Source organism: Staphylococcus sp. 11511212, from assembly GCF_011394755.1.
Classification (GTDB): Bacteria; Bacillota; Bacilli; order Staphylococcales; family Staphylococcaceae; genus Staphylococcus; species Staphylococcus chromogenes.
In genome coordinates this window covers 1-115,343 of the sequence record NZ_JAANBQ010000010.1, presented here as the reverse complement: position 1 = coordinate 115,343, position 115,343 = coordinate 1, and the positions used below count along the sequence as shown (strand labels likewise).

The 115,343-nt window shown below is 38.6% G+C and carries 95 protein-coding genes and 4 pseudogenes (1 of these 99 running past the window's edge); 35 read left to right on the top strand and 64 right to left on the bottom strand.

Going from position 1 to position 115,343, the window contains the following annotated elements; translation table 11 throughout:
- Positions 1-8,967: the 5' portion of a Rib/alpha-like domain-containing protein gene (locus G8Y84_RS08570; protein WP_165806289.1), read on the bottom strand. 57 nt of this gene lie to the left of the window's left edge; the window shows 8,967 of its 9,024 coding nt (coding positions 1-8,967); it begins with the start codon at positions 8,965-8,967; its stop codon lies beyond the left edge, outside the window.
- A gap of 611 nt (positions 8,968-9,578) precedes the next feature.
- Here G8Y84_RS08570 and G8Y84_RS08565 point away from each other — a divergent pair.
- Positions 9,579-9,980, top strand: a complete 402-nt coding sequence (locus G8Y84_RS08565; RefSeq protein ID WP_233650143.1) for a hypothetical protein — start codon at positions 9,579-9,581, stop codon at positions 9,978-9,980.
- A gap of 41 nt (positions 9,981-10,021) precedes the next feature.
- Here G8Y84_RS08565 and G8Y84_RS08560 read toward each other — a convergent pair whose 3' ends face one another.
- The 6 genes and pseudogenes from G8Y84_RS08560 to G8Y84_RS08535 all read right to left on the bottom strand — a co-directional run bounded on the left by G8Y84_RS08560 (position 10,022) and on the right by G8Y84_RS08535 (position 15,358).
- Entirely contained in the window at positions 10,022-10,405 is a 384-nt protein-coding gene (locus tag G8Y84_RS08560; protein WP_037575866.1) for an NUDIX hydrolase, read from the bottom strand.
- Between the two features lie 70 nt (positions 10,406-10,475).
- Positions 10,476-11,627 carry an FAD/NAD(P)-binding protein gene (locus G8Y84_RS08555; RefSeq protein ID WP_105996980.1) on the bottom strand — a complete coding sequence of 384 codons (1,152 nt, stop codon included), beginning with the start codon at positions 11,625-11,627 and terminating at the stop codon, positions 10,476-10,478.
- A 117-nt stretch (positions 11,628-11,744) separates the two neighbouring features.
- Entirely contained in the window at positions 11,745-12,602 is an 858-nt protein-coding gene (locus tag G8Y84_RS08550) for an NAD-dependent epimerase/dehydratase family protein (protein WP_105996979.1), read from the bottom strand.
- A pseudogene (locus tag G8Y84_RS08545) lies at positions 12,602-12,751 on the bottom strand (sugar transferase); the annotation flags it as partial. The pseudogene G8Y84_RS08545 and the gene G8Y84_RS08550, both read right to left, overlap by 1 nt.
- 33 nt (positions 12,752-12,784) lie before the next feature.
- Positions 12,785-14,239 carry a hypothetical protein gene (locus G8Y84_RS08540; RefSeq protein WP_105963356.1) on the bottom strand — a complete coding sequence of 485 codons (1,455 nt, stop codon included), beginning with the start codon at positions 14,237-14,239 and terminating at the stop codon, positions 12,785-12,787.
- A gap of 234 nt (positions 14,240-14,473) precedes the next feature.
- Positions 14,474-15,358, bottom strand: coding sequence for an SDR family oxidoreductase (locus G8Y84_RS08535; protein WP_105996977.1), 885 nt, complete (start codon positions 15,356-15,358; stop codon positions 14,474-14,476).
- A gap of 128 nt (positions 15,359-15,486) precedes the next feature.
- Here G8Y84_RS08535 and G8Y84_RS08530 point away from each other — a divergent pair, with 128 nt between their 5' ends.
- The gene (locus G8Y84_RS08530; RefSeq protein ID WP_165806288.1) at positions 15,487-15,687 is read left to right on the top strand and encodes a VraH family peptide resistance protein; all 201 of its coding nucleotides are present in this window, start codon (positions 15,487-15,489) and stop codon (positions 15,685-15,687) included.
- Positions 15,688-16,106: 419 nt separating this feature from the next.
- On the opposite strand, the gene G8Y84_RS08525 is transcribed toward G8Y84_RS08530, so the two are convergent.
- Complete coding sequence (locus G8Y84_RS08525; RefSeq protein WP_105963354.1) at positions 16,107-17,249, bottom strand: dicarboxylate/amino acid:cation symporter; 1,143 nt, start codon at positions 17,247-17,249, stop codon at positions 16,107-16,109.
- A gap of 226 nt (positions 17,250-17,475) precedes the next feature.
- On the bottom strand, positions 17,476-18,600 hold the full coding sequence (locus G8Y84_RS08520; protein WP_107366318.1) for a hypothetical protein: 1,125 nt from the start codon (positions 18,598-18,600) through the stop codon (positions 17,476-17,478).
- Between the two features lie 255 nt (positions 18,601-18,855).
- Between G8Y84_RS08520 and G8Y84_RS08515 the strand changes: the two genes are divergently transcribed.
- Together G8Y84_RS08515 and G8Y84_RS08510 are read left to right on the top strand one after the other, a co-directional pair.
- Complete coding sequence (locus G8Y84_RS08515) at positions 18,856-20,856, top strand: catalase (protein WP_105963352.1); 2,001 nt, start codon at positions 18,856-18,858, stop codon at positions 20,854-20,856.
- Between the two features lie 20 nt (positions 20,857-20,876).
- Positions 20,877-21,743, top strand: coding sequence for an SDR family oxidoreductase (locus G8Y84_RS08510; RefSeq protein WP_103159554.1), 867 nt, complete (start codon positions 20,877-20,879; stop codon positions 21,741-21,743).
- A gap of 204 nt (positions 21,744-21,947) precedes the next feature.
- Here the strand turns inward: G8Y84_RS08510 and G8Y84_RS08505 are convergent, their stop codons facing one another.
- A complete protein-coding gene (locus G8Y84_RS08505) occupies positions 21,948-26,882 on the bottom strand; it encodes an Ig-like domain-containing protein (RefSeq protein WP_165806287.1) in 4,935 nt (1,644 codons plus the stop codon).
- Between the two features lie 233 nt (positions 26,883-27,115).
- Here G8Y84_RS08505 and G8Y84_RS08500 point away from each other — a divergent pair, with 233 nt between their 5' ends.
- Positions 27,116-27,319: a hypothetical protein gene (locus G8Y84_RS08500; RefSeq protein ID WP_105965720.1), complete on the top strand. Its 204-nt coding sequence runs from the start codon at positions 27,116-27,118 to the stop codon at positions 27,317-27,319.
- 83 nt (positions 27,320-27,402) lie between these two features.
- Here the strand turns inward: G8Y84_RS08500 and G8Y84_RS08495 are convergent, their stop codons facing one another.
- From G8Y84_RS08495 to G8Y84_RS08480, 4 genes are all read right to left on the bottom strand, one after another.
- The gene (locus G8Y84_RS08495; RefSeq protein WP_037575896.1) at positions 27,403-28,617 is read right to left on the bottom strand and encodes a Bcr/CflA family efflux MFS transporter; all 1,215 of its coding nucleotides are present in this window, start codon (positions 28,615-28,617) and stop codon (positions 27,403-27,405) included.
- A 41-nt stretch (positions 28,618-28,658) separates the two neighbouring features.
- Positions 28,659-29,294 carry a cyclase family protein gene (locus G8Y84_RS08490; RefSeq protein ID WP_037575898.1) on the bottom strand — a complete coding sequence of 212 codons (636 nt, stop codon included), beginning with the start codon at positions 29,292-29,294 and terminating at the stop codon, positions 28,659-28,661.
- A 58-nt stretch (positions 29,295-29,352) separates the two neighbouring features.
- Positions 29,353-30,234 (bottom strand): alpha/beta fold hydrolase, encoded by an 882-nt coding sequence (locus tag G8Y84_RS08485; RefSeq protein WP_037575900.1) that lies wholly within the window; start codon positions 30,232-30,234, stop codon positions 29,353-29,355.
- 111 nt (positions 30,235-30,345) lie between these two features.
- Entirely contained in the window at positions 30,346-31,764 is a 1,419-nt protein-coding gene (locus G8Y84_RS08480; protein ID WP_037575901.1) for a phosphate--AMP phosphotransferase, read from the bottom strand.
- 421 nt (positions 31,765-32,185) lie between these two features.
- On the opposite strand from G8Y84_RS08480, the gene G8Y84_RS08475 reads away from it, so the two are divergent.
- From G8Y84_RS08475 to G8Y84_RS08450, 6 genes are all read left to right on the top strand, one after another.
- On the top strand, positions 32,186-32,881 hold the full coding sequence (locus G8Y84_RS08475; protein ID WP_105963346.1) for a transglycosylase family protein: 696 nt from the start codon (positions 32,186-32,188) through the stop codon (positions 32,879-32,881).
- 659 nt (positions 32,882-33,540) lie between these two features.
- Positions 33,541-34,401, top strand: coding sequence for a CHAP domain-containing protein (locus G8Y84_RS08470; RefSeq protein ID WP_037575911.1), 861 nt, complete (start codon positions 33,541-33,543; stop codon positions 34,399-34,401).
- Between the two features lie 492 nt (positions 34,402-34,893).
- Positions 34,894-35,211, top strand: coding sequence for an ArsR/SmtB family transcription factor (locus G8Y84_RS08465; RefSeq protein WP_037575913.1), 318 nt, complete (start codon positions 34,894-34,896; stop codon positions 35,209-35,211).
- Complete coding sequence (gene arsB / locus G8Y84_RS08460; protein WP_037575915.1) at positions 35,208-36,497, top strand: arsenite efflux transporter membrane subunit ArsB; 1,290 nt, start codon at positions 35,208-35,210, stop codon at positions 36,495-36,497. The genes G8Y84_RS08465 and arsB overlap by 4 nt, the downstream gene beginning before the upstream one ends.
- A gap of 17 nt (positions 36,498-36,514) precedes the next feature.
- Entirely contained in the window at positions 36,515-36,913 is a 399-nt protein-coding gene (gene arsC / locus G8Y84_RS08455) for an arsenate reductase (thioredoxin) (RefSeq protein WP_037575917.1), read from the top strand.
- A 480-nt stretch (positions 36,914-37,393) separates the two neighbouring features.
- Entirely contained in the window at positions 37,394-37,963 is a 570-nt protein-coding gene (locus tag G8Y84_RS08450; RefSeq protein WP_051604991.1) for a M23 family metallopeptidase, read from the top strand.
- 37 nt (positions 37,964-38,000) lie between these two features.
- Here G8Y84_RS08450 and G8Y84_RS08445 read toward each other — a convergent pair whose 3' ends face one another.
- The gene (locus tag G8Y84_RS08445; RefSeq protein ID WP_037575919.1) at positions 38,001-38,714 is read right to left on the bottom strand and encodes a GTP pyrophosphokinase; all 714 of its coding nucleotides are present in this window, start codon (positions 38,712-38,714) and stop codon (positions 38,001-38,003) included.
- 103 nt (positions 38,715-38,817) lie between these two features.
- Positions 38,818-39,438 (bottom strand): nitroreductase family protein, encoded by a 621-nt coding sequence (locus G8Y84_RS08440; protein WP_105963345.1) that lies wholly within the window; start codon positions 39,436-39,438, stop codon positions 38,818-38,820.
- Positions 39,439-39,574: 136 nt separating this feature from the next.
- On the opposite strand from G8Y84_RS08440, the gene G8Y84_RS08435 reads away from it, so the two are divergent.
- Together G8Y84_RS08435 and lip (G8Y84_RS08430) are read left to right on the top strand one after the other, a co-directional pair.
- A complete protein-coding gene (locus G8Y84_RS08435) occupies positions 39,575-40,006 on the top strand; it encodes a MarR family winged helix-turn-helix transcriptional regulator (protein WP_037575924.1) in 432 nt (143 codons plus the stop codon).
- Positions 40,007-40,547: 541 nt separating this feature from the next.
- Positions 40,548-41,744, top strand: a pseudogene (gene lip / locus G8Y84_RS08430) (YSIRK-targeted triacylglycerol lipase); the annotation flags it as partial.
- 191 nt (positions 41,745-41,935) lie between these two features.
- Here the strand turns inward: lip (G8Y84_RS08430) and G8Y84_RS08425 are convergent.
- The 6 genes from G8Y84_RS08425 to G8Y84_RS08400 form a co-directional block, all read right to left on the bottom strand.
- Positions 41,936-42,970 carry a ferrated catecholamine ABC transporter substrate-binding lipoprotein SstD gene (locus tag G8Y84_RS08425; RefSeq protein WP_037575928.1) on the bottom strand — a complete coding sequence of 345 codons (1,035 nt, stop codon included), beginning with the start codon at positions 42,968-42,970 and terminating at the stop codon, positions 41,936-41,938.
- Positions 42,971-42,986: 16 nt separating this feature from the next.
- Positions 42,987-43,790 carry an iron ABC transporter ATP-binding protein gene (locus tag G8Y84_RS08420; protein WP_051604992.1) on the bottom strand — a complete coding sequence of 268 codons (804 nt, stop codon included), beginning with the start codon at positions 43,788-43,790 and terminating at the stop codon, positions 42,987-42,989.
- Positions 43,787-44,746, bottom strand: a complete 960-nt coding sequence (locus G8Y84_RS08415) for an iron chelate uptake ABC transporter family permease subunit (RefSeq protein WP_037575931.1) — start codon at positions 44,744-44,746, stop codon at positions 43,787-43,789. The genes G8Y84_RS08420 and G8Y84_RS08415 overlap by 4 nt, the downstream gene beginning before the upstream one ends.
- Positions 44,736-45,704, bottom strand: coding sequence for an ABC transporter permease (locus tag G8Y84_RS08410; RefSeq protein WP_037575933.1), 969 nt, complete (start codon positions 45,702-45,704; stop codon positions 44,736-44,738). Before G8Y84_RS08410 ends, G8Y84_RS08415 begins: the two co-directional genes overlap by 11 nt.
- A gap of 141 nt (positions 45,705-45,845) precedes the next feature.
- Entirely contained in the window at positions 45,846-46,385 is a 540-nt protein-coding gene (locus G8Y84_RS08405) for an SA1002 family membrane protein (protein ID WP_037575938.1), read from the bottom strand.
- Positions 46,386-46,851: 466 nt separating this feature from the next.
- Complete coding sequence (locus G8Y84_RS08400) at positions 46,852-47,031, bottom strand: hypothetical protein (protein ID WP_037575940.1); 180 nt, start codon at positions 47,029-47,031, stop codon at positions 46,852-46,854.
- Between the two features lie 190 nt (positions 47,032-47,221).
- Between G8Y84_RS08400 and G8Y84_RS08395 the strand changes: the two genes are divergently transcribed.
- Positions 47,222-47,575: a DUF488 domain-containing protein gene (locus G8Y84_RS08395; protein WP_103159504.1), complete on the top strand. Its 354-nt coding sequence runs from the start codon at positions 47,222-47,224 to the stop codon at positions 47,573-47,575.
- A gap of 41 nt (positions 47,576-47,616) precedes the next feature.
- Here the strand turns inward: G8Y84_RS08395 and brnQ are convergent, their stop codons facing one another.
- The 7 genes from brnQ to G8Y84_RS08360 form a co-directional block, all read right to left on the bottom strand.
- Complete coding sequence (gene brnQ, locus G8Y84_RS08390; RefSeq protein WP_103159505.1) at positions 47,617-48,927, bottom strand: branched-chain amino acid transport system II carrier protein; 1,311 nt, start codon at positions 48,925-48,927, stop codon at positions 47,617-47,619.
- Positions 48,928-49,124: 197 nt separating this feature from the next.
- Positions 49,125-49,547 (bottom strand): universal stress protein, encoded by a 423-nt coding sequence (locus tag G8Y84_RS08385; RefSeq protein ID WP_037575946.1) that lies wholly within the window; start codon positions 49,545-49,547, stop codon positions 49,125-49,127.
- Between the two features lie 346 nt (positions 49,548-49,893).
- Entirely contained in the window at positions 49,894-50,793 is a 900-nt protein-coding gene (locus G8Y84_RS08380) for a CobW family GTP-binding protein (RefSeq protein WP_037575949.1), read from the bottom strand.
- Positions 50,793-51,338 carry a dCTP deaminase gene (dcd, locus tag G8Y84_RS08375; RefSeq protein ID WP_037575957.1) on the bottom strand — a complete coding sequence of 182 codons (546 nt, stop codon included), beginning with the start codon at positions 51,336-51,338 and terminating at the stop codon, positions 50,793-50,795. Before dcd ends, G8Y84_RS08380 begins: the two co-directional genes overlap by 1 nt.
- A gap of 287 nt (positions 51,339-51,625) precedes the next feature.
- Positions 51,626-53,341: an urease subunit alpha gene (gene ureC / locus G8Y84_RS08370; protein WP_103159508.1), complete on the bottom strand. Its 1,716-nt coding sequence runs from the start codon at positions 53,339-53,341 to the stop codon at positions 51,626-51,628.
- The gene (locus tag G8Y84_RS08365) at positions 53,338-53,694 is read right to left on the bottom strand and encodes an urease subunit beta (RefSeq protein WP_037575963.1); all 357 of its coding nucleotides are present in this window, start codon (positions 53,692-53,694) and stop codon (positions 53,338-53,340) included. The genes ureC and G8Y84_RS08365 overlap by 4 nt, the downstream gene beginning before the upstream one ends.
- Before the next feature lie 11 nt (positions 53,695-53,705).
- Positions 53,706-54,008 (bottom strand): urease subunit gamma, encoded by a 303-nt coding sequence (locus G8Y84_RS08360; RefSeq protein ID WP_037575964.1) that lies wholly within the window; start codon positions 54,006-54,008, stop codon positions 53,706-53,708.
- A 209-nt stretch (positions 54,009-54,217) separates the two neighbouring features.
- Between G8Y84_RS08360 and yut the strand changes: the two genes are divergently transcribed.
- A complete protein-coding gene (yut, locus tag G8Y84_RS08355) occupies positions 54,218-55,156 on the top strand; it encodes an urea transporter (protein WP_037575972.1) in 939 nt (312 codons plus the stop codon).
- 169 nt (positions 55,157-55,325) lie between these two features.
- Here yut and G8Y84_RS08350 read toward each other — a convergent pair whose 3' ends face one another.
- The 10 genes from G8Y84_RS08350 to G8Y84_RS08310 all read right to left on the bottom strand — a co-directional run bounded on the left by G8Y84_RS08350 (position 55,326) and on the right by G8Y84_RS08310 (position 64,669).
- A complete protein-coding gene (locus G8Y84_RS08350; protein ID WP_037575975.1) occupies positions 55,326-56,003 on the bottom strand; it encodes a DUF554 domain-containing protein in 678 nt (225 codons plus the stop codon).
- Between the two features lie 110 nt (positions 56,004-56,113).
- Positions 56,114-57,049, bottom strand: a complete 936-nt coding sequence (locus G8Y84_RS08345) for a cation diffusion facilitator family transporter (protein WP_165806286.1) — start codon at positions 57,047-57,049, stop codon at positions 56,114-56,116.
- 14 nt (positions 57,050-57,063) lie between these two features.
- Positions 57,064-57,480, bottom strand: a complete 417-nt coding sequence (locus G8Y84_RS08340; RefSeq protein ID WP_037575979.1) for a DUF2231 domain-containing protein — start codon at positions 57,478-57,480, stop codon at positions 57,064-57,066.
- A gap of 68 nt (positions 57,481-57,548) precedes the next feature.
- Entirely contained in the window at positions 57,549-58,700 is a 1,152-nt protein-coding gene (locus tag G8Y84_RS08335; RefSeq protein ID WP_105966057.1) for a sensor histidine kinase, read from the bottom strand.
- A complete protein-coding gene (locus tag G8Y84_RS08330) occupies positions 58,697-59,365 on the bottom strand; it encodes a response regulator transcription factor (protein ID WP_037575983.1) in 669 nt (222 codons plus the stop codon). The genes G8Y84_RS08335 and G8Y84_RS08330 overlap by 4 nt, the downstream gene beginning before the upstream one ends.
- Positions 59,366-59,391: 26 nt before the next feature.
- Positions 59,392-59,526 (bottom strand): hypothetical protein, encoded by a 135-nt coding sequence (locus G8Y84_RS11470; protein WP_255201684.1) that lies wholly within the window; start codon positions 59,524-59,526, stop codon positions 59,392-59,394.
- 155 nt (positions 59,527-59,681) lie between these two features.
- Positions 59,682-60,890, bottom strand: a complete 1,209-nt coding sequence (locus tag G8Y84_RS08325; RefSeq protein WP_373368847.1) for a serine hydrolase domain-containing protein — start codon at positions 60,888-60,890, stop codon at positions 59,682-59,684.
- A gap of 875 nt (positions 60,891-61,765) precedes the next feature.
- Entirely contained in the window at positions 61,766-62,953 is a 1,188-nt protein-coding gene (locus G8Y84_RS08320) for an ABC transporter permease (RefSeq protein WP_105965703.1), read from the bottom strand.
- Positions 62,946-63,632 carry an ABC transporter ATP-binding protein gene (locus G8Y84_RS08315; RefSeq protein ID WP_037575988.1) on the bottom strand — a complete coding sequence of 229 codons (687 nt, stop codon included), beginning with the start codon at positions 63,630-63,632 and terminating at the stop codon, positions 62,946-62,948. The genes G8Y84_RS08320 and G8Y84_RS08315 overlap by 8 nt, the downstream gene beginning before the upstream one ends.
- Entirely contained in the window at positions 63,629-64,669 is a 1,041-nt protein-coding gene (locus G8Y84_RS08310; RefSeq protein ID WP_037576116.1) for an efflux RND transporter periplasmic adaptor subunit, read from the bottom strand. The genes G8Y84_RS08315 and G8Y84_RS08310 overlap by 4 nt, the downstream gene beginning before the upstream one ends.
- 258 nt (positions 64,670-64,927) lie before the next feature.
- Here G8Y84_RS08310 and G8Y84_RS08305 point away from each other — a divergent pair, with 258 nt between their 5' ends.
- Positions 64,928-65,527, top strand: a complete 600-nt coding sequence (locus G8Y84_RS08305; RefSeq protein WP_103159667.1) for a YIP1 family protein — start codon at positions 64,928-64,930, stop codon at positions 65,525-65,527.
- Positions 65,528-65,620: 93 nt separating this feature from the next.
- On the opposite strand, the gene G8Y84_RS08300 is transcribed toward G8Y84_RS08305, so the two are convergent.
- Positions 65,621-65,995 (bottom strand): DUF1648 domain-containing protein, encoded by a 375-nt coding sequence (locus tag G8Y84_RS08300; protein WP_037575989.1) that lies wholly within the window; start codon positions 65,993-65,995, stop codon positions 65,621-65,623.
- A gap of 23 nt (positions 65,996-66,018) precedes the next feature.
- Positions 66,019-66,882, bottom strand: a complete 864-nt coding sequence (locus G8Y84_RS08295) for a fructosamine kinase family protein (protein ID WP_105963333.1) — start codon at positions 66,880-66,882, stop codon at positions 66,019-66,021.
- 156 nt (positions 66,883-67,038) lie between these two features.
- Here G8Y84_RS08295 and G8Y84_RS08290 point away from each other — a divergent pair, with 156 nt between their 5' ends.
- Positions 67,039-67,704, top strand: a complete 666-nt coding sequence (locus G8Y84_RS08290; protein ID WP_165806285.1) for an NAD(P)H-dependent oxidoreductase — start codon at positions 67,039-67,041, stop codon at positions 67,702-67,704.
- Positions 67,705-68,049: 345 nt separating this feature from the next.
- Positions 68,050-68,527: pseudogene (locus G8Y84_RS08285) on the top strand (recombinase family protein); the annotation flags it as partial.
- Between the two features lie 8 nt (positions 68,528-68,535).
- Here the strand turns inward: G8Y84_RS08285 and G8Y84_RS08280 are convergent.
- A pseudogene (locus tag G8Y84_RS08280) lies at positions 68,536-69,003 on the bottom strand (DUF536 domain-containing protein); the annotation flags it as partial.
- A 10-nt stretch (positions 69,004-69,013) separates the two neighbouring features.
- Here G8Y84_RS08280 and G8Y84_RS11610 point away from each other — a divergent pair.
- On the top strand, positions 69,014-69,295 hold the full coding sequence (locus G8Y84_RS11610) for a transposase (protein WP_105963364.1): 282 nt from the start codon (positions 69,014-69,016) through the stop codon (positions 69,293-69,295).
- Here the strand turns inward: G8Y84_RS11610 and lip (G8Y84_RS08270) are convergent.
- Complete coding sequence (lip, locus tag G8Y84_RS08270) at positions 69,266-71,461, bottom strand: YSIRK-targeted triacylglycerol lipase (protein WP_165806284.1); 2,196 nt, start codon at positions 71,459-71,461, stop codon at positions 69,266-69,268. The genes G8Y84_RS11610 and lip (G8Y84_RS08270) overlap by 30 nt on opposite strands.
- A 383-nt stretch (positions 71,462-71,844) precedes the next feature.
- On the opposite strand from lip (G8Y84_RS08270), the gene nagE reads away from it, so the two are divergent.
- Entirely contained in the window at positions 71,845-73,314 is a 1,470-nt protein-coding gene (nagE, locus tag G8Y84_RS08265; protein WP_037576002.1) for an N-acetylglucosamine-specific PTS transporter subunit IIBC, read from the top strand.
- 133 nt (positions 73,315-73,447) lie between these two features.
- Here nagE and G8Y84_RS08260 read toward each other — a convergent pair whose 3' ends face one another.
- From G8Y84_RS08260 to G8Y84_RS08250, 3 genes are all read right to left on the bottom strand, one after another.
- Positions 73,448-74,929 (bottom strand): DUF6056 family protein, encoded by a 1,482-nt coding sequence (locus G8Y84_RS08260; protein ID WP_165806283.1) that lies wholly within the window; start codon positions 74,927-74,929, stop codon positions 73,448-73,450.
- A gap of 18 nt (positions 74,930-74,947) precedes the next feature.
- Positions 74,948-75,130 carry a DUF5776 domain-containing protein gene (locus G8Y84_RS08255; RefSeq protein WP_133171043.1) on the bottom strand — a complete coding sequence of 61 codons (183 nt, stop codon included), beginning with the start codon at positions 75,128-75,130 and terminating at the stop codon, positions 74,948-74,950.
- A gap of 579 nt (positions 75,131-75,709) precedes the next feature.
- Positions 75,710-77,122 (bottom strand): glycosyltransferase family 2 protein, encoded by a 1,413-nt coding sequence (locus G8Y84_RS08250; protein WP_037576008.1) that lies wholly within the window; start codon positions 77,120-77,122, stop codon positions 75,710-75,712.
- 105 nt (positions 77,123-77,227) lie between these two features.
- On the opposite strand from G8Y84_RS08250, the gene G8Y84_RS08245 reads away from it, so the two are divergent.
- A complete protein-coding gene (locus G8Y84_RS08245; RefSeq protein ID WP_037576011.1) occupies positions 77,228-80,425 on the top strand; it encodes a CDP-glycerol--glycerophosphate glycerophosphotransferase in 3,198 nt (1,065 codons plus the stop codon).
- Between the two features lie 119 nt (positions 80,426-80,544).
- Positions 80,545-82,713, top strand: a complete 2,169-nt coding sequence (locus G8Y84_RS08240; RefSeq protein ID WP_165806282.1) for a bifunctional glycosyltransferase/CDP-glycerol:glycerophosphate glycerophosphotransferase — start codon at positions 80,545-80,547, stop codon at positions 82,711-82,713.
- Between the two features lie 112 nt (positions 82,714-82,825).
- On the opposite strand, the gene G8Y84_RS08235 is transcribed toward G8Y84_RS08240, so the two are convergent.
- The 6 genes from G8Y84_RS08235 to G8Y84_RS08210 form a co-directional block, all read right to left on the bottom strand.
- Positions 82,826-83,515: an ABC transporter ATP-binding protein gene (locus tag G8Y84_RS08235; protein WP_037576014.1), complete on the bottom strand. Its 690-nt coding sequence runs from the start codon at positions 83,513-83,515 to the stop codon at positions 82,826-82,828.
- Complete coding sequence (locus G8Y84_RS08230) at positions 83,512-84,282, bottom strand: ATP-binding cassette domain-containing protein (protein WP_241954863.1); 771 nt, start codon at positions 84,280-84,282, stop codon at positions 83,512-83,514. The genes G8Y84_RS08235 and G8Y84_RS08230 overlap by 4 nt, the downstream gene beginning before the upstream one ends.
- A 1-nt stretch (position 84,283) precedes the next feature.
- Entirely contained in the window at positions 84,284-85,087 is an 804-nt protein-coding gene (nikC, locus tag G8Y84_RS08225) for a nickel transporter permease (protein WP_051604994.1), read from the bottom strand.
- Positions 85,084-86,070, bottom strand: coding sequence for a nickel ABC transporter permease (nikB, locus tag G8Y84_RS08220; RefSeq protein ID WP_037576018.1), 987 nt, complete (start codon positions 86,068-86,070; stop codon positions 85,084-85,086). Before nikB ends, nikC begins: the two co-directional genes overlap by 4 nt.
- Entirely contained in the window at positions 86,060-87,547 is a 1,488-nt protein-coding gene (locus tag G8Y84_RS08215; protein WP_103159674.1) for an ABC transporter substrate-binding protein, read from the bottom strand. The genes nikB and G8Y84_RS08215 overlap by 11 nt, the downstream gene beginning before the upstream one ends.
- 135 nt (positions 87,548-87,682) lie before the next feature.
- Positions 87,683-88,405 (bottom strand): epoxyqueuosine reductase QueH, encoded by a 723-nt coding sequence (locus tag G8Y84_RS08210; protein WP_165806281.1) that lies wholly within the window; start codon positions 88,403-88,405, stop codon positions 87,683-87,685.
- Positions 88,406-88,582: 177 nt separating this feature from the next.
- Here G8Y84_RS08210 and G8Y84_RS11605 point away from each other — a divergent pair, with 177 nt between their 5' ends.
- Together G8Y84_RS11605 and G8Y84_RS08200 are read left to right on the top strand one after the other, a co-directional pair.
- On the top strand, positions 88,583-88,843 hold the full coding sequence (locus tag G8Y84_RS11605) for a YozE family protein (RefSeq protein ID WP_084276063.1): 261 nt from the start codon (positions 88,583-88,585) through the stop codon (positions 88,841-88,843).
- A gap of 210 nt (positions 88,844-89,053) precedes the next feature.
- The gene (locus G8Y84_RS08200; protein WP_165806280.1) at positions 89,054-89,578 is read left to right on the top strand and encodes a hypothetical protein; all 525 of its coding nucleotides are present in this window, start codon (positions 89,054-89,056) and stop codon (positions 89,576-89,578) included.
- A 123-nt stretch (positions 89,579-89,701) separates the two neighbouring features.
- Here the strand turns inward: G8Y84_RS08200 and G8Y84_RS08195 are convergent, their stop codons facing one another.
- A complete protein-coding gene (locus G8Y84_RS08195) occupies positions 89,702-90,049 on the bottom strand; it encodes a DUF2200 domain-containing protein (protein WP_037576029.1) in 348 nt (115 codons plus the stop codon).
- 52 nt (positions 90,050-90,101) lie between these two features.
- Positions 90,102-91,850 carry a YhgE/Pip domain-containing protein gene (locus tag G8Y84_RS08190; protein WP_165806279.1) on the bottom strand — a complete coding sequence of 583 codons (1,749 nt, stop codon included), beginning with the start codon at positions 91,848-91,850 and terminating at the stop codon, positions 90,102-90,104.
- 194 nt (positions 91,851-92,044) lie between these two features.
- On the opposite strand from G8Y84_RS08190, the gene G8Y84_RS08185 reads away from it, so the two are divergent.
- Positions 92,045-93,376: a glucosaminidase domain-containing protein gene (locus G8Y84_RS08185; RefSeq protein ID WP_311540446.1), complete on the top strand. Its 1,332-nt coding sequence runs from the start codon at positions 92,045-92,047 to the stop codon at positions 93,374-93,376.
- A 67-nt stretch (positions 93,377-93,443) separates the two neighbouring features.
- Here the strand turns inward: G8Y84_RS08185 and G8Y84_RS08180 are convergent, their stop codons facing one another.
- The 5 genes from G8Y84_RS08180 to G8Y84_RS08160 form a co-directional block, all read right to left on the bottom strand.
- Positions 93,444-95,417, bottom strand: coding sequence for a fructose-specific PTS transporter subunit EIIC (locus tag G8Y84_RS08180; protein ID WP_165806278.1), 1,974 nt, complete (start codon positions 95,415-95,417; stop codon positions 93,444-93,446).
- A gap of 166 nt (positions 95,418-95,583) precedes the next feature.
- On the bottom strand, positions 95,584-96,342 hold the full coding sequence (locus G8Y84_RS08175; protein WP_051604997.1) for a MerR family transcriptional regulator: 759 nt from the start codon (positions 96,340-96,342) through the stop codon (positions 95,584-95,586).
- A 31-nt stretch (positions 96,343-96,373) separates the two neighbouring features.
- Positions 96,374-97,330, bottom strand: a complete 957-nt coding sequence (locus tag G8Y84_RS08170) for an alpha/beta hydrolase (RefSeq protein WP_165806277.1) — start codon at positions 97,328-97,330, stop codon at positions 96,374-96,376.
- A gap of 352 nt (positions 97,331-97,682) precedes the next feature.
- A complete protein-coding gene (locus G8Y84_RS08165; RefSeq protein WP_037576050.1) occupies positions 97,683-97,979 on the bottom strand; it encodes a hypothetical protein in 297 nt (98 codons plus the stop codon).
- 27 nt (positions 97,980-98,006) lie between these two features.
- Positions 98,007-99,386: an NAD-dependent succinate-semialdehyde dehydrogenase gene (locus G8Y84_RS08160; RefSeq protein ID WP_103159681.1), complete on the bottom strand. Its 1,380-nt coding sequence runs from the start codon at positions 99,384-99,386 to the stop codon at positions 98,007-98,009.
- Positions 99,387-99,635: 249 nt separating this feature from the next.
- Between G8Y84_RS08160 and G8Y84_RS08155 the strand changes: the two genes are divergently transcribed.
- Complete coding sequence (locus G8Y84_RS08155) at positions 99,636-99,986, top strand: zinc ribbon domain-containing protein YjdM (RefSeq protein ID WP_165806276.1); 351 nt, start codon at positions 99,636-99,638, stop codon at positions 99,984-99,986.
- Between the two features lie 132 nt (positions 99,987-100,118).
- On the opposite strand, the gene G8Y84_RS08150 is transcribed toward G8Y84_RS08155, so the two are convergent.
- The 4 genes from G8Y84_RS08150 to dhaK form a co-directional block, all read right to left on the bottom strand.
- Positions 100,119-101,360, bottom strand: coding sequence for an aminoacyltransferase (locus G8Y84_RS08150; protein ID WP_165806275.1), 1,242 nt, complete (start codon positions 101,358-101,360; stop codon positions 100,119-100,121).
- 233 nt (positions 101,361-101,593) lie between these two features.
- Positions 101,594-101,959, bottom strand: coding sequence for a dihydroxyacetone kinase phosphoryl donor subunit DhaM (gene dhaM / locus G8Y84_RS08145; RefSeq protein WP_165806274.1), 366 nt, complete (start codon positions 101,957-101,959; stop codon positions 101,594-101,596).
- Between the two features lies 1 nt (position 101,960).
- A complete protein-coding gene (gene dhaL / locus G8Y84_RS08140) occupies positions 101,961-102,536 on the bottom strand; it encodes a dihydroxyacetone kinase subunit DhaL (RefSeq protein WP_103159684.1) in 576 nt (191 codons plus the stop codon).
- 13 nt (positions 102,537-102,549) lie between these two features.
- On the bottom strand, positions 102,550-103,518 hold the full coding sequence (gene dhaK / locus G8Y84_RS08135) for a dihydroxyacetone kinase subunit DhaK (protein ID WP_037576070.1): 969 nt from the start codon (positions 103,516-103,518) through the stop codon (positions 102,550-102,552).
- 355 nt (positions 103,519-103,873) lie between these two features.
- Here dhaK and G8Y84_RS08130 point away from each other — a divergent pair, with 355 nt between their 5' ends.
- The 9 genes from G8Y84_RS08130 (at position 103,874) to G8Y84_RS08090 (ending at position 114,620) form a co-directional block, all read left to right on the top strand.
- A complete protein-coding gene (locus G8Y84_RS08130) occupies positions 103,874-104,596 on the top strand; it encodes a phosphoadenylyl-sulfate reductase (protein ID WP_107372074.1) in 723 nt (240 codons plus the stop codon).
- 78 nt (positions 104,597-104,674) lie between these two features.
- A complete protein-coding gene (locus G8Y84_RS08125) occupies positions 104,675-106,543 on the top strand; it encodes an assimilatory sulfite reductase (NADPH) flavoprotein subunit (protein ID WP_107372073.1) in 1,869 nt (622 codons plus the stop codon).
- Between the two features lie 24 nt (positions 106,544-106,567).
- Entirely contained in the window at positions 106,568-108,298 is a 1,731-nt protein-coding gene (locus tag G8Y84_RS08120; RefSeq protein ID WP_037576079.1) for an NADPH-dependent assimilatory sulfite reductase hemoprotein subunit, read from the top strand.
- A 32-nt stretch (positions 108,299-108,330) separates the two neighbouring features.
- Positions 108,331-109,098: a uroporphyrinogen-III C-methyltransferase gene (gene cobA, locus G8Y84_RS08115; RefSeq protein WP_037576086.1), complete on the top strand. Its 768-nt coding sequence runs from the start codon at positions 108,331-108,333 to the stop codon at positions 109,096-109,098.
- Between the two features lie 37 nt (positions 109,099-109,135).
- Positions 109,136-110,032 (top strand): sulfite exporter TauE/SafE family protein, encoded by an 897-nt coding sequence (locus tag G8Y84_RS08110; RefSeq protein WP_165806273.1) that lies wholly within the window; start codon positions 109,136-109,138, stop codon positions 110,030-110,032.
- Between the two features lie 14 nt (positions 110,033-110,046).
- The gene (gene sat, locus G8Y84_RS08105) at positions 110,047-111,222 is read left to right on the top strand and encodes a sulfate adenylyltransferase (protein WP_105963309.1); all 1,176 of its coding nucleotides are present in this window, start codon (positions 110,047-110,049) and stop codon (positions 111,220-111,222) included.
- Positions 111,223-111,237: 15 nt separating this feature from the next.
- Positions 111,238-111,846 (top strand): adenylyl-sulfate kinase, encoded by a 609-nt coding sequence (gene cysC / locus G8Y84_RS08100; protein ID WP_037576096.1) that lies wholly within the window; start codon positions 111,238-111,240, stop codon positions 111,844-111,846.
- A 363-nt stretch (positions 111,847-112,209) separates the two neighbouring features.
- Positions 112,210-113,571 carry a glycerol-3-phosphate transporter gene (gene glpT, locus G8Y84_RS08095; RefSeq protein WP_103159691.1) on the top strand — a complete coding sequence of 454 codons (1,362 nt, stop codon included), beginning with the start codon at positions 112,210-112,212 and terminating at the stop codon, positions 113,569-113,571.
- 716 nt (positions 113,572-114,287) lie between these two features.
- Positions 114,288-114,620 carry a hypothetical protein gene (locus tag G8Y84_RS08090; RefSeq protein ID WP_037576102.1) on the top strand — a complete coding sequence of 111 codons (333 nt, stop codon included), beginning with the start codon at positions 114,288-114,290 and terminating at the stop codon, positions 114,618-114,620.
- A 57-nt stretch (positions 114,621-114,677) separates the two neighbouring features.
- Here the strand turns inward: G8Y84_RS08090 and deoB are convergent.
- On the bottom strand, positions 114,678-115,343 hold a 666-nt coding region (deoB, locus tag G8Y84_RS08085), incomplete at its 5' end, for a phosphopentomutase (RefSeq protein WP_165806271.1).

Here is a 115,343-nt window from a genome sequence, read left to right as displayed (position 1 = left end):
GGCAAACAATCCACCTAATAAAATTGGTGATGTTTTTTCTGAATTTTGACCTGTTTCAGGTAATTCATGCTGACCCGCTTTTTCAGGCGCATGTTCTTTTTGAATTGTCGTTGGTTTTGAAACCTGTCCTTGATGATTGATTTCTACTATATTAATACGTTGTTCTGGTTGATTTTCAATATTTTTAGGAATTGCGACTGACCAAGAACCATCTTTTTTCACTGGAACTGTTGTCACAGAGCCATTCGGCCATGTCACACAAATTGAATGACCTGGTGTCGCATGTTCTCCCGTAATCGTGTCTGTATTTGGTGTCGAAGGAACATGTGGTGTTGGACTTGGTAATGGTGTCTCAGATTTTTCACCTACAGTAATAATGATTTGTACAACCTCTGTTGAACCATCTGGATAATGCACGATAACTTCTGTCACAATCGATGTTCCTGGTTGTGCATTATTTGGTGGCGTCACTGTGAGTTCTCCTGTAGTTTCATCTACTGTAATGTTCCAACCACTAGGGACATGTGGCGTAACTTCATATTTTGTGCCATCTGGCATATTTGAATCACCATTTTGTGGAATATGAATTGTTTCACCTGGTTTAGCAACGCCATCATGATAACCTGGATTATTTTGTTCAGCTTGAGAAACCCCTGTTGTTACAGTAACTGTTGTATGATCTTGTGATCCATCTGGATACGTCACTGTCACCGGAACTTCGACTGTGCCTGGTGTTGTACCATCTGGTAATGTTGATGGATCATCAACTGTTACTACTGGTTGATCTCCTGTTGGTGGGAAGTTTGGTACAGTCACACTTCCTGTTACATCATCCACTGTTGTTGGAGTGCCATTTGGTTTTTCTACCGGTGTTGTTGTCGGTTCGTAAGTGTTCGCTTGTGGCTCACCTACTGTCACCGTCACTGTCGTATGATCTTCTGAACCATCTGGGTACGTTACTGTGACTGGAACATCTACTGTACCTGGTGTTGTTTCGTCTGGCAATGATGATGGATTATCTACCGTAATCACTGGTTGGTCTCCTGTTGGTGGGAAGTTCGGTACAGTCACGCTTCCTGTGATATCTTCAGTCGTGGTTGGTGTTCCATTTGGTTTTTCCACTGGCGTTGTTGTCGGTTCGTAAGTGTTTGCTTGCGGCTCACCTACTGTCACCGTCACAACTGTATGGTCTTGGGAACCATCTGGGTACGTCACTGTCACAGGTACTTCGTATGTTCCTGGTGTTGTTCCGTCTGGCAATGATGATGGATTATTTACCGTAATCACTGGTTGGTCTCCTGTTGGTGGGAAGTTCGGTACAGTCACATTTCCTGTTATATCATCAGTCATTGTTGGTGTGCCAAATGGTTTTTCCACTGGTGTTGTTGTTGGCTCATTTGTAGTCGCTTGGGATTCTCCTACCGTTACAGTGACTGTTGTGTGATCCTCTGAACCATCTGGGTACGTTACCGTCACTGGAACTTCATACGTTCCTGGCGTTGTACCGTCTGGTAATGATGTTGGATTATCTACTGTTACTACCGGTTGATCTCCTGTTGTCGAGAAGTTCGGTACAGTCACATTTCCTGTGATATCTTCAGTCGTTGTTGGTGTGCCGTACGGTTTTTCCACCGGTGTTGTTGTTGGCTCATTTGTAGCCGCTTGGGATTCTCCTACAGTGACTGGAACATTAATCATATCTTGTGAACCATCTGGATATGTCACAATGACTGGAACATTAAATGTTCCTGATTGTGAACCATCTGGTAACGTCGTACCACTTGGAATCGTATACGTTGGCTGATCTCCTGTTGTCGGATAATTTGGAACCGTCACGTGATCTAATACTTGGTTATCTGTTGTCGGTGTACCATAAGGATTATCGACAGGTGTAGCAGTTGGTTCATATTGCGTCGCTTGTGTATCACCTGTATTTACTGTCACTGTCGTATGATCAACTGTGCCATCCGGATATGTCACTGTCACTGAAACGTCGACTGTACCTGGTGTACTTCCATCTGGTAAGGATGATGGGTTATCTACCGTAATCACTGGTTGATCGCCAGTTGTTGGGAAGTTCGGTACCGTCACTTGAGCAACGACTTGTTCTTCAGTCGTCGGTGTGCCATATGAATTGTTGACAGGACCTGTAACTGGTTCATATTGAGTTGCTTGTGACTCACCTACCGTTACTGTCACTGTTGTATGATCTTGCGAACCATCTGGGTACGTCACTGTCACTGGCACGTCATATGTGCCTGGTATTGTACCGTCTGGTAATGTTGATGGATTATCTACCGTTACAACTGGTTGGTCTCCTGTTGTTGGATAACCTGGAACCGTCACACTGCTTGTAATATCTTCAGTCGTAGTTGGTGTGCCGTACGGTTTTTCCACTGGCGTTGTTGTCGGTTCATAAGTTGTCGCTTGGGCTTCTCCTGTTGTGACTGGCACTGTGATCTTATCTACAGAACCATCTGGGTACGTTACTGTTACAGGTACATCGACTGTGCCTGGCGTTGTTCCATCTGGTAATGATGACGGATTATCCACTGTAATGACAGGTTGGTCTCCCGTTGTTGGGTAACCTGGAACTGTCACACTGCTTGTAATATCATCCACTGTTGTTGGTGTGCCATATGGATTTTCCACTGGCGCTACCGTTGGTTCATTTGTTGTCGCTTGGGCTTCTCCTGTTGTGACTGGCACTGTAATTTTATCTACTGAACCATCTGGGTACGTCACTGTCACTGGTACATCCACTGTACCTGGAATTGTGCCATCTGGTAATGATGATGGGTTATCTACAGTAATGACGGGTTGGTCTCCTGTTGTTGGATAGCCTGGGATTGTCACATTGCCAACCACATCCGCTTCTGTTGTTGGCGTACCATATGGCGTATTAACAGTTGTAACAGTTGGATCGAATTGTGTTGCTTGAGATGTACCGACTGTCACTGGAACTGTCACATGGTCCGTTGTACCGTCTGGGTACGTTACCGTCACTGGTACATCATATGTGCCTGGCGTTGTTCCATCTGGTAATGTTGATGGGTTATCCACTGTAATCACCGGTTGGTCTCCCGTTGTTGAATAACCTGGAACCGTTACACTTCCTATAATATCGTCAGTCGTTGTTGGTGTGCCGTATGGTTTTTCTACCGGTGTTGTTGTTGGTTCATATGCTGTGTTTTGTGGTTGTGCACCTACGACAACTGGGACTGTAATATGATCTGTCGTGCCGTCTGGATATGTTACCGTCACGGGAACGTCATATATGCCTGACGTACTACCGTCTGGTAAGGTTGATGGGTTATCCACTGTGATGACCGGTTGGTCTCCTGTTGTTGGGTAACCTGGAATTGTTACTTTGCCCATGACATCTGTTTCTGTTGTCGGTGTGCCATATGGCTGATTCACTTGTGATGTCACTGGTTCATATTGGTTATTTTGTGGTTCGGCGTCTACTGTGACTGTCACAATGATTGAATCTGAAGTGCCGTCTGGATACGTCACTAACACAGGGACTTCAAACGTACCTGAAGTATAACCTGTTGGTAGCGTATTTGGATCAATCGCATTGATGATAGGTTGTTCTCCTGTCGTTGGATAACCTGGGATTGTCACATGACTAATCATATCTTGATTTGTCGTTGGCGTACCGTATGGTTTATTGATTGGTGTTGCGGTTGGTTCGTAAGTGACCGCTTGTGAGTCTCCTGTTGACACAGAAACTGTCACGTAATCGACTGAGCCATCTGGATATGTGATGGTTACAGGAACGTCCACCGTACCAGTGACACTACCATCAGGTAAAGCGGCTGGATTATCAACTGTAATCACAGGTTGAGGGCCTGTTGAAGGATAACCTGTTACTGTGACTTCACTTGTCACTTGTGCTTCTGTTGTCGGTGTGCCATATGGGTTATTCACGACCCCTGCCGTCGGATTATACGTTGACGCTTGAGATGGTGTCACCGTAACTGGAACCGTAATATGGTCTTGGGAACCATCTGGGTAAGTGACCGTAACTGGTACTGTATAATTTCCTGCTGTTTGACCATCTGGAAGTGTAGTTGGATCATCGACTGTAATTACAGGTTGTTCTCCTGTCGTTGGATATTCAGGAATCGTGACATTTCCTATCACTTCATCCGCTGTTGTTGGTGTACCAAATGGTGTTTCAACAGCTGTGGCCGTTGGTTGATACGTTGAAGCTTCTGTTGGACCTACTGTGATAGGTACTGAAATATGGTCTTGGGAACCGTCAGGATATGTGACTGTCACTGGGACATTATAGTTTCCTGGTGTTTGGCCGTCTGGAAGAGTTGTTGGATCATCAACGGTAATTGTTGGTTGATCTCCCGTTGTTGGGAAATTAGGCACTGTCACAGTACTAACAACATCCGCTTCAGAAGTTGCGCTGCCATAGTTTTTATCAATTGGTGTGGATGTCGGTTCATATGTGACCGCTTGGGCATCTCCCACTGTGACTGGAACATTGATTGTATCAGTTGTACCATCTGGATAAGTGACCACGACTGGAACATTAAACGTACCTGATTGCGTACCGTCCGGTAAAGTCGCGCCATCTGCGAGTGTATAGCTTGGTTGCGCCCCGTTCGTTGGGAAACCTGGAACTGTGACGTTACCTAAGACTTGATCTGACGTCGTCGCTGTGCCATACGGATTAGAGATTGGCGTTGCGCTCGGTTCATATGTGACGGCTTGGGCATCTCCTACTGTTACAGGGACATTAATCGTATCTTTTGAGCCATCTAGATAGGTCACAACGACAGGAACATTAAATGTACCTGATTGTGTACCGTTCGGTAAAATTGCGCCATCTGCGAGTGTATAGCTTGGTTGCGCCCCGTTCGTTGGGAAGCCTGGAACTGAAACATTACCTAAGACTTGGTCTGCTGTAGTCGCTGTACCATAAGGGTTAGAAATCGGTGTCGCTGTTGGATCATACTGTGTCGCTTGCGGTTGTCCCACATTTACCGGCACTGTGATATGGTCAACTGAACCATCTGGGTACGTCACTGTCACTGGGACATTGTAAGTGCCTGGTGTTTGACCATCTGGTAATGATGACGGATTATCCACTGTGATTGTCGGTTGTACTCCTGTTGTTGGATATCCTGGAACGGCCACATGACTTACGACATCGTTTTCAGTTGTTGCCGTACCAAAAGGTGTATCTACAAGTGTTGACGTTGGATCGTATGTGACGGCTTGGGCGTCTCCTACTGTTACAGGTACCGAAATTGTATCTTTTGAGCCATCTGGATAGGTCACAACCACCGGAACATTATAAGTACCTGATTGCGTGCCATCTGGTAAAGTCGCTCCATCTGCAAGTGTATAGCTTGGTTGTGCGCCTGTTGTTGGGAATCCAGGAACAGTAACGTTAGTTAATACTTGATCTTGCGTCGTTGGTGTACCGTATGGGTTCGTCACAGCAGTGGCTGTTGGGTCATATTGTGTCGCTTGCGTATTACCTGTTGTCACAGGTACTGTAATTTGATCTGTCGAACCATCTGGATATGTTACAGTCACTGAAACATCGACTGTGCCTGATGTTTGCCCATCTGGAAGTGTAGATGGATCATTCACACTAATTACAGGTTGCGGACCTGTTGTTGGATAACCTGGAATAATCACTGCATCAACAATTTGATTTTCTGTCGTAGGTGTTCCAAATGGATTATTCACTTGGTCTCCTACAGGTTGATAGGTTGTCGCTTGCGGTTGTCCTGTTGTCACTGGCACTATGATTTGATCTGTCGTGCCATCTGGATACGTCACGGTTACTGGCACATCCACTGTTCCTGGTGTTGTTCCATCTGGTAACACTGTTCCCGCTGGAATCGTATACGTCGGTTGTGATCCTGTTGTTGGGAAGCCTGGAACTGTAATTTGATCTGTTGAACCGTCTGGATACGTCACAGTCACGGGTACGTTCACTGTCCCTGGTGTTGTCCCATCTGGTAATTGTGATGGATCATTCACAGTAATCACAGGTTGCGGACCTGTTGTTGGGTAACCTGGAATCGTTACATTGCTTGTCACCTGGTCTGCAGTTGTCGCCGTTCCATATGGATTATTGACAGGTGTCACCGTTGGATCAAACTGTGTCGCTTGCGGTTGTCCTGTTGTCACTGGCACTGTAATTTGATCTGTTGAGCCATCTGGATACGTCACAGTCACGGGTACGTTCACTGTCCCTGGTGTTGTCCCATCTGGTAATTGTGATGGATCATTCAAAGTAATTACAGGTTGTGGCCCTGTTGTTGGGTATCCCGGAATCGTTACATTACTTGTCACTTGGTCTACGGTTGTTGCAGTGCCGTATGGTGTGTCCACTGGTGTTGCTGTTGGATTATAAACTGTCGCATCCGGTGCTTTGACTGTCACTGGCGCATAGACTGTTTCACGAGAACCATCCGGATATGATACAACCACAGGAACATTATAACTTCCTGGTGTCACTGTAGCATCGGGTGCCACTGTAATAGACCCATCGGCATTGACCGTTGCCCATGTTGGCACATTATTTCCTGATTCATAAGATATCCCTGCTGGTAAAGCCGTACCATCACTATTTAATGGTGTATTCACGACTAAAGTTTGTCCTTGAGAGACTGTTGTTGTTGGATAAGTCGGTTGATATGTCGCTGAATTTTGATCCACTTGAACAATCAAAGAATCCGCCGCAATATCGTTGTCACCTGAAACGATATAAACTGTGTAAACTTCCCCTGACTTCGCATTTGTAGGAATTGTAAAAGTCCCAGCGGCTTCGGCTTGTTGTTCTGTTGTCACTTGTGCACTTCGTTGAACGACATTACCCGCTGAATCTCGCCATTCGACATACGTTGGGAGTGGCGAAAGTGCTGTAGTCGTTACATCAACATAAGCGACATCTCCTGGTTTTGCAGGATTGGCAGTCACATCAAAGTTCGTAATATTAATATTCGTAAGGTTCGTACCGACGACCGCAAAATTGACATTCACCCATGCATGTCTCACAGGTCTCACGTATGGTGCTGTTTGCGGAGTGAACGATAAGTTTGCGTCTGCTGGGCGGAATAATGGTGTTGTAAATGCCGAATATGATTTGACTAGGTTTCCTTTAGGGTCTAACACATAGCCGTAAACATGATTTAAATCAAGTGCTCCAGAAGGAAATCGTAAAGTATAATTTCCATTGGCATCCGTATAACCTGTCACTGTCGCTGAAATGTACTGTGGGTTGGCTTGTAATAATGTACGTGCTGCTGCAGTTTGTTGGTCTTTCGGTAAACTATTTACATAGGCGTCATACGCTTTAGCACCTTCAGCAGTTAAAGAAGACATCACAACTTGGTAACCCTCACCAGCGACATCAGAAGGTGCGTTATAGTTCGGTCCCGTTGATGAGTTCGCATAGTCTCCAGCCCCTGACTCTATCCAAACTTTACCACTGATAAAGTCATTCACACTTGTGGTTGTCGATGGATTTGTTAGAGGTCCTTGATTATCGACAATCCAATTGTCCGTTGTCATATAATTATTTGTTGGCACGATGGACATAAATATCCCTGTACGTTGCATGTTTGTTCCTATTAAGGGAAACTGTCCTAAGTTACTACTTGTGACTGAATTAACAAATGTATTAGGATAAAAGCCACCCGCTTGACGTAACATCGTTGCCGTGTTGCCATTCGCCGTCGTAAAATCATTAATCCATAAACGGTAATATTGACCATCAATGGCACGATACGTATGACTAGTACCATTAGCATCGACCCAAGGTTCGCGCAAGTCAAAAGCATACGCACCTGGACCTACCTGACTCCCATCAACTGAACTAAGTTGGTTCGTTGTACTCGCTTGATAAATTGGAGAAACTGCGCCATCCGTATCAATCCACTGCATGTAGACAGGTGTACCTTCTGGAACAGGCGTTAATCCATTAGCCATTGTCGATGGTGTTCCTGAATCAATCAGCCAAGCTCGACCTGAAAGCGTATTCGCTGCATTTGTCGCATCAGTCGCTGATTTAATATAACCATTCGCAATCGCATCTGCAGTGATAATGTTATTTTGTTCTGCGGCTACATCAATTGTTGCAGGTGCGACTGCTGTCGCTGCCATAGGTGCTGCTGCACTCATTAGCGAGAAGTTACTAAGCGTGGTAGATGATGGCGTACTAGTAGATGTTGACGTAGATGTAGCTGTTGTTGACGCGGTGCTTGCTGATGCGGTGCTCGTCGATGTCGAAGTAGCGACTGTTGATGACGTCGCGCTTGTTGAAGCTGATGTATCTGCAATGGATGTTGATGTTGTTGTATTTGTTGAGTCTGTCGATTGTGTTGTACTATCCGCTGTAGTCGATTGTGCGGTACTTGCGGATGTTGATGTGTCTGTTGTCGATGTTGATGTTGTTGTATTTGTTGAGTCTGTCGATTGTGTTGTGCTATCCGCTGTTGTCGATTGTGCGGTATTTGCGGATGTTGATGTGTCTGCTGTCGATGTTGATGTTGTTGTATTCGTTGAGTCTGTCGATTGTGTTGTGCTATCCGCTGTTGTCGATTGTGCGGTACTTGCGGATGTTGATGTGTCTGCTGTCGATGTTGAGTTTGTTGTATTTGTTGAGTCTGTCGATTGTGTTGTGCTATCCGCTGTTGTCGATTGTGCAGTGCTTGTGGCTGTTGATGTAGAATCTGTCGTATTTGTGGAAACTGTTGTTGTATCTGTCGTTGCCGGCTGAGCTGTCGTATCAGAGGCAGTCGTTGTGCTCGTTGCAGGTGGTGTTGTCGTTTCAGCCGCTTTAGCATCGTGATCAATACCAAATACTAATGTGGCCCCGATTAAAATGGATGTCGTCCCAACTGTAAATTTACGTATTGAATATTTATTTGCTCTATTTGGTAAATAATCATAACGTCTCGAACGCGTTTTATTTTTTTGGTCATGCAAAAAATTCCTCCCCAATTATATCTCTCTATAATTGTGTCTATTTATATATTACAAGTTATAAGTCTACCACTTCTTATTTAAAAATCACCGTTAATGATTATTGTTAAACTTATTTGTTCTTTCTAAAGAATGGATTATACACGCTTATAATTGTTTTATAAGTTGATATATGTTGAATTCTAACTAATATATAGAGGCATTCGATTATTTTATACTTTGTCGTGTTGCACAATTATTTGGCGCTATTTTTTCTAATAACAACCCAGACTATTCTTTACATTGTCTTAATATTCTTTAAAAATATTTTTATCATTTACCCATTTGTTTTAACAAAACCTTAAAACATTGATTTAACAGTCTTATTATAGAAACAAAATCACAAATGAGCACAACTAAATATTTTAGATTATTTAGTTTCGGAAACTTTTACTTTAAAAGTGAGTTGTGCACGCTTATTCAAATGCACAACATAATTTTCTAGATACCTTGAGACAGCCAAACTAAATTTTTTCTCATTTATAGGTCTTGATTCTTCGCTTATTTAATGTATATATAGCGTTTTTTGACAATCTATAGTATCTTTAAAAAAAGTGATTCGAGGTGACAGATTAATGTTGCGAAAATTAAAAAACGTGATTTATACCGTCATGGACAAATTAGGGCATAAAGTCATGAATACGATATTCATTATTGCGTTCATTTTGCTTATTTTGTTCATTGGAATGGGAACGGTCATTCCTGAACTTAATCGTCAAACGTATGAAGGAAAAATTGTTCAAAAATATGCTGAGAATCATAGTGTCACGACAGGGAAAACGTATTTTATAGAAGTTCAACAAGGTAACAAAACAATAAAAATTGAGAATGCCGATATTTTATTACGCCAAAAATTTGATAGTGAAGATATTCAAAAAGAAATTAAAGAAGGACAATCTGCTAAAATTGAAACAATTGGCTTTAATGCGCCTCAATGGGGCTTGTATCCGAATCTTACGCATATTGAACAAAAATAGCACAACGCGAACATTGCTAGAATCACAATGTTCGCGTTGTGCTATTTTTCATAGTGTTTGATCCACGCTAATACCGCTGGGGCGATACGTGCTTCATCCTCCATAGCTACCCAATCGATATGTGTAATTTCAGAATCAATAGAGACCTTATCCCAATCGATCGGCTGACATGTGCGAAAACCATTCAGCTCGGTCGTTTCATTCGGCTGAGGATACGCAGGCCCCACCACTGTACCTATATATTCAAGGTCTGCTTCAGTTAAGTCAAGTTGAAGTTCTTCTTTGAGCTCTCGAATGAGCGCGGCTTCTAAAGTCTCTCCCGGATCAATTTTGCCTCCTGGAAAGTACATCTTCTCGCGATGTCTCACTTGGACGAGTCGCAATGCATGGTCACGACGCTCCACCAAACATACACAACGTATCATGTGAACGACTCCTTTTCAATCGAATCTTTTCTTCTTCATGATACCGTAATGCTCTCCCACACTTCAAAACTTAACTTGCGAGATGCTTCGCATCATTTTGAAAAGCCTCTCCAATGCGTAATGCGGCTTGTCGACCTCCCATAATATTGCGCGCAAACGGTCCCAGTTCTAAATCCGCCATCATTCCCGCAACATATAAATTCGGCAACCATTCGAGTTCTGTCGTCGTTTTAGGAAACTGCCCAACACATTGCGCCTCTTTCATCGCACATAAGCGACGCATCAAGGGTTGTTCCATGACATCGTATTTAAATCCGGTTGCTAAAAGGATACGATCAAATGGCACCCGCTCTTTTTCTGTGATGATATGATGCTTCTCACAAGCGATAATTGGGTCTTGATGTACAACTAATCGCCCTTCTTGTTGATAATGTTTCAATGACATAATCATATCTCTTGGCATCGAGCCTTTATGACGCTCTTTTTGATTGATTTTAATCCGCATGGCCATATCTGTTTCTTGATGAAACCCGCGCATATTTTTAGGACCTAACCACGCAGGATCCGCATCAAAAGCAAACATCTCAAAATCTTTTTTCATCCATAAATGAATTGTTCGCTCAGAATGTTCTGCTAGAAGCTTTAACGCCAAATGCCCTGCAGATATTCCGCTTCCCACGACATGGGAGGCTTCATAACAAGGCGCCATCTTCGCATCATGAATATGCATGACGTCTTTAACATTTTGAAATATTTCAGGAATAAAGGGATGGTGATGTGTGCCCATCGCCAAAACAACATGATTTGCCTCTAACCATGCGCCATTTTCTAAGCCAATCGACCATATGTGCCCTTCTCTTTTGATATCCACCGCTGCTTGTTGAATATGACATGCCTCTAAATGATACGTCTCAATCCAATGACGGGTGTGGTCGAAAAACATATCCAAACGTGGCCGTTGATGTCGTCCTTTAAACGGTTGAGCATAGTTTTCGTCACGTGCAAAGTTTTTTAAATCAAACGGTGCGGGATGACAATGATGCACAATCGGCGACCGTAAATAAGTCATACCAATACGCGTTGTTTGCATCTCAAACTGTGCCATTAAATGGTCATGTGGATCAATAATATGTAAATTGTGTTCAGAAAGCCCTAACGCTCTCAAATGTATCGCAATGGTCGTCGCTTGTACGCCACCACCAATAATTACCCATTTCGACATAAATCTACCTCACTTACAAATCGTAATAATTACGTTTTATAAATGATAATCGATTTCAATTAGAAATGCAAATCAAAAAAGCCTAAAACCTTTTTCCCAGGTTTTAGACTCTTCGGTTTATTGATGATTAAGGGTCAATGCCATGACGGTATAAAAATCTTTTTGGGGATAATCCAGACTCACTTCATCTATATGCAGATCATATTTTAAATTCCCATATAATTTACGAGCAATCCCTACACGATTTAAACTTTTTATCAAACGATTCGGTAGAGGTATCGTGAGTGTTTTTTTGCCTTGTATTTTTCGTATCGTTTGAATGACACGTGTCGTGTTTAAATCAAACCCATCTTGAGGATGATAAACTCCTCCGTTTTCACTTTGAATTAAAGTCTCTACAAATTGTGTGAAATGCTTAATAAAAATGGCACTTCGCTGATTTTGAATATCTGGAATAATAGGAAGTCGTTTCGCTACTTTTTCTAATCGACTAAAGTTTCCAGGTGCTCCCGGTCCATAAATCATAGGCGGACGTAAATGTGCCACTTTAAATTCAGCACTTGCGAGTTCATTGAGTGCCCCTTCAGCGTACCATTTCGAAATGCCATAAGCCGTACGCGGTTGTATTGGTGTTTCTGACGTGATCATCACAGGTTTCCCTACTTGACCCGTCAGACCATAGACATTCGCTGTACTCATAAAAATAAACTGTTTTACACCTGAAGCTTTCGCCTTTTGCGCAATGTTTTTAGTGAGTGCATAATTTACTTTCATATAGTCTTCCATCGTGGCATCTGGCTGATTATTGTGCACTAATGCGGCCGCATGAATCACGACGTCTACCTGAGACCAGTCTTCTTGTTCCCACGCATTTGTTTTCACATCCGTTCTTAAGATGCGATATTTCCCACCTAAATCTTGTGCCAAATGATTAGCAACATAGCCGTTTTTTCCAGTAATTAATAGGGTTTTCATTAGTGACTCACACCCTCTGATTTGATAGTACTTTTTATCGTTTTATAAATAATATAAATATCTAAAAGTGCAGATTGATTTTCTAAATACCAACGATCATAAGCAACTTTTTGATCATCTGTAATATCATCTCGCCCCATCACTTGCGCATAGATATAACACAAATTGATAACTTTAAAACATCATTTGAAGTTTAATTTTACATATTCTGGAACGCCCCAATAGGTTTTGAAAATATTTGTCTTTTTTTGGTCATACGGGGAAGAGTGTTGCATGAAAGATTCAAAAGGCAACCGTTCAACTGTGTACGCGGTCATATGATGATCATCTTGTAACGCTGTTTCTAGCGCTTGGATACGGTTGGTTTGCGCAACAAAAATGGTACTAAAAATGACGATAAGTCCTAACGCCATACTACAAGTGAGACCCACCACAGCACGATGAGGTCTAAAATTCATCCGCGAAAACAACGCCATCGTGATAATGACGTAAATCATATACACCGCATAAAAATTACGGGGACCAATCGGCTGCACAATTAAGAGCGGTGCCACCATCACCGGAATTGCCCATAACAGTATTAAACAATAACGTTTTAGACGACACGCAGGCAAAACGTTCATTAAGGTCATATTCAGCGCCACGTAATAAATGAGTGCAACAATAACATTTGTAATGGCCACTCCGACATCTTCATTTTTTGTTTCAAAATCAAAAGGTATCCGTACGAGAATTGTGTAGAGCGGTGCCGAAAGAAGCCCAGCAATAAGTAGACATTGTTTTGATTTTGTCATGGCACTTTGTTGAATAAATAGCACTAAAATAATGGCCAGAATCGATAAAATAATAATGGGCTGAAAAATCATTTTATCCGGAAACTGTGAGCCAAAGGTCCCTATCATTTTCACCCAAATCCCGTACTCATCATCAGAGACTTTTTGATAATTTGAGCGCCCCGCAAAAATATTTAAATAATTAGGATTCATAAACATAGTAAACGCGCCTATAAGTGTACTCACCCCTACCGCAATCGCTCGAGTTGGAATATGTTTATATTTATAAAACAAACCTATGAGTAAAAAGCTAACAATAGCAACATTAAATAGTGTCATATTTTCCATAAACCATTGCCCTAACAGTGCGACAGTCACCCAAGCGAAAGTTTCTGTACGTGTTAAGTGCCATCCTTCAAATAGTTTCAAACTGCATCGCAAAATGTAGAGAGAACACAGTGTGGCTGGCACATAATTGTAAAATCCCGCAAACCAACCATAAATTTGACTGTAAATAGTCGTTGGAATCATGAGGATGAACATAAAAATAGTTAGATAAGTAAAACTCCGCTCACATTCTTGGCGTTTCATATCTACAATATATTGAAAAATTATGCGAATGATGAGTAGCGCAAAGACACTATAGGTTATATAACGAAATAACGGTAGACGCACCGCAATAATTTCAAGTAGATTTCCTAAATAACGGCCGTTCAATGATTGAAACCCTTCATTTAACATTTTGATGCCATAGGGGTTCGCCCACTGAAGATCATCATGAATTAAAGGTGTCAACATACTCATAATCAAGTAAAAAACAAAAATACCAATGAGTACCCATTGATAACGTTTGATTGCCCACATGACGCATCTTCCTTTTCTTTCATTTGGGCATAGTATATTATAAAAATTTAGCTTAATCTATTCAAAATAACCTCTATAACCATTTTTTAATCTTAGCTTAAAATTCACTTCACACCCTTTACATATTTGTGAAAAAGACAATCACAAGTGCGATAAAAAAGCCCTCAAAATTTATACTCAGATAAATTTTGAGGGCGCTCTATTCACTATAGGTGGAGACTGTTAAACTGTATATTAATTGATAGGTGATCCACCAGTAATACCATACACTTGTCCTGTGATGAAGCTTGCATTTTCAGATGCTAATAAGACATAAACATCTGCAAGTTCTACCGGTTGTCCTGCACGTTGTAAAGGCTCTTTTTGACCAAAGTTAGGAATATTTTCTTGAGGTTGGCCTCCACAAATTTGTAATGGTGTCCAAACAGGACCTGGTGCAACCGCGTTCACTCGTATACCTTTAGGTCCAAGTTGTGCCGCAAGTCCCTTAGTTAAAGAAATATTACATGATTTCGTCATCGCATAATCTAATAAATGCGCGCTAGGTTTCACACCTTGAATAGAAGACGTAATAATAATACTTGAGCCTTCGTCCATATAATTAAGCGCTTCTTGAATAGAATACACATTAGAGAAAACATTCACTTCGAATGTGTCAGTGAGTTGTTGTGAGGATAATTTTTGGATATCGTATTCATATTGTTGCATGCCTGCATTGAGAACTAAAATATCTAAACCACCCAATTTTTCATGCGCATCTTTGACCATTTGTTTAGCGTAATCTGCATCACGTAAATCTCCAGGAAGTAACACAGCTTTGCGTCCTGCTTTTTCTATAACAGCTTTCACTTCTTCAGCATCTGACTGTTCATCCGGATGGTACGCAATTGCAACATCTGCCCCTTCTTTCGCATAAGCAATGGCAGCAGCACGTCCAATGCCTGAATCTCCACCAGTCACAAGGGCTTTTCGATCTGTCAGTTTGTCAGATCCTTTGTATGTTTCTTCGCCACAATCAGGCACAGGTGTCATTTTACTTTGAATACCTGGATAAGGTTGAGGCTGTTCTTCAAATTTTTCATTGTAAAATTGATTTAAAGGATTTTGTTTTTTAGCCATTTATTCTCCCTCTTTCCTTCTATTTTGATATCACTTCTATTCCCGTTCATTCATATAAGAAACGTTGGCCGATACATGTTATAATAGAAGCAATCCAATCAAATACGTTTTTTATAGGAGGACAAATGATGTCTATCAAACAATTTTTCGAAGGCATGATGAACTATCAATGGACATTAAAAGAAATTATTTTCGTTGCGTTGTATACCATCTTCTTCAGCATGGCGGTAACCCCATTTATCGGCATTCCTCTCGGCATTGCAATTTTTTATTACTTCCATATCTCAGAAGAAGAAAAACAAGCGATGCGCAATCGCTCACGTTATTAGGAGCAACATAGGATGAAATCGTAGTGGCCACGTTTAAAGCGAGTCCGCTTCCAATCGTTTGATTCATTTGTACTGACTTTCATGTTCATTGTTCCTAGTTATTTTTTAGGTTTTTTTGTAGGTATTTCAATCAGTTTTATTTATCATCTATCGTCTTTTCACAAGTCCATCGAATAAACAATGAAAGGTTGGATCACATGTCTATAAATGAACTCATTCAAAAATTGATGAATTACTCCTGGTCACTGACTGACGTTATTTTTTTAGTGTTTTATCCTACTTTGTTCTCTATTTTACTCGGGCCCATCATCGGGATACCTGCCGGCATTGTTTTTTTCACCATCATGTTTATCGTTGATAAGGAAGATCAGTAAAAATAAACACGTACAGCTTTTCAAGTTGTACGTGTTTATTTCGTATTATTTCTTATATCCCAATCGATCCACAATGGCTGATATAGCGCCGTCACCAGTAACATTCGTTGCCGTACCGAAACTATCTTGTGCCATATATAAGGCAATCATCAAACCAATGGCCGCTTCATTAAATCCTAAGATAGAACCTAAAATACCACTGGCTGCCATGACTGACCCTCCTGGAACACCGGGTGCGGCAATCATGATAATGCCTAACATGAATATAAACCCAATCATCGTCGGCACACTCACTAATGATAAACTTGGTAACACAATCATCGCCGCAACTGAACAGCTGACAAGCGTAATCGTTGAACCTGATAAGTGAATCGTCGCAAGTAATGGTACACTGAAGTCAGCTAAGGCAGGTGTGACTTTATTTTGCTTTGTCTGCTTTAATGTAACAGGAATCGTTGCCGCACTACTCATTGTTCCTACTGCTGTAAAGTAAGCAGGAAGCATGTTTTTTAACATGGCAAACGGATTACGTCGATTTAATACGCCCGCAATTGTGTATAACACACATAACCATATCCAATGCAGTAAAATCGCAATTACTAAGACAAGACCGAAAACTTTTAAAATGCTAACGACAGTACCTTGTGCAGTCATTTCTGCAAAAATTGTTGCGATATAGACCGGTAAAAATGGGATAATCACTTTTTCGATAAGTACTTCTACAATACGTTGTCCTTCATCAATCATTTTAACGATCGTTGTCGCATTGACCGCGTGTGCAATAATACCAAACGCGAAAGCCGTGATGAGTGCGGTTAACACACCCATTAATGGTTCAAATTCAAAAGTAAAGAAGGGTTTAATTTCCGGCGGTTCCCCAGGTACCTTGCCACCCGAAGCAATCAACGGCATCAATATGTATGCGACAGTAAGCGCAATTAATCCTGCGATAATCGTCGATGTATAAGCGACGCCTACAGTTAAACCAACCAAACGTCCTGAACCTTTTCCAAGGGACGTAATCCCTGCGGCAATAAAGAAAAAGATAATGAGTGGAATAATATAATTGATCACTTGTCCAAACACACCTTTGACCGTGACGAGTAAGCGATGAAGCACTTCAATATCCAAAAGTCCAATCGCTATCCCTAAGACTATCCCCGCTAATAATTTTCCAACTAATTTCATAAAATAATAACCTCCCCTTAAACGAATAAAACACGCATGACGGTGAATCCCCTCACAAAATGTAATGGTGTTAGGTATCATTTTGCGGTATAAATGTATTAAAGGCAACATAATTTTCCAAGTATTTTAACATTTTTTTCATAATGTTATCTTAATATAATAATGAATAAAAAAGACCTTTATTATCCGTCGCTCATACCGATAATAAAGGTTTCTTCATCAAATATTATTGTCTTGTCTGTCGCAAGTTTTCACGGATTTTTATAAAGGCTTGCCAGTCCGCTTCACTATAGAGCGCAATCTCATAACGTTCAAGTTGTTGTAGAACGTAATTTTTAACTTCTTCTGGCATATACGTCAGGACACCAGGATAATAGCGTTCATAAAAATCTAACCGATAGTTTGCAATCCATTGTTCGGCGGCCTCAGGAATATTTTGAACTAAATACGACGCATATTCACGCCCACGATGTTTTAAAATATATAAGGCCAAAAAGTCTAATTTCATAGAGTGTCCCCATAAAATGCCTGTCGGTTGAATAGGCTTTTTATCTAGTGGTAGCCCTAAGCGTTTAAGATCATTTTCGATTTCGACTAAGAGGTGTTGTTGCGTAAGAACTTCTTGTTGCGAAGTTCTTACGGCGCGGATTGCTTCGTTTAATTCATCTCCCCAACGTTGACATGCAATTTTTGTATGGCCCACAGCGGTTAACCCTAATGTATGTGGCAAATTAACCATTCCGGCAATGGCTTGCTCAGCTTCTATTTTTGTCATGTTGGCCGTCATCGGGTCAAGTTGGAGTCCGGTAATCATATAGCTCGTGTTGAAATAATCTTTATATAAAATAGTCCCAATCGCGTAATAATCTGAGGTAATCTCTGGAAAATGCGTGTCCATCACATTGGTTTTGACAATGCGACTGTTCCATCGATCAAACATATCGTACATATGTATAGATTCTTTACCAAAATCGAGAGAGACTTTATTTGTTTCACCTGGTGTCAATGTTAATGCAGATAAATTAGCCACATCTCCATTGAAATTGATGGTTTTCACTTCATTACTAATCATTTTATTTAAATTCCAAAAGCGTAAACCCGTACTACAAATTAACGTCGCACCTGTACGTTTCTCGATTTCTGTTTTTGTTTTTGTCGAGACTTTAAATGCCATCTCGATTTCGTCATAGTATTGCCCACATAGTGCCCCTAATGCCTCAGCGACTAAATCATTTCTTACATCTATAGGGTCAGCCATTTCAAAACGAATATCTCCCATATGAACATCGTCATAATAATGCGCTTGAATAAACCCTTGTTGATTGATGATATCATCAAACGTAATTTTCATTACACACGTCTCCTTAAATTTTCCCCATCTTTATTTTAACGTAAGATTGTAAATTTTTAATGAAAACGACCGGAAAAGTAAGCATTTCTTTAAATAAATCATTTCATCTTAGTTAGGGTGTTTCACATATAAAGGATTTAACAATCTTGATGACTATCATAAAAAGTCGTCATCCGTGTTTTAAAAATTCATACTTATGGTATAGAGAAACGTCTCGTTTTTACGAAATTTTCGAAAGAAAGGGGTACATCAGAGATGACAAACAAAAAAGATAAAGATTTAGAAGCATTTCGCAAAAATAATGACGGCCAAGCAATGACGACAAACCAAGGTCTTAAAGTGTCTGAAGATGAAAATACGTTACGCGCAAGTGACCGTGGCCCAAGTTTACTTGAAGACTTTCACTTTAGAGAAAAGATGACACACTTTGACCATGAACGTATTCCAGAACGTATCGTACATGCGCGTGGTTACGGTGCCCATGGGGAATTCCAAGTGTATGAAGATTTATCTGAGTATACGTATGCTGACTTTTTAACACATCCTGACAAAACAACACCTGTGTTTGTGCGTTTTTCAACTGTCCAAGGTTCTAAAGGATCTCCAGATACAGTGCGCGATGTGCGTGGGTTTGCGACTAAGTTTTATACGGATCAAGGGGTATTTGACCTTGTCGGCAACAATATACCCGTCTTTTTCATTCAAGATGCGATAAAATTTCCTGACTTAATTCATGCGGTTAAACCTGAGCCTCATAATGAAATTCCACAAGGCGGCTCTGCCCATGATACATTTTGGGATTTCTTTGCGCAAAATCCTGAATCAACACATACTGCAATGTGGGCGATGAGTGACCGTGGTATTCCTAAAAACTTCCGTCAAATGGAAGGCTTCGGTGTGCATACGTTCCGCTTAATTAATCGAAAAGGCGAAGCGCACTTTGTGAAGTTTCACTGGAAACCAAAACAAGGGTTAGAATCAATGGTTTGGGACGAAGCGCAAATTGTTTCTGGTAAAAATATTGATTTCCATCGTCAAGATTTATTTGAAGCGATTGATAAAGGCGATTATCCTGAATGGGAACTCGGGCTTCAAATTATTCCAGAAAGTGAAGAATTCCGTTTTGATTTTGATATATTAGATCCAACTAAAATTTGGCCAGAAGATGAAGTTCCTGTCAAAATTGTGGGTAAAATGACTTTAAATCGCAATGTCGAAAACGTATTTGCTGAAACGGAACAAGTTGCCTTTCACCCAGGTCATATTGTTCCAGGGCTTGACTTTACGAATGATCCTCTTTTACAAGGACGATTATTCTCATATACGGATACACAAATTTCACGCCTAGGTGGACCAAATTTCCATCAAATTCCTATCAATCGTTCTGTCAGTCCTGTGCACAATAACCAACGTGATGGCATGCATCAAATGCATATTCATCAAGGACAAACGTCATACCACAACAATGCCCTCAACCACAACGACCCGCATGAAACACCTGTGGAAGACGGTGGTTTTGCGCATTATCAAGAAAAAGTCGAAGGACATAAAATTCAAAAACGTAGCGAAAGTTTTAAAGATTACTATACGCAAGCTCGTCTTTACTTGAATAGTTTAACGGAACCTGAATTTAATCATACGGTTGACGGCTTTTCATTTGAACTTGGTAAATGTCAAAGCGTGATGGTAAAACAAAATGCGGTAAATCAACTGAATAAAGTTTCTAGAAAACTGGCTGAACGTGTAGCCGAAAATATTGGCGTTCAAGTACCAGAAGAAAACGAAGAAGTTCAACTTGAACAATCAGACAGTCAGTTAACGATGGAAAAATTTGATCGTCCGCTTCGAGGTCATTCTGTCGGTATCGTTGTCGATGGCAACATCAATGCGGACACTTTAAAATCCTATGCAAAAACAATGGCTGAGCATCATTTAAATTATGCGTTCATCTCTGATAAACCTCAACATATTGAAGAAGACTTTGGCATTACAGAAACATTCGACACTGTTCATCCGACATTATTCGACAGTTTAATTGTCCTTTCTGACACAGAAGACATTTTCAACAAAACTGAAGAATTTGCTGAATTAACTTATCAACATTTTAAACCTTTAGTCCTATCTGAAACAGCTGCTAAAGGCTTAGCACAAAGTCGTGTTCAGACGTCTCAACCTGGCGTTTTCGTTTCTGACCAACCTGAAACGATTGTCGAAGCTTTTGAACGTCCACGCTATTGGGACAGAGGCGAACTATAAACTTTTTGAGGTGAATAAGAATGGATTTACAAAAACTACATGATGAAATTAAAGGCTATACGCAAGACACACAACCCGGTTCTGAAAAGGACATGAACCCTCGACCTGTCTGCGAATTAGACAGTTATCAACCTGCGGGCAAATTAAAAGGGAAAGTCGCATTAATTACAGGCGGCGATTCTGGAATCGGTCGCGCAGTTGCGATTCTTTTTGCCAAAGAAGGAGCAGATGTGGCTATTGGTTATTTAAATGAACACATCGATGCCGAAGATACAGTGAAACGTTTAGAAGAAATTGGCGTTAAAGCAAAAGCTTATTCACATGATTTACGTCAACCTGACGAATCAAAAGTGCTCATTGATAAAGTTGTGAAAGAATTCGGTGGCTTAAATATTTTAGTCAATAATGGTGGGGTTCAATTTCCACAAGATGACTATGCCGACGTGACGCCAGATCAAATTAAAGCGACATTTGAAACCAATATTTTTGGCATGATGTATTTATCACAAGCGGCCCTTCCTCACTTGTCTTCAGGCGATAAAATTATAAATACAACTAGTGTGACGGCTTATCGAGGTTCTGCGCATTTAATCGATTATTCATCTACAAAAGGAGCCATTGTTTCATTCACACGTTCACTTGCGACGTCCCTCATGGAAAAAGGCATTTATGTGAATGCAGTGGCACCTGGCCCTATTTATACGCCTCTCATCCCTGCAACATTTGATGAAGACAAAGTGGAAAATCAAGGTGGCGATACACCTATGGGTCGTCGCGGACAACCTGCAGAGCTCGCACCGTCTTATGTCTTTTTAGCATCAACAGACAGCTCTTACATGACAGGACAAACGCTACATCTTAATGGTGGCGACTTCTTAACTTCATAAAACAGCATTCAATATTTCGAAGTGGGTAGCGATGTTACCCACTTCTTTTTTTCAAAACTAAAAAGCAAGAGGTGTCTTTTGGAGCGGACACCTCTTGCCTTTATGATACATATTTATTTTTTATTCTAATGGGGACTTAAGAAAAATGCCCCCTCATTTTTCCCTTCATGTTGCAACAGTCTAAATCCTAATTAAGTTTTCAACTTAGCTTTCTTTACGTCTTTTGAAGACACGCACGATGAACGGAAGGCCGAGTAAAGTCAGTAACCAACCTGTTTTCGTAGAAGTCGATACGTCTCCTGATTCAGGTAATACTTGCGTTGTGTTAGTATTTGTATTTTCTCCTTGTGTCACATGAACAGGCGCACTCACTTTTGTTTGAAGGGTCTCTTCATAATAGGCATCTACTTGCGCAATGACTTCTGCTTCAGATTCTAAAGCATGCAGTCCGTGCGCTTGGGACGCTCCCACTTTATTAATGATTGGCTGCTGAATTTCTTCATTAGACACGGTTGCGGATGGCTCAAGTTGAGAAGTGATAGGTGACACTTCCACAGTTGCGGTCTCCATTGTAGAGGAATCCGGTACGTTTGCTTGTTCCGATGTTTTCTCTGTCGGTTCCTCCACTACTTGTGGCTCTGGTTCACTTGGTTCTTCCGGCGGTTCTACTGTCGGTTCCTCCACTATTGGTGGCTTCGGTTCACTTAGTTCTTCTGATGTTTCTTCCGTTGGTTCTTCCACTACTGGTGGCTCCGGCTCACTTGGTGGTTCTGGCGTCTCTTCTGTTGGCTCCTCTGCCACAGGTGGCTCCGGTTCACTTGGTTCTTCCGGTGTTTCTTCAGTCGGTTCCTCCACCACTGGTGGTTCTGGTTCACTTGGTTGGTCCGGTGTTTCTTCCGTTGGTTCCTCCACTACTGGTGGCTCCGGTTCACTTGGTTCTTCCGGCGTTTCCTCTGTCGATTCTTCCACTACTGGTGGTTCTGGTTCACTTGGTTGTTCTGGCTCAACAGGGACGTCTGCTTTCGGTCCCACAAATGTCACAGTCAATCCAGAATCATTTCCTTTTGTATCTGTCGCAAACGCGTTAATACGATTGTTTTCGTATAATTGTATCGTATCTGGCAATTGTAAAGTATAGTTGCCATTTTCATCTGCCGTCACACCATAGGCATTCGTATCTTCTATCACAATCATGACACGACTCAATGGCACACTTGTCCCACTGATTGTACGGTCGCCTTCACGAATTGGGAAGATGACTGGTTCTGGGAAAGTTTCTGCTACTTCTGGTTCTGGTGGTACAACCTCTTCTTTCGGTTGAACCATTGTTACCGATGGTGTTGAAGCATTTCCATAAATATCTGTAGCCGTCACATTAAAACTGTTATTTTCTAGTAACACGACACTGTTAGGCACATCTATCGTAAATGTTCCGTCCGCCGTTGTGTAGGTTTCTATCACTTCGCCATTATTAAGTGCGATGGAAATATGACTGTTAGGCTCACTTTGACCTGTAATAACGCTATCTCCTTCAGTAACTGTGTTAACTACGGGTGCTTTTGGTGCTGTCGTATCTACAACGTAAGCATACGCAGGTTGAGAACGATTGTTAGATTGATCATATTCAAAGACATAGATCACATCGCCAACGTTTAATTGCACTTGTGTTTCATAAGGCACGCCGACCATCCACGTGCCGTTTTTCCCAACTTTCGTCTGCATAATTTGTCCATCCGGGAATCTCACAAGAATGATATCGCGATAATGCTCGCCTGTACCTCTCACGATGTTATCACCGTACTCTAAATTCGAGACCCCCGGTGCTTGTGGTGGAATCGTATCTATGACTTGTGTCGACATTGTTCCCGATGTATTTCCAGCCGCATCATGTGCTGAAGCAGAAATCGCTTCCCCTAACATTAACGATGCAGGCGCTTGAACAGACCAAGTTCCGTTCGCTAACGCTGTTGTTTCAACAGTCTCTCCATTCGCAAATGTAACTTTGACCATAACATTCGGTTGGGCTGACCCATTTACAACATCAGTTCCTGCTTGAGGCGTATAAATATTCGGTGTATTCGGCGCAATTGTATCAATGACTTTCGTTGCGACCGCTTGAGACGCTTGTAAGCCTTCCATAGACGCTGTAATCGCAAGGGTATCATTCACTTGAAGTGGCGTCGTTGTTGGAACAGTCACTCCCCAAACCCCTTGCGCATTTGTTGTGGTTTGAAGGACTTCATTGTTCGGTAATGTAACCGTAATCGTCGCATGAGGGGTTGCCGTACCATAGACCTGGCGCTGATCCAGTTGCACCGGATTGACTTTCGGCGCATCAAGTTGGGCTTGATCTAAGTATGGCGCTAATAGTGCACGTAAGCGAGTTTGATTTGCCGTATCTGTATAAGGCAAGCCTTCAGCGATACGATACAATTGCGTGCGATAATCACGTTCAGGATGCGCATCCATCAAAGTTATGACGCGCTCGATGTCACTTTCTAATGCATCTAAATAACGCGCATCCGCATCTGCTTGTGTTTCATTATTCACGATAAACCCTTTATCCGTCAGTGTGTACGTCACCGTCTGCATCGCTGCATCTTGGAAATTGAGACGTTCTCCTGTTTCAGGACGTAGCACTTGGCGTCGTGACTCAGCCTCTTTGTGCATCACTGTAATCGTATCTCCATAATTCATTGTAAAAGTTTGTTCTGTCGCTGTTAATTTCTCATCGCCAATGAATATTTTATCTAGGAGAACTTCTCCATTTTGTGTTTGAATTGTGACTTGTGCATAAGGTTGATTTTCAAAATAAATATGAGGCTGTCCGTTATTATGTCGGTATGCGACTTCTTTTGTGCTTGGATTGAACGTAATGGTAGAAACAACGCCATCACTAAGACCTTTAATGGCGATTTGTTGTGTCATAAGTTTTTGTACATCTGACGGTTCAGGATAGTTCAATGTCGCCGTATTTTCTCCATTTTCGCTTACAATAAGGTAAGTATGTTCTGGTAAGGCATATGTTGTTGATACGGGCGCCACCACTTTGTAAACCCCTGCACGCACGGAATCGAATAATACACGTCCATTTTGAACCACCGCTTCTGCGACAATGGTTGACCCATCTTTAAGTTGTACTTTCGCATGTGGCGGTAATGTTTGACCATTTAAATTAACAGTAATCGTCGCTGCGGCTTGTATCGTCGTATCTGCGAGGTCTGAAGATTTGACGAGTTCATAGATCGTTTTTAAATCCAGACGGTCGACATATTTTTGACGTTCTGCCTCATCAGTGATGAGTGATGCTAATGGATAAATGTAACTATTATTATAAGTGTTTAAACGGTCTTCCAATTGTGGAGACGTCGGGACATGGAACAAGTCAAAATAAGCGAGGGCATTGGCACCATTTTGAGCTAACATATATTCCCCTAACCATCTTGGCACATCTGTCGGTAAACCTTCTCTTGCGGCTTGTTCACGCATTTGTTGAAGCATTCCTGCAAATGCATCCATACCCGCAAACCGTGTCATACGCGTCATAAAATCAAGTTTTTCTCGCCCCCCTAAACTGTTGAACGTAAAATCGGTATTGCCTGATAAATATGTGTCATGAATCCGTTGTTGTGCTTCAGTTTGTTTATTTTGATATAACCAATCACTGCCAAGCTTTTGAACCTCTTGTTCGTAATGATGGGCATACACATTATTAATAACTTCTAATAAGTTTACGTTTTTGTCTTGTGCCATCACGCCGTCATAACCATGACCAATTTCGTGTAAAATCAACCATCCTTTTTCCAAATAACCATAAACAGAATTACTGTTCATCCCCATATGATCATTCGACCAGTAGGCCGTCCCGATTCCATTTTTGTCTGGCATTGTAAAATATTTATGTCCAAAGTTGTAACTCACTGAAGTCGGATCATCAATTAATCCTGCCCATTGATCATAGTGCGTAACGACATCATCATAATACGTAATAAGTTCATCTAAACTTGTAAATAAAAATTTAGACGTATTCGTTTTCATTGCGAGTACACGGTCTCGATCGACACGTGGGATTAAAATCGCATGTTTATCGCCATCTACAAAGGCAAAACTCGCGTCTTGATCTACCCACTGTGTTTCGAATGTTTCTTGATTTTGTCCTTTGCGATAAGTTGGTAGCGCTTGGAACAAATTGTTTTCAATGTAATATTCTATTAAAGGTTCAGAATCAAGCCCTCTTGGCATATACATGAACGCCGCACTATCCACGGTCGTGCGAATACTTGTCCACGTGCCGTCTTTAGAAACGACAGCTGTTTGATTCGTTTGGCTATCGTCTGTGACCAAATTAACTTTCAAATCCGCTTCGTTCGAAGGTTTTGCCTGACGTACATATAATGTTGTATCTGCTGGCAAGATAACACCTAGACTTTCACGCGCCTGGCTATTTCCTCTTCCCATCCCAATGGTGCGGGCTATTTTTGAGCCCGTTAAGACAGGAATGGATTTTTGATACACACGTTCTTCAATACCGTCTACAGCAACTTCTGTGGCACTCGCTTCTGGAGCGGGTTCGTTAATGGCGGAAACCGCACTCGCGTTAGTTGTCGCTCTAAGTTGAGACTCGCCTTGTTCTTTTTCAGATGTTGGGGGAGCCGTTGCTTCATTTTGCTTTGTCACTGGCGTCTTATCTTTTAAGAACTCATCTTGAGAATTGACTTCGGGTAATGAAGCAGTCGTTGTCTCTAGTGGTGCTTTTTCTAGTGATGCATTGTCCGCGGTAAACTCTTGCGGTGTATTTTGCGTTGATGATTCCTTTGGTTGCTCTACTTGAGGCGTTGTTTCTTCTGGTTGCTCTACTTGAGACGTGACGGTATCAGTAGTTTGTGATGTGTCATTTTCTGGAGTAACTTTATCGTTTTCCAACGTAACTTCTGAAGGTTGTATCACTTCTTTATGCACGTCAGGGGGTAAATTTTCTGAAGTTGTAGCGCCATTGCCAGATTCAGCAGCTTTTACATGATCTGTCACACTTAAAAATAAAAATGTGCCAAACATCACTGAGGCAAGACCAATATTAAATTTCCTTATAGCGTAAGTTTGTCGTGCACGTGGGTATTGCTTTGGGCGTTTTGTATCCAAATCGTTCATTCCTTTTACATATATTTTCTTCAATATAGTTTTGATAGTTATATAGTAACAGTAAACACCTAAGCATGAAAGTAAATTTTATCGTGTGATTTATAATTCTATTTTTAACACATCACTGACATTACTCCTTCTTTAGGTTGAGAATAATATATTCCAAAAGCCCCATGCTATGCGCTTTTTCAACCTGTATAGTAGACATATAAGAACTTAAAGGAAGTGAATTTATGAAAACTTTATTACGCGCTATTGTCGGCATAGGTCTCATTTATGCCTCTGCGCAATACTTTGGTTGGACGCCACAATCACAATATCTGCCTCAGTTAAACTTTGATATTTGGCATAGTCGACTCACTGATACCCTAAACCAACTTTCCACATTACAGACCCTACCATTTCAAGCGTTAAACAACATCCCTTACGACGCTTGATAATATAAAAATAGCCATCAAAATTTATTCTCAGATAATTTTTGATGGCTTTCTAACTTTAGATGAATACTCGTCCTGTGTCTTTATGATGCAATTTGATGTTTTAATCGATGATAAGTTAAATGTCCGAGTGTGAGTAATAAAACAACAGTCGCCCCTAATACAACACTGTACGGAACCACACTTTCTGGGCCTTGAATCCCAATCAATGGCGCAATGGCACTTCCTAAAATGAATTGCACTAATCCTAAAAGGCTAGACGCACTTCCGCTACCCCCTGTTCGCATTTGCATCGCTAATGAAAACGCGAGCGGTCCAATCGCCGTTACTGGCGTCACTGCAAAAAATAAAGTGATAATTAACATAGCCAGTGGTAAATGTAAAAGTAACACAATAATCGTCATGATGGCGCCTAACACTTGAATCATCATAAATAATGTTAAAACACTCAGTTGTGACCACCAACGTAAACAAAGGTTTGAAAGTTGACTTGAAATAATAAGGCCAATGCCAATGAAGACCATTAATAAGCTAAATGATTGTGGCGTCATGCCGTAAACATTTTGTGTAATAAATGGCGCGCCCGCCCCAAAACTGAAAATCATAATATACGTCACACCTTGTAAAAGCATCGGCAAGACGAAGGAAGGAGCCTTCATCAAACGACCAAAATCTTTAAAAACAAGTGAGAGTTTCATTTGTTTCGTCTGTGTTTGTTGGACTTTTTTCATATGGGGATGAAGCGCAACAGCTATAAATAAGAGCACCCCTATCCCTGCCAACGCTAAAAAGATGTAACGCCATGACCCAATGGAAAGTAACACGGCGTTGGCGAGTGGCGCTAAAATCGAAATAATCCCATTAACGACCATGAGTGCCGTGAAGAAGCGGCTAAGATGCGCCCCTTTTAAACTTTCACCGGCTGTCGCACGCGCAATAACGATGGCACCTCCTCCAGCCAAACCTTGGATAAACCGTAATACCAATAACAACTGCACTGAAGCACTCATCGCTATAATCAGAGAAGCCACGATGAGTAACACTAAAATGGAGAGGGCTAATTTACGACGTGAAACGCGGTCAGCCATCACTCCAAAAATAAACTGTCCAAATGCGATCCCAATCATCGCAATAGATAACGTCAACTGTGTTTGTGAAGTTGTCGTCATTAAATCTTTTTGGACAAGGGGTAACGCTGGACTATACATATCAGATAATAAAGGGCCAAATGCTGTCATTGTCCCGAGTAAAATAATGAACAATATCGGCATGGATGGCGTTTTTCCTTGCTTTTCCATACTTTTTTCCTCGATTCTTTATGAAAATATTCATTATTGTATCATATTCTATCCTGTGATGAGTGGAGAGGACGGAGGACTGCACGGATATAAGAGGCGTCACCCCCGACAATTTTTAAAGGCAATCCTATAAAGTCATACACCCCTGGTGAAACATGCGCTAACCGCAAATTCTCAATATTAAATATCTCGTTGTTTATCATATGATGATGATTTTCAAGGCTCTCTGAGTCGATAGGATCAATGGAGGGGACGTCCACTCCAATCACTTGCACACCTTGCTGAGCTAAAAAATCAATGGCATCAGTGGTGAGCACAGGGACCGTTTCAGGAAATTGACTCGGATTAGAGTGGGATTGGGTTTTAAATAAAACGATTTCCCCTTCAATTACTTCCTCTTTTAATATAGATTCATCAATTCTTGGTGTGTCTAAAATTTCAATAACCGTCGCTCGACCAATAAAGGGGTCTATTGGCAATTGATCAACGGTAGCCCCTTTATCATCGACATGTCGTGGCGCATCCACATGCGTTGCAATATGGGTACTTCCCGCTAATTTTGCAATGTTCGTTGCCCCGTTATTCGCTTTCGTTTCAAAAAATTGAAGTTCAAAAGCAGGATCTCCCGGCCAAGGGGCCCAGTCTTTTGAAAGTTGATGCGTAATATCAATCCACATGTTCCCGTTCCTCCTCATTTTAGGATAGAAAATGAAAGGAGTAAGACGGTTTACTGTCCTACTCCCCCATATTCAACCACATATTAATGTTGTATTCAATACTCCCTAAATTATTGCCGGCATCTTGATCTAACACACGTAGAAAATCAAGATGGCCTACTTCAGGATAAATAATCGACTTCACCTCGGCATTGCGCGCTTCAAATTTTTCAACTGTAATCGCAGAGTCTTTGTTTGGGAAAATGACATCATCTTCACCTAATAAAAACAACACTTTTGGCATGTGTTCGATTTTATCAATATCCTCCAAGTAGTCTGCTTTCAACGTATACATTAAATCTGTAATCATGGCGTCCACAGGCGCTAGATACTCCGTAAAATTAAATTTATCATTGTGTTTTTTAGAGACCCCTTGCTCTAAAATAAATTCAGGAATACTCTTAATCATACCGTCTTGTTGATCGGGTTTAATATCTTTAATCAACTCATAAAATAACTTCGAGAGGCGCAATTCTTTATAATCTATTTTGGCTGCGCTATTTAAATAGATTAAATGGGTAATCGGTAACGTATTATAGCCCGCAATTTTTGTCGCAATCAGTCCACCCATTGAATAGCCAATCATGGCCATGCGTTTAATTTGGCTTCCTGCTAATTCTAATTGAAGTGCTTCGTTAATACGTGTCGCATAGTCTTCTAAGTTGTGGTCCATTCGCGTGAGCGCACTACTTTTGCCTCTTCCCGGACTATTAATAAAAATTAATTTCGCATGATGCAAATATTTGGCGAAGACGGTCATAATTTTGTAGTTCATAATGGCGCCATGGAGAAGTACAATGACATTTTCTGATTCATGATTTCCGATCGTGACCATTTCTAAAATGTCATCCCCGTGTTGCGATAATTTAACTGTGTATGGCTCGTAGTGATTAAATAACATGAAATTTCCTCAGTCTCTTTTCTAACTTTTGTAATATACATCGGAATGATTAGTTTATCTATTATTATAGTAGAAATACGTTAAAAATGCATAAGACATAAGGCGTATTTTTTAATATCGTTTCACGCCCCACAATCTTTCTTCACATTTTTGAATGACATATTTTAACACTTCTATACGTGCTGACTTTTTGTGATCAGCCGGAACAATAAGCCAAGGGGCATGCGGTTGATTCGTTTTTTGAATCATATCATGACTCGCTTCTAAATAAAGGTCCCATTTGTCTCGATTTCGCCAATCTTCATCTGTAATTTTCCATTGCTTATTGACGTCCTCTTCACGATCTTTAAATCGTTTTAATTGTTCTTCTTTATCTAAAGTAAGGAAAAATTTCAATAAAATCGCACCTTCATTGACCCACATTTCTTCAAACGCATTGATTTCGTCATAGGCTCTTGTCCATTCATCATGTGAAGCAAATCCTTCGACACGTTCAACGAGCACGCGACCATACCAACTCCGATCAAATATTTCAATGTGGCCACTTTTAGGCATGTCTTTGGCGAAACGCCATAAATAATGATGATTTAACTCAACATCGGTTGGTGCACTGATGGCGTTGACTTCATAACCTGTGGGATCTAAATATTCTCGAATCCGTTTAATATTTCCGCCTTTACCTGCCGCATCCATTCCTTCGTAGACTAAAATCAAAGGGATTTTACGTTCATACAAAGCGAACTGCAACTCTCTTAAGCGTAATTGTAAGGAAAGCACCAATTCGTCATAGTCACGTTTTTTCACTTTTTGAATGTCTACATTAAACATGTCTGTATCAAAATCAGGCGTAAAATCACCTTCTTTTTTCTCTTCTCGTTGATGATAATTTTGAATAGCTTTTTCTAAACGTTCTATTAAATGTTCATACATCTGTTGAATGGCATGTTCACGACGTGTATAGTCAATGACTTCCCATTCTTTATCAAGTAAATGTTGAAATTCTTCTTGATACGTCACTGTAGGAATGACTTGTTCATATTCTTGCGCTTTCCAATGTGTGAGCGGGTTATCTTTCATTTGGGCAATATGTTCTTGACGCTTTTCTTCATTAATTTGGATGTAAAACTTTATAATTTCGTGATTATCATTACGAAGCATCGTTTCAAATTCATAAATTTCATTTTTCAGTTTATCGTAATCTTTGAACGTACTTTTTTTGATTTCATGAATTTTATAATCAATATAATGCGCGTACCAACTTCTAAAGTAAATATTTATATGGCCTTTAGCAGGTAATGTGTTCCAGAAGTTTTGTAGAAATTGAAACCTTAAGTCATGTTCAGAAGGCGTTTTTGTCGCAATAAATTGTGTATATTTAGCATCTAAAGTCAGTAATAAGTCGTTCGTTAAACGTGTTTTCCCTGATGCTGGGACCCCTTCAAAAACAATCATGACAGGGATACCTAATGCGTGTGTTTCTCGTGTTAACTCTGCGGCTTTAAGTTGTAAAGCTTCGATTTTATTTTTCATTATATTCACCTCGATTGATATTAATTATACGGTTTGGGAATCCATGCAATCAAACATTATTTGAGAAATTTCAGTTTTATAGTGATTTTTCATTATGGATTGAGGCGCTTTTTTTCGTCATCTAAGTTACATTTAGATGAAACGCTGTAATATTTGTAATATACTCCATTTTTATTTTAATTTTCAGACAATATTTTGAAAACTATGAGCGCCCTTTTTATACTTATTTCTATTAATTAAAATATATAAATCAAATAACAATAATATTACATAAGTACGATTTGAAATATGGCTGTAATGTTTTGTTATTCACTCGTAATTTACATCTTTTCTATAGCCTGTTAGAGTGTGGTTGTTGAAATTTTTAGTTAAGCAAACTTTTGAAAATGAAAAAAATATTTTATTGGAGGATTTATAAGTTATGAAAAAAACATTATTAGCATCATCATTAGCAGTAGCAATCGGTGCGACAGGTGTCGCTGCACATACAACAGACGCGCATGCGAGTGAAGCAACTCAATCTTCAATCGATCAAGCGCAATTAGCACAAAAAGCATTAAACAACGATCAATCATTAAATGAATCACCTATCCAAGCAGGTGCATACGATTACAACTTCACATACGAAGGTACAAACTTCCACTTCTGGTCAGATGGTACTTACTTCGGATGGTCTTACAATGGTTTTGGTGGACAAACAGCATCTGAACAAACTTCAGTAGCTCAACCAGCTCAAATCCAAGACGTTGCAAGCCAAGCTTCAACTCAATCAGAATCTAACACAGCTGCAAGCACAACTCAACAAGCATCTTCAGAAGCTCCAGCTGCAACAGAAGCACCTAAAACAACTCAAACTTCTACAAGTGGTTCAGGTGTAAACTCACACTTACAATTAATCAAACAACGTGAATCAGGTGGCGACTACTCAGCAGTTAACCCTTCATCAGGTGCTGCAGGTGCTTACCAATTCTTACCATCAACATGGGATTCTGTAGCACAACAAGTTGACCCTTCATACGTAGGTGTTAACCCTGCACAAGCTCCAGCTGCAGTTCAAGATAAATTCGCGCAACACTTATATAACACTGGTGGCGCTGGTCACTGGGTAACAGCATAATTTAATGCTTAAATAAACTGCTCTGGTTTAATACCAAGCTCATATAAAGAACCGATGAGGTCAATGACTTCATCGGTTCTTTTTGTATGTCAAAAAGCATGCGCTTGATTATAAAAACTGTATCAATTCTTTTTAAGAGATCTATTTTTCGCCTCTTATATAAACACTGTTTAGCTTTCTAATTTTCAAAAACTACTTTTTTAAAATGTGAGTACTAAAATTTGATCCACCGTTTTGTTCGAAACGAAAAAACGTGACGCCTTTCTTCTATTATATTATAATCTCAAATCGTCTGTTTTTTTATAGGGTTGACTTTGGTATAAATTTTATACATTCTATAAATAAATTAACCATTAATAAAAACGGCTAATTTATTTCAAAATTTTATTTTCCTTTCACACCCGATAACTCAGGTTTATTTTTAGATCTTCTTTTCTCAAAAACAGCAAATTTATCCCACAAAACTTTATAATTTTATATTTCCACATAGGTTTTAATGAGACGATTTGTTGTCTTTTGTTTCATTTATGTTACAGTACCACTTAAAATTGTTTACAATGCTTTACTTAGAAATTATATATGCTATGATTCTAGAGGATTACAAAAAGCACTTAGAAAATCGATAATAAATATTAAATTTGATAGGGAGACTTTTTACTATGAAAAAATTAACTACTGCTACAATCGCTACATTCGGCTTGGTTACTTTAGGAGTTGCTGCACAAGACGCACAAGCTGCAGAACAAAACACAACTTCTGCTTATACGACTTCTTACTCAGAAGCAACTCATGACTACATCACTATCGACGAAAATGGTAACAAACACCACACTTTAGACGGTAACTGGAACCCATCAATGCAATACGTATACTACACATATGATGCAAACGGAACTTATGACTATTACTACTACTCTAACGAAGCTGTAGATTACAGCTACGCTACTGCTTACAATACTGTTGCTACACCAGTTGTACGTGACAACACAAACTACACAGAATACACTGGTCAAACAACAACTTACACAAATGCGGCGACACCACAGTACGCATCATATAATACACAAGCTTCAGTGCAAGCACCAACTGCTTCAACTACAAACTATAATTACACAACAACAACAGCACCTGCTGCGTCTACTTCAGTACCAACAACAGCTCAAACAAGTGCACCTGTACGTTTCACTTCAACTGGTGGTGCTAACCTTTACACTGTCGGTCAATGTACTTACTACGTATATGATCGTGTAGGTGGCGGTATCGGTAACACTTGGGGTAACGCAAGTAACTGGGCAAGCGCTGCGCGTGCTGCAGGTTACACTGTAAACAACACTCCAAGAGCTGGTGCAATCATGCAAACATCTGTAGGACCTTACGGACACGTGGCTTACGTTGAAAGCGTTGGCGCTAACGGTTCTGTAACAGTATCTGAAATGAACTACGGTCACGGTGCAGGCGTCGTTACATCTCGTACATTATCAGCTAGCCAAGCAGCTACACAAAACTTCATTTACAGATAAGATTAAATTAATAGATATTGGGATGAATTACTCTATCCATTTTAATTTAGATAGTCTTCAAAATTTATTTTCACATAAATTTTGAAGGCTTTTTTAATACAACTTGAATTAGCAAATAAGCATTAGTAGCTTTAAATTCTTTAATAGTCTTTGATAATTAAATCTCTTTCATAATGTCTAAATTACATTCCTACAAATCCTTCTTATTTCCTGAATCCTAGTGTTTTTTAATAGTTGATTCCCAATTTTTCCTAATGTGAATACGCCAAGCGAGTTTAATAATTCTTTATCCTCTTAAAACTGTACCAAGAAGCGTGACTTAAATTCCGTTTTTCAATGTAAAAGTTATTCATTGTCTATTTACTTTAACAAGATAAATCTTTAAGTGCTATAACTAAAGTTATTAATACTGCACACATAACTATTTAACATAAATACATAGACAATAATCTATATAGATGTTAATCTATTTAATGACTAGGAGGTTTATTTATGCCTTATAAAGAACTCTCAATATTATTAAAGGTATTATCAGATTCGAGTAGATTAGAAATATTAGATTTACTTTCTTGTGGCGAATTATGCGCTTGTGACGTATTAGAGCACTTTCAATTCTCACAACCTACATTAAGTCATCATATGAAATCATTAGTTGATAGCAAATTAGTGACAATACGAAAAGAGGGTAACAAACACTGGTATCAACTTAATCATGTTGTATTAGATGATATTATCCAAAACTTAAACATCATTAATACATCTAATCAAAGATGTATATGTAAAAATATAAAATCAGGTGATTGTTTATGACCATTTTAGCAGTTGTGATTTTTCTTTTAACTTTAATCTTTGTGATATGGCAACCTAAGGGGTTAGATATTGGTATTACCGCTTTAATTGGAGCTGTCATTGCTATCATTACAGGAGTCGTCAGTTTTTCCGATGTATTAGAAGTAACAGGTATTGTTTGGAATGCGACCTTAACATTTGTAGCGGTTATTCTTATTTCACTAATATTAGATGAAATTGGATTTTTTGAATGGTCTGCGATACATATGGTCAAGGCTTCAAATGGTAATGGATTAAAAATGTTTGTTTATGTCATTTTATTAGGGGCAATAGTAGCAGCATTTTTTGCAAATGATGGTGCAGCTTTAATCTTAACGCCCATTGTATTAGCCATGGTAAGAAATCTAGGATTTAATAAAAACGTGATTTTCCCCTTTATTATTGCCAGTGGTTTTATTGCAGATACTACATCACTGCCCTTAGTTGTTAGTAACTTAGTCAACATTGTTTCTGCTGATTACTTTAATATTGGATTTATTGAATATTTTAGTCGCATGATTATTCCTAATATTTTCTCTCTAATGGCTAGTATTTTCATTTTATGGTTATATTTCAAAAAATCTATACCAAAAACGTTCGATACAACAAATCTTATAGCTCCTAAAAGTGCAATTAAAGATCCCAAATTATTTAAGATTTCATGGATTGTATTACTATTCTTACTCGTCGGTTATTTAGTAAGTGAGATTGTTAATATTCCCGTATCAATGATTACTGGTATCATTGCTTTAATATTCGTATTATTAGCGCGTAAGTCTAGGGCTGTACATACCAAACAAATCATTAAAGGTGCACCATGGAATATTGTTGTGTTCTCTATTGGTATGTACCTTGTTGTATTTGGCTTAAAAAACGTAGGCATTACAACGATTCTTGGGGATGTCCTCACAAATCTTTCAGGTTATGGGTTATTTAGCAGTATCATGGGTATGGGCTTTATCGCTGCTTTCTTATCTTCAATTATGAATAACATGCCAACTGTTTTAATAGATGCAATAGCGATTGGTCAATCTAATGCTACAGGTATATTAAAAGAAGGGATGATTTATGCGAATGTCATAGGTTCTGATTTAGGTCCTAAAATTACACCAATTGGTTCTTTAGCAACATTATTGTGGCTACATGTCTTAGCACAAAAAGGCGTCAAGATTTCGTGGGGAACATACTTTAAAACTGGAATTATCATTACTATTCCAGTCCTGTTTATAACACTCTTTGGTTTATACCTTACACTAATCATTTTTTAAGAAAAGAGGCTTCAGTAATGGATAAGAAAACAATTTATTTTATATGTACAGGAAACTCTTGTCGTAGCCAAATGGCTGAAGGCTGGGGAAAGAAAATATTGGGTGAAGATTGGCATGTCTATTCTGCTGGCATTGAAACACATGGGGTTAATCCTAAAGCTATAGAAGCTATGAAAGAAGTAGATATAGATATCTCAAACCATACGTCAGACTTGATTGAAAATGATATTTTAAAACATTCAGATTTGGTCGTAACATTATGTAGTGATGCAGACAATAATTGTCCTATTTTACCCCCAAACGTAAAAAAAGAGCATTGGGGTTTTGATGATCCAGCAGGTAAAGAATGGTCAGAATTTCAGCGTGTTAGAGACGAGATTAAATTAGCTATAGAAAATTTTAAATTGAGACAATAATCATATGGTTGGACATAAAGCTCACCAATAACTTAAACGCCATCAAATTTACACTCTGCTAAATTTGATGGCTATTTTAATGCAACTTAAAACAGTAAAAAGAATTTGATAATTTCCGCTTGTTAATAACAACAGCAAGTTTGATTGTTTACTCAATTGAGTGTAGTAAGACGTCAGCTCGAAACCAATCATCTATTAATGTTTTAACTTCTTATAATGAAAAATGATAATTGCTGACTAGATTGCGTTTGGCCAAACTTTAAACAACTTAAGCTTACAAAATCAAATAGATTTCTGTAATACTCCCGGAAAGCGTGTCTTTGTGTAAAAATCAAATCTATGAAGACATTTTCACTAATTCTCTTTTTCGTGTTTATATTTACATCGTTCGATGTTTATTTTTCATGTTGAGCATTTTTTTTGCGACATCCCTTAGATATTTTGTACAATATTATTCACCCTTTAAAAAGGAGTCTCATTATGAACAAAATAACTACGCTTTTTACAACTTTACTGTTTCTCGTTATTCTTATAGTATTACCTCTACTTTTTTTCTTTCATTCTAATGATATACAACAATATTCAGACGCTATCCAACAGCAATACGAATCTAATGATGCCTTTCATCAAGATCGAAAAACGCATGGGTTTGGCACCTATAGTCGTGGACTCAGCTTTAATGGTGATGACCGTCATTACGGAGTTGATTACCGCTTACCTAAAGACACGCGTGTGTTAGCGGCAACAGATGGCCAAGTGACACGTACCTTTCAAGATGAATATGGCGGTAACGTTTTAGAGATTAAAGAAGCGAATCAGCCTTATTATCAATGGTACATGCATTTAAATGAATTTAATGTGCGTGCGGGCGATGTCGTGAAAGCAGGGGATATCGTGGCATTATCTGGCAATACAGGGAGTCAGACTACAGGCCCTCACCTTCACTTTCAACGTATGAAGGGGGGCGCCAGCAATCGTTATGCTGAAGATCCTGAACCGTTTATTGATACATTACCTAAAAAACAACGCAGTCTTTATCAACTCACATAAAAAGCGTGTCCTCCTTTTTTTAGGAAGGACACGCTTTTTAACGTTGATTCAATTGATCTTGTTGTAAGTTTTGATGGATACGTTCCATTTTGCGTTCAACATCCCCTATTTCAAGGGCACATTCGGTTAATGTTTGACGATAGCTCTCACTATCTCCGTTGGTCGATTTATAATGCAATTGATGTTCTAAGCTCGCCCACATATCCATGCCTATCGTCCGTAATTGAATTTCAACAGGAGCTTCAATCGTCCCATCTGTAAGAAATACAGGAACCGAAACCACGATATGTAGACTTTTATAGCCATTCGATTTTGGATATTGAATGTAATCTTTACGCTTTAGTAATTTAATATCTGATTGTTGTAACAACAGTTGTTCAACATTGTAAATGTCACTCATATAATTGCATACGACGCGGATACCCGCGATATCCATGATGTTAGATTGTGCAGATGCAGCTGACACTTCAAATCCTTTACGTTCAAGCTTTTGAAGTAAACTTGGAATTTTTTTAACACGTCTTTCCATATGATGAATTGGATTGTGCGAATTTTTCAATTGGAAATCTTGGTCTAAAATATGCAATTTCGTGCTTATTTCTTCAAGCGCTGCGCTATATATATGTTCTAACTTAATAAACTGAACAACTTCTTCTAAATTATCTTCAGATTGCACGGCTTTTTTCGTATAAGATGCAATTTCACTTTTTAAGTTCTCTATATTGATCGGTACATTTTTTTCTACAAACATACTTTCACCTCGTACTTTCTATCTACATTAATAATGTACTACTTTGGCTAAAAATATGATAGTTATACGAGGTGAAATATTTATATTGAATTAAAAATATATTTTATCGGAATGACAAGACATCATCTAAAGGTAAACGTACAGATTGGTGTCCTTCTGCTGCGGCTTTACCAACTGCAATCATCATTACTGGTACATAACGTTCTGGATCAAGCCCTAAAGCTTCTGTAATATTCTCTTTGTCAAAGCCACCGATAGGGTTTGTGTCGTAACCGTAATAACGAGCAACAAGCATGAACTGCATTGCGGCTAAACTACTATCTATTTTGACAATATCATTCATACTTGGACGATCTAACGCTTCATACATTTCTACAAATTTAGCCACTTGAACATCTTTAACTTCTTTCGGCATATATCCACGTTCTACGGCTTCGTCATAGATTTTATCCGCATATTCATAGTTTTTCATATCGCCAAAAATAACGATCATCGCCGCAGAGCTTTCGTTTTGACGCGTATTAAACTGAACTAAAGGTTGTAAGGTCTCTTTCCCTTCGGGTGTATCCACCACTACAAAGCGCCAAGGTTGCATATTAACAGAAGACGGTGCTTTTGTTGTTAACTCTATCATTTCTTTCATTTCTTCACGGGGAATTTTCACATTCGGATCATACTGTTTTACTGAGCGTCGACTTTCTAAAACTTCTTTAAATTCTTTCATTTCTACGCTACACATCCTTTATTATAATTAGATTAAAACCAAATTAAATTAAGTTCAATTCAATTATATGTAACGATTTCACGTCTATCAAGAAAAAAGTGTTATACTATTACAAAGAGCGCAAGGAGGCCAAAAAATGACATTAAAACACGATGACTTAAAAAGCGAACTGTGTTTCTTATTTTATGTTGCATCCAAAGAAGTTATCAAAAAATATGCGACACATTTAAAGTCATACGATTTGACCTACACATCTTATATTACTTTAAAATCAATACAACCTGATGAAGTCGTTAATATTAAAACTTTAGGAAATCGTATCTATTTAAATTCTGGTACTTTAACCCCACTGATAAAAAAGTTAGATCAGAAAGGATTAGTCCAAAAAGTACGCGATGAAGATGACGAACGAAATCTTAACATCTCATTAACAAATGAAGGACTAAAAGTCCAACATTATCTACATGAAGTCACTGAAGAAGTTTATAAAGAATTAAATTTCGAAGGCGATGATATGGAGCAACTTATCTCTATTTTAGAGCGCTTTATTAAGAATAACTTTGAATAAACAATACTAATATCCACCAAATTTATTCAATTTGGTGGTTTTTATTTTTGTTAAATTTTAATATATTTTATGTAAAATAGTATATATTATACCTTGGAATCACTATATATCGACAATCTACATATATCAGTATGATTTGTTATTAACTTTTAAATTTAATGGTAATATTGACAGAATTGTGAAATTAAGTTATTGTAATACACACAAAAAAGTTTTTTATATTTTGTTTATTTTCTAGATTAGCACCAGGGATTTTTTTTATAAACTCTCGGAAGCGCTTTCTTTTCCGATGAAGAGAGGAGGTCTATTTATTATGGAACAGTTCAAAGCGATTATCAGTAAGGTTTTTGGTTTTATCCCTAGATTGTTAATTAACATCTTCATCTAAACTTATCTAATTAGGGGGCATTCGATGAGAAAAATTAAAACGAGGCAATTTAAACATTTTAGTGTAATAGCTTCAGCACTTTTAATCACGGAATCATTATTTGTAGGGGTAAGCACAGCACAAGCAGCAGAACCTGCTCCACAACCTAATACGACATTACATAATCAAAATCAACAGAATACACCCACTTTAAATAAAGATTCTGCTAAAAACCATGATCCGATTATTTTAGTTCACGGCTTTAACGGCTTTACAGATGACATTAACCCAGCGATGCTTTCTCACTATTGGGGCGGCGATAAAATGAATATTCGTCAAGATTTGGAAGAAAACGGTTATGAATCTTATGAAGCAAGTATCAGTGCCTTTGGCAGCAACTATGATCGTGCCGTTGAACTCTACTATTACCTCAAAGGCGGACGTGTCGATTACGGCGCAGCCCATGCAGCTAAATACGGGCACGAACGTTATGGTAAAACATACGAAGGAGTTTATAAGGATTGGCAACCTGGTAAAAAAGTACATCTCGTCGGTCACAGTATGGGTGGTCAAACCATCCGTCAATTAGAAGAATTACTTAGAAATGGTAGCCCTGAAGAAGTCGCTTATCAAAAAGAGCACGGGGGCGACATTTCTCCATTATTTAAAGGTGGCCATGACAATATGGTCTCCTCTATCACAACACTAGGAACACCTCATAATGGAACACACGCTTCTGACTTAGCCGGCAATGAACCGATTGTACGTCAGCTTGTCTTTGATGTCGCGAAACAATTTGGTAATAAAGATTCAAGAGTCGACTTTGGCCTTGCGCATTGGGGCTTAAAACAACAACCGAATGAATCTTATGCAGACTATGTAAAACGTGTGCAAAACTCTAAATTATGGAAATCAAAAGACAACGGATTTAACGATTTAACACGTGATGGGGCGACAGATTTAAATCGTAAAACAACGGTTAATCCGAATATCGTTTATAAAACATACACAGGTGAAGCGACACACGCTTCAATTGGCGGTAAACAAAAATCAGATTACAACATGTTCTTCCCATTCACTGCGACTGGTAATTTAATTGGTAAAGCGACTGAAAAAGAATGGCGTGAAAATGACGGTCTCGTTTCCGTGATTTCTTCACAACATCCATTTAATGAAGCATTCACACCAGCCACAGACAAAAACCAAAAAGGTGTATGGCAAGTGACACCAACAAGACATGATTGGGATCACGTGGACTTTGTAGGTCAAGACAGTACGGATACAAAACGTACGCGCGCAGAATTACAACAGTTCTGGCATCAATTGGCTGATGATTTAGTTCAAAGCGAATCCTTAACTTCATCTAAATAAAATTCATAAGATTGGAGGCAAAACCCATGACAGCAGACGTTTTTCAACTCATCGTTTCATTTTTCCGCGTAATCAAAAACGTATTCTTTAGCTAATCCTAAAAAGCCATCGAAAATTTATTAAAAAATAAATTTCGATGGCTTTTCAATTTCTCAATATCGCGACTTTTATGCTTCGTTATGAAATGGTGTTTATTTATCTAATTTTAAACCTTCTTCGATTTCTTCAATTTGTTCAATTGTCGTTGTTGTTGAACCTGAAGCAAAGTACCAAAGTTTCGGATCTAATTCTAACACTTTGTCATTTTTAATCGCATTGACATTTTTAATCACATCATTGCTTAAGACTTGTTGCGCTGTTGATTTTTTACCAATGGCTTTACCTCGGTCCATCGCAAAGATGATGTCTGGATTTTTATCACTAACATATTCATTTGTGACATTTTGACCATGACTACTTTTCTTAATTTTTTCATCTACAGGTTGGAATCCAAGTGTGTCAAACACAAGATTACCGAAACGGTCCCCTGCACCAAATGTTGATAATTCACCTTCATTCACAAGAAGGTACATTGCTTTCTCGTTTAGTTTTTCTGCTTTGGCTTTAACTTCTGCGATTTTTTGATCTAATTCTTTGTTTAATGCTTTTGCTTTACTTTCTTTGTCATAGATTTTACCAAGTGTCAACGTATCTTCTTTCATCGATTCTACAAAACGATCATTTTTTGCGCCCATGTAAACTACAGGTGTATCTGGCGCTGCTTTTTTCAATTCATCTAAATTCTTTTGATTTGCTGTACGTGCTGATAAGAAAATGACATCCGGTTTGACTTTGGCTACAACATCAAAGTTAATTTCTTTTAATGAGCCTGTATTTTGATATTTATCAGATTTAAAATCCTCTAAAAACTCAGGCAATTGCGCATTGTTTTCACCTTTTGGTAATGCGGCCACTTTACTTTCAAGATCCATCTCTTCCATTGTTTTTAATGCGCCGTAATCAAAAACAACAGCTTTTTCAGGATTTTTCGGAACTTTTACTGTATCTGAATAGGCTTTATCTTCACTACCGTCCTCTGCTTTACCACGCAGTTTAAAATCATTTTTGACTTCTATCATTTCTTTAGCATCACTTTTCTTAGATGAAGCCGCTTTTTCTTCTTTGTTGCCACATGCGACTAAAACAAATGCAAGTGCAACCATTAATAATAAACCAAGTTTTTTCATGGGGGTCCTCCTAATATTAAACGAATGTTTTTTGTCCCATTTGGTGGTACATACACGGTAACTCATCAAAATAAATACAAATTTGTTGACCTCGAATGGTTTCAATTTTGACATCCATATCATACAGTTGTTTTAAAACGGTTTGTGAGATGACTTCTTGTTTAGGTGCAGTTTTAACGACTTTTCCATCTTTTAAGGCCACAATGTCATCCGAATAGACCGATGCAAAATTGATATCATGTAAAACTACAACGATGGTTTTGTCATGAAACGCAGCGAGTTCGCGTAAGGTTTGCATAATTTGAACAGAATGTTTCATATCTAAGTTGTTTAACGGTTCGTCTAAAAGAATATATTCTGTATCTTGTGCAATGGTCATTGCGATATAGGCACGTTGGCGCTGACCTCCTGACAATGTTTTTAAATAACGATGTCGAATGTCTTCCAACTTTAAAAGTTCAATGGCTTCATTTACTTTGATTTTATCTTCTTTTTTTAAATAGCCTTTAGAATACGGAAAACGACCAAAATTGACTAATTGTTCGACGGTAATATTTAATTCCGTATGATTCGTCTGTTTTAATATCGATAATTTTTTAGATAATGCTTGCGTCGTATAATCTTGAAGTGCTGTACCTTCAATTTCCACATGTCCCTCTTGAAACACTCTTAGGCGACTCATAGCTGACAATAATGTACTTTTACCGGCACCATTCGGCCCAATTAAGGACGTGAGGCGCCCTTTATGTATATCCACACTTACATCTGTCAAAATTTGTTTTTCATCGATAAATTGATTTAAATGTTCAATGCGAATCATGCCGCTTCCCTCCTTTTCATAAGTAGATAAATGAAGTAAACTCCCCCAATAAGGTTAATTAAAATACTTACTTGTGTTGTCGCTTCAAACACATTTTCGACAATCCACTGTGCAATAAATAAACTGATCCAACTGATACATAAGGTTGCAGGTAAAATATAACGATGTTCAAAATTTTTAATAAGTTCATGCGCCAAGTTGACGGTAAGCAAACCTAAAAAGGTAATCGGCCCGACAAGTGCTGTCGCAATGGCTACCATTAAAGCAACGAGGATTAATAAAAATCGTGTCATTTGCGTATAATGCACGCCTAAATTTATCGCTTGTGCACGTCCGAGTAACAAGACATCTAAATACGGGAGTATCACCACCGTAATGAGAAGTAATACAGCGAGCACAATGGCACTGACCGTCATTAACGTTGGATTGCCACCGTCAAAGTTTGCGAACATCGCACTTTGAATAACGAGGAAATCTTCTGGATTGATTAACAATTCTAAAAAACCGGTGATACTTCTGAAAAATGTGCCAAGTATGACGCCAATCAATAAAATAAAGTAGACCGAAAATTGACCGTATTTGAAAATCCCTTCAAACAATACCAATGCAAAAATAACCATCACCACAAGCGTGACTGTAAAGTTAAGATAAAAATTGGTAATGAAAATGGAGCTCGTGCCAAAAAGAAAGAGAATGAGAACTTTACTAAATAAATAAACGGCATCTAGTCCCATAATTGAAGGTGTTAACAAACGGTTGACCGTAATCGCTTGAAATATGACAGTCGACGCTGCAATGGCGGCACCTACAAGCAACATGAGCCACAATTTTCGTAATCGACTGTTAAATTGATATTCAAAAATCTCAAAATCCAGTCCTACAAATAAATACAGGGCACCTAATATTAAAGTCACGCTCATTAAAATGACGAGTTTTTTTAAGGGCTTATTGTGCATAATGTCGACGTCCTTTCATCAGCATTAAAATAAAAATCACTGTGCCAAATATGCCAATGGTCAGTCCAATATTAATTTCGTACGGATAAACGACGACACGGCCCACGATATCAGAAAACATCACAAACATAGCGCCTAACATGGCCGTATGAGGAAGTGCATTTTTAAGATGATCTCCCTTAAACATTGAAACAATATTCGGAACGATGAGACCAAGGAAGGGAAGTGTTCCAACCGTCACGACGACCAATGCGGTAATCGTTGCGGTGATAAATAAACCGATATTCATAATGACATCATAGTTTACACCGAGATTTTTACTGAAATCACGCCCCATGCCTGCAATCGTAAATTGATTGGCAAAAACATAGGTCAAGATAAGTAAAGGGATGCTGAAATATAAGACCTCGTACCGTCCACTCGTAATCACTGCAAAGTTCCCCGTCATCCAGTTGCCTAAACTTTGGACGGCATTCGTTTTTAACGCGATAAACGTCGTAAAACTCGAAACAATGCCCCCTAACATAATGCCAATGAGTGGCACAAAAATGACATCTTTAAAACGAATACGGTGCACCATTTGAACAAACAGAAACGTTCCCGCCACACTTAATAAAACAGCAAATAATAACTTGAGCAGAATATGCTCTGTGGGAAAGAAAATTAATGAAATCAAAATACCTAATTTCGCCCATTCCATCGTGCCTGCCGTCGTTGGACTTACAAATTTATTTTGCATCATTTGTTGCATAATCAGTCCAGCTAAAGCGAGCGTGCTCCCAGCAATTAAAATACTGACGGTCCTCGGGATTCGACTTGCAAATAACACATTCAGTTGGTTTTCATTGAGGTGAAAGAGCGCTGTAATGGGCACACTACTCACGCCAATAAATAAAGAACACACAGTAAGGATTGTTAGAAACGCTAATAACACATAACCATTCATTAAATAACGCATCATTCTGTCTCCTTTTCAACCTTACATCGATGATAATGATAATCATTATCAATTAGAGTGTAGCATCAAATCATTTTATAAACAATATGATTTTTCATTTTGAAATAAAAAAAGCTTAAAATGCAACGCGAATGTTACATTTTAAGACTCATTTTTCTTGCTATTTTGATATTGTTTACGACTCATTCTTACCATAGAGATTGAGATCCAGCTCACAAGTAACGATGGCAAAATGAAAATATTGATGCTATCCATCGATAAAATATTCGAAAATAATTGGTGAACATCAATATCTGAGAGCCCTTTCAGTTGGTTGGCAATAAATTGATACAACGTGAAATATATTAAAAGCCATTGAATAAAATATTCAAGGATCGTAATGAGCGTATCACTAATCATAATTTTACGGCTCATAAATTTTAAAAAGATATATTGAATAATGCCACTTAATAACATCGTCATAAGGCCGATTTGAAACAGACTCTCCGAAAATCCAAAAAAAAGCACCGTTGGAAACCAAACGATAAAGGACCCCATAAGTATCGTAATATAACTGAGAAATACAAGTAACGCTCCAATCGCAATCGCCTTCAAAAAAACTAATTTCCCTTCTTCATGCCCGACAAGATAACCAATAACTAAAAATAAAATTAAAATAATGAGTGTATTAAAGAAAAACATATGTCACCATCCCGTATTTAACATTCACATTTTCCTATTTTATATAATTTTTTAGCATTTTTTGAAATATTTAATGAAATTTTAAAAAAGAGGCTCCATTGAATGCATAATAAAAAAGAAAAGTGAGAGGGAATGACTACATAACGTTGGGTTTTATATGTTTAACGGTTGGATAACACATGATGATTGGGTTTTATTAACCATCATCAGTTTAGTCTTAATCAGTCATCAAAACCAAAAAAATAACCATCTAACTTTAGGCGGTTAATGGTTATTTTATAACAATCAAAACAGCTACCATCTTTTTAACGGGCTTACAGGCAACGTGTGACAGCACGTTGCCTTATTTATTTACAAATTCATTATAGTATGTTTAGCAATAAAAATCTAACTATGAATGTCGTATAGTCTTAGTGAATTAATGATTAATCCCTATTTTTATCTCCCCACTATATCTATACGTCTTTTACGTATTTTGAGAGACGATAAACATTAAACAGAATGATAAAGCTGTTAATACCGCACCAATCATCACCCATAAGTTCAATTGCTTTTTCGCCGCCTCTCCTTCTTTTTTACCCGCACGAATGGCCATAATCCAAGCAATCACCATGAGTACAACCAATATACCTATAATGAAATTCATTATATGGCACACCTCCACATAATTTTATGATAAACCTATTTTAGCACAATCCCTCCTTCAAGAGATATGGTAGAACCCTTTTCACATAGAAGGTGTCATAAATTTGTCATATCGATCCTGCACTTTGATGTGTCACCTTTTGCATTAGTTCAAACGTTCTAGGGAATAGTCCTACAAAGGAGGTGGACCTATGAAGATTCACACTGAACGTATTTATAGTGAAAAGCAATCACAAGGACAACGTATTTTAGTCGACCGCGTATGGCCGAGAGGGATTTCCAAATCAGATGCGCATTTAGATCATTGGCTTAAGGAAATTGGTCCTTCTCAAGCATTAAGAAAATGGTTTAATCATGACGCCGAAAAATTTGAAACATTTAAATCCAAATATCAACAGGAACTCAAAGAAAACCAAGCACAAAAAGAGGCGTTTGATCAATTAAAAGCCATTGTTAATGACAGTGACGACGATGTTATTTTATTATACGGCGCTAAAGATACAAAACACAACCAAGCAATCATATTAAAAGACTTACTCTCATAAAAAAACGGATTGGGAAACGCCAATCCGTTTTTTTAATGTGATTATACAGTGGGTAAGCGTCGCTTTTGTAATGTAAAATCAATCATCAAGCCGAGAATCATACATATTAAAAATGGAATGAGCCAGCCGAGTTGTGCCGACGCTAATGGTATTTGTTCATATAGCGAAGTGAACCATGGGATCTCTATTTTAAAGGTTAGAGCGACTTGTATGATGGATAAAAGCATCGTTACCATTGTCGGAAGGATGTAAGCCCATCTCAATCGATACGTAAAAATCATATTAATGAGTGACACCAATACAAGGACGATGGCAATCGGGTAGATAAATAATAGAATCGGTTCAGCAATACTCAAAATCATATTTAGTCCGAATGTTGTAAATACTAATCCTAACATTGAAAAAATCAAGACGAGTCGACGATACCCTAATTTTGGAATATAGTGCAAAGTAAATGACGCACATGCTGTAATTAACCCAACGCATGTCGTTAAACAAGCCAAAACAACAATCAATGCAAATAAATAATAGCCAAACATTCCAAATACTTGTGTGGATTGCAAGGTTAAAATTGCGGTGCCATTTTTAATCGTGTGACTACTTGGTGTGACCGCCCCCATCCAAGCTAAAGCCATATATACTGTTGCTAAAAGAACCGCCGCAATCATCGCCGCTTGTAATACGCGTAGAGTGATATGTCGTGCTGAAGTTATCCCTTGCCCTTTAAACTGATTCACAATGACAACAGAAAAAATCAAAGCCGCTAAAACATCCATCGTATAATATCCTTCAAGAATCCCATTTAAGACAGGTTGTGAAGTAAACTTACCTTGTGCACGCCCTGGAGCATGATGGGTATTCACAATCGCTAAAACACACAATAAACCGATAATAAAGAGTAAGATAGGTGTTAAATACTTGCCTAATATATCCATAATACGTGTTGGATACAACGCTAAAAATGTTACAACTATAAAAAATATGATGGCAAAACTTACAAGCGTAAATGTATTTTGTACCGGTAAAATCGGTGCGACGCCGATTTCATATGCCACATTCGACGCTCTTGGGATACCATAAAAAGCCCCTGCCGTTAAATAAACAATAAAAGCAAACGTCACGCCAAAGATAGGATGAATCCGGTTCCCAATACTTTCAACCCCTTCGTTATAATAAGCCACAATAATCACTGCTAAACACGGTAACAAGATTCCTGTTACCATAAAGCCGGACATGGCACGCCAAACGAAATCTCCTGAGATATGACCGAGCATGGGTGGAAAAATGAGATTTCCCGCACCAAAAAACAAAGAAAACAACATCAACCCTGAAATTACTACAAATTTTTTCACTTAAAATTCCCTTTCTATGTCAGTAACCGTATTATATTAAATATTCAGAATATTTAATGGAATTCCTTTTTAAAATCACTTGTTCATTATATGAAAACACTTTAACAATGTAAAGTGTAAATAAGATTCATATCAAAAAAAGTGAACGCACAACTACGGTTGCACATTCACCTTCTAAATTTTTATTTGCATTCGTCTTATTTAATAATCAATACAGGAACATTGACGCGTTTGGCGATTTTATGTGTAACATGACCTAACACATGCTTGATATCTACTTCTGAGCGTTTATTACTCATCACGACAATATCATAACCTTCGCCTTCAATTTCATTGACGATTTCGTTTGTTGGACTTCCTGTTGTAAATTTAATTTGATAATCTAAACCTTGATCTTCTAAAGTTTTTAAAAATGGTCGCATTTCTTCTTTTTTCTCTTGAACGACATCTTCGAAATGTTTGCCTTGGTAACGCACATAGTTGGCAAGTTCATTTTCAGAGATGACATTAAAAATCACAATTTTATACGTTGAAGCGCCTTGAGTTAATTTTTTAAGTTGTTCTGGTACATTTTTGAAACTATTTCCAAAATCATATGGGACAAGTACATGTTCATACATGAAATATCACCTCTCAATTTCTTTTTACGTCTAACTCTACACTTCTATTTTATCACTTTGAAAGCGCTTGCTCAACTTTTCACTTAGTGCTTACACAATGCGCTATTTTTTCAATTCGAGGATATTCAGCACAGTAAATAGCATAATGAACAATACTAATATAAGTAAATCTACATCAAAAGTTTCACTTTAATAATGAGTTTAGTCAATGCACCTCCTGCATAGTGTGATGGAAAAATATAGACGGTATTCGCAAGTTCCTGAACTCAAACAGCCACCCCAATTCATATAGAGACGAATTAGGATGGCTTTTATGATGCATGTAAATTCACTGCTGTAATTTTTATTATGAGGCAAATTCAATATCATCAAACGTATTGTTCACTCTCGTCGGACACAACTCATAACCTATGACAACGAGATACGACGGCATATCCAGTTGACACGGTTTGAGTTCAAGATGTCCAGGAACATATTGCATGATGCAGGGTTGGTCCATGCCTTCCAGTTCTAAAAAGCCTTTCACACGATAAACATGACCTTCAAGTTGTTTGAGTCCTTCAATCAATGCAGATTGTTTAATCGGTTTATTAAATTCATGGAAACATTGCGTCAATGCCCCATGCGTTTTAGGGCGCGCTTCTTTAGCAATCACAGTTTGTTCAGGCATTTCTGCAAGTGTGACTTCTCCATGTTGTGTGAGCAAATAAGGAATTTCTGGATAATCTATTTCTAAACGATTAACCACGTTTAGAAGCGCTTCTGTTTCCATTAAATCTATTTTATTCAAAATTAAATGACTACAAAATTGCGTTTGTTCTTTAATAAGTGTTTGAATATCTTCAGGATAATCCTCTTTTTGATAATAAACTGATGCATCAATCACACCAATCATGCGCACACGCTCAATCAGAGGCGTTAATACAGGTGTTAAACACGCATCGTACACTTCTAATGGATGCGCAAGACCACTGCACTCGATGAAAATAAAATCGGGTTGGTGTTCAAGATATATTTCATGGAGTTGTGCAGCGACATCTTTTTTAAAAGTACAACAAATACAGCCGTTCGTCATTGCTTTAATATGTATTGGTTCGTGAATAAAATGTTGGTCCACATTACGTTCGCCAAAATCATTCATAATAACGGCGGGCTTTAAGTTTTGATCCAAAGTATCCTGAATCAAAAAGTTTAGCGTTGACGTTTTGCCGCCACCTAAAAAACCGGTCACGATAACAATCTCCATTAATAGCCACCATCCTTCATCCAGTCTCTAAAAACACGACTGCCTGTGGTTGTGGCCTGTCCTTGATATTTCCCAGCATAGATATGATTTGGCGTAGTTTTTGTTTCAGCTAACACAATTTGACAAATACGTTGACCTTTTTCAATTTCTAGTGGGAAGTCGTTGGCATTATATAGTTCCAACGTAATGGCGCCTTCAAAACCGGGATCAATCCAACCTGCATTTTGAATAAATAACCCCGCACGCCCAATGGAGCTGCGGCCTTCGACAAATCCTGTTAAATTGTCAGGTAACGCCAAATACTCTGCAGTTGTCGCTAAAATAAAACCATGTGCTGGCACGACAACGCTCTCTTGATAAACATCTTCATATTGAATTGGTTCACTGAGTTTTTGCGTTCCATTTTTAGGATGTATCGGCTTTAAAAAATGATCTGCTAACGTTAAATCGATAGAGGCCGGTTCTACATGTGATGTGTAAAAAGGCGTCACTTTAAGCGCTCCAGATTGAATATATGCTTTGATGTCATTGTCAGACAAAATCATGTGTACACCTCTTATCTTCTTTTTATAAATCGTAATCGTTACGTTGATAAAGCCTATTTTTAAATTTATCATGTCTAAAATGACTATACAAGACATTCTTTTATTCTATTTAGAGGCTAAATTTTTATCAGTTTCACAACTTCCTACCTTATGCTTAACTGACTTAAATTTTTAATTTAATTATGTGCAAGTGCCAAATAAAAGTGAATTCTAAAAAAGCAAAAAAATGCTTACAACATAGATTTTAAAACCAATATTGCAAGCATTTTTATCTATAGATGATGTGATTAGAATAAGAAGTAACGTTGTGTTAATGGTAATTCAGTTGCCGCTTCACTTGTGATTTTTTCACCGTCTACAAACACTTCATATGTTTCTGGATCTACATCAAGTTTTGGAAGTGCGTCGTTGTTCACCATATCTTTTTTAGAGAGGTTTCGGATGTTTTTCACTGGACGCACATGACGTTTTAAATCGAGTGTACGACGAATACCGTCTTGATAAGCCGCTTGTGACACAAATGTTAATGACGTACTTTGTATGTTGCCACCGTATTGACCATACATTGGACGATATTTAATAGGTTCAGATGTTGGGATAGAACCGTTCGCATCACCGTTAATCGCAACATTGATAAGTCCGCCTTTTACGACTAATGCCGGTTTCACACCGAAGAAGCGAGGATCCCACATCACTAAGTCGGCTAATTTGCCTTCGTCTATAGAACCTACATAATCTGAAATACCATGTGTAATTGCAGGATTAATCGTATATTTTGCAATGTAACGACGGATACGATTGTTGTCGTTATATTCACCGTCACCTTCTAGCGGTCCACGTTGTTCTTTCATACGATGTGCGACTTGCCAAGTTCGTGTAATAACTTCCCCTACACGACCCATCGCTTGGGAGTCTGAACTTACCATACTGAATACGCCCATATCTTGGAGGACGTCTTCCGCTGCAATCGTTTCTTTACGAATACGTGAATCCGCAAATGCAACGTCTTCTGGAATAGATGCATTTAAGTGGTGCGTAATCATAACCATGTCGAGATGTTCATCTACCGTATTGTGTGTATATGGCAATGTTGGGTTTGTTGAAGAAGGTAAAATGTTAGGGTATGATGCCGCTTTAATTAAGTCTGGTGCGTGTCCACCGCCGGCCCCTTCTGTATGATACATATGCAATACTTTGTCACCAATAGCTTTCATCGTATCTTCCATGAATCCCGCTTCGTTTAAGGTATCGGCGTGAAGCGCGATTTGAATGTCATATTCATCCGCTACTTCTAATGCATGACGTAATGCTGAAGGCGTTGCACCCCAGTCTTCGTGCACTTTTAAGCCAATGACACCTGCATGAATTTGTTCGATGAGTGCGGTAGGGTTAACCGCTTGGCCTTTCCCTGTAAAACCAATATTGATTGGTAGTGCTTCAGCTGCTTGAAGCATGCGGTGAATGTGCCATGGTCCCGGTGTAACTGTCGTCGCTTTTGTGCCTTCAGTCGCTCCTGTCCCCCCACCGATTTGTGTTGTGATTCCGCTCTCAAGTGCGATTTCTGCTTGTTCTGGGTTAATAAAATGTACGTGTGTATCGATACCACCTGCTGTAATGATGTTCCCTTCTGCTGCAATAATTTCAGTAGAAGCCCCGATGATAATGTCGACATCATCCATAATATCCGGGTTGCCGGCTTTACCAATTTTCATAATGTAGCCATTTTTCACACCAATGTCGCCTTTCACGACTTTATCGTGGTCAATGATGACTGCATTTGTAATGACTAAATCTGCCACTCTTTTATCGTCTCGTGTCGCATTTGGATTTTGTCCCATACCATCACGGATAGATTTACCGCCACCAAATGCCACTTCATCTCCGTAGTTGGCGTAGTCTTTTTCAACTTTCGCAAAAAGATTGGTATCTCCTAAACGAATCGAATCCCCTACTGTCGGTCCGTATAGGCTTGTATATTGTGATTCAGTCATTTTGAAACTCATTTGACTTCACTTCCCTCTTTCATATTCGGCTCTGTAATGCGTGATTGATCAAGTGGTCCATCCACTTCACCATGGAATCCGTATATTTTTTGATCGCCCGCATAACGTACGAGACGGATTTCTTTTTCATCGCCTGGTTCAAAGCGGACAGCCGCCCCTGCTGGAATATCTAAATGTTTGCCGTAAGCTTGTTCACGGTCAAAATCTAATGCTGGGTTTGCTTCAAAAAAGTGATAATGTGAACCGACTTGAATTGGGCGGTCCCCACTATTTTTCACTTTAATTTTTGTATTTTCTCTACCTTCGTTAATCATAATTTCAGTCGATTGAACGATAATTTCACCTGGTTTCATCATTGGCCCCCCTATACAATTGGATGGTGAATGGTTACAAGTTTTGTACCATCTGGAAATGTCGCTTCGATTTCTATATCTGTGACCATCGATTCGACCCCTTCCATAACATCCTCTTTACTTAAAATTTCTCGACCGTAGCTCATTAATTCAGCGACAGACTTCCCGTCTCTCGCGCCTTCTAAAATTTCGTAACTAATTAAAGCGACTGCCTCTGGATGGTTTAATTTTAAGCCGCGTTCTTTACGTCGTCGTGCCAAATCAGCAGCAACAACAATCATTAATTTATCTTGTTCACGCTGTGTAAAATTCATTAAAAACCCTCACTCCTCAATGGAATTTGAAAAAACTTACATACAAATTATAATCCTTCAAATGACGCTCTTCAAATAATTATGTTATTATTGAAAAGTATTTCCCTAAGAAATACTCAACTAAATATACAATGCACGTTTCCTAAAGTTATGAAACAATAATTTATTTTTCGCTTTATCGCGCAATGATTTAGAAAGAAGGAATGTTTATGCCGTTGTCACTTCAAACTTTTTTGAAAAACATTTCTCAAGTGGTGTTACTTGAAAATGTCTGGACAGGATTACTCATTTTAATTGCGTTATGGATTGGAGATTGGAAAGTAGGCTTAGCAGCGATGATTGGAAGTTTGCTCAGTTTACTTACTGCACCGTGGTTCGGTTATACGAAAGAAGAAATTCATTCAGGATTAGCAGGATTTAACAGTGTACTTGTAGCAATTGCGCTCTCTATTTTTATGATTATGACTTGGCAAACCCTCATCGTGTCACTTATCGCTGTCTTCCTTGCGATGCCTTTTGCGAAAGCGATGCAAAGTGTACTGAAGCACATAGGCTTACCTGAATTGACAATGCCATTTGTGGTCGTCACTTGGATTGTGCTCTTAATGAATACACAGTTTGGCTTTTTAAAAAGCACCGTGAAGTTACTTCCGCTTAAACATGTGAATGCGATTGATTTAACACAACCGTTACATCCGATTGCAGCGTTTTTTAATGGCATTAGTCAAATTTTCTTAGTGGAAAATGTGATTTCAGGAATTCTTATCATCGTAGCCTTTTTCGTCGCTTCTCGCTGGGCAGGCGTGTTCGTTGTTATCGCCAATGCGCTTTCCCTCGTATTTGTTTACTTACTTGGTTCAGACATCATGTCACTCAACCATGGCTTATTTGGTTACAACTTGATTTTAGGGGTACTTGCACTTGCCGTGACGTTCCGACAACAGACATTTTGGAATCGCTACTTGATGTTTGTGCTTGTCATCGTGATGACCTCTATGTTTTACGGAGCAATTGCAACCCTTTTTGAACCGTTTGGTCTTCCGATTTTAACACTTCCATTCGTCCTCGTGACGTGGTTGTTACTACTTGCGGGTCGCAACAAACCTGAAGCCAAAAATAATTCGAAACAAAACATCGAACATTCATGATAGACGACGCTTTTTTAGTTCCATTAAAATAGCCATCAAAATTGATTTGTGAGTCAATTTTGATGGCTTTCTAATTTTAAGTGTATGTTTGTATTGATATTAACGATTTGTCTTAATCACAGAGATGCACCGCTTCTTAAAACTTTTGCTGGCATGCCTTCACAGTCATTTAGAAAAGATGTAACAACATGAAAAAAACGAGTGGTATGACTAATGCCGGCAACATATTCATGGTTTTGATTTTTACCATTCCTAAAATATTAAGACCCGTTGCTAAAATTAAAATGCCTCCAATAATTTGAATTTCATTCATCAAAGACAAACTCAAACTGGTTTTCATAAACAACGCCACCACATAAATGCCCCCTTGCCAGAGGAAGACCGCAATAGCGGAAAAAGCAATCCCTATCCCAAACGTTGAAGCTAACACAATAGACGTAATACCATCGAGCGTCCCGTTAGCTAATAAATATGTATAGTCACCATGCAATGCTGCTTCAACCGGGCCTAAAATGGACAACGCCCCAATACAGTAAAGTAAGACGGCGGTCGCTAAACCTTCTGCCAAATTACCTTTTGAAAAACGTGCGACGCCTGTTTGAAATCGTTGTTCGAGCTGCAACATTTGGCCAATCACACTGCCTATCGCTAAACTCACAATAAACAAAATAGGAAAGTCGCTCTTAGGTAAATGTTGAACGATTGCGTTTATTCCAAGACCTATAGCTACAAGTCCCATTGCTTGCATTAATATTATATGGTAAGCCTCTTTTAACCCTTTTTTCAACACTGCGCCAATCAGACTGCCAATAACAATCATAATGACATTATAAAACGTCCCAAACATCCAACTCCCCCTTTCACACCATCATACCACTATACACTTCCGTATTCGGTTTAAAACACAACATAAAAAAGCAAGTTGATTCGCTTTCAACTTGCTTTTGTTTCATACTTTTATTTAATTTCTTCAAAATAAGCTTCGTCGAGATGATTGACTTCTAAGTGTTCTATTTGAAGTGTGGTATGGGCTAAGCCGTATTTTTCTTTGAGTAAACGATCTAACTTATTAATCGTTTCATAAGCATCTTTACCATTTTTACTGTCTAATACGACATGGGCACTTAAAGAATAGTGTTCTGTCGTAATCGACCAAAGATGAAATTCATGGACATCTAGAACTTGGTCCACTTGTTTCATATCGTCCATAATTTCATCTGTATCTAAATGTTCAGGTACAGATTCCATCAAAATCAACACGGCATTTCGCATGATTTTATAGCCCCCGCGTAAAATGACTACTGCAATCACCATACTTAAAATTGGGTCAATCAATTGCATACCCGTAAAATAAATTAACACCACCGCGACAATGACACCGACAGAGTTCAACAAGTCGCCTAAAAAATGCCATAATGCACTTTGAATGTTGATGTTATTTTCATTTTTAAGTGAACGCATCAAAATGAGTGTCAAAATAATGTTCACAATCAGACCAATTGTCGCAATGACCAACATAAGGCCACTTTCCACAGGTTTTGGATAAATGATGCGCACGATCGCTTCATAAAAAATCCAAAGCGAAATCAATGCTAAAGCTAACCCGTTTAAAAAGGCTGCGATAATTTCAAAGCGTAAATAACCAAATGTGAATTTCGCGGTTGGTTTACGGCTGACAAAATAGATGGCCACCATGGATAAACCAAGCGCAACGACATCACTTAACATGTGAAATGAATCTGAAAGTAAAGCAAGAGAGTTAGAAATAATCCCTCCTGCAAACTCTACAATTGTGAAAAAGAGTGTAATGATGAGTGATGCCCACAACGTCTTTTTAGAACTTTTTTGAGATTTTCGATGTTCTACATGGTGGAAATAGTAATTTCTTGCCATAGCCGTATCCTCCCTTAATTTCCGTAAGTAATGCTCGCGCCGAGATGTCCCGTAATAATGAGCAGTCCAAATCCGATAATTGTTAAAATGAGCACGCCCCATTTTGAATAAGTGGCGTAGTTTTTAAACCACATTCCCCCAAGTTGGATCACTGTTGCTAAACCGTAAACAATCAATGCTAACATTGCGAACGTTTCGTGTAAGTGAACCAAACTTTCTACATGCTGTGGATTAAAATGTTGCATCGCGTATGCTTCTCCGCTATCGCCAAGTAAGTAACTGATGGCCCCTGTGACCATCCCCACGATGAGTAAAAGTGCTAATGAAAAGGATAAATCTTTTTTCTTCAAAATAACAGCTAATAGTGCCAAAAATGTCGCAAATGTTAATAATGCGATTGGGAAGTGTACTAATAATGGATGTAATGGCATGTATATCAACCCCTTGTTTTCTTAATAAGGTTAATATACTGAAGAAAACTGAAATGAACCTGAAAATTTTAAAGTTTTATTAAAAAAGTTGTTCCTTTTTCTTCTTTGGAAATGACTTCAATTGTCCCACCATATTGTTGAACACGCGCTTGTAAAAGTGACAGCCCAATGCCTGAGCCTTTTTGGACAACGTTACCGCGGTAGAAACGTTTAAAAATATGTTGTTGCGCGTCTTTAGAAATCCCCATACCATCATCATGAACACGCAGTTCTATGCCATTAATTAATTTTGAGGCGCTTATAGAAATATGCACCTCTGAGGTGTTATGTTTCACGGCATTTTCTAATAAAATATTCACCATCTGTTTTAAATGGAATGGTAAGATAGGATAGGTCAAATCGTGGGCATACAACCGTTGTATCCGAACGCCATAAGCCATTTCGATAGAGTGCACCGCATCGTCTAAAACTGGACTAATATTAATCGCCTCTAAATCTTGTACATTCATTTCTATCTCAAGCATTGAATCAATCAACTGTTGCATATACGTGACTTCTGACTTCATTTGTTCTAAGGTGTGTTGACTTGTCTCACTCAGATTTTCACGATCTAGCATTTCTATGTACTGTGTGCCAAGCAATAATGAGGCCATCGGGGTTTTCATCTCATGCGAGGCGTTTTGAATAAAAAGCCGTTGGTCTTGCATCAACTGTTCATAAATTCGGACAGGGCGTGCTGCCAAATAATAAGCTAACGCCATCATCATTAAGAAGCCAAGACCAAAACTCCCCATTAATACGGCAACTAAAAACCCTTTTGTTTCATGAAAGTCACTCACATTCGTCAAACTATATAATGTCCGATGGTCCGATAATGGAACCTTACGCACATCAAACACACCATGCGCACTCTCATCAATAAATGGTAGCTTTTCTGAGGCATGCACAAATCGATCTTCTAACGTATCCTTTGAAAATGGCGTCCGTGCTTCTTGGATACGCCCCTCTTTGACAATAAAATAATCGTGTGACGCATTTACATTTTGCTGATGTTCAATTGCGTGGTGAACGCTTGCGGTCTGACGCTTCGCTGTTTCGCTCATTTCTTGATTCAATTTATAACTGAATAAAATGACGATTATTAAAAAAAGCGTACTTAATAAGACAAATAACATCCCGGCATATTTGATGAAGGCTGGCCAGAAGCGATATTCTGTCATGATATCACTTCCAATTTGTAGCCGACGCCACGGATGCTTTTAATTTGAAGAGTGGCTCCTAAGGTCGTTAACTTTTTGCGTAGTTGGCGGACAAGCGCATCCACATTGTTGTCTGAAACGATTTGATCCAAATACCATACTTTTTCAATAATAAGCGTGCGCGAAACAACGGCATTTAAAAACAACAATTCTAGTAATTGATACTCTTTTTGTGTTAAGTCCATAACTTGTGCTGACATTAAAAATTGATGTTTTTGATAGTCATACGTCACATTGCCTATCGTTTTCTTGTGCGTATCCATTGCGTGATACCGCTTCATCACCGCAAGCATCCGAGCTTCTAGTTCTTCAAATTCAAAGGGTTTTGTCACATAATCATCCGCCCCAGCCGTTAGACCTTCCACTTTATCTGCGGTTTGTGATTTCGCTGTTAACATGATGATGGGGACAGGTTCATGTTGCGCACGAATGGCACGAATAATATCCACACCGCTTTGATCGGGAAGCATCCAATCCACAAGAAGCACATCATAATGAATTTGGTTCATATAAAGTGCAACTTCTTCGCCACTTTTTAACCAATCCACATTATAGTGCCGTAACTTCAACATATTTTGAAGCAATTCGCCAATCATGTGGTTATCTTCAATCAACAAGACCTTCATCCAATCCCCTCACATTTCTCAGTTGTTTATGATGCTTTTGTGTCTTCAAGCATATGTTCATCTTCACGATATTGTTGTAACGTTAAAATTGCCACACCCCATAGCACTGCGACACCGATGGCTCCTGCTACATAAGCGCCTATTTTACAAAATGTTTTCATAAGTTTCTTCCTCCTATTTTTTAGCTTTATCACTATCATTATATACCACTTTACGAAATAACTTAAAACGTGGTCCGTGTGGAAACGTTGTTTAAAAAGCAAAGCCATCAAAATCTACTTGAATGTAAATTTTGATGGCTTTTGCATTTGAACAGTTAACGCGTTTTCGGTTGTTTTAACATATTAAAATAGATATGTTTCATTTTGTTTTCCAAAAGGTTCGGTTTATTGTTTTCATAGTTTGTCGCAATGACCACAATATAGCGATCATTAAAATAAGTGGTGAACGTCTGTCCGTAAAAGACCCCATTGATGCGATTATAACCTGGGAACGCATAAAAACCATAGCGATAATTTTCAGGATAACGTGCGGTGTTAATTTCATGAATATAAGGTTGGGTGACGTTTTCAGGAAACATACGATTCATTTGAAGATTTCTAACAACTAATCCCATATCGTGTGTCGACATATATAAATTTCCTGCACCATAATATTGATCTAAAAAGAGCGTCGGCGTAAAGACCGGTACATTTTTATTGCGTTTATATCCTTTGGCCATATCTTCTTGATAACGGACATCATTAAAAAAGGCACTATGTTTCAAGTTTAAAGGACTTCCAAAGTGTTTGTAGTAATTTTCGGTATAACTTTGATGCGTCACTTTTTCAATGACTTTCGCCAATACGAGATAATTCGCATCATTATAAAAATGTTTGTGATAATATTTTCGATTGATGCCCTTTTTCTGAATCGCTGCAACAGCCTCATCTAAATTCAATCTATTTTTCGACCCTTTATATTTATAAAGTCCACTTTGATGTAACATTAAATCTTTCAACGTTATCGGCTTTTTCGTTTTAAACTGTGGCAAATATTGGGTAACTGGCGCATTAATATTAACTTTACCTTCAATTTCCAATTTCTTTAGCATAATGCCCGTAAAAAACTTTTGTGCAGATCCAATTAAAAAGAGCGTATTGGCATCATTGGTTTTTCCACTTTCAATATCTTGAAAGCCGTAACCTTTGTTCATTTTCAATTGACCTTTATCATAAATCGCTATAGATCCATTAAAATTTTCACGCTCTAAGTAGTGATCAATTTGAGGATAGACAGGATTGTGCGCATCCATCACGGTTTTAAGCCGTGGAATATCTGTCGCATTCGCCGCTGGTTTATCTTGTTGGCTTGTTTGTAAATTTGCCCATTCTTGTTCATGACGTTTTTTTAAGTGGCGATAAACACTCACACTTCCAAGCAAAATGGCTAAAGCAATACAACCGACGATTATATTCATAATTAATGATTTTCTTTGTTTATTCACTTTCTTATTTCCTTTTTCAATTATTCGATAGCACTTCATCATATCATAAATTGAATCTTGTCCTATCTTTCATAAATATTCTATACTATTTTCATTCTATTTCCAGTATTATTACTCTTGATTTTTATCTTTTCATATAGAATTAAATATTTTTAACGTATACTTTATCTTATACCAGCAGACGTTGACAAAGAGCCCAATTATAGAGATATTTGTGTGTGCTATTTTTGTATTTAAAACAAAAATAACGGCTAGTGAACAACTCACCTACCGTTAAAAGTATAGAATCAATAAAAATTGCCGATATTATTACGATACTAGCTATAATTGCAATAATTCCACCTTTTTTCATTTTTCTTATAGTTAATATACCTAAAGATAAAAAATATCATTGCTTGAAAGAAATATTGCCATTGTATTGGCATTTTTAATATATTAGCAACATTAAGAAATACTGTGATAATTGATAGCATAGAAATTATTAAAAAGATAAATTCATATAATTTAAAATCTCTAATGTCCATCTTCTTACCTCCAAGTATCCCCTTTTTAGTTGTAAGATATAACTGTAAGAACATTCATAATGATATTATCATAAGAATTTGGTGTTGTCTTTTTGGCTTCTTCTAGACTTAATAATAACTAAATTAAAATAAGACACTTGGTCTCTAAAAGAAAATCTTTCTAATAAATTAGTATTAATGCTACACACAAAAAGTTAAATATTACTTTTCCTATTAGCGTTAGCAGAGAATTAGAAAACAACAAAAAAATTAATGTACTTATAGTTAATATCATTAATATCGTAGAAAGTAATTCTTTCAAATTTCACGCCAACTTCAATTGTCTGATTTTCACACTATAGAGTAAAAGATCTAGTAGAATTATGCAATTTTACTAGATCTTCATTAAACTTACTTGATGATATCAATCAATTCTTTTTTAGATGCCGCACGAGCCGGAATCCATCCAAAGACAATACCGATTAAGGAGGAGACGCCCACCGCAAGGAGGACTGATCCTAGGGTAACTGAACTTTTAATATAATCTGGCGTTAGCGCATCAACAAGGGCGGCAATCGCTATTCCAATGACTAAACCAATGATGCCTCCGATTAAACATAAAATGACACTTTCAATTAAAAATTGAAGTTCAATGTCACGTCCTTTTGCGCCAAATGCGCGTCGAATGGCGATTTCTTCCGTACGTTCCGCCACAGAAATGTACATCACGTTCATGACACCGATGCCGGCAATAAAGAGGGAAATACCTGCCACCGCTGCCACAAAGTACGTAATCGCATCAAATACTTTGTTGATGTTTTTCATGAGCGCTTCCATATCTGTGTATTGGTAGGTTCCGCTGCCCACAGCCGAGCCGCTTTTGTTTAATTTATCTGCGACCGCATTGGCCACGTCTTTTTTGCTCATACTTTCATTAAACTTTACTTCTAGTTGCGGCGTTGCGGAAGTTAAGTTCGGCAAATAACGTTTCAATGTATTAGAAGGGATTTGAACAAGATTCGGTGTGACCATCTCATTTTGGATGCCAACTACTTCAAATCCCATCCCATCAATATAGATCGTCTTGCCGACCGCATCTCCTTTGAATAAACTGTCAGCCACTTCGGAACTAATCGTTGCGACGCGTTCTGAGGTCTCATTATCATCAGACGTGAATCCTTTTCCTTGTTGGGTCTCACGTGCGGATGTTTTTGGTTTAATCGTGATGTCAGATTTTTTATTAACACTCCGAGCTTCACTGCTTAATCCGTCTTGGTCATTCTTCTTCAGTTTCGCATCTTGTACCCCTTTCACTTGTTTGGCAAGATCTAAATCTGAGGCCGTGAAAGGTGTCGTGTTCGCCGGGGGCTTCCCTTCGGCCATTTGATTGTCTATATAATCAATGAGCACGGTATTTTTAGAGGCCCCTGCATCATTGAACTGCTTATTGGCGGTTTCTTTAAACCCGTTTCCCAATGACATGATGGTAATGACCGCGGCAATACCGATAATAATCCCAATCATCGTAAATATATTACGACGTTTGTTTTTCAGGATAGAACGTAAGGCAACGTGAATAATATTGTTAAAGTTACTCATGTACGTTCACCTCTTCTTTTTGAATACGACCATCTAAAATATGAATGACGCGATCGGCTTGTGCGGCGACTTTCGGATCATGCGTGACTACAATCATGGTTGTCCCTTGTTCTTTGTTTAACTTTAAAAACAATGTCATGATATCTTGTGAAGTCTTTGAGTCTAGCGCCCCTGTCGGTTCATCCGCAATGATAAACTTAGGTTCATTAACAATCGCCCTTGCGATAGCGACACGTTGTTGTTGGCCTCCTGAAAGCTTGTTCGGCACAAGTTGTTCTTTATCGTAAAGACCAACTTCATGTAACATCGCTCGCACACGTTCTTTACGGGCTCTTGCAGAAAGGCCGGCATAGAGTAAGGGAATGCTCACATTTTCTAAAATCGTATTGTTTTGAATCAGTTTAAAGTTTTGGAACACAAAGCCAACGGTACGGTTACGGATGGCGGCCAGTTCATTATCTGAACGTTGTTGGTAATTATGGCCGTCAAACAAATAGTCGCCTTCGTATCCGCGATCGATAAACCCTAAAATATTGATAAGCGTACTTTTCCCTGAACCTGAAGGCCCCATAATCGCCACAAATTCACCTGCATCGATTCGTAAGTGAATGTCTTTTAAAATGTGATTCGTTTCGTTGCCGTTTTTAAAACTTCGGTTCACATGATTGAGTTCTATCATGAGGACACCTCAACTTTTTTCCCGTCTTTTAAATCGCTATCAGGATTTTTGATGAGTTTGTCACCTTTCTTCAGACCTTTTTTCAAAATGAGGTCCCCATTATTGTCATCATATTTAATTTGTCGTTTATCAACTGTACCGTCTTTATCCACCACATACACGTGATCATCTTTCGTCAGCACAGACGATGGGAGTTTAATCGTGTCGAGGGGGATTTCAGCTTCAACTGAGAAACCGTTACGCACATCAAAATCTAAGTCCCCAATCATCACAGTATATTTTGAAGACGCGCTGTCATCTCCTCCAGTTGGATTGGTTTCCGTCGGATTAGACGCGGTCATCGCTTGTCCTTCTCCAGAATCTCCACTTGGGTCGGCTCCACTCATCGCACCTTGTCCACCTGCTTGTTGAGCTTGGTCATAACTTGTTGGGAGTTCAGAAATGCTTTTAATTTTGCCTTTTCCTTTTTTACCCGTGCTAGTCACGGTAACATTCACGTCGTCACCGACTGAGATTTTGTTTAAATCAAACTCCGAGACCGTCGTTTTAATTTGAGGTTCATCGGCGATTAATTTCAAAATCGGTTCGCCGTTACCCACATTTGTCTTTTTAATATCCGATACAATCCCATTGAACGTCGCATAGACACTGTCGTTTACTTGACTATCGTATTGATTCAATTGTTTCCACGCTTGATTGATGGCTGTTTGATCGCCTTTCGCTTCTGCTTGACGCACTTGTTGGTATAACTCATTGCGTTTATTCGGGTTAATATCGTAGTTGATCAGAGGTGTGCCTTGTGTCACACGTTGTCCTTCATTGACTTGTACACTGACGAAATCGCCTAACTGGGCATTATTTTGATATGTTTTAATAGATTCTGGCGAAACCTTGCCCGTCACTTTAATCGGACTTTCAGTCTTCACCTGATATGTATCGTAAGCTGCTTTGTCATCTTTGTTCGAGCCTGTCACTGCTTTTGCGATAAATCCTGCGATGATTAACAGGGCAATCCCGACAATCGACAAGATAATCATTGATTTTTTCTTCAAAACGTTCTCTCCTCACTTAATAATCTTTAAAACTAGTCGTAGATGTTTTTTCTAACAACACAACTTTATTTATTTTAAGTTTATATGATTTTTCAATCATGCGAAACCTAATTGTAGAATTTTTTACGATAATTTTAATTTGATTAACAATGCTCCCCTTTAAAACTGACGTTGATTAATTAATTATTTTATCGTATCGTTTATATAAAGTAAGATTTACATGAACAGGAGGAAAGACAAACCATGAACCAAGGCAACTTATTACATATCGATGCGTTTGAAAAAAAGCGCCATCATCCGAAACTACTTCGAAACCTTCTTTTATTAATTGTGTTATCTATCATCGCAGGGATTCTTACACCCTTTGTCACAGATTTCACGGCCACTTTTAAAGAACAAGGGCTCCCACAAGAACAAATTGATGGCATGACGACTATAATGCCTATATTAACCGGCATTGGTGTGCCTTTTGGTAATTTTTTTAACTGGCTCATTTATTTTGTGATTGTGTTAATCATTGCTAAAATCGCAAAATCTGACGTGTCTGTTAAAAGTATTTGGGCGTCAACGTTACTCATGCTCGTCATCTTATCTGTGGTTGCTGTTGTGACCCTACTGATTCAATGGATGTTCGGCTTAAAATTACCTGATATCAATATCGCCTCTTTGAATATCTTTTCACCAGGACAACCGCAACTTGCAGCGATTAACATCCAAAATATCTTGACGGCTTGGTTATTCGGCGTGATTTTACATTCTACGTGTCACCTTTCTAAAAAGTGGTCTGCCGTTTTAGCGGTCATTCATTTTATTGTTTTCTTCTCATTTTCATTTTTTGCTTAAATGAAAAAGCTAGGACGCACCTGTCCTAGCTCGCATGGTCTACAAAGTTTTTTGCTTTGTAGGCTTTTTTATTTTCTTTTGAGAATATTTTCTTTAGTGGTGATGAAGTAGGGAGTGCAATTGATAGAGATACATAGCCCACACGCATAAATTAAAGAGAAAAAATAATACTGCGAATAACCACTGAACTTTTCGGGAAGATTTCATGTTCCCTTTCATAATTCTTTCTACTTTAGGCATCGCTTCAATCATTCCCACCATCACGCTCCACAAAATTAAAAAGAAAATGGGTAAGAACCATAATTGCTTTTTCGGCCCAAAGGCATCAGCCTCTCCAAATAACGTAAAATGCGTCGCAACCGTGTAAGGGAGATGTGTGTACGAGATCCCGAGATATATCAGTGCGCCTAGCCATAAGACTAAAATAAGCATATAGATAACTCTCAAATACTTGTGCTGTCGACTCATGTTGCGAAACTCCTTTCAATGCGTTAAGCCTCTTTTAAAATAGTATCCATCATGCGACGGACGCTTCCTTCATACATGGCGCCAAATTTCACGAGATGGACGAGCAGTAAATACAACTCATAAAAATGAATTCTCAGATGTGCGCCTTCTTCTAAAGGATACGCTTCATCATACGCTTTATAAAAATCTTGGGTGAAACCACCAAACACTTTCGTTGCGCCTAAATCAAACTCACGATCACCATATAGTGGCGCAGGATCGAACAATGCAGGTGTCCCGTCTGTTAAAAACATATAATTGCCTGCCCATAAATCTCCATGGAGGAGTGAGGGACGACTCTGATGCTTTTGTAATGTCGTATCAATGAGGTCATAGACTTTATCCAATTGTGCGAGCCCCTCTTCTGATAATAATTGTCTTTCTACAATCATATCTCGTAATGGCATCAACCGTTGTTGCATAAAAAGGGTCCGCCAATCATCTGCCCATGTATTTTCAAAACGATGGTCTCCCCCTTCATAAGGAAGATGAAAACCAAATTGTCCGCTCTCACTTTCAGTATGATGAAGTTTGGCCACTAATTTACCAAGTGCGCGTTGGCTTCCTGATGTCCCTTCATCTAAGTAACTTAAAAGTAAATACGCATCGTGAGACACTTCCCCATTGGCGATAACACGAGGCGCCGTTACACCCGCTGCCTCAAACGCTTGAAGCCCAGCCATTTCTGCCGCATAAAACTCTTTAGAACGCCCCGGTTGGACTAACAAAAAATAAGGCTGATCTTTCGTTTCAATTTTGTAGGCTTGGTTCACATCGCCACCTGAAACAGGTTGTATCGTGGTAATCTCTTCCAGTGGTAAAACTTCACGCCATTGTTGTTCGTTCATTGCGCTCTTCCTTTCTTTTACTTCAGTTCTTATAAAACTCCTACCCGAAATAGCATATTTTCAAAAGAAGCGACCCCTAAACACAATATTTTCATATGTTGTGTCTTTTCACTATACTTAAAATATCACAATTCATAAAAGGAGCGGACTATGGTCATGGAAAATAAAAAACAGTTATTACTCGATGCGTATCAATTCCGTCATGCTGTTCGTCAATTTGATTCTGAGAAAAAAATCAGTGAGGACGATTTTAACACAATTTTAGAAACAGGGCGCCTCTCTCCAAGTTCACTTGGATTAGAACCTTGGAAATTTTTAGTCATTCAAAATAAAGATTTACGTGATGAACTGAAACCTCACAGTTGGGGGGCTACAAAACAATTAGATTCAGCAAGTCATTTTGTGCTTATTTTGGCACGTAAAGATGTTCAACCGAAAAACCCTTACGTCTCTTACATACTTGAAGAAATTCAAAAAATGACGCCAGAAATGTCTCAACAAAAACAAGAAGCCACAACAACTTTTCAAAAAGACAGCAATGACCTTTACCAAAGTGAGCGCACATTATTAGATTGGGCTGGTAAACAAACGTATATCCCTCTTGGCAATATGATGACTGCAGCAGCCATTTTAGGTATCGATTCTTGTCCTATGGAAGGCTTTTCTTATCCTGAAGTGGCGCAATTGTTAAGTGACAAAGGCTATATCGATTTAGACACGTATTACCCTTCTGTCATGGTCGCATTTGGCTATCGCAAAGAAGCACCAACACGTGAAAAAAGACGTCGTTCAGCTGAAGACGTTATTCAATGGATCGAATAACTGCCGACATCCTATACAAAAATACACAAAAAAGCAGGTCAGATGCGATGCTGACCTGCTTTTTTATTTAGGTTCTATACTTTTAACAGTTGGTGAGTTGTTCACTAGCCGTTATTCTCACTTTATATACAACATAGCACAAATATTTCTATACACAAATATCTCTAAAATTACAAGTACAAAACTTATAACATACATAAAGTTGTTTTATTACCTCTATACCCCAATAAACTTTACATACTTTATGCATGTATAAGGGTATGCACGTATACAAATAAGTGTTGAGTAATTTGAGTTTAAAAAATAGGTAGCCATACAGAGTGAATTACATAGGAGGTTTGTATTTTGAAAATAGGCTATGCAAGAGTTTCAACTGAATTACAAAATTTAAATTTACAGGAAGATCAGTTAAAGGCATTTGATTGTGAAAAGAAATTTAGCGACTATATAAGTGGTTCAAAAATAAACGGCCGGGCTTAGATAAAGTGAATGAATTTGCGAGATCAGGAGATACAATTGTTGTTTGGAGATTAGATAAATTGGGACGTAATATGGAGGATTTAATCACACTAGTCAATAAGCTTAACGGACGAGGAGTGAGTTTTCATAGTTTAGAAGAAAATATAACGATGGATAAATCAGGTTCTACAGGACAATTATTATTTCATTTATTCACAGCGTTACAAAGTTTGAACGTAATCTAATTTTAGAACGTTCTTCAGCGGGTAGAATTGTAGCTCGTGACAGAGACCGTCTTGGGGGTAGACCTGAAAAGTTAAATACCAAAGTTTTAAAAATGCTCAAAACACTTTATGATAATGGGAAACTGTTTTTTTCTTCTTGTTTATCTGAATCAATATTAATAGAATCCGCATTGTGATTTGTTTCTTGAACTTCTTTATCCTTACTTATATTAGAAGAATAATTAAGCTGCCTTTCTTCTAATTCAGACTCCAATCTTTGTATTTTTCTATTACTTTCTAAAGCTAATATTTGTTGATTTTCCAACAGTTTATTTAATGTATTCACATTGCTATTTTGATAATCTAATTGTTTGTTTAGATTATCAATATATTTTTCATCATTTTTAGCCCTAGTTTCAAAGATTTCTATTTGCTTTTCTAACTCACTTATTTTTGTCTGAAATATCTTAGAACTATTTGAATGATTATATATATGATTTTCAACTTCTGAAGAGTTTTCGTTAAGTAGTTCTTTTTTTATTGAACCTTTACTTTTCGTTTTTCCTACTTTCTTGATAATTTTTTCTACAATCTTCAAATAGTCATTGTCATCAATACATTAATCAATTATTTACACTTATATTGCAAATACGGTTCAAATCCCTCATTTAATCAGCAGTCCAATTGAAGGGATTAACAATAAAATTAAGCTTATCACACATGTCACTTATGGTTATAGAAATTTTAATAACTTTAGAAATAGGATTTTCATCATTTCGAGGTTATATGCGAGTAAATATAAAAACGTACTAAGCAACAAAAACTTGCCACTTAGCACATTTTACCTTCACCAACCGACGTTGACAAAGCGCTTTTATTTATTGTTCTGCTTTTTCAATGCGCATTAAATAATCTGCGATGGAATCATAAAAATCTGTTAGTTGTTTGTCAGAATGATTGGCATCTAAAGCATCACTGCCTACAAAATCACTATGATCCCATCCTTTCATCGTCGGCATGACTTGCCAAGTTCCTTTTTGAAGCGGTGAATTTTCATTCACTTCGACACTCTTTTCATCGGAAGGATGTTGAGAAGAAATCACAGAAACCAGGCCATCATTTGGTCGCCATAACACATCGTCGACAGCCCCTATGTAGTTGCCGGTAATCACTTTTGACGCTTCAATTCCTAAATCTACCATTTGTTTCCCAAGTTGTGTTGGGTGCGTCGCAAGTCCTGTGTATGTTTTATAATAAATATTAGGATTCAATTCTGTAGTTTGATTAATTTTGTCTGCACCTTCACGCGTTAAATCATATAAACCTGTATCTTCAGAATCCCAAATTTTACTTTTGGCCACGCGATTATTGTAATCAATCAATGATTCTCCATCTTGACGTTTAAAGCCCCATTGATTTAATCCAAAATCAATCGTTCCGAGATTGCTAGACGTTTTCGCAAAGGAATAAAGTAAATTACGAATGATTGGACTATTGCCGAGACCATCTGAGGCATGTGTGCCATTATGTGGCGTCGCAAGGGTCGTAATAGATTTCACCATGTGGTCATGACCCCCTTTAAATAAATCACTGATTTCACCGCCATGCGCTTTTTGATAAGCGATTTCCTCAGGATCACCAAAACGTAAATAATGTTCAAGTAAGCGAATCGTCTGACCGCCCATACTGTGTCCAATAAAATGAACAGGGTTACCAGGTTTCCAATCCTTTAACACGCCTTCATAAGTTTTACCATATCGTTCATGACCAAATTTCTCAGAATGTGCTGCCCCATAATCAACACGGCCACCTTTTAAGAAGTAATATAATTCAACAGCGCGCTCATGATTACTCGCCAAAGCACTCACACTTGCTTCATACATTTCATAGCCTGATTCACGCAAATGATTTTGCAAATTCGCCTTTGTGCCACCCCAGTAGTTTTCACCTTTCGCCGCAACGTCTCCTACAAATCCGTTAAAACCATGTACAAAAACAAAAGGATCTTTATTTTTAGGATGTTCTGGATTTTGCACAGCATCTGGCGCTTTTTTCACAACTGGTGCTTTTTCATTCGCTTGTTTTGTAAATTGTGCTTTTGTCGTTGTGTCTTTTGTTTTTGGTGCGTCGACAGATCTTAATGACGCCTCATTTTCTTGAGATGCTTCTGTTTTCGACTTTTGTTCATTTGTGTATTCTTTTTCTGTTTTGTCTGAAGGCTTCACTTTCACTCGACTAAACTCACTATCGATTGAAGGTACTTGGGCTTCTTCGTTAGATTTTTCTGCTTTTGATGACGTCTTTTTGTCATGTTCTGAGGGGTCAGCCTTTGTAAGGTCTGTCATTTCAGTGGTATGTGTTGTCGGTTCTGTTGTTTCTGCAGATTCATCTGATGTTTTGTGTTTGGCTTTCGAAAGAGGCATCCCAGGTTGTTCAGTACTTGGAGTCGCGTCTTTCTGGGCAGGCTCAATGGGCTTCATATCCTCTGATTTTTGCGCCGGTTCTACTGGCTTCATCTCTTCTGACTTTTGTGTCGGCTCTAACGGTTTCATATCCTCTGATTTTTGTGCCGGCTCTACTGGCTTCATGTCCTCTGACTTTTGCGCAGGTTCTACCGGTTTCATCTCTTCTGATGTTGGCGTCGGCTCTACTGGTTTCATCTCTTCTGACTTTTGTGCCGGTTCTACTGGTTTCATGTCCTCTGATGTTGGCGTCGGCTCTACTGGTTTCATCTCTTCTGACTTTTGTGCCGGTTCTACTGGTTTCATGTCCTCTGATGTTGGCGCCGGTTGTAATTCTGTCATTTTAGCAGATGCACTGGTTTGTGGATATGCATCAGTGACTTGACTTGATTCAATTGGTGTTGTTTTCGATGTTTGTGGCGCTTCTAGTTTTGTCATTGGCACCGATTGTTCTGTTGTCGTTTGAGCTTGTGGTGTTGTCGGCGTGTTTGTTTCATCTGCATGTGCCACCTGGCCTCCACCAATAAATATAAATGAGGCAACTATAACAGACGTTGCACCGAAAACGGATTTACGGATTGAGAATGTGTGTTGACGTTGTGTTTGTTTCATTTTACCAGTCCCTTCGGATATGTATAGCCCTTTAAAAGTGGCTTTTTCACTGGTAGCATACCAAAAGACCGTAAAATTATTGTAAAGTTGCCTAGTTGCTCTAATTTTTTGCTTAACTGTTAAAAATCTATCTATTGAGGTAACATCCAGGCATTTTCATTGCCTATGTGTAGGTTTTTTATGCCTAACTGTTAATTTTGGAATTTTTATGACGATAGCGCATACCGGAATGTTATGCACTCTCTTTATTTTTAAATATAACTTTACAAATTTTTGTTTTTTATCTAACGGCTCTATTCAATCTGTAAGCGCTATTATATAATAGTTGTGCTTATCAAAAGCGCTTGATACTCATACATATTTTAAGAATAGAAGGTGTACTTATGCTTAACTTTTTACAGCGTATTGGGAGATCGTTAATGCTTCCTGTGGCGGTGTTACCTGCAGCAGCGATTCTCATTGCAATCGCCAATACGATTGCCGCATTTTCAAATAATACAAATGCGTACTATACATTCTTTTTTAACGCCGGCATGGGCATTATCGGACAACTCGGTCTGCTTTTCGCCATTGGTGTCGGTCTTGGCATGGCTAAGAAAAATGATGGTGCCGTCGCACTAGCAACCGTTGTTGGCTTTTTCACTGTAACGACGTTGTTAAAACCAGAAAACGTTGCGAACTATTTAAATATCGCAACGAAAGACGTTAATGCTGGATTTGCGAATATTAATAACGGCAATGTCTTTATCGGGATTCTCGTCGGTTTAATTGCGGCTTACGCTTATAACAAATTTGCCTCTACTGAGCTTCCTACCGCTTTAGCGTTTTTTAGTGGGAAACGTCTTGTGCCAATTATGACCGCATTATTCAGTGTCATTCTGTCAGGCATTCTACTTTTTGTTTGGCAATTCGTTTATTCAGGTCTCGTCAACTTTGGGGAATTTATTCTAGGACTTGGGCCAATTGGTGCCGGCCTCTATGGTTTCTTTAACCGTTTATTGATTCCTACTGGACTTCACCATGCGCTCAATGCGGTGTTCTGGTTTGATGTGGCAGGGGTCAATGACATTGCCAATTTCCAAAGTCAAAAAGGGACAGAAGGGATCACAGGTCGCTACATGGCTGGCTTCTTCCCAATTATGATGTTTGGGGTGCCTGCCGCTGCACTTGCGATGTATCATACCGCAGACAGTAAAAACAAAAAACAAGTGGCAAGCTTAATGTTAGCCGGTTCTATTTCAGCTTTTGTGGTAGGGATTACAGAACCGATAGAGTTTGCTTTTATGTTTGTGGCCCCACAATTGTATGTCCTTCACGCTGTGTTAACTGGATTATCATTGTTTATCGCAGCCACTTTCCAATGGACTGCAGGATTTTCTTTTAGTGCCGGTTTAATCGATTACGTTTTGTCTTTAATTAATCCGATTGCCCATCTGCCCCTTATGCTCGTCTTACAAGGGCTCGTATTTTTCGTTCTGTATTACGTGATTTTCCGTTTTATGATTGTGAAATTCAATCTAAAAACACCTGGTCGTGGCACTGAAATTCCTGATCCTGAAGTGGACTTGACTCAAAACGCATCACATCAAGCAGGCTCTAAATATTATCAAACCGCTTCGACAATCATTTCAGGGTTGGGTGGCGAAGACAATATTGCCTCTCTCACAAACTGTGCGACACGTTTACGTTTAGAACTCAAAGATACAAGTTTAATGAATGAGAACCAAATCAAGTCTGCCGGCGCTGTCGGGGTAACGAAAAATGGACAACATCAAGCACAAGTCATCATAGGGACACACGTTCAACAAGTCGCTGATGAAATTGAAAGACAAATGGAAAAACAAGATAAATAACTAAAAACTGTCTGCAAGGCTTCCCTACTTGTAGACAGTTTTTTTAAGATTTTCTCCTAAACTTGCACACTACACTCTCTCGATTTACAAATCAAAAAGGAGCTTAGACATGGACTGTCTTTGCTCCTTTGATTTATTTTCTCTCCTGTTTTGGAGGGAATGTAATTTTGATATGTTGTGGAATTTCATAAAAATCTTTAAAAATCGCTTTACGGCGTTCGGTTTCTGGCGTAGAACGTTGCATATATTCTTCAAAAGGCAATCGTTGCATATGATAAGTTGTTAAATTTGGGTTTTCAGAAGCGGCACGATGGATGCCCGCAAGACGCATATGATCCGCAATACTAATGATCGAAAACATTACCACATACGCAGTCGCAAACGTGACCGCAAACAGGCGAATTAACCATTGCCAACTTGGCCCATTTAACCTTAAATAACGTAAGAGTACAAATGCTACCATCACATAAATAATAAATACGGCATAAAAATTCCGTGGGCCAATCGGTTGTACAATTAACAGAGGTGCCACCATGATAGGAATCGTGAGCAGTAATACCATGACATATGCCTTTATGCGTACAGGTAACGCACCGTAATACGCACTTAATAACAAAGCGATATAGAACGTTATCGCAATGAAAAAGTCTATGAACGCAACCTGCGCTTCATGAAGTCTCAACTCAAGATCTAGCGGAAGTCGAATCAACAACATGTACAATGGGGCACTGGCTAAACCTAGATAGAGTAAACCCTTCACATAGAACGGGATAGTACTTCGATAAACTTGATAACCTAACAAAATGGCGATAAGAATTAAAATCAGTATCGATTGATAAATGATATGCTCTGGAAATTGTGTCGTCAACGTATGAAACATTCGACTGATGAGTCCTTGATCCTCACTACTCACTTTTTGATAATCGGATTGGCCACCAAAAATTTTGATATACTGGGGATTCGTAAACATTACAATAGCCCCTATGAGCGCACTTACAATAGCGATGAAGAGTTGTTTTAAATGTTTACGATATTTTACATAATAAACAATCGCTGAAATCACAATCATTGCGATATTAAAAAGCGTCATATTTTCCATAAACCATTGCCCTAATATAGCCGTTACCATCATCATCAGCATTTCCCACCATCGCAATTTGCCGTGTTGGACTAATTTGATGCAATAGCGCAAAATGAGCAATGAGGCAAACATGGCAGGGACATAGTTAAAAAATCCAGCAAACCAGCCATAAATTTGACTGTAAATCGTGGAAGGGATCAACAAAATCAACACAAACAATAACAACATATGATCATTGGGGTGATGATCTTCCCCTAAAATATCATCCACACTTTTTTGAATAACTACCATGATGCCTATCGCAAAGACGACATAAACGAGATAACGGAATAACGCCACTCGTGTCGCAATGACTTCGAACGTATTCCCTAAGTAGCGTCCATTTAAGGTTTCATAAAAAGTTTGAAACATATGTGTGCCATAGGAAGTGCCCCACTCTAAATCATCATGTGTTAAAGGGGTTAATACGCTCATGACAAAATAAAAAATAATAATCGGAATTAAAATTCGGTAACGTAGTACACGTTCTAACATAATGGGGGTCTCTTCTTTCTAAAACGAAATCTCTTTTACAAATATTTTGTTAGCAGTGAGATACTCGCCTTGGTGTGTTTTAAGTCGTGGTGTTTCTTTAGATGAATACACAACTCCTTGAATATTCAATAATGTGACAGGCTCAATATCTGCCACTTTTTGCGTAAAATAGACTGTTAAGTTATTTTTTAATTTTAACAAAACCATCAACTTTCTTACAACTTAAATTTTGTTTAAAAAAACTCTTTTATTAATTAATTTTTCGATTTCTTACCATTTCATGGTAGAATTTTATAACTTTTTCAAAGCCAATAGAAAAAACAAAAACTGTAACATCAATTGCCAATCACTATCCACATTCATTGACTCATTATGTCAATTTTCATTATTTTTTTCATTCCTATCTCATAAATTGTTTCTATGATTTTATGAGATGATAATCATTGATGCACCAATCCCCTCACTGCTACAAATAGTGAGGGGATTTTTTGCTAAAACTTAACGCCGTTCGGTTTCTAGCGAAAAACGTGGCATATATTCTTCAAAAACCAATCTTCACATAAGATATGTTGTTAAATTTAGAGTTTCATAAGTGACACGAGGGATGCCCACCATACTAATAATCAAAATCATCACCACATACGCAATAGCAAACATCACTTTAAACACGTAAATTAACCATTGTCCACTTTGGCCGGTTTAACCTTAATTGAAGTAATAGTACAAATCCACCATCACATAAACGATAAACACGGCTTAAGAAATTTTGCGTAATATTTTTTACTTTAACTTTTTAATAGAAAGATTTCCGTTAATTGTTGGATAAAATTTCAAATCCTCTACTTCTTTAGTAAATCCATATTTTATATTTATTGCTTTGTATTCATCATAAACTACTAGTATGTTGTAAAGACCTTTTGATAAATTGGTATAAACTGATTTAGGTATTTCAATAGAAATAACACCATTTAAATATGAAAAGTCAGTCAGTTCTATAGATGAACTGTATTCATTCCTACTTTCTATCAACACACTTTTAATTTGTTTTTCTCTAACATTGAAGATATTTATTTGGAGGATAACTCTATTATTAAAAGCTTGTAAATTTAGTAAACTTGCATATGGAACTTCCACTTGAAACTGGTTATTATAGTCTGTTTGTATTAACTCAAACTTTTTGCCTTTTTTTAATAATTTCGCCTGAGTTTTATACCATCTGAAAAAGTCAATGAATTTTTCTAAATCATCATTGAAAATCGCATTTATCGGTTCTAAATATTTTGAATCTATTCTCTTAATTAATTTTTTGGATACACTTTTATGCGTATATATACTCTTAATAATTTCGAAAACTTTTGCTTTATCTTCAACACTAAGCTTGAGAAACACATGACTATTACAATTATTTAGTAAATCATATTCCAGGACTCTTAGCATAAATGCTTCTTTTATTTTTTTATCTTTAATAGATAGAATTTCTTCAAATAATTTGTAATCACTTCGCCGCTTCTCAATAAAATCAGTACTTCTCACAATAGAATGGTTATCAGTTGAACGATCGAAAAATGTTACTTCTTTTGTCGTTGTTGTAACTTTTTGTGCATACCTAAATACATTCATAAAAAATATTTTATCTTCTCCAAAATGACTATCAGTTGGAAACTCAATTTTGTTTCTTTTTAATAAGTCTGTTTTTATAAATTTCCCTGCTGGCCCAAGGTAGTAAAAAAGATATGGTATTTTTAAAGGTTGATAGTTAATACGTTCATTAACCGACATAAATTTAGCATGAATAGTAGTATTTCCATTTTTAAATTTTAATACTTTACCAATTATCAAGTCGCTTTTTTGCCAAGATTTATTATCATAAATGTGTTTTAAAATATCAGGATGCAACCAATCATCTCCATCGTGAAAATAAACATATTTTCCACTTGCATATTTTAAACCAATATTTCTTGGAGCCGATGGTCCTCCCGTGTTGTTATCAAGACGATATAGGCTAATATTAGAGTGATTATATTCTTGTAATATTGACCAAGTATTATCTGTAGAACAGTCATCTACAACTACTATTTCATAAAAGTTATTATCTAATGTCTGATTAACTATTGAATCGATTGTGTTTCGAATAGATGCTTCGTTATTAAAAGTAGTGACTATAATTGAGAAGAGTTTCGATTTTTTTAGCATGTAATAATCCTTTCGTGTATAATATACTAATAAATTTCTAATCTTATTTAGACTATTATATCAATCTTAGTACATATAAACACTAAAAATATGGAGGCAGCCCAAATGGCACGTGTGAAAATTAATCAAGTTGACTCTAAACTGATGATTTCATTTGAAAACCCTACTAAAACAATCAATAAATTACTTGTAAAAAACGAATTTGAAACGATTACATATAGTCCTGATGATTCATTGTCATTTGAAATTGACTTGATTGACGTTATTAATAAATTTAAGCCTTATAGCACCAATAAAGTTTACATTATTATCGAAGAAAGCGATAACCTATTAACTAACCAGCGTCAATTAAAAGTTTCCAATGCATTGACTCATTTAACAAATTTACATTGTATCGAAAGCAATGGCATATTTTTATATCCTTACATAACTAAAGGTGGATTTTTAAATTTGACATTTAATGATACAATCCCACCCCAAACCTATATAGCTAGACGTCACATTGACAAAATGAAATTTAATAATTCACAAGCAACAATTGAAGGGAAATTCACACTAATTAACTCTACCTTTTTGAAAGCCAACATAGTTTTAAGAACTAGATTTAATGACGAAGAAAAACATATCTATCTACCAGTGAGTAAATATGGTGAAAATAAAAAACAACCCTCCACCTCGTTTGTATTTCAAATTGACATGTATAATGATTTAATCAATTTTTTAAAACAAGATTTCGTTACAGGTGACATTCTTGATTTATTTCTTGAAGTAAGTGTACAAGAAAACTTGACACCTATTAGGGTGAAAATAGGACAGCCACGTATCTTAACTGAACGCTTTTTAAAAGGTGAAATTATCACAGATTACAAAGAAAATATTGTTTCAATCACGCCTTATCTAACTATGAAAGGAAAAAATCTTTCATTTAGAATTAATACTTACAATGTAGAAAGTTATTTAAGCTATATTAAAAACTTAAAAAATAAGTCTTTCAATTTCAAAAAAACTCAAGAAGTTTGGGTCATTGGTGAAAAGTCATACAAAGCTCAAGATAACGGACTTTATTTCTTTAAATATTTGAGAACACATCATCCTGAAATACCTGCATATTACATCATTGAAGAAGATTCTAATGAACTTTCTAATGTTACACCTTTTGGTAATGTTATATTTTATAGATCACCAGAACATTTTGAGATTATGCTGGAAGCTGATTATATTTGTTCAACACATCATCCCGAACTACTTTATCCTACAAATAGCCATGTATATACTAATAAAGTTAAAGCTACAAAAGTATTTTTACAACATGGCGTTCTAGGTACGAAAAACTTAACTGAAATCAATGGAAATCAACTCAATGATTTTAATGTTGATTTATTTATAACTAGTTCTGCACGTGAGAAAGAGATTGTAGTCCGTGACTTAAAATTCGATCCAGAACAAGTCCTCGTAACAGGATTATCACGTTTCGATTCATTGTTTGATAATCAATTCAAAACAAAAAAACAGATTTTAATTATACCGACTTGGAGAGATTGGTTAACAAGTACATTAGCACTCAAAGATTCCGATTATCTTAAGACATACAACTCCTTGTTAAATAACAAAGAATTAGAAAAAATACATTATTTAGGATACGAGATTGTCTTTTGTCTTCATCCAAATATGCAACCATTTTTTGACTTATTTAATGTACCTTCATATATCACATCTGTTAAACAAGGTGATATAGATGTACAACAATTAATCAAAGAAAGTTGTCTCATGGTTACTGACTATTCTAGTGTAGCTTTCGACTTTAGCTTTTTAGATAAGCCTGTATTATATTATCAATTCGATACTTCAAGATTTCTTGGAAAGCATCCTTCCCACATCAATTTAGTGGAAGAATTACCAGGAATAATTGTTGATAACGAAGAGTCACTAATTCAATCATTACAAGACTATATAAAATCCGATTTCATAGTTCCTGAATGGATTAAATCTCGGTCAAGAGAATTCTATAGTTTTAGAGATCAAGATAACTCAAAACGTATATATGAAAATATAAATAAAAAATCCCAACTGCGTTATTTCAAAAACAAAGTTAAGTATGATATCTTAAGCCAGCATTTTTATAAGCGTTTTAGAAAGCATAGTAAATATTTTACTATTATGGATAAATTTAATACCGTATTAGCCAAACTACTTCCAGTAAAAAGAAACTTAGTGGTTTTTGAAAGTAATGTTGGCAAGTCAGTAAGTGACAGTCCAAAAGTCATTTATGATGAGTTATCTTCATATCGTGATGATATGGAAATTGTGTGGGTAAATAACACTCAATATCCATTTAAAGATAAAAATGTCAAATCTATACAACGCTTATCACCTAGTTATTTTTATTATTTATCACGAGCAAAATATTGGATTAATAATCAAAACTTTCCACACTATATTTCTAAACCTGCTGCGACAACCTACATTCAAACCTGGCATGGAACACCTTTGAAAAAAATGTTAAATGATGTCAATACATTTGAAGGTCGTGATGGAGGCTATAAAGACAGAGTTAATCACGCCATTGAAAAATGGGACTACCTAATTTCACCAAGTCCTTATGCGACAAAATGTTTTAAGTCCGCATTTAATTTCAAAAAAGATGTGCTTGAAATAGGTTATCCAAGAAATGATATTTTTTACAAAGATCAAAATGCAAATTTAGAACTAAAAAAAGCAAATATCAAAAAGCAAATAGGTATCAAAGATAACCGTAAAATAATTCTTTATGCACCTACGTTTAGAGATGATGAAATAAATAAAGCCAAAAAGCATATTATTCAACTCCAAATTGATTTACAAAAAATGTATCAAAAATTAGGAGATGAATTTGTTTTACTATTACGTCCACATATCATTATTAGTAATTCTTTGCATATTGATGATAGCTTAAAGGATTTTGCTTTTAATGTCGGTGATTATAATGAAATAAGTGATTTGTACTTGATTTCTGATATTTGTATTACAGATTATTCATCTGTAATGTTCGATTTTGCAAATACGCGCAAACCTATATTGTTCTATACCTATGATCTTGATCATTACAAAAATGACTTACGTGGATTCTATTTCGACTTTGAAAATGAGGCACCAGGACCAATGGTTAAAACAGACAATGAGCTAATAGAATGTATTTTAAGCATAAATAAAATCGAAAATCTCTATAAAGATAAATATGACGATTTTTATAAACGCTTTTGTACTTTCGAGACAGGAACCTCTGCTCAACAAATTGTTCAAAGATTTTTCGATAAAGATTTATAAACAACATAAATTATAATGGTATATTCACTTATAAATATTTATCCTCAATTTTGATTGGAGTAGAACAGAAATCTAACGGTTACTGTTCTACTCTCTAATCTTTTAAGGTGGTAAGCATCATGCAACAACAATTAACAATCATTATCTCTTTTTATAACGCTTCAAAAACAATTGAGAAATGTCTAAACTCATTATTAGATCAAACCGATAAAGATTTTGCATTGATATTAGTTAATGATGGGTCAACAGACAATACCGAAAAACTCTTAATGGCTAATTATAAAGAATGGTTAAACAGTCATACTTATATTAAATTAGATTCCAATCACGGACACGCTTTCGCTAAAAACATCGGTATAAAACATGTTAAAACTAAATATTTTACTTTTTTAGATGCAGATGATTCGCTAGCTTCATCAACTATTGAAAAGTATGCATTATTTAGCAAAAACAATGATGTTATAGCTAGTCCAATAACTCCGTTTGAAAAAGCTGAAGCTTTACATACAAATGATTCTAAAATGAATCATGTAAGACAAGCTTCTCCACACAATATGTTAAAAAATCTTATCCATCGTAACTCAATTAATAGCATTATTTTCAAACGTGAGATTGTTATGAAACATAATATACTTTTTGACGAAACTTTAGAAATTCATATTGAATTACCTTTCCTAATTAAATATTTTAGCTACGTAAATAAAGGCATTGAGTTATCAGGAAGCTATTATTATTTTAGTGGAGAGATTGTTAATCCCTTTGATAAAACCCATTTAAGTACTCGCCCATTTAAACTGCAAATTGAAGATTTTGCGAAAGCAACTAAACTAGCTATTAACGAGACCTCTAATAATTCTATAAAAAGAAATTTAATCGATAATTTTTATAATTATATCAATACAAACCTCGAGCCAAGTCTTCATGATATTGACTATAAATATAAAGATGTTGATATTTTAACTTCTTATTTGAAAGATTTTGATACTTGTAGCATACACAACAAAAAGTTTTTATTTAACCTTGAATTATTCTTAATCTCAAAAGGGTTAATTAAACTTGCGTATAAAACCAACCAACTTCGTTATAAATTAAGATTGATTAAAAATATTATATTGAATAAACCTAGCAAAAATTATTCCAAATACAAATTAACTGATCGTCCCTCAAAAGTTGATAATAAAACGCTAGTTTTCGAATCATTTGGTGGGAAAAGTTATAGTGATAACCCTAAAGCTATCTTCGAATACATGACTCAAAACTATCCTAATTTAAAGTATTATTGGATCTTCAGTGATCCAAGTAACATTTGTAATATCACCAATGCAGTTAAAGTCAAAAAAGGGTCAAAAGAATATTATGATATTTATCAAAAAGCATCAGTATGGGTTTCAAATGCTAGATTACCTTTGATATTAAATAAAAAATCTAATCAGACATACGTACAAACATGGCATGGTACTCCTTTAAAGCGTCTTGCTAATGATATGAATACAGTTAGAATGCCAAACACAACAACATCTTTATATAAGAGAAATTTTTATTATGCAACTCGCCGATGGGATTATCTTATATCTCCTAATCCATATTCAACTAATATATTTCAGTCTGCATTTTGGATGATGCCTTCCAAAATTATAGAAATTGGATACCCTAGGAATGACATAATTTATACTCATGCTAATGATATGGAATATCATGAAATAATACGAAATGAACTTGGAATTCCTAAAGATAAAAAAGTACTTTTATACGCTCCTACATGGAGAGATGATGAATACGATGACATTGGGAAATACACGTTCGAACTCAAAATTGATTTACCAAAACTTCAAGCGGCATTAGGGGACGATTACGTTATTTTATTACGTATGCATTATCTAATTGCTAATGCGATGGATTTAAATGGTTTTGAAGATTTTGCAATCGACGTTTCTCATTATGATGACATTTCTAGACTGTATTTGATCAGTGACGCATTGATTACAGATTATTCTTCAGTGATGTTTGACTATGGGATTTTAAAACGTCCACAGTTTTTCTTTGCCTATGATATTGAAAAATACGATAAAAACTTACGTGGTTTTTACATTGATTATCATAAAGATTTACCAGGCCCGATTTATACACAACCTGACGAACTGATCGAGGGCTTAAAACAACTCAACACGATTAAAACAGACTACGCTTCCCGTATCGACGCTTTTTATGACCGCTTCTGTTCTATTGAAAATGGTCAAGCCTCAAAATACATTGGCGACATGATTTACAACGAAATCATGAAAAAATAAAAAACAGGAGGGCCTAGGCTCTCCTGTTTTCAAATTGTAGACAAATCTTTCTTGTAAAAGGAGGCTTTGTCTTTTTTAGATTGCTCTCCTTTGTTTTAAAGTGACTCTCAATTTATTGATAAACTTCGATGAGTCGTTGTGTCGCAATACGACGTTCAGGCTCAAACATTTCTTCTTTCAAGAAATCGTCGACACATTCTCCGTCTTCAAGCACAATAAAACGGTCCACACATTGTGATAAAAAGGCAATATCATGAGAAATCATCACAAGTGTTTTTCCTGTTTCTGCATGATATTGGTTCAATTGTTGCACCATTTCATGCTCTACTAAAACGTCGACATTAGAGGTTATTTCATCACAAACGGTCATGTCTGGTTCTACCATGAGTGTCCGAATGACGTTTAAGCGCTGTAATTGTCCCCCGCTGACTTCTCGTGGATAACGTTCGTATAACTCTGTACTTAGTCCAAACGCTTGAACATATCTATCACAACGGGCTTGCAAATAGGTTTTAGCTTCAGGTCGCAAATGAAGTGTTTCTTTTAGTGCATCGCCTAGTGTTTGTTTCGGGTTAAACGCTTGATTGGCATGTTGAAAAATGGGTAAACGTATTTGAAAATCATTCTGCACTTTCCCTTTACTAGGGTGTCTGAGGCCAACTAATACTTCTCCGAGTGTTGTTTTTCCTGATCCACTGAGCCCAATAATGCCCACTTTCTCGCCATCTTTTATCGTGAGGTCAATTTGATGCAAGCGCCAGTCATGCGCTTGACCCACTGAAACATTTTCCAATTGTATCATTGTAAACCTCCTAATCTGCGGCGTTGTTGAAAGAGCTGTGCCACCATCGGATGTGGATGATGTGCGTCAAATTCGTGAAAGGGACCTGACGCAACTATTTTTCCTTGGTCCATCACATAGACCTCATCGCAAATGCGTGCTACATGTGATAAATCATGCGTAATGATACATAAAGTCACGTCATGAGCATCTACAAGGTGCTTCAACAATTGAATAATGTGCGCACCGTTCACGACATCAAGGGACGCTGTGGGTTCATCCGCAATAATTACGTCTGGTTCTAGCATCATCACACTGGCAATGACTAAGCGTTGTAACTGTCCACCTGACAACATGAAACGATAGCGCTGTTTTAAATCTAAATCCTCTAGTCCAACCCACCCTAAGGCTTGTTGAATACGTGCATGCGCTTCTTCTTGCGTTACGTCATAATGATAACGGTATATTTGTAAGAGCTGTTTCTCAAGGGATGTGTGTTCATTAAAACTGTGCATGTAGTCTTGACTCATATAGCCAATACGTTTACCGAGTAACGTTTTCATCTCTGTCACGCTTTCACCTTTGTAGCGCAACGTGTCATACGCCATCGTCATTGTGTGCGGGAGTTGTTTGAGGAGCGCTTTACTCAGTAATGTTTTTCCCGAACCACTCGGCCCAATTAATGCTGTTACGTGACGGTGCATCAATGCTAAATCGATGTCGTGCAATAACGTTTGTGCGGGCGTCGAGACGCTAAGCTTTTCAACTTCTAATTGTATTTCTGTCACTTTAACGCCCCTCCTTTGCAAAAAAGTCTCTTAATGCATCTCCCGTAAGTTGGAAGATGAGTATCGTGAGTGTAATTAAAATGGCGGGTGCTAATATCATCTGCGGTTCAGAAGTCATATAATCTCGGCCTGCATTCAACATTGCGCCCCACTCAGGTGTAGGCGGTTGCGCGCCGAGTCCGAGGAAAGATAAAGCCGCAATATAAAGCATAATTTTCCCAAAATCGACCGTAGCCACAACAAGTACTGAGGGCACAATATGGGGCAACATGTGTTTTATTAAAATTTTCCAAGTTGGGACATGAAACAGTTGCGCCATTTGAATATAGTGTTCTGATTTAATCCCAGCGACAATTTGACGTGTCAGGCGTGTGTAGGTCATCCAACGTAAGAGTGCCATCGCAAGCACTAAATTCCATATATTCGGCGATAAAAAGCTAGCCATCGCAATCATTAAGACAAATTCTGGAATCCCGAGGCCTATGTCCACGACGCGCATCAAGACGCTGTCGACTTTCCCACCAATATAGCCTGATAGCAAACCTAATGGGACACCAATTAATACACTGACAATGAGCGTAAACAAGCTGACGAGTAGAGTTTCACGTGCCCCTACGATTAACCGCGTCCACAAATCACGACCGTAATCGTCTGTTCCAAGCCAATGCGTAGGACTCATCGGTTCAAAAATATGATTAAGATTCACGTTATAGGCGGTTTCAGGAACGATAAAGAATTGGGCAATCACGATAAGTCCAATATATGCAACGAGCACCCAAACCATTTTTGGTAAGCGATAAATCATTTCATCGTTCCCTCACTTTCAAGTTGAATCGCATTTTCATTTAAATCACGGTGCGTTAAACGTCTTTTCGGGTCTAATTGCATGACAATCAAATCTCCAATCGCATTTGAGACCACAACGACAAAACCGAGCAATAGCACTATCCCTTGAATCACCGGATAATCCCGTGCACGAATACTATCGACTAAAAATTGGCCAAGACCTGGAATGCTAAATAGATTTTCAATGACGACGGTTCCTCCAAGCAGACTTCCCATTGAGAGTGCCAACATCGTCACTACTGGAATCATCATTGGCTTAAGTAAGATATGTTTCAATATGTAGCGTTCTGATAAGCCTCTTAAACGCGCCATTTCCACTTCTCTTGTTTGATAAAGTTCCAACAGTGTGGCACGCACCAATCTGACATAATAGGCGCACATACTAACACTTAAAGCGATGACAGGCAAAATCAAATGAAGCGGTGTTGAAAAGCCTGCAATCGGCAACCAGTGCAGTTGAATGGCGAATACATAAATTAAAATCACAGCTAAGAAAAAGGAAGGCAGACTGACCGCAATCGACGTGCCAATACGAATCGTATAGTCTAACGTGCGTTGATGGTGCCATGCCGCATAGATTCCTAAGGGGAGGGCGACACAAAGCACCACGAGCACTGTCAGCCCTGAGATGATGAATGTCGGCGGTGCATAATAGCCAATGGCTTTAAGCACTTGTCCCCCCGTCTGATAACTTTCACCAAAATCGAGGCGAACAATATGTCCTAGCCAAGCGCCATACTGTTCGATTAAAGACTGATTTAAGCCATGGGCTGTTTTGGCCGCTTCAAGTTGCGCCTGAGACACATTTGCCTCACTCGCATAGAGCTGCTGACTGATAGGGTCCCCTGGCGTTAATTTCATTAATATAAATGTAATGGTCGAAAGCACCCATAATAGGATGATGAGTTGAATGAACCTTCTCAATAATGTTTTAATGCCCATCTGTTATCGCTACCTTTTCGTCAATAAGATAAATATCACTCGGTGTCGTCTCAAGATGTTTCACACGTGATTGTGTGGCGTGAATCGTTTCGTTATAGGAAATATAACTATTCGGAAGGGTCGGTTGAGATTGTTGAATAATGTCATTCGTGAGTTCATGACGCGCTTTTTCCCCCACCGTATGATTGAGTTTTTCAATCAATGCCTTAATTTTAGGATTATCATAATCCCCTTTATTAATGCCCCCTTGCTTTAAGTAGGCTTGGTTAAAAAAGTAACCTGAATCGCCGCGCGGAAACGTGCCGATACTATATAACGAGGCGTCCCATTGTTTTCTATTCGCAAGGAATCCTTCAATATCTTCGACGTTACGAATATCAATATCAATATGCGCTTTTTCCGCATCTGATTGTATCACTTGAGCGATTTTAGGCAGTTCAGGTCGGCCATCATAAGAAGCGACGGTTAGCTTTAAAGGATGGTCAGCGTTGTAGCCTGCCTTTTCCATTAAATGCCGTGCCTTCGCAAGATTTTGCTTATGGACCGGTGTCTCTTTCAAAAATTTGAGTTCCGTATTAAACGGACCACTGGCAGGTGTCGCATAGCCTTTAGAAATCGCATCTACAATGCCTTCTCGATTAATTACATTATCCAATGCCGCTCTAACGGATGGCGTCATTTTAACACTATCATGATTGTACAAGAGCATTTGTGTGCGATAACCATTGACATGTTGGACGTGTGTTTCAGCATTAGCTTCAAGTCGTTCAACGTGCGTCACAGGCACATCTGTAATCACATCCGCTGCTCCCGCTTCTAAATGATTCACACGTGTTAAACCATCTTCTTGGTACGTCACACGAATCCCCTTTAATCTCGGATGACCATTCCAATAGTCAGAATAAGGTTGTAACGTGATGCCTTGTGACGGCTGATATTTTTTAACTTCATAAGGGCCTGTGCCAATAGGATGATCAGTGACTTTTTCCTCTGCCTTCGTATCAAAAATAGCCGCAAAAGGACTCGCCAACTCCGACGTTAATTCCGGATAAGGTTCTTTTGTCGTCAACGTGACCGATTGTCCATGCGCCTCAATATGCTGAATCGGTAAGGTCGACTTGAGTAAATCCCCGTGCGATAACGCATACTCGAGACTTTGTTTCACTTTTTCTCCTGTTAACAGTTTGCCATTTTGAAAATGAATATTGGATTTAAGGGTGAGCTTTAAGGTTTGAGGTGTCACTTGTTGGTAATCTTTAACTAAATGCGGCGTGACTTTACCGTCATTTGAAACTTTAAAAAGTGTTTCTGTCGCTCCCATTTTAACAGTATCATCTGTCTCATAAGGCGCGATATTAGTAGTTTTAAGAGGAAGTTCAACATCTAATATGTCATCTTCCGCTTTTGAATGCATGCCACATCCCGCGAGTAAAACAGGACAGAGACATGCGATCAAAAACGAATGTTTGAATTTCATAAGTTAGGCCTTCTTTCATTACGTCTCTTCTCATTTTAAATCGAAGAAAGGAATAAATACGTAATGAATATTATATCACAATAATATTAAAATCAAATAAATTCCCTTTTTATAACACAGGGAAAATCTTCAACATCAAGATTGGCTTTTTTCTAAAAATAATTTGGCTTGTTGATTGATGGTTTTAAAATCAATACCTTGTTGCTGAGCAGCAAATACACAGCCACAGTAACATTGACGAAAGATGTCGTATTCTTGACACATCGTAATCGAACGTTCATAACCTTTATTTTTTTTGAAATCACTTGGCAAATACATGACATCGTATAATTGTTGTACTTCAAGGCCAATGCCATTAATTAATTGCGCATTTTTCTTAGGTGATAACGTAATCGCACTTCCGAAGTAGTCATAGCCCATTTCGACTGCCGCTTGTGCGACCATATCAAGACGCATTTCAAAACACGCTGAACATCTGGCACCTCCTTCAGGTGCATCAGTCAGACCTTTGTCTTTCGCCATTTTCATAAATTCATGAGGTTTGTACGGCGCTTCAATATATTTCACATTTGCCCCTGTGCGTTGATTAAAATCTTCGACAAATTGTTCTTGAACTTTTGCACGACGCAAGTATTCATTTTTAGGATGTATGTTAGGATTCGCAAAATAAATGGCAATATCTGCATATTCCGTTAAAAACTCGAGCGTATAAGTACTACAAGGCGCACAACAGCTATGGAGTAAAATACGAGGACGTTCCCCTTCACGCTCCCAATGGTGAATCATTTTACGTAACACTTTATCGTAATTGATTTTTTGGTTTTTCATTTTATCTAAAATTTCACTTGCTTCAATCACAGTTAATCCCCTCACTTTTATATGCGTATTACATATTATTTTAACATTTCCTTTCAATAATGTAGGCCTTATTCATAAAAGTTACTGAAAAAATTATTTCAAAACGCATTTAATCGCTTTTGTTGAAATGCACAGAAAAATGAGACAATATCACATTTTTGATTCAATTGGATATGAATGTGGTATAATATATGTTGGCTCGTAAATGAGGTGAATTATTTGAGCTTTTATGATTACATGCAAGATTTCTTAGATGATGATACGCCCTTAGGTGATTTGGCACGGCATATTTATGCACACGCTGAGTTCCCAAAAGGACTAACAACGTCTGATGAGATTTTAGCGTGCTTTCGTGATGCTCAGCGGTATGATCACTTGAATTATGCCGACCTCAAGCGAGCGATTGCATTATATATGCAATTCGGGTCCTTGAAATAGGATCGTATCATTCATTCTAATGAATGACTTACTGGGGTCTCGTTATGAGGCTCCTTTTTGTATAGACAATCTCATTTTTCAACACTTAAAAATAGATTAATATGTCTAATTTTTTTATATTAACAAACACGATTAATGTCTTACCATTTCGGGTATTATTCGCTATACTAATACTATTTACTAGGCATGTTCAAGGAGGCCCCCGAGAAAATGAAAAAAATCGTTTCTATCATTGTTTTATTGCTTCTAGTGATTGCGCTCATCGCCGTTTCAATAAAAGCCGTTACACATAACCCACTCACGGATGAGCGTTCCGATCAACAAGAGCAACAAAAGAAAAAAGATAAACCCCAAAAGAAAAAATCCACTGAAGAAGCAACTCAGGAAGCTGCAACTTCAGAACAATATTACGAACAACCGACACAAGAAAACCAGCAAACTGGGCAACAACCCGTAGCCCCTGCACCACGTTCCACAGAAGCACCAAGCAAACCGAAAACACCATCAACAGAACAAAAACCAAAGTCTGAGGAGAAGAAGAATGAACGTCCTTCGACAGCTGAACCGGCATCACCTCCAAGAACAACAGAACCCGCATCCTCTCCTGCGACTGCAGAACAACCAAAACAACAACCCAATCCAACGACACAACCTGCGAATTCTACACAGCCAGCACAAAAACCATCAACACAACCGGCACAACCTAAAAACAATACAAACTCAACACAATCCTAACGACTTATTTGGAAAACAGCATGATAAAAAATCGCCCTCAAAGTTTACAGAAAGATCAACTTTAAGGGCGATTTTATTATTAAATTTTAGGTGCTGTGATTGCGCAATGTCGTATTGTGCGCACTAAGCTCTGAATATTTTATTGAGCGCCTTCCCTTTGGCTAATTCGTCAATCATTTTATCCAAATAGCGCACTTCTTGCACAATAGGATCTTCAATATCTTCTACACGAATGCCACAAATCACGCCTGTCACTTTTTTTCGATCAGGATTAAGTTGCGGCGCCTCATTAAAAAATGTTTCAAATGAGACTTCTTTCTTCAATTGTGATTCGAGTTCTGTTTGTGAATATCCCGTATGCCAACGCATGATTTCATCGACTTCTTCTTTCGTGCGCCCTTTTTTCTCAGCTTTTGTAATGTAATGTGGATAAACCCCACTCACTTTCATATTGTAAATTTTTTGAGACATCGCAGTTCCTCCTCATAGACTCATGTAGCTTTGTTATGCCCAATGTATCATATCAAGGTGACGACTCAAATAGCTTTGAGCCCTTTCCTTTTTCATATCGCTTAATGCGTTGACGTTGGCTAAAAGGATAAAGCAACATGCCGAGTAAAAAGACACAGAGCCCAAAGCCCCCGAGCCATGCCGTTTCAGTGACAAGCACCTCGTACTCTATGCCGCCAATGGCCTCTCTAAATATCATCAAACTGTGATTAAAAGGCAAATAAGGTTGTATCATTTGCACAAAATGAGGCGCAGTCGCTAAAGGAAAAAGTCCGCCCGTACCGACAAATTGAAAAATCAGGCCTAGAAAAACGAGTAGTTTTCCTAATTTGCCCATGACTGCAACAAAAGAATAGATGATAATCAAATAAATGAGCGCGGTATAACTACTCACTGCCACAAAAAGCAGCGGTTGTTGCATCGGCACTTTTAAGATGAACAACACCGTGACCACCATCACTATCAGTTGAAGGAACGTTATCAAACTAAATATCCCAAATCTCCCTAAAAAATGGGTTCTTGTGCTGGTCAGTGTGTGCTCTGGTTCATAAGGGTGGCGCACAGGGATCCATAACGTCGTGAACATTAACCCTAACCAAATAGCAATTGACATGGCAAAAGGGGTCAAACCACTTTGAAAAGACATCGGTGCATAAACACTTTGACGATCTAAATGAATAGGATTTGAGGCAACCCCTGCTTGTTTTTTCAAATCGATGCGCATGAGTTTTACAATATGTTCAAGTGTATTATCTTTATCTAAATCCTCGAACTGTTGATTCGCTTTAGCAATATCCCCTTGAACCGAGGGAATGTCCCTTTCTAACGATTGCGCGAGTGAACTTAAAGCTTGGCGCGCCCCAGGCTGTTGGTTTTGTAGATTGTTACGAACATTTTCATATTGGTCAAATAGCGGCGTTAACGCCTGATTCAATTGACCTGTGGCTACTGAGATCTCATACGCTTGTCCGCTTAAGATTGGACCGTAAGTCGCCACATTTTGTTGATGGATTTGATTCAATTGTTGATTTGCGACCATCGCTTCATTTTTATATTGATCCACTTGTTGGAGGCGTGCAATGTTCTGCTCAAGTTCCCCTTGTTGTTGATCTAGCGCGATAACCGATTGCTTAAACTGTTCGATTTTAGGCAACGCCTCATTGGCGAGCGCAATACTATCGCGAATCTTTTGATAAGAAGGCAATTGATCTTCTAATTGGAGGCCTTGTTGATTCGCTTCATCTAATAACACTTTCATGACTGTCTGATTAAACGAAGCATCTGCTTGTTTAATCGCCTCTCCCATCATGGCATCCGTTAATTTAGGTGTCATGGCATTGACTTTTTCATTGACACGATAAGTCACCGTCGTTTGTTTCGGCTTATTTTGAATGAGGCCTGTCACATCTTTTGAAAAAGATTGAGGTATGTGTAAAACTGCCGCATAGTTTTCTTTTTTCAACGCATGATCAGCGGCTTGCCGGTCGAGCACGTGCCACTCCCATTTTTTCTGACTCGTTAACTGCCGTTCGACCGCTTTCCCCACGTCAACTTTTTTATTTTGAATTTTGGTTCCTTGGTCTTCATTCACAATGCCAATTTTCATATGCTCAGTATTTTGAAAAGGCTCTTTATTCGCTGTCAAATCATACCAAACAAAAAGCGCAGGTAATAATAGGAGTATGATCATGACGACCCACGCGACAGGGCTTTTCATCCACTGTTTTAAATCCATCCCAAATACCTCGATGGGTTTTTTCATAGTTTCACCTCTAAATGAAAAAGTCTTTATTAATCTATTATAATCATGTAAAATTTGAAATGTATATATTTGAAATTTTAAAATCGTAAAAATTCGTTGTTTGAGGCGACGAATCCCGTTACATCAGTGGCTTCACATTCTAATTTTATGCTTCAAAATTTTCAAAGTATTAGGATTAAGGAAGGAGCACTTAAGTGAAAAGTAAATATGTTGTTCGAACACTCTTTGCGACTACACTTGTCGTCCCCTCTTTAACACCGGTGGATGCCTTGGCCACTACGGGTCATGATGTGGCTGATGACCCATCAAATAAAAACACAAACACCGATCGCGCGCCTTCAAAAGCGTCACAATCGACTGAAGGCATGGATGCTTTTTACAAAAAATACGGTGACACTGAAAAAACAGACACACCTAATGAAGCTTCATCCGCTTCTACAACTAAAAATAATCCACAAATCCCTTCAAAAGAGGATTTAACACAGTCACGTAAGCACGCACCACAACAATCATCCGAGACGTCAACACAACCAACACGTCAGACAACATTATTCGAAACACAACCTGATGATAAAGAGGGCGATGCTCACTTAAGTGTTGTTGAAGATCCGGAGACCCGCGAATTTGTGAACCAAATTGCACCGTTAGCGCATAAAATTGCTGAAAACAAAGGGCTTTATGCTTCTATCATGATTGCCCAAGCGATTTTAGAGTCTGATTCTGGACGCAGTGATTTAGCAACCGCACCAAACTACAACCTTTTTGGGATGAAAGGACAGTTTCAAGGAGACTCTGTCAACTTTCAAACACTAGAGTCAGATGGGCAAAATATGTATCAACTGAATGCTGAATTTCGTAAATATCCGAGTCATAAAGAATCACTCGAAGATTATGCGACATTAATTAAAAATGGGATCGATGGCAATCCGACCATTTATAAAGACGCTTGGAAAAGTCAAAGCTCAAATTATCGCCAAGCCACAAAAGCTTTTGTCGGAACTTACGCTACAGATCCAGATTATGATCAAAAGCTGATTCATCTCATTGAGACGTATGACCTTTCACGTTATGATAACCCTGAACTTGCGAGCCCCCTATCTGAAGGCTCTGTTAAAAAGCCAGATGCTTTGAAAAATGTGAATTTCCAACCTTTCAGAGCAGCTGGAGGCCATGCCAACTATCCCCAAGGACAATGTACATGGTATGTTTATCATCGTATGGCACAATACCATGTGAATATTGCTAAAGACATGGGCAATGCGAGCGACTGGACTTATAATGCTTTAACTAAAGGCTATCAAGTGACGAACACCCCTCAACCCCACAATGCCGTCGTTTTTGAACCGAACCAATTCGGTGCAGATCGTTATTACGGACATGTGGCCTTCGTTGAAAAAGTGAATGACGATGGTTCTATCGTCATTTCAGAAACAAATGTCAAAGGTCTTGGCGTCATTTCTTATCGTACCCTCGATGCCAAAACAGCCAAGCAACTTGATTTTATCACAGGTCAAGCCAAGTCATAAGGAAACAACGTGTACCCAACTGAAACAGCCTATCCTTAAAAAGAAGGATAGGCTGTTTTATTTGTTTCTAGGCTTTCATCATATCTTCAACGTGTTGATACAATTCAGCTTCTGAAGTACTATTCAGTAAGGCTTCTCGTTTCGCATCGTCCATCAAGTGGCGTGATAACAGTTGTAATGTTTTTAAATGCGTATCGTGACTTTGTTCTGGAACTGTAATCATAAAGATAACTTCAGGGACGGTACCATCTAAGCTTTTCCATGTGACGCCTGCATTATTTTTCAATACAGAGACAACAGGTTGTTGAACGCCTGACGTTTTCGCATGAGGCATCGCAATTTTCATCCCTAATGCCGTCGTGGACTCTGCCTCTCTCGCATAGAGGGCTTCTTTTAACTGTGTTTTATTTGTGACATAGCCCTGCTTCTCTAAGTTTTCCACCATATAATCAATAGTTTTGTCCCGTGTCATAGGTGCTTCATGAATCATTGTCGTTTCAGGATGCACAAGATGTGTCGTGTTTGTTTCCTCACTAGATGTTTCTTCGGCCGTTTCACTTTCCTGCGCTTTTTCTTGGTCGTGATCCGTCGTTTCTTGCGTCAAAGTAGGTTCTGCAGCTGTTACCACTTGAGGTGCACGTTGTTTTAAGACAAGCACAAGTCCCGCGGTCACTAAACTACCGATGATGACTGCGATAAAGAAAATCATCACTTTATCAATCCCACCTAAGACGGCAACGATAGGACCTCCATGGGCCACACGGTCACCAACGCCGCCTAACGCGGCAATGACGGCTGCCACCATCGCACCGATAATATTAGCTGGAATGATACGTAAAGGATCCTGTGCCGCGAAAGGAATCGCGCCTTCTGTAATCCCGAAAAGTCCCATCGTAAAGGATGCTTTCCCCATCTCAATTTCGTTACGATTAAATTTACGGCGATTGATAAATGTCGCAATCCCGAGTCCAATCGGTGGCGTACATACCGCAACAGCTACCATCCCCATCACGCTGTAATTACCCTCTGCGATGAGTGCAGAGCCAAATAAAAATGCTACTTTATTTACTGGACCACCCATATCAAACGCAATCATTGCTCCGATAATCATGGCTAAAATAATGATATTGGCGCCTTGCATACCTTTCAGCCAAGCCGTGAGCGCCGCAAACACTCCTGCAATCGGTGCGCCGATTAAATAGATAAAAATCAAGCCTACAATAACAGAAGCGATAATCGGGATTATAATAATCGGCATAATCGGTGCCATTGCTTTAGGAACTTTCACCTGTTTAATCCATTTGGCAATATACCCTGCGATAAATCCGGCGACAATCCCTCCTAAAAAACCAGCCCCTGCGTCACTACCATAAAAACTTCCATCTGCGGCAATTGCGCCACCAATCATCCCTGGAACGAGGCCAGGTTTATCTGCAATACTCATCGCAATATATCCGGCAAGAATCGGCACCATAAAACTAAACGCTAACGCCCCTATTTTTTCAAAAGGTTTCCAAAAGGAATCATCGGGAATGACTATGCCTTCTGTGGCTGTCTTTTGACCCCCAAGTGACAAAGCGATTGCAATCAGCAACCCACCAACAACGATAAAGGGCACCATAAAAGAGACCCCGTTCATTAAATGGACGTACACTTGTTGGAGACCTTGATGCTTTTGTGGCATATCCTCATTTTGAGATGCTGCTTTCTCTTGAGAATTTGTACTATGATAAATTGTGGCCTTTTTGTTTTGAATGCGCTTAATCAACGCTTTCGGATGATGAATGCCTGCACGCACATTTTCATTGACTAACAACTTTCCATCAAAACGTTGTAAATCGACTTGACGGTCAGCGGCAATAATCACGCCATCCGCTTCTTGAATATCTTGAGCAGTAAGTTGATGCTCAACGCCTACTCCACCTTGCGTTTCAACTTTGATGTCCACGCCGAGTTCTTGCGCGGCTTGTTCTAGCTTTTCTTGCGCCATATACGTGTGTGCAATGCCATTGGGACAAGACGTCACGGCTACAATCTTCATACCAACACTTCCAATCTATGAATTTAAATACACTCATATCATATAGCAGCCTATCCAGGGAATCAACAAAAATTAAAAGCGCTTACAGAAAGGCGTAAAAAAGAAACTGAGCCTTTCTCAAATCTCAGTTTCTCTTCTTAAATATTCATCTCATCAATTGTGTAGTTTATTTCGTTATTGACGTATCACGTTCTTTTTCTTCACTGATTTCATCACATGCCACTTCGACACAGTATCCCTCAAAATGACAATTCGGACAGCACAATTTGCGTGTGCGCGGTGTATGTGATGCAAATAACCATTCTTTAAATGGGGGTTGAAATACATGGTGACACTGTGGACACATATAACGTACGTGACGATAGTAGTTTTGAGTAATATAGGCCGCAGCAAGAAGGCTTCCACTCACACCTGTGACAGAGGGCCATATCTTTTTACGTTTCACGCTTTGATAATGCGCAAAGAGTTCCATTACGGTCGTAACTGAGGCGATGGCCAATGTTTTGTAAGTTAAAAATGGAACGTCTCGGTTCGATTTTAATATACGATCAATATCGTTCAACGTTGTGAGAGGAGAGTGACTATCATGATGAATCATTTTATTCATGGCTTTCATCTCCTTTAATTGTGCCTCTTTTTGATGTAACTCTTTTTCAAACTGAGCGATATTGTCATCGAGCAATAATTTGACTGTGTTTAAGGCTTGTGTTTCTTCGACTATTTTACGGATGTCCTTCAGTTTAAATCCTAATTTTTTTAAAATCAAAATCGCTTTTAACTTTTGCGCCTCTACCTCTGTATATGCGCGATATTGACTGTCCTTATGCGTAGCGGGTTTCAGAATTTGCTTTTCATCATAATACTGTAACGTCCTTGTAGAGATCCCATATGATTTTGCGAGTTCCCCGGTCGTATAATATTTCATGTCGTCACCTCCCTAATTCAAAAGTAACGTATCACGTTGCGTGAGGGGCAACAATTTCTTTCATAATAAATAAAAATTTCTCTGTTTCATCTATAAAAGGCGCATGTGCAGCATCTTGAAAGTAATAGTAACGTTTATAGAGTGAACCAATCTTTTCAAAAAATATGCGACTCTCTTCTAATGTCGTTTGTAGGTCATGCACCCCTTGCATAATAATCATTGGTACCCATATTTCCTGGGCAATATCGAGCAAATTCGTACGTGTCATTTCTTTAGAGAGGCGTGGTGCCCCCATTAGACCACTCCGCAAAATATTCAAACGCTCTAACCATGAATAATGCGGCGTTTTTAAAATGACTTGAATCATTTTAAACAACCCATAGCCTCGACTCGAAAACCCTACTTTGTATCTTGCGGTATACCATTCTCTCAACAATTGGTAATATTTATTTTTATGAAAATCATAATCCAAATGGACTTTTTCTAACAATTGTAGTCCGCCATGATCGCCTTCTTGGCGGACAAACATTTTAATTTGATTTAAAATACGATGCTCATTTTTTAGCACATGCCCGAGTTGGCCAATCCCAATATAGGTCGCAATATACTGCGGATGTTGGTGCGCCAAATGCGTACCCACAATGGTGCCAAACGAATGGCACATGAGATAGACTTTCGATTGATTAAATTTAGTGCGTAAATGTTGAATTAATTGATATGCATCGTCCACGAGTGCTTGTATGGTCTCTTCTGTATGCACGCCTGACATACCTGTACCCGGTTGATCCCAATAAACGACCGTATAATGGTGCGTCAAATCCACTTGATGGGCACTCATAAAAGGATACAACGGAAATCCAGGGCCCCCATGAATAATTAGCAACACAGGGTTTGATGTATTCCTTGTTTCAATAAGGATACCTTGTCGCTTTTGATTGATTGATAAATATTCTTTTGTTACTTTTTTAGACGCAGTTTGTTTTTTCATGATTACATCATTTCCTTCTTCTCATCTCTTTTATTATAGCTCACAAATACAGAAGACGTTACGGAAATGAATCTCAAAAAGACCTCTTTCACTTTCGGAGGATTGTCCGAAAGCCAAGAGGTCTCTTTCCGTTATTACTGATTCAATTGACGGATGAGTAATCCTCCAGCGCCCATTACCGAGACACTGACACTCAACGTCCTCCATAAATTCCATTCTTTTTGAATAATAGAGGGAGATCTAGGAGCTTCAACCTATCGAAGTTTGCGACTCACGTGTGACATTTTCTGAGATAGACGACTGTCACTCGCAAACTAAGAATCCTTCACTAAATGTTGTTACTATGGCAGGTCTATGATTTCTTTAAACCGTTTAATTTTGCTAAACAATATAAACTTATTGCGACGAAGACTAAAACAAGCACGATGGGCAAAAATCCATTTGATTTGATCGTCCAAACGAACGCCATCATTGCTACAAAAAGCGTCATCGTATAGCCATACCAATAGCCCCAAGCTTTATTCAATACACTTTTGGGAAATAGTCGCGCATCCATGTTATACACCATTTTATCTGACTTTTTAACAAAGGCGATGGTAAGATACGCCATACCTATAAGAAGTAAAATCCATGCAATAATTTGTGGCATCTCTTTCCCCCTCCTTAAATTGTGCTTCTATTTAAGGTTAACAGACAAATATTTCGTTTCCAAGTACGGTTCGATGCCTTCAATGGCACCTTCACGTCCATAGCCACTTTCTTTCATACCGCCAAATGGGGCGTGGGCAGCTGATGGTGCGCCGTCATTCCATCCAATCACGCCGTAGTCGATACTGTTAAACAAATGGAGGCCTGTTCGATAATCATTTGTAAAGAAATAAGCAGCGAGTCCAAACTCTGTGTCATTGGCCATCTTAATCGCTTCTTCCAAATCGCTATAACGCATAACTGGCGCAATCGGGCCAAATGTTTCTTCATGCATACATTTCATCTCTTGGTTGGCTTGTGTAATGACGACAGGTTTGAGGAAATTGCCTCCGAGTTGTACTTCATCAAGTGTACGTGATAACTGACCGCCATGTGCCACCGCATCTTTAATGTGATCGAGAACTTTATCTACACCGTCTTGATTGATTAATGGGCCAACCGTAACGCCTTCATCAAAACCATCACCGACTTTTAATGCATGTACTTTTTCAATTAAAAGTTGCTCGTATTTTTCCGCAATCGCTTCATGGACATAGATACGGTTAGCGCAAATACATGTTTGTCCCGCATTTCTAAATTTAGACGCTACCGTTTGTTCGACGGCAAGTTCAATATCCGCATCTTCATGCACAATAATTGGTGCCAAACCGCCAAGTTCCATCGTAACATTTTTAACCGTTGCGGCAGCTTGTTCAATCAGTTTTTTACCGACGGGTGTTGAACCTGTAAACGTCACTTTTTTAATCTGTGGGTGTTCATTAAACAAGCGTCCCGCATCTTTACCACTCGCGATAATATAACTGATGACGTCTTTCGGAATACCCGCTTCGTGCGCAAGTTCAACGAGACGTTTTGTCGTGAGCGGCGTTTGAACAGCAGGTTTACACACAATCGTACAACCCGCTGCTAAGGCCGGTGCCATTTTACGTGTAATCATCGCCGCTGGGAAATTCCAAGGCGTAATCGCACCGACGACCCCAATCGGAAATTTATCAATAATAATTTTTTTATCAGGTGTGTTCGCCGGAATCGTACGGCCATACGTCCGCTTCGCCTCTTCGGCATACCAATCTACATATGAGACCGCATAGTCGACTTCTCCTTGTGCCTCTTTGAAAGGTTTGCCCCCTTCTAGTGTAATGAGACGTGCTAATTCATCTTTATGTTGTTTAATTAAAGCAGACCATGCCCATAATAAACGTGAACGCTCATGTGCGTCCACTTTGCGCCAAGATTGAAACGCTTGTTCAGCTCGATCAATTTGCGCATTGATGTCGGCCTCTGAGGTGTAATCTAATGTTTCGACCACTTCTTCAGTAGACGGATTTAAAACTTTTAATTCAGTCATATGACGACCTTCTTTCAATAATTTTTATTTATAAAGACTTACATCAACTTCTAATTTTCAGAATATTACATCTTTATCGTATCATGTTCTCCCAATTGGGACATCTATTTAACACGATAGATGTATCTTCTTATAAATATGCATCTCAAAAAGTTGGCTTCAACATCAAAGTCGTTATCGACAGCCCGCCCCATTTAAGATAAAATATGCTAGATGAATCGAGTAAATTTAAGAAAGTAGGATACAAACATGACAACAGCATTACCTAATTGCCCGAGTTGCGGATCAGAATATGCTTACGAAGATGGAGCACTTTATGTTTGCCCAATGTGCGCACATGAATGGACACCAGAATCTGTCGCAGAGGAAGCCGCTGCTGCCATTATTCGTGATGCCAATGGAAATGAACTCAAAGATGGAGACACGGTCGCAGTGATTCGCGACTTGAAAGTAAAAGGAGCTTCAAGCACGATTAAACAAGGCACAAAAGTGAAGAATATTAAACTTGTTGACCCTGAAGATGGTCATGACATCGACTGTAAAATTCCAGGTTTCGGTCAAATCAGTTTAAAATCCGAAGTAGTCAAGAAAATCAACTAAAACAAAGTTGTGCTGTAGCGAAGCATGATGAAATAGCCATCAAAGTTTATCTAGGGATAGATTTTGATGGCTTTCTGTTATAGGTGAGTGCTATGTCCTTTACTTCTTAATTCATTTCGAGTGCGCATGAGCCTATTTTTGTTGGAGCCGTTGGTAAAAACGATACCAAAACGGTTTAATCGGTTTTATAAAATCTCCAATATACTCATTGACATGTGCGTTAAATCCTTCTTTAAATCGTTGCACACCTTCATCTTCTGCATTCTCAGTGAAATCTCCGGTAATGCCGTAAAAATTATAACAATCAATGTCATGTTGTTTGGCAAATTGAATCATTTCCCATTGTAAACGATAAGCCCCCATGTAAGCGTTATAACGAGGATTAGAGCCACTCGATAAGTAATAGACTTCATGGTCATTGTAAATATAGACCGCGGCTGCTAAGTCTAGGACCTTGCCCTCCGATTGTATGCGCTCGGTCGTTTCTTTCAGTTTTTTCTCATGGCTAGTGATTTGTTGTAACAGTTGCTGGTGCTTCGTTTTCGTCTTTTTAGAGTTGCTGTTTTCAGCGAGTGTGGCTTCTACCTGTGCCATTTGCTCCCTCAATACATTCAACCGTTGTTGATACGTCTGCTTTAGTTGTTCAAGGTCGATGTACGCCAACTTTAACATGATGTGCTCTCCATAGATGCGTTGCAATTGCTCAAAGTACGGTAAATCACGGAACTTAAATCCGTGTTTTTCTTCTGCCATGCGAAACAGTTTGAAAAAGCGGTCCGTTTCTTCATAAGGTAACGTTTTGACTTTGACACCCATTTCATATGTTTTTTTAATATTACGTCGGGTTTGATAATTCATTTCTTTCAACAATTGATCTTCTGTTTTATCTTTCAAATCTAACACTGAATGCCAACGAATTTGGCTCGTGGCAGAGTAACCTACGGAATAGCCTTGATGTACGTAACCTAATGAAGCCATGACCTGTTTCATTGCTGTGTTATCACGTGCTTCGATGATCTCCCCTTTCGCATTGCGCACATTTTCTATTAAATAAGGATCTGTTAAAACATAAAGACAACGATGCCGTTTTAAATAGGCGGTCAATTGCTCAAAGAAAAATTTAACGAGTGACGTGCTGTTAAAGTCCATGACCGGTCCGCGTTGTGTATAAAAATATTTAAAAAATTTCAAACTGCGCGCTTCTGTTAATAGACATGCTGCGATGACATTTTGCGCCTCATCTTTAACCCCCACGAGATGCGCAACCCCTTGTTGTTGGCGAAATTTCAAATGCGGAACGGATTGTGTATAGTGTGAAAAATGATTTCTTGTAAATGTATCAAATTCTTCAGTCGTTAATGTGACAAATTGCATGCGCGTCGCCCTTCCCTTTTGGGGCGACATAGAATCAAAAATTTTTTCAATCTTTCACGCCCCTTATGTTTTACAATATTATAACATCCTCAACTCAACCGCGTACATAGTATTCCATAAAATTAGGATTCAAAACAAATCTAATACTTCATTTTTCAATATAAAAAAGATAAAAAAATCCTAGCTTCATTTACATAAAACGAAGCTAGGAAAAACGCATTTAGTTTAAAATTTTATTTATCAAATTCTTCTCTTACCGCTTCAATGGCTTGATCAAAATCACCATTTGTTGAGAGCGAAACACTCGCAAGGAAACTGCCTTCAACGAGAGGTGCGGTCACTTTTTCAATTCTATGTTGACCCGTATACATCTCAATCGCCATATCGAGATTCATTTCGGCAGACCCGATATCAAAAAAGCAAAGGGCATCATTTTCAAGTTGATTCAACACTTCAGAAATTTCATCAAAGGACGTGCCAATTTCGCCGTCTACACCCCCGACTGCAATCACATCAACATTTGGAGACATTTGACCCAATAATTCCTTTGTGCCTTCTGCAATTTTTTTACTATGGCTAACAATCACAAGGCTTGTCATTTTAATCCTCTCCAATCAATGCATTTAAAATGTACACACTGCTTTGCGCACCTGGATCTACGTGCCCTTTTGAATCTTCTTTAAAATAAGCGGCACGCCCTTTAGTAGCAACTAACTCTTTCGTATCATCCGCAAAACTTTGAAGCTTTTCTAATGAGACGGTTTCCCCTTGTTCGACAGCTTCTTTCGCACGATGAATGACATCGTACATTGTTTTTTCGCCACCTGAAACTTTTCCACGTGTGGCGATGGCTTCTTCAAATGCAGTTAATAAAGCGACTAATCCATCATGGTCAATCTCATCTTTCGCCACTTGTGCCATTTTTACAAAACTGAATCCATAAAGCGGACCTGACGCGCCACCAATATTGGACATTAATGTCATGCCTGTCGATTTTAAAATACTTTCTACCGATTGATCATCGATTTTATCTTTTAATGCATCAAAACCGCGCAACATATTCACACCATGGTCACCATCTCCAATCGCACGATCGAGTGCAGTCAAATGGTCTTCTTCTTGCGCAAATGTTGCCGCTAAGTCTAATAAACGTGTTTTTAAAGTTTGTGCATCCATCTTGATGTCCTCCTTAATTGTTAAAATAATGGCTCGTTGTCGGTGCGTTCAATGCTTCCACAATCGCTTTGTCATATGGTGCAAATGTGAGCGAAAATCCTTGCATATCTAAAGACGTCATGTAATCACCGATGAACCAGCGTTTCACTGTTTTACCTTTGTCTTCAAGCACTGCTGCCACGTATTTTGTGACGATATTGAGCTCAGATAAAGGTGTGCCTCCCATACCGTTAATCATCACTATCAGTTCAGTGGCATCAACTTCAGTTTCTAGTTGATTAATGAGACGTGTCGCAATAGACTGAATCGGTTCGACAGCTGTACGTTCAATCCCTTTTTCACCGTGAATGCCGATCCCAATTTCCATTTCAGTATCTTCAATGTCAAAACCATATTGTCCCGTCGTTGGCACAGCTGGAGGCGTTATTGCCATGCCTATGGAACGAACGCCTGTTAAAAAGGCCTCTACTTTTTCTTTAATCTCTTTTAAACTTGTGCCATTGTCTGCTAAATAGCCAGCATATTTATGCACCCAAATCGTGCCTGCAACACCACGACGTTGTTCCACATTTTCTATCGCAATGTCATCTTTCACAATGACTTTTTCAACTTGAATCCCTTCCATTTCAGCCATTTCTTGGGCCATTTCAAAATTCATTACGTCACCGGCGTAGTTTTTAATGATGAGTAATACGCCGTCACCATTATCTACTGCCTTGATCGCTTCTAATACTTTATCTGGCGTGGGCGATGTAAATACTTCTCCACAAACCGCTGCATCTAGCATCCCTTCTGCGACAAAGCCCGCATGTGCAGGTTCATGGCCGCTTCCTCCACCAGAAACAAGCGCAACTCCCGATTGTTTTTTAGATTGACGTACCACAACGGTATCCGCAATGATCTCCAATTCGGGATGGGTGATTTTTAAACCGTCGAGCATGTCTTGTAAAAAATGTGTTTTCTCTTGAATCAGTTTTTTCATTTAGATCACCTCTAAAGAAGACGAAAGTGTCTTCGTATTGTTGAATTACCAGTTTCATTATAACCTATAACATTTCAGCAACTCACGCCAAATCCATTACTATATTAGAAAAACAATCACCCACGCATCACTGAGTCGAATCGCACAAGCACCCTTTCGTCTGTCTTTTGAATAGTTTTAATTCAAACTAATTCTCGAAAATCCCTCATAGGGCCTCCTTTCATTTTAATTTTCAGAATTTTTATCAATAAATCCGACGAAACTGGTTGACTTTACACAAAAACCTCGTAAAATGTATTACATATTATTCCGACTATATAAATAGGTTTTAACTAAAGGAGGTTGACGGTTCGCGATGCCAAATCAAATCACATATGATACTTTTCAATCCGATCCTTTTATCGATGAACTTGGCGACGATCCAACGAAAGGCGCGCTCCCTTTACTCAAATGGGCGTATGACACATATCAAGACGATCTCGTTTATTCTTGTAGCTTTGGGGCAGAAAGTATGGTCTTGGTTGATTTTATTTCACAAGTCAAACCCGATGCACAACTCGTTTTTTTAGATACGGATTTACACTTCCAAGAAACCTACGACCTCATCGACCGCGTGAAATCACGTTATTCCAAATTGCGCATTGAAATGAAAAAGCCTGATCTCACATTGAAAGAACAAGCCGATCAATATCAGCCTGCATTATGGCGTCATGACCCTAACCAATGTTGCTATATTCGTAAAATCAAACCCTTAGAAGAAGTTTTAAATGGCGCAACAGCATGGATATCTGGACTACGCCGTGCGCAATCCGAAAGCCGTGCACATACAAACTTCATTAATAAAGATGAACGCTTTAAATCCATCAAAGTTTGTCCGCTTATTTATTGGACTGAAGATGAAGTCTGGGACTACATTAAATCTCATGACCTTCCCTATAATGCACTACATGACCAAAATTATCCGAGCATCGGGTGCATTCCATGTACCTCTCCCGTTTTTGAAGGACAAGACTCACGTGCCGGACGTTGGCAAGGCTCTATGAAAACAGAGTGTGGCTTGCATACGACACAACCATAAATTTTTTTGCTTATAATTCTTATTAAACCGATAGGATTATAAATATATTCTAACTATGTACTAATTGAGGTGAAACCATTGTATTTAAAAGTAACAAACAGCCCTTTTACAGATGAACAAGTCGCTCAACTGAATTCTGTATTAGCAACTTTAACGACAGATCAAAAGATTTGGTTGAGTGGCTACTTAACTTACTCAAGTGCCGAAAGAAGTCCTGTTGACGCCTCTCAAGCTGCAGTCGTCAACAGTCCTGAAACTTCGCACGTGTCTGAAACGTCTCACGTCACAGAAGCCAATCAAGCATCATCACCACAAGAAAACAGAACGTTAACACTGCTTTACGGTTCTGAAACAGGTAACGCACAAAGCCTTGCTGATTTATTTGAAGAACGTTTGAAATCACTCAACTTTGATATTACGAAAAAAGCGATGGATGAAATCAAACCGAAAGAACTCAAAAAGTTAGAAGATGTGCTCATCGTGACTTCTACCCAAGGGGAAGGAGATCCCCCTGATAATGCCTTAGAACTTCATGAATTTTTACATAGTCGCAAAGCCCCTAAACTTGACGGTTTACGCTATAGCGTCCTTGCCTTAGGGGATGTCACGTATGAATATTTTTGTCAAACAGGTAAAGACTTTGACGCCAAGTTAAGCGAACTCGGCGCCACACGTTTATACGAACGTGTCGATTGTGATGTCGATTACGAAGAAGATGCTGAAAAATGGATTGCGAATGTGATTAACGCGTTAGACAACCAAACAAGTAGCACAGCGCCTTCGCAAGAACTCGTGAGTGAAACTGTTCAAAGAGAAAGCGAAACCAAACATTCTAAAGCACACCCTTATCAAGCTGAGGTGTTAGAAAACATCTCACTGAATGGCCGAGGCTCAAACAAAGAAACACGCCACATTGAGCTCTCTATTGAAGATATGAATGAAAGCTATGAAGCTGGGGATTGCTTAGTCGTTCTTCCACAAAATGCACCTCAGTTGGTGACACAACTCATTGAAGCACTCGGATGGAAAGGAGATACACCGACGCAAATTAATGAAGAAGGTGACACGCTTCCACTTGAAGAAGCTTTAACACACCATTTCGAAATTTCTAAATTGACCGTTCCCCTCATTCAAAATGCGGCCGCACATTTTGGTAACGATGACTTATCATCACTCGCAGATGATAAAGCGGAAACAAAAGCCTATATCGAAGGCCGAGATTTTATCGACTTGCTTAATGACTATGTGACAACAGATTTAGCACCTGAAGATTTATATAAAGTGTTACGCAAATTGCCACCACGTGAATATTCTATTTCAAGCAGTTACGAACTTGAACCTGACGAAGTGCACTTAACTGTCGGTGCGGTACGTTATGAGGCTCATGGCCGCGAACGTCACGGCGTATGTTCGATTCACTTCGCTGAAAGATTGCAACCGGGTGATACGGTCCCTGTGTATTTAAAACATAACCCGAACTTTAAATTCCCGACAGACCCTGCACAGAAAGTCATTATGATTGGTCCTGGTACGGGTGTGGCCCCTTTTAGAGCGCACCTACAAGACCGTGAAGAACGCGACTGGAAAGGGCACACATGGCTCTTCTTCGGAGAACAACATTTTACGACGGACTTCTTATATCAAACAGAATGGCAATCTTGGTTGAAAGACGGCTATTTAGAAAAAATGGATGTTGCCTTCTCACGTGATACGGATGAAAAAGTGTATGTGCAACATCGCATTCAAGAAAATGCTGAAACGTTCAATCAATGGTTAGAAGACGGTGCCTCTATTTATATTTGCGGAGATGAAAAACATATGGCAAGTGACGTACATCAAGCGATCGTCAAAGTCATTTCCGATACACGTCACATTTCAACCGAAGACGCTGAAGACATTTTAAAACAAATGAAAAAAGATAAACGTTACCAACGCGACGTTTATTAATCATCAATAGAAAGGATGAAGACAATGGCTAAAGATCATGCGCAAATCGCGCAAGAACTCGATGAAAAGTTAGACGAAATGGAATTCATTAAATACCGTAGTCAATATCTTCGTGGCACGATTGCCGAAGGACTGCAAGATCCGTTAACTGGGGCGATTGCTGAAGATGATACGAAATTACTCAAATTCCACGGAAGCTACATGCAAGATGACAGAGATTTACGCGATGAACGCCGTAAACAAAAATTAGAACCGGCATACAGTTTTATGATTCGTGTGCGTGTGCCCGGGGGTAAAGCGACGGCGGAACAATGGCTTGCGATGGATGATATTGCTGACCAATATGCCAATGGCACGTTGAAATTAACAACACGACAAGCTTTTCAATTTCACGGCATTTTAAAACGCAACTTAAAACATTCAATGCAAAGCATTAACAAAGCAGTGCTTGATTCTATTGCGGCGTGTGGCGATGTGAACCGTAACGTGATGTGTAACCCGAACCCTTACCAATCGCAAGTCCAAAAAGAAATCAATGACTATGCGACAGCAATTAGTAATCACCTGCTCCCACGAACAGGCGCTTATCATGAAATTTGGCTAGACGGTGAAAAAGTCGTTGATACCCAAGAAGAAGTAGAACCGATTTATGGCAAACGCTATTTACCACGTAAATTTAAAATCGGTATAGCTGTTCCCCCTTCCAACGACATCGATGTCTATTCCCAAGACATTGGTCTCATCGGCATTGTCGAAGAAGATGAATTAACAGGATTTAACCTTGTTATCGGTGGCGGTATGGGGATGACCCATGGCGATACGCGGACATATCCGCAAATCGGTAAAGTGATTGGCTATGTCGCCAAAGAAAATATTGTGGATGTCTGTGAAAAAATCATGACGATTCAACGCGATTACGGTGACCGTCAAGACCGAAAACAAGCCCGTTTTAAATATACAGTCGACCGACTTGGCGTCGAAAAAATTGTCGAAGAGCTCACTTCACGTTTAGGCTATGACATTGAAACGGCACGTGATTTCCACTTTGATCATAACGGTGACCGTTACGGTTGGACAGAAGGAAACGGGCATTGGCATTATACGCTATTCATCCAAAATGGCCGTGTCAAAGATACAGAAGATTATAAACTGAAAACTGCACTCAGAAAAATAGCGAATGTGCATACCGGTGAATTTATTTTGTCACCGAACCAAAACTTAGTGATTGCGAATATTACACCTGAAAATAAACCTGCCATTGAAGCTATCATCGAGGAATTCGATATTTCTGACGGTCAACGTGACACAGGACTTCGTCGTAACTCTATGGCTTGTGTCGCATTTCCAACATGCGGACTCGCGATGGCTGAATCTGAACGTTACTTGCCTTCACTGCTTTCTAAAATCGAGGATATTTTAGATGAAGCAGGTCTTCGCGAAGAAGAAATTACGATTCGTATGACGGGTTGTCCAAACGGTTGTGCGCGCCCAGCCCTTGCAGAAATCGGCTTTATCGGTAAAGGCCCTGGTAAATATAACCTCTATCTCGGTGGCGGCTTTAAAGGCGACCGCTTGAGCAAACTCTATAAAGAAAATGTCGGTGAAACTGAAATTTTAGACAGTTTGCGTCCGATTTTACTTCAATACGGTAAAGAAAAACAAGAAAACGAACATTTTGGTGATTTCGTCATTCGCACTGGCATCATTGAAAAAACACATGACGGCCAAGATTTTCATAAAAATGTAAAAGCTTAAGAGCATGATGACACTTTGAAAGGCGTGAGGATATGACTGGAAAGGTAAACATTGTAGGCGCAGGCCCGGGAGATCCCGAATTAATTACGGTAAAAGGCTTAAAAGCCATCGAAAACGCAGACGTCATTTTATACGACCGTCTCGTTAATGAACAATTATTAGCCTATGCGTCACCCAAAGCGAAACTCTTCTATTGTGGCAAAGACCCTTATCGTCACGCCATGCCTCAAGAAGAGACGAATCAACTCATGGTGACTTTAGCACAAAAAGGCTACACGGTGACCCGACTCAAAGGCGGAGACCCTTTCGTTTTCGGACGAGGCGGTGAAGAGGCACAAATTTTAAATGCCCATCACATTCCCTTTGAGATTGTGCCGGGCATCACATCCGGTATCGCCGCACCAGCCTATGCCGGCATTCCTGTCACGCATCGTGATTACAGTTCTTCAGTCGCATTCGTCACGGCGATCACACAAGAAGGCGTGAATAAAGAGGCGTATTGGGCACATTTGGCGCAAGGTCCTGAAACTTTGTGCATTTATATGGGCGTTAAAAAACTTCCGGATATTTGTGCTTTGTTGTTAAGACATGGCAAATCCGCCGACACCCCTGTCGCGCTCGTTCATCTTGGGACAACAGAACAACAACAAACAGAAGTTGGGACGTTATCGACGATTGTCGAACGCGCGGCACATATTAAAAACCCCGCAATGATTATCGTGGGTGAAGTTGTGCGTTTAAGAGAGGAACTCAGTTGGTTCCAAGAAGCCTCTCTTACCGCAATACGCCAACCGTTATAAGTAAGGAATCCATTTTGACAAAAGGGAGGTCAAATCGATGCAGAAAATACTGATTTTTGCGCTCGCAGGCTTTGTCGCTCAACTCGTTGATGGCTCACTCGGCATGGGGTTCGGTGCTTCGTCATCATCTATATTATTGACGTTTGGGATTACCCCTGCGATTGTTTCGGCAACGGTACACTTTTCTCAAATCGCAACAACGTTCGTCTCAGGTACATCTCATTTGAAATTTGATAATGTGCATAAACCAACCATGTGGCGTTTAGCGTTGCCGGGTGCCGTCGCTGCCTTTATTGGGGCCGCACTTTTGTCAAATATTCATGGCGAAGTGATTCGTCCATACATCGCCCTATTTTTACTCTCAATGGGGTTTTACATTTTGTATCAATTTTTATTTAAGCGTAACCATCCAGAACATTCTAGTGGCCTTCAACGTCTGAAGCGCCGCTTTACGATTCCCCAAGGTTTCATCGCCGGTTTATTAGACACCATGGGCGGTGGTGGTTGGGGACCGGTCAATACACCGATACTCTTATCAAGTAAAAAATTAGAACCCCGTTACGTCATCGGAACCGTTTCTGCCAGTGAATTTTTCGTTACATTGTCCGCATCCATCAGTTTCATCATCTTTTTAGGGTTCGGCAATATTAACTGGGGAACAGTGATTGCTCTTGCTTTAGGAGGCGTACTCGCAGCGCCTATTGCGGCCTATCTTGTCAAAATCTTACCTGTCAACATTTTGGCCATTTGCGTCAGCGGCCTAATTATTTTTACCAACAGCAATGCATTATTAGGCTATTTCCACCTTAATTCAAATGTCGTTATCTTGTGTCGTTTAGCGATTATTATTATCTTCATCATCCTTATCATCTGGATGATTCATAAAAATAAAAAGATGGCCTTTTCAAAACAAAGTCACAGCCATCTCAATTAATGGAGGGACTTTCATTGTCAAATCAAACAAGCATTCAAACAATTGAACCGCACGGCGGAACACTGATTAACCGTGAAGTTTCAGAACAACAACGCCAACATTGGTTAGAAACGGCAGAATCACTCCCTAAAGTTACTTTAAATCCTTGGAGTTTATCCGATCTTGAATTGATTGGTATCGGTGGATTTAGCCCACTGACAGGATTTATGGGTGAAAAAGATTATCTTAACGTCATTGAAAATGTCCATCTAGATAATGGCTTAGTTTGGAGTATTCCCATTACATTGCCTGTCACACAAACAGAAGCTGATGCGTTAGACATCGGTCAAAACATTGCGCTTTATGGTGAAGACAACGTGTTGTACGGCATTTTAGAACTGACAGAAAAATATACGTACGATAAAGAAAAAGAAGCTCGCCTCGTTTATGGCACAACAGAAGACGCACATCCAGGTGTTAAAAAAGTTTATGAAAAAGGCGACGTTTACTTAGCGGGACCGATTCATTTAATCCATCGCCCAAAACATGATGAATTTACTGATTTTCATTACGATCCATCTGAAACACGTCAACTCTTCCAAGAGTTAGGTTGGAGCACTGTAGTCGGCTTCCAAACACGTAACCCTGTCCATCGCGCGCACGAATACATTCAAAAATCAGCGCTTGAAATTGTCGATGGCTTGTTGTTGAATCCTCTTGTTGGTGAAACAAAATCAGACGACATTCCAGCAGATGTCCGTATGGAAAGCTATCAAGTTATTTTAAAAAATTACTATCCAGAAGACCGTGCACGTCTCGTAATTTACCCTGCCGCGATGCGTTATGCAGGCCCTCGTGAAGCTGTGCTCCATGCGACTGTACGTAAAAACTATGGTTGTACACACTTTATTGTCGGCCGTGACCATGCAGGGGTGGGCGATTATTACGGCACTTATGAAGCGCAAGAATTCATCTCTCAATTTGAAGATGAATTGGGCATTCAAATTTTAAAATTTGAACATGCATTTTATTGTCAAACTTGTGGCAATATGGCAACAGCCAAAACTTGTCCACACGACAGTTCACACCATCTCCACCTTAGTGGAACGAAAGTCCGTGAAAAATTACGTAACGGCGAACCTTTACCGAAAGAATTTTCACGTCCAGAAGTCGCTGAAGTACTCATCAGAGGCTTAAGAGAATCCAAATAAGAGGAGCTGTTTCATATGTCTGAGTCACAAAACATTACTTGGCATGATTCAGAAGTCACAAAAGCTGAACGCCAAGCACGTCATAACCATAAAAGTGCCATTTTATGGTTTACAGGTCTCTCTGGTTCAGGGAAATCGACAATTTCTGTCGCATTAGAAAAAGCGCTATTTGAACGAGGCTTAAACACCTATCGTCTTGACGGAGATAATGTCCGTCACGGCTTAAACAACAACCTAGGATTCAGTCCAGAAGACCGCCAAGAAAATATTCGTCGCATTGCGGAAGTCAGCAAATTAATGGTCGATGCAGGCTTAATCACACTCACAGCCTTTATCTCTCCATACAAAGCGGACCGTGATCGCGCACGAGAAATTGTAGAAGACGGAGAATTTATCGAAATTTATACAAAAGCCTCCGTGGAAGCTTGCGAAAAACGCGATCCAAAAGGGCTATATCAAAAAGCAAGAACAGGTGAAATTCCTGAATTTACAGGAATAAGTGCCCCTTATGAAGCACCCGAACAGCCTGAAATCGTCATTGATACTGAAGAAACATCGATTGAAGAGGCCGTGTTACAAATACTCAACTATTTAGAAACACATGACTACATTCCAAAATCGTAGTTGAGACCAAATTCAGAGCCAAAAAAGAGCATCGATGAGGTGAAATGATTTTTACTTCGTCGATGCTCTTTGTTTATTATTCGAATAAAAAATAAAGCCCTCACATATCATCATGAATAACATCTTCATGCCTGTCTTTCTTATTTTTCTCACTTTTCAATTTGAATGCTCATCAAATTTAATACATATTCATAGTTTTTCCTCCCCAATGTAAAAGTCCACTAATAAAAACGAGTAAAAATAAATAATTATTATAAAAAAGTTTATTGACATTAATATTGTCACTCACTATGATTAAAGTACGCGTAAACGCTTACAGTTTATTTGCTATCCATATTATTTTTGACATCAGGAGGTTAAACTATGGCAAACTTTTTAAAACCTGCCAAACATATTCAGCCCCTACCCTCTGAGCAGGTGGACGATACATACAAGAAGCTGAGATTTCAAGTTTTCTTAGGGATATTTCTTGGTTATGCAGGTTATTACTTATTACGAAAAAACTTTTCACTCGTCATGCCTGATTTGATTGAAGAAGGCTTCAGTAAAGCAGAACTAGGTTTTGCATTGTCAGCCATTTCAATCGCTTACGGCTTTAGTAAATTTATTATGGGAACCGTCAGTGACAGAAGTAACGCACGCACCTTTTTAACACTCGGGTTGGTGCTCACTGCCCTCGTCAACTTAATGATGGGCTTCATCCCTGCGTTGACGTCGAGTGTTTTCATTATGTTCGTGATGCTCTTTTTAAACGGTTGGTTCCAAGGTATGGGATGGCCGCCTTCAGGTCGTGTCCTCGTTCATTGGTTCAGCGTGAGTGAACGTGGAAGTAAAACAGCCATTTGGAACGTTGCCCACAATGTCGGTGGGGGCTTAATGGCACCGATTGCGTTGATGGGGATTGCTTTAACAGGTACTGTCTCTTTCGGTTATTTAAAAGGCTATGAAGGTGCATTTATTTATCCTGCGCTCATTGCCTTAATCATTGCGCTCATTTCCTATTTACTCGTACGAGACACGCCCCAATCGATGGGTCTGCCTCCTATTGAACAACATCGTAACGATTACCCAAGTCATTCTCATGAAACACTCGAAGTCGAATTGACGACGAAAGAAATTTTATTCAAATATGTATTGAATAATAAATGGGTATGGATGATTGCGGTAGCGAACATTTTTGTTTATTTCGTGCGCTACGGTGTGTTAGACTGGGCGCCTACATTTTTAAATGAGGCTAAAGGCTTTGATTTAAAAGCTTCAGGTTGGGCCTATTTCCTTTATGAATGGGCAGGTATCCCAGGCACACTTTTATGCGGTTATTTATCCGATAAAGTCTTTAAAGGTCGCCGTGGTCCAGCGGGCTTTATCTTTATGTTAGGCGTGACGATTGCGGTCATTGTGTACTGGTTAAACCCTGCAGGCAACCCTCTCGTTGACAACTTAGCATTAATCGCGATTGGTTTCTTAATCTACGGTCCTGTTATGTTAATTGGGCTTCAAGCGTTAGACTATGTTCCGAAAAAAGCGGCTGGAACTGCAGCTGGGTTAACAGGTTTATTCGGTTACCTTGGCGGTGCGGTGATGGCGAACATTATTATGGGACTGGTTGTTGATGCATTCGGATGGAATGCTGGCTTTATTTTATTAACAGTCATCAGTATCCTTGCGATGATCAGTTTCATTTTCACATGGAATAAACGCGGTCAAGAAGTCGTAAAATCATAACTCATGATTGAATAAAACGACATTGTATTGCTAGTTGTGTTAAAAAATAGTCAAACAGGAGAAACTAGGACATAAATAATATTGTTTATATTTTAGTCCCTCATTCTCTCTTAATACGAAAAATTTTATTATTTAGTGTATTTATTATATAATATTTTATAGGCGCATCATCTCTCCTTTATTATTTGTTTGGTCACTTTTAATATTCGAGATGTTTGCGCTTTTTTATTTATATAGCGATTAAAATAAGTCCAAACATTAACTGCGTATTAATTTAATAGCCAATAGAACGAGTATAATTAAACTAATAGTGATAATGATAGCGTTTATTAAGTTAATAAATACCTTCCGTTTTTTTCTTTCTTTATATTCTGGACGATGATACAACAAGATATAATACATCAATAAATTGCCCGTAAACATTCCGAAGAGAGACGTTAACGTTCCAAAATCCAATTTCAAATACCCATTTTGTATTAAAAAGAAAGAAAAACAAATCATGAAGAATAATAAGATTTCATAAATCATCATTACCATGTTTTTTCCTCCTGTTAATAGGTGATAATGTTCTTATGTAATGATAACAAAATGATTGTCCAGAAGTTCAAATCGCTAGCCCATATACTTACCGTTAGATCAAATTTGTTGAATCGACTTTGAATAAATTTTTGCTATCTCAAATAGATTAAACTTTGACTTAAGAGGGAGGTACTAAAATGAATAACGAAGAATTAGCGTCGAAGCTTTTATTGATTAAGCAATCGATAGATGTTTTACAAGAAGAACTAGCACCTCATCTAAAGACAAAAGATTTAGTTTTATTACGTTATAATTATCACGTTGAAGAAATTAAGAAGTTAAATGATTATTTATTTAAATTGACGATGAATAGAGATAAAGTCACTAAAAAAGAATTTAAAGCCACTTTATGTGAGATTAGAGATCTTCCTGAAATTCCAGATCAACAAGTTAATGACATTTTAGAAGGTTATCGGAATAGTCATCTTCACGTTGATGTGATTAATAGTATTTTGAATAACGAAAAATAAAAATCGGACGGGTGAAATGTAAGGTTCATTTCACTCGTCCGATTTCGTTATAGACTTTTATTTTAATTCACTTAAATAACTGTGGCCAAATTCTGGTGCTTTCACGCCAAAGTTGTCTGCGATGGTTGCCCCAATAGAACTGAAGGTCGTGTCTCCTTTCAGTTCGCCCCCTTCTTGGAATTTCGGGCTATACCATAACACTGGAATGTATTCGCGTGTATGGTCTGTACCTTCTGCCGTTGGGTCGTTGCCGTGGTCTGCGGTAATGATGAGTAAATCATCTTCTCGCAAGTTTCCTAATAGCTCTGGCAAGCGTTCATCAAAATCTTTAATCGCTTGGGCATAGCCAGGTTTGTCTCGACGGTGACCGTAAAGGGCGTCAAAGTCAACTAAGTTTAAGAAGCTTAACCCGTTAAAGTCTTTTTGCACGACGTGGTTCAACTGATCCATGCCGTCCATATTGCTTTTCGTACGAATGGCTTCTGTGACCCCTTCTCCGTCATAAATGTCGTTGATTTTACCAATCGCAATGACATCGTAGCCGTCGTCTTTTAAGGCGTTCATGACCGTTTTTCCGAATGGTTTTAACGCATAGTCATGACGGTTGCTTGTGCGGGTAAAGTTGCCAGGCTCCCCGACATAAGGACGTGCGATAATCCGTCCGATTAAATATTTGGGATCTTTCGTGAGTTCACGCACTTTTTCACAAATATCGTAGAGTTC

Excerpts from the sequence above, each read along its gene's own strand:
- G8Y84_RS08335 (WP_105966057.1), bottom strand. The coding sequence starts at position 58,700 with ATGACAGAATATCGCTTCTGGCCAGCCTTCATCAAATATGCCGGGATG.
- G8Y84_RS08155 (WP_165806276.1), top strand. The coding sequence starts at position 99,636 with ATGACAACAGCATTACCTAATTGCCCGAGTTGCGGATCAGAATATGCT.
- G8Y84_RS08305 (WP_103159667.1), top strand. The coding sequence starts at position 64,928 with ATGAACCAAGGCAACTTATTACATATCGATGCGTTTGAAAAAAAGCGC.
- G8Y84_RS08525 (WP_105963354.1), bottom strand. The coding sequence starts at position 17,249 with ATGAAATTAGTTGGAAAATTATTAGCGGGGATAGTCTTAGGGATAGCG.
- G8Y84_RS08360 (WP_037575964.1), bottom strand. The coding sequence starts at position 54,008 with ATGAATTTTACACAGCGTGAACAAGATAAATTAATGATTGTTGTTGCT.
- G8Y84_RS08490 (WP_037575898.1), bottom strand. The coding sequence starts at position 29,294 with ATGTGGATTGATATTACGCATCAACTTTCAAAAGACTGGGCCCCTTGG.
- G8Y84_RS08480 (WP_037575901.1), bottom strand. The coding sequence starts at position 31,764 with ATGAAAAATAAAATCGAAGCTTTACAACTTAAAGCCGCAGAGTTAACA.
- G8Y84_RS08515 (WP_105963352.1), top strand. The coding sequence starts at position 18,856 with ATGACAAACAAAAAAGATAAAGATTTAGAAGCATTTCGCAAAAATAAT.
- dcd (WP_037575957.1), bottom strand. The coding sequence starts at position 51,338 with ATGATTTTGTCTGACAATGACATCAAAGCATATATTCAATCTGGAGCG.
- dhaL (WP_103159684.1), bottom strand. The coding sequence starts at position 102,536 with ATGGATGCACAAACTTTAAAAACACGTTTATTAGACTTAGCGGCAACA.
- G8Y84_RS11605 (WP_084276063.1), top strand. The coding sequence starts at position 88,583 with ATGTGGTATAATATATGTTGGCTCGTAAATGAGGTGAATTATTTGAGC.
- G8Y84_RS08445 (WP_037575919.1), bottom strand. The coding sequence starts at position 38,714 with ATGTTTGTAGAAAAAAATGTACCGATCAATATAGAGAACTTAAAAAGT.
- G8Y84_RS08550 (WP_105996979.1), bottom strand. The coding sequence starts at position 12,602 with ATGAAAACCCTATTAATTACTGGAAAAAACGGCTATGTTGCTAATCAT.
- G8Y84_RS08120 (WP_037576079.1), top strand. The coding sequence starts at position 106,568 with ATGGCTAAAGATCATGCGCAAATCGCGCAAGAACTCGATGAAAAGTTA.
- G8Y84_RS08330 (WP_037575983.1), bottom strand. The coding sequence starts at position 59,365 with ATGAAGGTCTTGTTGATTGAAGATAACCACATGATTGGCGAATTGCTT.
- G8Y84_RS08380 (WP_037575949.1), bottom strand. The coding sequence starts at position 50,793 with ATGGAGATTGTTATCGTGACCGGTTTTTTAGGTGGCGGCAAAACGTCA.
- G8Y84_RS08555 (WP_105996980.1), bottom strand. The coding sequence starts at position 11,627 with ATGTCGAAATGGGTAATTATTGGTGGTGGCGTACAAGCGACGACCATT.
- dhaK (WP_037576070.1), bottom strand. The coding sequence starts at position 103,518 with ATGAAAAAACTGATTCAAGAGAAAACACATTTTTTACAAGACATGCTC.
- G8Y84_RS08535 (WP_105996977.1), bottom strand. The coding sequence starts at position 15,358 with ATGGCTAAAAAACAAAATCCTTTAAATCAATTTTACAATGAAAAATTT.
- G8Y84_RS08440 (WP_105963345.1), bottom strand. The coding sequence starts at position 39,438 with ATGAAAGAATTTAAAGAAGTTTTAGAAAGTCGACGCTCAGTAAAACAG.
- arsC (WP_037575917.1), top strand. The coding sequence starts at position 36,515 with ATGGATAAGAAAACAATTTATTTTATATGTACAGGAAACTCTTGTCGT.
- G8Y84_RS08170 (WP_165806277.1), bottom strand. The coding sequence starts at position 97,330 with ATGAAAAAACAAACTGCGTCTAAAAAAGTAACAAAAGAATATTTATCA.
- glpT (WP_103159691.1), top strand. The coding sequence starts at position 112,210 with ATGGCAAACTTTTTAAAACCTGCCAAACATATTCAGCCCCTACCCTCT.
- G8Y84_RS08165 (WP_037576050.1), bottom strand. The coding sequence starts at position 97,979 with ATGCCACAAATTATTGCATGGATTTTACTTCTTATAGGTATGGCGTAT.
- G8Y84_RS08130 (WP_107372074.1), top strand. The coding sequence starts at position 103,874 with ATGCCAAATCAAATCACATATGATACTTTTCAATCCGATCCTTTTATC.
- ureC (WP_103159508.1), bottom strand. The coding sequence starts at position 53,341 with ATGAGTTTCAAAATGACTGAATCACAATATACAAGCCTATACGGACCG.
- G8Y84_RS08190 (WP_165806279.1), bottom strand. The coding sequence starts at position 91,850 with ATGAAAAAACCCATCGAGGTATTTGGGATGGATTTAAAACAGTGGATG.
- G8Y84_RS08400 (WP_037575940.1), bottom strand. The coding sequence starts at position 47,031 with ATGAATTTCATTATAGGTATATTGGTTGTACTCATGGTGATTGCTTGG.
- cysC (WP_037576096.1), top strand. The coding sequence starts at position 111,238 with ATGTCTGAGTCACAAAACATTACTTGGCATGATTCAGAAGTCACAAAA.
- G8Y84_RS08395 (WP_103159504.1), top strand. The coding sequence starts at position 47,222 with ATGAAGATTCACACTGAACGTATTTATAGTGAAAAGCAATCACAAGGA.
- G8Y84_RS08365 (WP_037575963.1), bottom strand. The coding sequence starts at position 53,694 with ATGAAACCAGGTGAAATTATCGTTCAATCGACTGAAATTATGATTAAC.
- G8Y84_RS08315 (WP_037575988.1), bottom strand. The coding sequence starts at position 63,632 with ATGATAGAACTCAATCATGTGAACCGAAGTTTTAAAAACGGCAACGAA.
- G8Y84_RS08200 (WP_165806280.1), top strand. The coding sequence starts at position 89,054 with ATGAAAAAAATCGTTTCTATCATTGTTTTATTGCTTCTAGTGATTGCG.
- G8Y84_RS08510 (WP_103159554.1), top strand. The coding sequence starts at position 20,877 with ATGGATTTACAAAAACTACATGATGAAATTAAAGGCTATACGCAAGAC.
- G8Y84_RS08420 (WP_051604992.1), bottom strand. The coding sequence starts at position 43,790 with ATGATTCGCATTGAACATTTAAATCAATTTATCGATGAAAAACAAATT.
- nagE (WP_037576002.1), top strand. The coding sequence starts at position 71,845 with ATGCTTAACTTTTTACAGCGTATTGGGAGATCGTTAATGCTTCCTGTG.
- nikC (WP_051604994.1), bottom strand. The coding sequence starts at position 85,087 with ATGATTTATCGCTTACCAAAAATGGTTTGGGTGCTCGTTGCATATATT.
- G8Y84_RS08245 (WP_037576011.1), top strand. The coding sequence starts at position 77,228 with ATGGCACGTGTGAAAATTAATCAAGTTGACTCTAAACTGATGATTTCA.
- G8Y84_RS08500 (WP_105965720.1), top strand. The coding sequence starts at position 27,116 with ATGAAAACTTTATTACGCGCTATTGTCGGCATAGGTCTCATTTATGCC.
- G8Y84_RS08320 (WP_105965703.1), bottom strand. The coding sequence starts at position 62,953 with ATGAGTAACTTTAACAATATTATTCACGTTGCCTTACGTTCTATCCTG.
- G8Y84_RS08195 (WP_037576029.1), bottom strand. The coding sequence starts at position 90,049 with ATGTCTCAAAAAATTTACAATATGAAAGTGAGTGGGGTTTATCCACAT.
- G8Y84_RS08300 (WP_037575989.1), bottom strand. The coding sequence starts at position 65,995 with ATGAGTCGACAGCACAAGTATTTGAGAGTTATCTATATGCTTATTTTA.
- G8Y84_RS08485 (WP_037575900.1), bottom strand. The coding sequence starts at position 30,234 with ATGTTATTTAATCACTACGAGCCATACACAGTTAAATTATCGCAACAC.
- G8Y84_RS08540 (WP_105963356.1), bottom strand. The coding sequence starts at position 14,239 with ATGTGGGCAATCAAACGTTATCAATGGGTACTCATTGGTATTTTTGTT.
- G8Y84_RS08565 (WP_233650143.1), top strand. The coding sequence starts at position 9,579 with ATGTTGCGAAAATTAAAAAACGTGATTTATACCGTCATGGACAAATTA.
- G8Y84_RS08260 (WP_165806283.1), bottom strand. The coding sequence starts at position 74,929 with ATGTTAGAACGTGTACTACGTTACCGAATTTTAATTCCGATTATTATT.
- G8Y84_RS08495 (WP_037575896.1), bottom strand. The coding sequence starts at position 28,617 with ATGGAAAAGCAAGGAAAAACGCCATCCATGCCGATATTGTTCATTATT.
- G8Y84_RS08435 (WP_037575924.1), top strand. The coding sequence starts at position 39,575 with ATGACATTAAAACACGATGACTTAAAAAGCGAACTGTGTTTCTTATTT.
- G8Y84_RS08180 (WP_165806278.1), bottom strand. The coding sequence starts at position 95,417 with ATGAAGATTGTAGCCGTGACGTCTTGTCCCAATGGCATTGCACACACG.
- arsB (WP_037575915.1), top strand. The coding sequence starts at position 35,208 with ATGACCATTTTAGCAGTTGTGATTTTTCTTTTAACTTTAATCTTTGTG.
- G8Y84_RS08310 (WP_037576116.1), bottom strand. The coding sequence starts at position 64,669 with ATGATTATCTTGTCGATTGTCGGGATTGCCCTGTTAATCATCGCAGGA.
- G8Y84_RS08250 (WP_037576008.1), bottom strand. The coding sequence starts at position 77,122 with ATGCTAAAAAAATCGAAACTCTTCTCAATTATAGTCACTACTTTTAAT.
- G8Y84_RS08415 (WP_037575931.1), bottom strand. The coding sequence starts at position 44,746 with ATGCACAATAAGCCCTTAAAAAAACTCGTCATTTTAATGAGCGTGACT.
- G8Y84_RS08160 (WP_103159681.1), bottom strand. The coding sequence starts at position 99,386 with ATGACTGAATTAAAAGTTTTAAATCCGTCTACTGAAGAAGTGGTCGAA.
- G8Y84_RS11470 (WP_255201684.1), bottom strand. The coding sequence starts at position 59,526 with ATGAAAACATTTTGTAAAATAGGCGCTTATGTAGCAGGAGCCATCGGT.
- G8Y84_RS08090 (WP_037576102.1), top strand. The coding sequence starts at position 114,288 with ATGAATAACGAAGAATTAGCGTCGAAGCTTTTATTGATTAAGCAATCG.
- G8Y84_RS08410 (WP_037575933.1), bottom strand. The coding sequence starts at position 45,704 with ATGCGTTATTTAATGAATGGTTATGTGTTATTAGCGTTTCTAACAATC.
- G8Y84_RS08215 (WP_103159674.1), bottom strand. The coding sequence starts at position 87,547 with ATGAAATTCAAACATTCGTTTTTGATCGCATGTCTCTGTCCTGTTTTA.
- G8Y84_RS08295 (WP_105963333.1), bottom strand. The coding sequence starts at position 66,882 with ATGAACGAACAACAATGGCGTGAAGTTTTACCACTGGAAGAGATTACC.
- G8Y84_RS08345 (WP_165806286.1), bottom strand. The coding sequence starts at position 57,049 with ATGGCAAGAAATTACTATTTCCACCATGTAGAACATCGAAAATCTCAA.
- G8Y84_RS08530 (WP_165806288.1), top strand. The coding sequence starts at position 15,487 with ATGTCTATCAAACAATTTTTCGAAGGCATGATGAACTATCAATGGACA.
- G8Y84_RS08235 (WP_037576014.1), bottom strand. The coding sequence starts at position 83,515 with ATGATACAATTGGAAAATGTTTCAGTGGGTCAAGCGCATGACTGGCGC.
- G8Y84_RS08425 (WP_037575928.1), bottom strand. The coding sequence starts at position 42,970 with ATGAAAAAACTTGGTTTATTATTAATGGTTGCACTTGCATTTGTTTTA.
- dhaM (WP_165806274.1), bottom strand. The coding sequence starts at position 101,959 with ATGACAAGCCTTGTGATTGTTAGCCATAGTAAAAAAATTGCAGAAGGC.
- G8Y84_RS08240 (WP_165806282.1), top strand. The coding sequence starts at position 80,545 with ATGCAACAACAATTAACAATCATTATCTCTTTTTATAACGCTTCAAAA.
- G8Y84_RS08405 (WP_037575938.1), bottom strand. The coding sequence starts at position 46,385 with ATGTTTTTCTTTAATACACTCATTATTTTAATTTTATTTTTAGTTATT.
- G8Y84_RS08110 (WP_165806273.1), top strand. The coding sequence starts at position 109,136 with ATGCAGAAAATACTGATTTTTGCGCTCGCAGGCTTTGTCGCTCAACTC.
- G8Y84_RS08325 (WP_373368847.1), bottom strand. The coding sequence starts at position 60,890 with ATGAAGTGCTATCGAATAATTGAAAAAGGAAATAAGAAAGTGAATAAA.
- lip (WP_165806284.1), bottom strand. The coding sequence starts at position 71,461 with ATGAAACAAACACAACGTCAACACACATTCTCAATCCGTAAATCCGTT.
- G8Y84_RS08465 (WP_037575913.1), top strand. The coding sequence starts at position 34,894 with ATGCCTTATAAAGAACTCTCAATATTATTAAAGGTATTATCAGATTCG.
- G8Y84_RS08340 (WP_037575979.1), bottom strand. The coding sequence starts at position 57,480 with ATGCCATTACATCCATTATTAGTACACTTCCCAATCGCATTATTAACA.
- G8Y84_RS08385 (WP_037575946.1), bottom strand. The coding sequence starts at position 49,547 with ATGTATGAACATGTACTTGTCCCATATGATTTTGGAAATAGTTTCAAA.
- G8Y84_RS08290 (WP_165806285.1), top strand. The coding sequence starts at position 67,039 with ATGGAAAATAAAAAACAGTTATTACTCGATGCGTATCAATTCCGTCAT.
- G8Y84_RS08475 (WP_105963346.1), top strand. The coding sequence starts at position 32,186 with ATGAAAAAAACATTATTAGCATCATCATTAGCAGTAGCAATCGGTGCG.
- G8Y84_RS08350 (WP_037575975.1), bottom strand. The coding sequence starts at position 56,003 with ATGTTTGGGACGTTTTATAATGTCATTATGATTGTTATTGGCAGTCTG.
- G8Y84_RS08520 (WP_107366318.1), bottom strand. The coding sequence starts at position 18,600 with ATGAAAATTACGTTTGATGATATCATCAATCAACAAGGGTTTATTCAA.
- nikB (WP_037576018.1), bottom strand. The coding sequence starts at position 86,070 with ATGGGCATTAAAACATTATTGAGAAGGTTCATTCAACTCATCATCCTA.
- G8Y84_RS08560 (WP_037575866.1), bottom strand. The coding sequence starts at position 10,405 with ATGATACGTTGTGTATGTTTGGTGGAGCGTCGTGACCATGCATTGCGA.
- G8Y84_RS08450 (WP_051604991.1), top strand. The coding sequence starts at position 37,394 with ATGAACAAAATAACTACGCTTTTTACAACTTTACTGTTTCTCGTTATT.
- G8Y84_RS08175 (WP_051604997.1), bottom strand. The coding sequence starts at position 96,342 with ATGAAATATTATACGACCGGGGAACTCGCAAAATCATATGGGATCTCT.
- G8Y84_RS08470 (WP_037575911.1), top strand. The coding sequence starts at position 33,541 with ATGAAAAAATTAACTACTGCTACAATCGCTACATTCGGCTTGGTTACT.
- yut (WP_037575972.1), top strand. The coding sequence starts at position 54,218 with ATGCCGTTGTCACTTCAAACTTTTTTGAAAAACATTTCTCAAGTGGTG.
- G8Y84_RS08150 (WP_165806275.1), bottom strand. The coding sequence starts at position 101,360 with ATGCAATTTGTCACATTAACGACTGAAGAATTTGATACATTTACAAGA.
- cobA (WP_037576086.1), top strand. The coding sequence starts at position 108,331 with ATGACTGGAAAGGTAAACATTGTAGGCGCAGGCCCGGGAGATCCCGAA.